Origin of the sequence: Pseudoxanthomonas sp. SGNA-20 (genome assembly GCF_003931635.1) — a bacterium.
Classification (GTDB): Bacteria; Pseudomonadota; Gammaproteobacteria; order Xanthomonadales; family Xanthomonadaceae; genus Pseudoxanthomonas.
Window position 1 is genome coordinate 1 of sequence record NZ_RRYK01000002.1, and the last position, 113,135, is coordinate 113,135.

At 70.7% G+C, this 113,135-nt stretch carries 100 protein-coding genes, 1 other RNA gene and 1 pseudogene (1 of these 102 running past the window's edge); 37 read left to right on the forward strand and 65 right to left on the reverse strand.

What is annotated here, in order from left to right:
* Window positions 1–147 precede the first annotated feature (147 nt).
* The 3 genes from EIM48_RS05345 to EIM48_RS05355 are packed head-to-tail and all read left to right on the forward strand — an operon-like array spanning window position 148 to window position 2,665.
* Entirely contained in the window at window positions 148–1,008 is an 861-nt protein-coding gene (locus tag EIM48_RS05345) for a CheR family methyltransferase (protein WP_125077401.1), read from the forward strand.
* Window positions 1,005–1,598: a chemoreceptor glutamine deamidase CheD gene (gene cheD / locus EIM48_RS05350; protein ID WP_026010371.1), complete on the forward strand. Its 594-nt coding sequence runs from the start codon at window positions 1,005–1,007 to the stop codon at window positions 1,596–1,598. Before EIM48_RS05345 ends, cheD begins: the two co-directional genes overlap by 4 nt.
* Window positions 1,598–2,665 (forward strand): chemotaxis response regulator protein-glutamate methylesterase, encoded by a 1,068-nt coding sequence (locus EIM48_RS05355; RefSeq protein WP_125111248.1) that lies wholly within the window; start codon window positions 1,598–1,600, stop codon window positions 2,663–2,665. Before cheD ends, EIM48_RS05355 begins: the two co-directional genes overlap by 1 nt.
* A gap of 8 nt (window positions 2,666–2,673) precedes the next feature.
* On the opposite strand, the gene EIM48_RS05360 is transcribed toward EIM48_RS05355, so the two are convergent.
* The 4 genes from EIM48_RS05360 to EIM48_RS05375 form a co-directional block, all read right to left on the reverse strand.
* The gene (locus EIM48_RS05360) at window positions 2,674–3,585 is read right to left on the reverse strand and encodes a 5'-nucleotidase (protein ID WP_026010372.1); all 912 of its coding nucleotides are present in this window, start codon (window positions 3,583–3,585) and stop codon (window positions 2,674–2,676) included.
* A gap of 58 nt (window positions 3,586–3,643) precedes the next feature.
* Entirely contained in the window at window positions 3,644–4,123 is a 480-nt protein-coding gene (locus EIM48_RS05365) for a hypothetical protein (RefSeq protein WP_019397929.1), read from the reverse strand.
* Window positions 4,124–4,223: 100 nt separating this feature from the next.
* Complete coding sequence (locus tag EIM48_RS05370; RefSeq protein ID WP_019397930.1) at window positions 4,224–4,997, reverse strand: NAD kinase; 774 nt, start codon at window positions 4,995–4,997, stop codon at window positions 4,224–4,226.
* A 148-nt stretch (window positions 4,998–5,145) separates the two neighbouring features.
* Window positions 5,146–10,044 (reverse strand): NAD-glutamate dehydrogenase domain-containing protein, encoded by a 4,899-nt coding sequence (locus EIM48_RS05375; protein WP_343202906.1) that lies wholly within the window; start codon window positions 10,042–10,044, stop codon window positions 5,146–5,148.
* A 266-nt stretch (window positions 10,045–10,310) separates the two neighbouring features.
* On the opposite strand from EIM48_RS05375, the gene EIM48_RS05380 reads away from it, so the two are divergent.
* The 3 genes from EIM48_RS05380 to EIM48_RS05390 are packed head-to-tail and all read left to right on the forward strand — an operon-like array spanning window position 10,311 to window position 15,342.
* On the forward strand, window positions 10,311–10,946 hold the full coding sequence (locus EIM48_RS05380; protein ID WP_028915800.1) for a TetR/AcrR family transcriptional regulator: 636 nt from the start codon (window positions 10,311–10,313) through the stop codon (window positions 10,944–10,946).
* Window positions 10,947–10,977: 31 nt separating this feature from the next.
* Entirely contained in the window at window positions 10,978–12,186 is a 1,209-nt protein-coding gene (locus tag EIM48_RS05385; protein ID WP_125111250.1) for an efflux RND transporter periplasmic adaptor subunit, read from the forward strand.
* Window positions 12,187–12,198: 12 nt separating this feature from the next.
* On the forward strand, window positions 12,199–15,342 hold the full coding sequence (locus EIM48_RS05390) for a multidrug efflux RND transporter permease subunit (protein ID WP_125111251.1): 3,144 nt from the start codon (window positions 12,199–12,201) through the stop codon (window positions 15,340–15,342).
* 292 nt (window positions 15,343–15,634) lie between these two features.
* Here the strand turns inward: EIM48_RS05390 and EIM48_RS05395 are convergent, their stop codons facing one another.
* A complete protein-coding gene (locus EIM48_RS05395; protein WP_019397935.1) occupies window positions 15,635–16,246 on the reverse strand; it encodes a superoxide dismutase in 612 nt (203 codons plus the stop codon).
* A gap of 203 nt (window positions 16,247–16,449) precedes the next feature.
* Between EIM48_RS05395 and EIM48_RS05400 the strand changes: the two genes are divergently transcribed.
* Together EIM48_RS05400 and EIM48_RS05405 are read left to right on the forward strand one after the other, a co-directional pair.
* Window positions 16,450–16,899 carry a ribonuclease domain-containing protein gene (locus tag EIM48_RS05400; protein ID WP_125111252.1) on the forward strand — a complete coding sequence of 150 codons (450 nt, stop codon included), beginning with the start codon at window positions 16,450–16,452 and terminating at the stop codon, window positions 16,897–16,899.
* Window positions 16,896–17,336, forward strand: a complete 441-nt coding sequence (locus tag EIM48_RS05405; RefSeq protein WP_019397937.1) for a barstar family protein — start codon at window positions 16,896–16,898, stop codon at window positions 17,334–17,336. The genes EIM48_RS05400 and EIM48_RS05405 overlap by 4 nt, the downstream gene beginning before the upstream one ends.
* Window positions 17,337–17,395: 59 nt before the next feature.
* Here EIM48_RS05405 and EIM48_RS05410 read toward each other — a convergent pair whose 3' ends face one another.
* Window positions 17,396–19,273: an ATP-binding cassette domain-containing protein gene (locus tag EIM48_RS05410; RefSeq protein WP_125111253.1), complete on the reverse strand. Its 1,878-nt coding sequence runs from the start codon at window positions 19,271–19,273 to the stop codon at window positions 17,396–17,398.
* 37 nt (window positions 19,274–19,310) lie between these two features.
* On the opposite strand from EIM48_RS05410, the gene dbpA reads away from it, so the two are divergent.
* Window positions 19,311–20,687, forward strand: coding sequence for an ATP-dependent RNA helicase DbpA (gene dbpA / locus EIM48_RS05415; RefSeq protein WP_125111254.1), 1,377 nt, complete (start codon window positions 19,311–19,313; stop codon window positions 20,685–20,687).
* A 108-nt stretch (window positions 20,688–20,795) separates the two neighbouring features.
* Here the strand turns inward: dbpA and EIM48_RS05420 are convergent, their stop codons facing one another.
* The 7 genes from EIM48_RS05420 to EIM48_RS05450 all read right to left on the reverse strand — a co-directional run bounded on the left by EIM48_RS05420 (window position 20,796) and on the right by EIM48_RS05450 (window position 26,658).
* Window positions 20,796–21,344, reverse strand: coding sequence for an adenine phosphoribosyltransferase (locus EIM48_RS05420; RefSeq protein ID WP_125108622.1), 549 nt, complete (start codon window positions 21,342–21,344; stop codon window positions 20,796–20,798).
* Between the two features lie 45 nt (window positions 21,345–21,389).
* Window positions 21,390–22,943, reverse strand: coding sequence for a YdiU family protein (locus EIM48_RS05425; protein ID WP_125111255.1), 1,554 nt, complete (start codon window positions 22,941–22,943; stop codon window positions 21,390–21,392).
* A 21-nt stretch (window positions 22,944–22,964) separates the two neighbouring features.
* Window positions 22,965–23,648 (reverse strand): glutathione S-transferase, encoded by a 684-nt coding sequence (locus EIM48_RS05430; RefSeq protein ID WP_026010233.1) that lies wholly within the window; start codon window positions 23,646–23,648, stop codon window positions 22,965–22,967.
* 152 nt (window positions 23,649–23,800) lie between these two features.
* A complete protein-coding gene (locus EIM48_RS05435; RefSeq protein WP_013535118.1) occupies window positions 23,801–24,010 on the reverse strand; it encodes a cold-shock protein in 210 nt (69 codons plus the stop codon).
* Between the two features lie 219 nt (window positions 24,011–24,229).
* The gene (locus EIM48_RS05440) at window positions 24,230–25,243 is read right to left on the reverse strand and encodes an LLM class flavin-dependent oxidoreductase (protein ID WP_019397333.1); all 1,014 of its coding nucleotides are present in this window, start codon (window positions 25,241–25,243) and stop codon (window positions 24,230–24,232) included.
* Window positions 25,244–25,245: 2 nt separating this feature from the next.
* Window positions 25,246–25,755 (reverse strand): DUF1249 domain-containing protein, encoded by a 510-nt coding sequence (locus tag EIM48_RS05445; RefSeq protein WP_019397334.1) that lies wholly within the window; start codon window positions 25,753–25,755, stop codon window positions 25,246–25,248.
* 81 nt (window positions 25,756–25,836) lie between these two features.
* Window positions 25,837–26,658: a pyruvate, water dikinase regulatory protein gene (locus tag EIM48_RS05450; protein ID WP_019397335.1), complete on the reverse strand. Its 822-nt coding sequence runs from the start codon at window positions 26,656–26,658 to the stop codon at window positions 25,837–25,839.
* A gap of 139 nt (window positions 26,659–26,797) precedes the next feature.
* On the opposite strand from EIM48_RS05450, the gene ppsA reads away from it, so the two are divergent.
* The gene (gene ppsA / locus EIM48_RS05455; protein ID WP_125111256.1) at window positions 26,798–29,176 is read left to right on the forward strand and encodes a phosphoenolpyruvate synthase; all 2,379 of its coding nucleotides are present in this window, start codon (window positions 26,798–26,800) and stop codon (window positions 29,174–29,176) included.
* A gap of 110 nt (window positions 29,177–29,286) precedes the next feature.
* Here ppsA and EIM48_RS15415 read toward each other — a convergent pair whose 3' ends face one another.
* The 3 genes from EIM48_RS15415 to orn all read right to left on the reverse strand — a co-directional run bounded on the left by EIM48_RS15415 (window position 29,287) and on the right by orn (window position 34,879).
* A complete protein-coding gene (locus tag EIM48_RS15415; RefSeq protein ID WP_199728390.1) occupies window positions 29,287–33,063 on the reverse strand; it encodes a patatin-like phospholipase family protein in 3,777 nt (1,258 codons plus the stop codon).
* 36 nt (window positions 33,064–33,099) lie between these two features.
* Window positions 33,100–33,996, reverse strand: coding sequence for an SH3 domain-containing protein (locus EIM48_RS05465; protein ID WP_084220859.1), 897 nt, complete (start codon window positions 33,994–33,996; stop codon window positions 33,100–33,102).
* Between the two features lie 319 nt (window positions 33,997–34,315).
* Window positions 34,316–34,879 carry an oligoribonuclease gene (gene orn / locus EIM48_RS05470; RefSeq protein ID WP_028915587.1) on the reverse strand — a complete coding sequence of 188 codons (564 nt, stop codon included), beginning with the start codon at window positions 34,877–34,879 and terminating at the stop codon, window positions 34,316–34,318.
* A 97-nt stretch (window positions 34,880–34,976) separates the two neighbouring features.
* On the opposite strand from orn, the gene EIM48_RS05475 reads away from it, so the two are divergent.
* On the forward strand, window positions 34,977–35,441 hold the full coding sequence (locus tag EIM48_RS05475) for a DUF2721 domain-containing protein (protein WP_125111257.1): 465 nt from the start codon (window positions 34,977–34,979) through the stop codon (window positions 35,439–35,441).
* 7 nt (window positions 35,442–35,448) lie between these two features.
* Here the strand turns inward: EIM48_RS05475 and tadA are convergent, their stop codons facing one another.
* From tadA to EIM48_RS05565, 19 genes and pseudogenes are all read right to left on the reverse strand, one after another.
* On the reverse strand, window positions 35,449–35,931 hold the full coding sequence (gene tadA, locus EIM48_RS15530) for a tRNA adenosine(34) deaminase TadA (RefSeq protein ID WP_028915589.1): 483 nt from the start codon (window positions 35,929–35,931) through the stop codon (window positions 35,449–35,451).
* A gap of 102 nt (window positions 35,932–36,033) precedes the next feature.
* A pseudogene (locus tag EIM48_RS15535) lies at window positions 36,034–36,363 on the reverse strand (GNAT family N-acetyltransferase); the annotation flags it as partial.
* Window positions 36,364–36,636: 273 nt separating this feature from the next.
* On the reverse strand, window positions 36,637–37,098 hold the full coding sequence (locus EIM48_RS05485; protein ID WP_019397342.1) for an AprI/Inh family metalloprotease inhibitor: 462 nt from the start codon (window positions 37,096–37,098) through the stop codon (window positions 36,637–36,639).
* Window positions 37,099–37,365: 267 nt separating this feature from the next.
* A complete protein-coding gene (locus EIM48_RS05490; RefSeq protein ID WP_019397343.1) occupies window positions 37,366–38,043 on the reverse strand; it encodes a type 1 glutamine amidotransferase domain-containing protein in 678 nt (225 codons plus the stop codon).
* A 58-nt stretch (window positions 38,044–38,101) separates the two neighbouring features.
* A complete protein-coding gene (locus EIM48_RS05495) occupies window positions 38,102–39,088 on the reverse strand; it encodes an aldo/keto reductase (protein WP_125111258.1) in 987 nt (328 codons plus the stop codon).
* 347 nt (window positions 39,089–39,435) lie between these two features.
* Complete coding sequence (locus EIM48_RS05500; protein WP_125111259.1) at window positions 39,436–39,777, reverse strand: zinc ribbon domain-containing protein YjdM; 342 nt, start codon at window positions 39,775–39,777, stop codon at window positions 39,436–39,438.
* Window positions 39,778–39,820: 43 nt separating this feature from the next.
* Window positions 39,821–40,729: a lipocalin family protein gene (locus tag EIM48_RS05505; RefSeq protein ID WP_233581640.1), complete on the reverse strand. Its 909-nt coding sequence runs from the start codon at window positions 40,727–40,729 to the stop codon at window positions 39,821–39,823.
* Between the two features lie 34 nt (window positions 40,730–40,763).
* Entirely contained in the window at window positions 40,764–40,937 is a 174-nt protein-coding gene (locus EIM48_RS05510) for a DUF1328 domain-containing protein (protein ID WP_019397347.1), read from the reverse strand.
* 102 nt (window positions 40,938–41,039) lie between these two features.
* Complete coding sequence (locus tag EIM48_RS05515; RefSeq protein ID WP_125111260.1) at window positions 41,040–42,188, reverse strand: SDR family oxidoreductase; 1,149 nt, start codon at window positions 42,186–42,188, stop codon at window positions 41,040–41,042.
* Window positions 42,189–42,367: 179 nt separating this feature from the next.
* Window positions 42,368–45,103, reverse strand: a complete 2,736-nt coding sequence (locus EIM48_RS05520) for a TonB-dependent receptor (RefSeq protein ID WP_125111261.1) — start codon at window positions 45,101–45,103, stop codon at window positions 42,368–42,370.
* Between the two features lie 483 nt (window positions 45,104–45,586).
* Window positions 45,587–46,027, reverse strand: a complete 441-nt coding sequence (locus EIM48_RS05525) for a hypothetical protein (protein WP_199728397.1) — start codon at window positions 46,025–46,027, stop codon at window positions 45,587–45,589.
* A 75-nt stretch (window positions 46,028–46,102) separates the two neighbouring features.
* A complete protein-coding gene (locus EIM48_RS05530) occupies window positions 46,103–46,945 on the reverse strand; it encodes a glycoside hydrolase family 11 protein (protein WP_125077386.1) in 843 nt (280 codons plus the stop codon).
* A 172-nt stretch (window positions 46,946–47,117) separates the two neighbouring features.
* A complete protein-coding gene (locus EIM48_RS05535) occupies window positions 47,118–49,202 on the reverse strand; it encodes an alpha-L-arabinofuranosidase (protein WP_125111263.1) in 2,085 nt (694 codons plus the stop codon).
* Between the two features lie 899 nt (window positions 49,203–50,101).
* On the reverse strand, window positions 50,102–50,782 hold the full coding sequence (locus EIM48_RS05540; protein WP_125111264.1) for a hypothetical protein: 681 nt from the start codon (window positions 50,780–50,782) through the stop codon (window positions 50,102–50,104).
* Window positions 50,783–50,799: 17 nt separating this feature from the next.
* Window positions 50,800–51,840, reverse strand: a complete 1,041-nt coding sequence (locus EIM48_RS05545; RefSeq protein ID WP_158675195.1) for a ParA family protein — start codon at window positions 51,838–51,840, stop codon at window positions 50,800–50,802.
* A gap of 23 nt (window positions 51,841–51,863) precedes the next feature.
* A complete protein-coding gene (locus EIM48_RS05550; protein WP_125111266.1) occupies window positions 51,864–55,466 on the reverse strand; it encodes a methylmalonyl-CoA mutase family protein in 3,603 nt (1,200 codons plus the stop codon).
* A 432-nt stretch (window positions 55,467–55,898) separates the two neighbouring features.
* The gene (locus EIM48_RS05555; protein ID WP_233581641.1) at window positions 55,899–56,570 is read right to left on the reverse strand and encodes a hypothetical protein; all 672 of its coding nucleotides are present in this window, start codon (window positions 56,568–56,570) and stop codon (window positions 55,899–55,901) included.
* Window positions 56,571–56,785: 215 nt separating this feature from the next.
* Entirely contained in the window at window positions 56,786–57,724 is a 939-nt protein-coding gene (locus tag EIM48_RS05560) for an alpha/beta hydrolase (protein WP_233581642.1), read from the reverse strand.
* Window positions 57,725–57,738: 14 nt separating this feature from the next.
* Window positions 57,739–58,317 (reverse strand): TetR/AcrR family transcriptional regulator, encoded by a 579-nt coding sequence (locus tag EIM48_RS05565; RefSeq protein ID WP_233581643.1) that lies wholly within the window; start codon window positions 58,315–58,317, stop codon window positions 57,739–57,741.
* Window positions 58,318–58,555: 238 nt separating this feature from the next.
* On the opposite strand from EIM48_RS05565, the gene EIM48_RS05570 reads away from it, so the two are divergent.
* Both EIM48_RS05570 and EIM48_RS05575 read left to right on the forward strand, forming a co-directional pair.
* Window positions 58,556–59,659, forward strand: coding sequence for a Glu/Leu/Phe/Val dehydrogenase dimerization domain-containing protein (locus EIM48_RS05570; protein ID WP_028915602.1), 1,104 nt, complete (start codon window positions 58,556–58,558; stop codon window positions 59,657–59,659).
* Window positions 59,660–59,952: 293 nt separating this feature from the next.
* Window positions 59,953–61,110, forward strand: coding sequence for an isovaleryl-CoA dehydrogenase (locus tag EIM48_RS05575; RefSeq protein WP_125108638.1), 1,158 nt, complete (start codon window positions 59,953–59,955; stop codon window positions 61,108–61,110).
* A 220-nt stretch (window positions 61,111–61,330) separates the two neighbouring features.
* On the opposite strand, the gene EIM48_RS05580 is transcribed toward EIM48_RS05575, so the two are convergent.
* Window positions 61,331–64,147, reverse strand: a complete 2,817-nt coding sequence (locus EIM48_RS05580; RefSeq protein WP_125111267.1) for a S8 family serine peptidase — start codon at window positions 64,145–64,147, stop codon at window positions 61,331–61,333.
* Window positions 64,148–64,293: 146 nt separating this feature from the next.
* On the opposite strand from EIM48_RS05580, the gene EIM48_RS05585 reads away from it, so the two are divergent.
* From EIM48_RS05585 to EIM48_RS05605, 5 genes are all read left to right on the forward strand, one after another.
* Window positions 64,294–65,469, forward strand: coding sequence for a thiolase family protein (locus EIM48_RS05585; RefSeq protein ID WP_019399519.1), 1,176 nt, complete (start codon window positions 64,294–64,296; stop codon window positions 65,467–65,469).
* A gap of 122 nt (window positions 65,470–65,591) precedes the next feature.
* Window positions 65,592–65,933, forward strand: coding sequence for a hypothetical protein (locus EIM48_RS05590; RefSeq protein ID WP_019399518.1), 342 nt, complete (start codon window positions 65,592–65,594; stop codon window positions 65,931–65,933).
* Between the two features lie 529 nt (window positions 65,934–66,462).
* Window positions 66,463–66,822, forward strand: coding sequence for a hypothetical protein (locus EIM48_RS05595; protein WP_019399517.1), 360 nt, complete (start codon window positions 66,463–66,465; stop codon window positions 66,820–66,822).
* Between the two features lie 102 nt (window positions 66,823–66,924).
* Complete coding sequence (locus tag EIM48_RS05600; RefSeq protein ID WP_125111268.1) at window positions 66,925–68,532, forward strand: carboxyl transferase domain-containing protein; 1,608 nt, start codon at window positions 66,925–66,927, stop codon at window positions 68,530–68,532.
* 106 nt (window positions 68,533–68,638) lie between these two features.
* Window positions 68,639–69,976, forward strand: coding sequence for a glycosyl hydrolase family 8 (locus EIM48_RS05605; protein ID WP_233581644.1), 1,338 nt, complete (start codon window positions 68,639–68,641; stop codon window positions 69,974–69,976).
* A 63-nt stretch (window positions 69,977–70,039) separates the two neighbouring features.
* Here the strand turns inward: EIM48_RS05605 and EIM48_RS05610 are convergent, their stop codons facing one another.
* Genes EIM48_RS05610 through EIM48_RS05620 form a run of 3 tightly spaced genes read right to left on the reverse strand, consistent with a single transcriptional unit; the run spans window position 70,040 to window position 72,405 of the window.
* Window positions 70,040–70,285 carry a DUF6587 family protein gene (locus tag EIM48_RS05610; protein WP_125111270.1) on the reverse strand — a complete coding sequence of 82 codons (246 nt, stop codon included), beginning with the start codon at window positions 70,283–70,285 and terminating at the stop codon, window positions 70,040–70,042.
* A gap of 12 nt (window positions 70,286–70,297) precedes the next feature.
* Complete coding sequence (gene feoB / locus EIM48_RS05615; protein WP_125111271.1) at window positions 70,298–72,157, reverse strand: ferrous iron transport protein B; 1,860 nt, start codon at window positions 72,155–72,157, stop codon at window positions 70,298–70,300.
* Entirely contained in the window at window positions 72,154–72,405 is a 252-nt protein-coding gene (locus tag EIM48_RS05620; protein WP_125076340.1) for a FeoA family protein, read from the reverse strand. The genes feoB and EIM48_RS05620 overlap by 4 nt, the downstream gene beginning before the upstream one ends.
* 146 nt (window positions 72,406–72,551) lie before the next feature.
* On the opposite strand from EIM48_RS05620, the gene EIM48_RS05625 reads away from it, so the two are divergent.
* The 3 genes from EIM48_RS05625 (at window position 72,552) to EIM48_RS05635 (ending at window position 76,352) form a co-directional block, all read left to right on the forward strand.
* Window positions 72,552–73,343, forward strand: coding sequence for an enoyl-CoA hydratase-related protein (locus EIM48_RS05625; RefSeq protein WP_028915608.1), 792 nt, complete (start codon window positions 72,552–72,554; stop codon window positions 73,341–73,343).
* 112 nt (window positions 73,344–73,455) lie between these two features.
* Window positions 73,456–75,462, forward strand: coding sequence for an acetyl-CoA carboxylase biotin carboxylase subunit (locus EIM48_RS05630; RefSeq protein WP_125111272.1), 2,007 nt, complete (start codon window positions 73,456–73,458; stop codon window positions 75,460–75,462).
* Entirely contained in the window at window positions 75,459–76,352 is an 894-nt protein-coding gene (locus EIM48_RS05635; RefSeq protein WP_019399509.1) for a hydroxymethylglutaryl-CoA lyase, read from the forward strand. Before EIM48_RS05630 ends, EIM48_RS05635 begins: the two co-directional genes overlap by 4 nt.
* A gap of 206 nt (window positions 76,353–76,558) precedes the next feature.
* Here the strand turns inward: EIM48_RS05635 and EIM48_RS05640 are convergent, their stop codons facing one another.
* Entirely contained in the window at window positions 76,559–77,257 is a 699-nt protein-coding gene (locus EIM48_RS05640) for an MOSC domain-containing protein (protein WP_125076318.1), read from the reverse strand.
* Window positions 77,258–77,306: 49 nt separating this feature from the next.
* Window positions 77,307–78,506, reverse strand: coding sequence for a PLP-dependent aminotransferase family protein (locus tag EIM48_RS05645; RefSeq protein WP_125111273.1), 1,200 nt, complete (start codon window positions 78,504–78,506; stop codon window positions 77,307–77,309).
* Window positions 78,507–78,650: 144 nt separating this feature from the next.
* Here EIM48_RS05645 and EIM48_RS05650 point away from each other — a divergent pair, with 144 nt between their 5' ends.
* Window positions 78,651–78,839: a hypothetical protein gene (locus EIM48_RS05650; RefSeq protein WP_019399506.1), complete on the forward strand. Its 189-nt coding sequence runs from the start codon at window positions 78,651–78,653 to the stop codon at window positions 78,837–78,839.
* A 4-nt stretch (window positions 78,840–78,843) separates the two neighbouring features.
* Here EIM48_RS05650 and EIM48_RS05655 read toward each other — a convergent pair whose 3' ends face one another.
* From EIM48_RS05655 to hrcA, 6 genes are all read right to left on the reverse strand, one after another.
* Window positions 78,844–79,959 (reverse strand): prephenate dehydrogenase, encoded by a 1,116-nt coding sequence (locus EIM48_RS05655; RefSeq protein WP_028915611.1) that lies wholly within the window; start codon window positions 79,957–79,959, stop codon window positions 78,844–78,846.
* A gap of 14 nt (window positions 79,960–79,973) precedes the next feature.
* On the reverse strand, window positions 79,974–80,891 hold the full coding sequence (pdxY, locus tag EIM48_RS05660; RefSeq protein ID WP_019399504.1) for a pyridoxal kinase: 918 nt from the start codon (window positions 80,889–80,891) through the stop codon (window positions 79,974–79,976).
* 189 nt (window positions 80,892–81,080) lie between these two features.
* Window positions 81,081–82,199, reverse strand: coding sequence for a molecular chaperone DnaJ (gene dnaJ, locus EIM48_RS05665; RefSeq protein ID WP_019399503.1), 1,119 nt, complete (start codon window positions 82,197–82,199; stop codon window positions 81,081–81,083).
* A gap of 121 nt (window positions 82,200–82,320) precedes the next feature.
* On the reverse strand, window positions 82,321–84,246 hold the full coding sequence (gene dnaK, locus EIM48_RS05670) for a molecular chaperone DnaK (protein WP_125108645.1): 1,926 nt from the start codon (window positions 84,244–84,246) through the stop codon (window positions 82,321–82,323).
* A gap of 105 nt (window positions 84,247–84,351) precedes the next feature.
* A complete protein-coding gene (grpE, locus tag EIM48_RS05675; RefSeq protein ID WP_125111274.1) occupies window positions 84,352–84,867 on the reverse strand; it encodes a nucleotide exchange factor GrpE in 516 nt (171 codons plus the stop codon).
* Between the two features lie 70 nt (window positions 84,868–84,937).
* The gene (gene hrcA / locus EIM48_RS05680) at window positions 84,938–86,002 is read right to left on the reverse strand and encodes a heat-inducible transcriptional repressor HrcA (RefSeq protein ID WP_125111275.1); all 1,065 of its coding nucleotides are present in this window, start codon (window positions 86,000–86,002) and stop codon (window positions 84,938–84,940) included.
* Between the two features lie 118 nt (window positions 86,003–86,120).
* On the opposite strand from hrcA, the gene recN reads away from it, so the two are divergent.
* Window positions 86,121–87,857 carry a DNA repair protein RecN gene (recN, locus tag EIM48_RS05685; protein ID WP_028915613.1) on the forward strand — a complete coding sequence of 579 codons (1,737 nt, stop codon included), beginning with the start codon at window positions 86,121–86,123 and terminating at the stop codon, window positions 87,855–87,857.
* A gap of 57 nt (window positions 87,858–87,914) precedes the next feature.
* Here the strand turns inward: recN and fur are convergent, their stop codons facing one another.
* Entirely contained in the window at window positions 87,915–88,322 is a 408-nt protein-coding gene (gene fur / locus EIM48_RS05690) for a ferric iron uptake transcriptional regulator (RefSeq protein WP_019399498.1), read from the reverse strand.
* A gap of 117 nt (window positions 88,323–88,439) precedes the next feature.
* Between fur and bamE the strand changes: the two genes are divergently transcribed.
* Window positions 88,440–88,832 (forward strand): outer membrane protein assembly factor BamE, encoded by a 393-nt coding sequence (gene bamE, locus EIM48_RS05695; RefSeq protein WP_198006227.1) that lies wholly within the window; start codon window positions 88,440–88,442, stop codon window positions 88,830–88,832.
* Window positions 88,833–88,834: 2 nt separating this feature from the next.
* On the opposite strand, the gene EIM48_RS05700 is transcribed toward bamE, so the two are convergent.
* Window positions 88,835–89,107: an RnfH family protein gene (locus EIM48_RS05700; protein WP_026010713.1), complete on the reverse strand. Its 273-nt coding sequence runs from the start codon at window positions 89,105–89,107 to the stop codon at window positions 88,835–88,837.
* On the reverse strand, window positions 89,104–89,532 hold the full coding sequence (locus EIM48_RS05705) for a type II toxin-antitoxin system RatA family toxin (protein WP_028915615.1): 429 nt from the start codon (window positions 89,530–89,532) through the stop codon (window positions 89,104–89,106). Before EIM48_RS05705 ends, EIM48_RS05700 begins: the two co-directional genes overlap by 4 nt.
* A 48-nt stretch (window positions 89,533–89,580) precedes the next feature.
* On the opposite strand from EIM48_RS05705, the gene smpB reads away from it, so the two are divergent.
* Window positions 89,581–90,096 carry an SsrA-binding protein SmpB gene (smpB, locus tag EIM48_RS05710; RefSeq protein WP_019399494.1) on the forward strand — a complete coding sequence of 172 codons (516 nt, stop codon included), beginning with the start codon at window positions 89,581–89,583 and terminating at the stop codon, window positions 90,094–90,096.
* A gap of 39 nt (window positions 90,097–90,135) precedes the next feature.
* Here smpB and EIM48_RS05715 read toward each other — a convergent pair whose 3' ends face one another.
* Window positions 90,136–91,047, reverse strand: a complete 912-nt coding sequence (locus EIM48_RS05715; RefSeq protein WP_019399493.1) for a LysR family transcriptional regulator — start codon at window positions 91,045–91,047, stop codon at window positions 90,136–90,138.
* A 97-nt stretch (window positions 91,048–91,144) separates the two neighbouring features.
* On the opposite strand from EIM48_RS05715, the gene EIM48_RS05720 reads away from it, so the two are divergent.
* Together EIM48_RS05720 and EIM48_RS05725 are read left to right on the forward strand one after the other, a co-directional pair.
* Entirely contained in the window at window positions 91,145–92,230 is a 1,086-nt protein-coding gene (locus tag EIM48_RS05720) for an efflux RND transporter periplasmic adaptor subunit (RefSeq protein WP_158675196.1), read from the forward strand.
* Window positions 92,220–93,257: a DUF2955 domain-containing protein gene (locus tag EIM48_RS05725; protein ID WP_083852453.1), complete on the forward strand. Its 1,038-nt coding sequence runs from the start codon at window positions 92,220–92,222 to the stop codon at window positions 93,255–93,257. The genes EIM48_RS05720 and EIM48_RS05725 overlap by 11 nt, the downstream gene beginning before the upstream one ends.
* Before the next feature lie 62 nt (window positions 93,258–93,319).
* Here EIM48_RS05725 and ssrA read toward each other — a convergent pair.
* Window positions 93,320–93,674, reverse strand: a transfer-messenger RNA (tmRNA) gene (gene ssrA / locus EIM48_RS05730).
* A 148-nt stretch (window positions 93,675–93,822) separates the two neighbouring features.
* On the opposite strand from ssrA, the gene EIM48_RS05735 reads away from it, so the two are divergent.
* Window positions 93,823–94,314: a uracil-DNA glycosylase family protein gene (locus EIM48_RS05735; RefSeq protein WP_233581645.1), complete on the forward strand. Its 492-nt coding sequence runs from the start codon at window positions 93,823–93,825 to the stop codon at window positions 94,312–94,314.
* 255 nt (window positions 94,315–94,569) lie between these two features.
* Complete coding sequence (locus EIM48_RS05740) at window positions 94,570–94,806, forward strand: hypothetical protein (protein WP_028915618.1); 237 nt, start codon at window positions 94,570–94,572, stop codon at window positions 94,804–94,806.
* Between the two features lie 7 nt (window positions 94,807–94,813).
* Here the strand turns inward: EIM48_RS05740 and EIM48_RS05745 are convergent, their stop codons facing one another.
* The 7 genes from EIM48_RS05745 to EIM48_RS05775 all read right to left on the reverse strand — a co-directional run bounded on the left by EIM48_RS05745 (window position 94,814) and on the right by EIM48_RS05775 (window position 103,194).
* Window positions 94,814–95,287: an MgtC/SapB family protein gene (locus EIM48_RS05745; protein WP_019399488.1), complete on the reverse strand. Its 474-nt coding sequence runs from the start codon at window positions 95,285–95,287 to the stop codon at window positions 94,814–94,816.
* Window positions 95,288–95,333: 46 nt separating this feature from the next.
* Window positions 95,334–96,776, reverse strand: coding sequence for a TolC family protein (locus EIM48_RS05750; protein ID WP_125111277.1), 1,443 nt, complete (start codon window positions 96,774–96,776; stop codon window positions 95,334–95,336).
* Window positions 96,770–97,504, reverse strand: a complete 735-nt coding sequence (locus EIM48_RS05755; protein WP_019399486.1) for an SDR family oxidoreductase — start codon at window positions 97,502–97,504, stop codon at window positions 96,770–96,772. Before EIM48_RS05755 ends, EIM48_RS05750 begins: the two co-directional genes overlap by 7 nt.
* A 112-nt stretch (window positions 97,505–97,616) precedes the next feature.
* Complete coding sequence (locus EIM48_RS05760) at window positions 97,617–100,796, reverse strand: multidrug efflux RND transporter permease subunit (RefSeq protein ID WP_019399485.1); 3,180 nt, start codon at window positions 100,794–100,796, stop codon at window positions 97,617–97,619.
* A 114-nt stretch (window positions 100,797–100,910) separates the two neighbouring features.
* Complete coding sequence (locus EIM48_RS05765; protein WP_019399484.1) at window positions 100,911–102,113, reverse strand: efflux RND transporter periplasmic adaptor subunit; 1,203 nt, start codon at window positions 102,111–102,113, stop codon at window positions 100,911–100,913.
* A 59-nt stretch (window positions 102,114–102,172) separates the two neighbouring features.
* Entirely contained in the window at window positions 102,173–102,970 is a 798-nt protein-coding gene (locus EIM48_RS05770) for an SDR family oxidoreductase (RefSeq protein ID WP_125111278.1), read from the reverse strand.
* The gene (locus tag EIM48_RS05775; RefSeq protein ID WP_019399482.1) at window positions 102,967–103,194 is read right to left on the reverse strand and encodes a hypothetical protein; all 228 of its coding nucleotides are present in this window, start codon (window positions 103,192–103,194) and stop codon (window positions 102,967–102,969) included. The genes EIM48_RS05770 and EIM48_RS05775 overlap by 4 nt, the downstream gene beginning before the upstream one ends.
* A 132-nt stretch (window positions 103,195–103,326) precedes the next feature.
* Here EIM48_RS05775 and EIM48_RS05780 point away from each other — a divergent pair, with 132 nt between their 5' ends.
* Window positions 103,327–104,346, forward strand: a complete 1,020-nt coding sequence (locus tag EIM48_RS05780) for a LysR family transcriptional regulator (RefSeq protein WP_019398975.1) — start codon at window positions 103,327–103,329, stop codon at window positions 104,344–104,346.
* A 108-nt stretch (window positions 104,347–104,454) separates the two neighbouring features.
* On the opposite strand, the gene EIM48_RS05785 is transcribed toward EIM48_RS05780, so the two are convergent.
* The 6 genes from EIM48_RS05785 to EIM48_RS05810 all read right to left on the reverse strand — a co-directional run bounded on the left by EIM48_RS05785 (window position 104,455) and on the right by EIM48_RS05810 (window position 108,630).
* A complete protein-coding gene (locus tag EIM48_RS05785; RefSeq protein WP_125111279.1) occupies window positions 104,455–105,135 on the reverse strand; it encodes an OmpA family protein in 681 nt (226 codons plus the stop codon).
* Between the two features lie 104 nt (window positions 105,136–105,239).
* Entirely contained in the window at window positions 105,240–106,655 is a 1,416-nt protein-coding gene (locus EIM48_RS05790) for a replicative DNA helicase (RefSeq protein ID WP_019398973.1), read from the reverse strand.
* Between the two features lie 202 nt (window positions 106,656–106,857).
* Window positions 106,858–107,307: a 50S ribosomal protein L9 gene (rplI, locus tag EIM48_RS05795; protein ID WP_019398972.1), complete on the reverse strand. Its 450-nt coding sequence runs from the start codon at window positions 107,305–107,307 to the stop codon at window positions 106,858–106,860.
* A gap of 142 nt (window positions 107,308–107,449) precedes the next feature.
* A complete protein-coding gene (rpsR, locus tag EIM48_RS05800; protein ID WP_019398971.1) occupies window positions 107,450–107,680 on the reverse strand; it encodes a 30S ribosomal protein S18 in 231 nt (76 codons plus the stop codon).
* Between the two features lie 12 nt (window positions 107,681–107,692).
* Window positions 107,693–108,124, reverse strand: a complete 432-nt coding sequence (rpsF, locus tag EIM48_RS05805) for a 30S ribosomal protein S6 (protein WP_028915623.1) — start codon at window positions 108,122–108,124, stop codon at window positions 107,693–107,695.
* Between the two features lie 173 nt (window positions 108,125–108,297).
* Window positions 108,298–108,630: an iron-sulfur cluster assembly accessory protein gene (locus EIM48_RS05810; RefSeq protein ID WP_019398969.1), complete on the reverse strand. Its 333-nt coding sequence runs from the start codon at window positions 108,628–108,630 to the stop codon at window positions 108,298–108,300.
* A gap of 169 nt (window positions 108,631–108,799) precedes the next feature.
* On the opposite strand from EIM48_RS05810, the gene asnS reads away from it, so the two are divergent.
* The 7 genes from asnS to kynU form a co-directional block, all read left to right on the forward strand.
* Entirely contained in the window at window positions 108,800–110,200 is a 1,401-nt protein-coding gene (asnS, locus tag EIM48_RS05815; RefSeq protein WP_019398968.1) for an asparagine--tRNA ligase, read from the forward strand.
* 73 nt (window positions 110,201–110,273) lie between these two features.
* Entirely contained in the window at window positions 110,274–110,579 is a 306-nt protein-coding gene (locus tag EIM48_RS05820) for a hypothetical protein (protein ID WP_019398967.1), read from the forward strand.
* The gene (locus EIM48_RS05825; protein WP_125111280.1) at window positions 110,576–110,875 is read left to right on the forward strand and encodes a hypothetical protein; all 300 of its coding nucleotides are present in this window, start codon (window positions 110,576–110,578) and stop codon (window positions 110,873–110,875) included. Before EIM48_RS05820 ends, EIM48_RS05825 begins: the two co-directional genes overlap by 4 nt.
* Before the next feature lie 3 nt (window positions 110,876–110,878).
* Entirely contained in the window at window positions 110,879–111,511 is a 633-nt protein-coding gene (locus tag EIM48_RS05830) for an FMN-binding negative transcriptional regulator (protein ID WP_028915625.1), read from the forward strand.
* A gap of 37 nt (window positions 111,512–111,548) precedes the next feature.
* Window positions 111,549–112,214, forward strand: a complete 666-nt coding sequence (gene can, locus EIM48_RS05835) for a carbonate dehydratase (protein WP_028915626.1) — start codon at window positions 111,549–111,551, stop codon at window positions 112,212–112,214.
* Window positions 112,215–112,237: 23 nt separating this feature from the next.
* Window positions 112,238–112,795, forward strand: coding sequence for a 3-hydroxyanthranilate 3,4-dioxygenase (locus EIM48_RS05840; RefSeq protein WP_125111281.1), 558 nt, complete (start codon window positions 112,238–112,240; stop codon window positions 112,793–112,795).
* On the forward strand, window positions 112,792–113,135 hold the 5' portion of the coding sequence (kynU, locus tag EIM48_RS05845) for a kynureninase (RefSeq protein WP_125111282.1). The gene runs 925 nt beyond the window's last position; the window shows 344 of its 1,269 coding nt (coding positions 1–344); the start codon lies at window positions 112,792–112,794; its stop codon lies beyond the right edge, outside the window. The genes EIM48_RS05840 and kynU overlap by 4 nt, the downstream gene beginning before the upstream one ends.

The following is a 113,135-nucleotide window of genomic DNA, read 5'->3' on the forward strand; positions in this document are numbered from 1 at the left end:
GAGGATGCCCACCCCGCCACGCCGGAGGCCGCCTGAACAACCGGGACGAACGTCCGGAAAGCCCCCCGCCCCTGGCGGGGGGCTTCATTCCAGGCGCCCCCGGTCGATAAAGGCAACAGCGGCACAGTGCCGGTTCCCCCGAACGACATGAGCGCCAACCACTTGCCCCATCCCCCCGAGGAACAGCGCGATTTCGTCTTCACCGATCGCGACTTCCAACGCGTCCGCCGCATGATCCACGCCCGTGCCGGCATTGCCCTGGCCCCGGCCAAGCGCGACATGGTCTACGGCCGCCTTTCGCGGCGCCTGCGGGCGCTGGGCCTGGAGCAGTTCGGCACCTACCTGGACATGCTCGAGTCCGACCCGTCCGGGGACGAGTGGCAGTCCTTCACCAATGCCCTGACCACCAACCTCACCGCCTTCTTCCGCGAGCCGCACCACTTCGAGCACCTGCACGGCCAGCTGCAGGCGCTGGCCGCCGCCGGCGGCCCGGTCCGGCTCTGGTCGTGCGCCGCCTCCACCGGCGAGGAGCCCTACTCCATGGCGATCACCGCCTGCGAGGCCTTCGGCAGCATGACCCCGCCGGTGCGCATCCTGGCCACCGACATCGACACCCAGGTACTGGCCACCGCCCAGCGCGGCGTGTACCCGCTCGAGCGCATCGCCAACCTCGACGCCGATACCCGCCGCCGCTACTTCCAGCGCGGCACCGGCCCCAACGAGGGCCGCTGCCGGGTCCACCCGGCCCTGCAGGCGCTGGTCGAGTTCCGCCCCCTGAACCTGCTGGCGCCCCGCTACGACGTTGGTGGCAGCTTCGCCGCGATCTTCTGCCGCAACGTGATGATCTATTTCGACAAGGAGACCCAGCGCGGGGTGCTCTCGCGCCTGGTCGCCCACATGGATGCCGACAGCCTGCTCTATACCGGGCACTCGGAGAACTACCTGCACGCGGCCGACCTGATCCAGCCCTGCGGCCGCACCCTCTACCGCCGCACGGTGCGTGCATGAGCGTCGCCCTGGAATCCGATGGAGTGATGCGCTACCGGGACCCGCAGTTCCAGGTCCCGGCCGCCAAGCTGCTGCCCACCCAGTACCTGGTGGTGGACGACGGCACCGCGCTGGTGACCGTGCTCGGCTCCTGCGTGGCCGCCTGCATCCGCGATCCCCTGCTGAACCTGGGCGGCATGAACCACTTCCTGCTGCCGGACGGCAATACCGGCGACGGCGCCCCGGCGCGCTACGGCAGCTACGCCATGGAAGTGCTGATCAACGAACTGCTCAAGCGCGGCGCCAACCGCAAGCGCCTGGAAGCCAAGGTGTTCGGCGGGGCCAACGTGCTCAAGGGCTTCACCAGCAACCCGGTCGGCACCCGCAACGCCGACTTCGTGCTGTCCTACCTGGACGCCGAGCGCATCCCGGTGGTGGCCGAGGACCTGCGCGGCATCCACCCGCGCAAGGTCTGGTTCTTCCCGCAGACCGGCAAGGTCATCGTCAACCGCCTGCCGCACGCGCACGGCGCCGAGGTCGTGGCGGCCGAAACCGCGGTCCGTTCGCGCCTGTCGCGCACCCCGGTCAGCGGCGGCGTGGAGCTGTTCTGATGGCCATCCGCGTACTGGTGGTGGACGATTCGGCGGTCGTGCGCCAGGTCCTGTCCGAACTGCTGGCCGCCGACCCGGAGATCGAGGTCGTCGGCACCGCCGCCGACCCGTACCTGGCGCGCGAGAAGATCAAGCGCCTCAACCCCGACGTCATCACCCTGGACGTCGAGATGCCGCGCATGGACGGGCTGGCGTTCCTGGAGAACCTGATGCGGCTGCGGCCGATGCCGGTGGTGATGGTGTCCTCGCTCACCGAGCGCGGCGCCGACGTCACCCTGCAGGCGCTGGCCCTGGGCGCGGTGGACTTCGTCAGCAAGCCGAAACTGGGCGTGGCCCGCGGCCTGGAGGAATACGCCACCGAGATCGCCGCCAAGGTCAAGGGCGCGGCGCGTGCGCGGGTGCAGGCACTGGTGCGCCCGGCACAGCGCCTGGGGCCGGCGGCGCCGGCGCCGGCAGCGATGGCCGCGCGCTTCCGCACCACCGACCGCCTGATCGCGATTGGCGCCTCGGCCGGCGGCACCGAGGCGATCCGCGCGGTGCTGGAGCAGATGCCCCCGGACGCGCCGGCGATCGTGCTCACCCAGCACATCCCCGGCGGCTTCAGCCGCGCCTTCGTCGAGCGCCTGGACCGGCATTCGCCCATGCTGGTGCGCGAGGCCAGCGATGGCGAACTGGTGCTGCCCGGCCACGCCTACCTGCCGCCGGGCGACCACCACCTGCGCGTCATCCGCGACGGCGCCCGCTGGCGCTGCCGGGTCGACGGCGGCCCGCCGGTGAACCGGCATCGGCCGGCGGTGGACGTGCTGTTCCGTTCGGTCGCGCAGAACGCCGGTCCCAACGCCGTGGGCGCGATCCTCACCGGCATGGGCGACGATGGCGCGCGTGGCCTGCTGGAAATGCGCGAGGCTGGCGCCCTGACCCTGGTCCAGGACGAGGCCACCAGCGTGGTCTGGGGCATGCCCGGCGCCGCGGTGAAGCTCGGAGCGGCGGATGAGATCCTGCCGCTGGAGCGCATCCCCGCGCGCCTGCTGGAACTGGCCGGCAGCCACGCCCACGCCGGCGCCTGAGCCGGAGGCTAGCCTTCGACGTTGGCCACGCCGTGCGGCACGTGGCCGGCGGCCACGTGCATGCGGGCGCTGTCGATGTTGTGGCGCGAGTCGTCGAAGAAGATGTCGGCGCCAAACGCGGCCAGGAACGGCCCCTTGTCGCGCCCGCCCAGGAACAGCGCCTCGTCCAGGCGCACGCCCCACTCGCGCAGGGTGCGGATCACCCGCTCGTGCGCCGGCGCCGAGCGCGCGGTGACCAGCGCGGTGCGGATCGGCGCGTCCTCGCCCGGCGGGAACGCCGCCTGCAGCTCGTGCAACGCCGCCAGGAAGCCGCGGAACGGGCCGCCGGACAGCGGCTCGCGCGCGCGTTGCCGCTCGTGCAGGCCGAACGCCTCCACGCCCTGCTCGCGCGAGATGCGCTCGCTCTCGTCGCCGAAGATCACCGCGTCGCCGTCGAAGGCGATGCGCAGCTGGTCGCGCGAGGCGTTGGCCGCGCGTGCCGGCAGGATGGTCGCCGCGGCCACCCCGTGCTCCAGCGAGCGCCGCACCGACTCCGGGTTGGCCGACAGGAACAGGTTGGTGCCGAACGGCGCCACGTACGGCCAGGTCGGCTCGCCGGCGGTGAACACCGCGCGCACGATGCCCAGGCCGTAGTGCTGGATCGAGTTGAAGATCCGCAGCCCGGTGTCGGCGGAGTTGCGCGACAGCAGGATCACTTCCACCTGCGGCGCTCCCTCCGGCAGGCGCCGGTTGAGCGCCAGCAGCTTGCGCACCACCGGGAAGGCCACGCCCGGCTCGAGGATCTCGTCCTCCAGCCGGCGCTGGTATTCGGCGTAGGCCTCCAGGCCCTCGCGCTCGAACAGCGCGTGGCCCTCCTCCAGGTCGAACAGTGCCCGCGAGGTCACCGCCACGGTGAGTACGCGCGGGGCGTTGTCCTGGATATGGCGCTCGGGCAGGGTCATGCCCGGATTATGGCATCGCCGCGCCAACGCCGCCGGCTCAGGGCATGGCGCCGACCCGGAACTGCACCGGCGGGCCGCGCCAGCCATCGGCCGTGACCGCACGCAGCTCCAGCAGCAGGCGCAACGGCTGCTGCTCGGCCGGCGGGCCGTCGACCCAGGTCAGCTGGTGCTCGGTGCGGCGGCCGCGGATCGACGACGCCACCACCGGGCCCTGCGGCACCAGGCCTTCCGGCGCCTCGCCGCGCACGACCCGGTACTCGAAGCCGATGTCCTCCAGGTCGTAGTCGCCACGCGGCCAGCGCAGCTTCACGGTGAGGAAGCCGAGCTGGTCGCACACCGCGCCGCCGCCCAGGCCGCGGGTGAAGGAGACTTCCTCCACTTCCGGCGCCGGCAGGTCGGCGGTGTCCACCAGGCTGCTCCTGGCGACGTGGAACGGCTTGAGGTTGGTGTCGAATGCACAGGCTGCCAGCGCCTGCACCGGCAGCGCGCACAGCAAGATCAGATACTGCAACTTCACGGGACCCCTCCCCTTCCGTTGAAGTTTCTCCGTCCTGGTTGTCATTCCCCGGCGGTGGCGCTCCCTCGGCCACCGCCACCGCGCGAACGCGGATCTGTCGTCATACCACGAATTGTTCGCTCAGGATACGTTCCTCCAGGTTGTGCTCCGGATCGAACAGCAGCGTCACGGTCCGGTCGCGCGACTCGCGGATCACCACCTCGACCACGTCGCGGGTCTCGTGCGAATCGGCGGTCACGCTCACCGGGCGCTTGTACGGATCGAGCACCTCGAACCGCACCTCGGTCTCGGCCTTGAGGATGGCGCCGCGCCAGCGCCGCGGGCGGAACGCCGCGATCGGCGTCAGTGCGATGGTCTGCGAGCCCAGCGGCAGGATCGGACCGTGCGCGGAGAAATTGTACGCAGTGCTGCCGGCGGGAGTGGCCACCATCACGCCGTCGCAGATCAGCTCGTCCAGCCGCTGCTGGCCGTTGAGGTCGATGCGGATGTGCGCCGCCTGCCGCGTCTGCCGCAGCAGCGAGACCTCGTTGTACGCCAGCGAGCCGACCGTGCTGCCGGATTCGGTCTGCGCCACCATCTCCAGCGGACGCAGGATCGCCGGCTCGGCCGCCGCCAGGCGCTCGAGCAGGCCCTCGGCGCGGTAGTGGTTCATCAGGAACCCGACCGTGCCCAGCTTCATCCCGTACACCGGCTTGCCCAGGCCGCCGTGGCGGTGGAGCGTCTGCAGCATGAAGCCATCGCCCCCCAGCGAGCAGATCACGTCGGCTTCCTGCACCGGGCAGGTGCCGTGCCGCTCGACCAGCGCGGCCAGCGCCTCCTGGGCGCCGGGCGCGGCGCTGGCGAGGAAGGCAATGCGGGGGTTGGGGGGGATCATCGGTAGCTCCGTCCGTTGGCCATCCATGCCAGGGGAGGATAACCGGCCTGCGCCTCCGCTGCGCCCGCGGTTGCCGCGGAAAGCAAACCGCGCAAGCTCCGCGGCGGGCGGCGACGCGAGGCCGCGCGCCCGCCACGGGCCGGGTGGCTCAGCCGGCGGCGGCCAGCTGGCCCAGCTTCTGCACGGCCACCGACAGGGTCGGATAGTCCAGCGTCTTCTGCGCCGACAGCTCCTCGAGCATGCCCAGGGTGAAGCGCAGCGAGGCGTCGTCGCGCTCCAGCCACTGCCGCACCTTGCCATCCGGATCGGACGCCGGCTGGGCCACGGCCTGGCCGGCGAGCACCCGGTGGTGCGCCGCCAGCGCATCGCGCATCACGCCGCGGGCCACCGCGTGCCAGCGCCCGTCCACGGCCAGGGCGTCGATCTGCTCGAACAGCCACGGCAGGCGCAGCGCCTCGCCCAGGCGGAAGTGCACGCGCGACACCTCCACCGGCTTGAGCCTGCGCTCGGCGGCCAGCTCGATGATGTCGAACGCCGGCTCCAGGTACGGCAGCTCGGCCAGCTGCTGCGCCAGCGCCGGGGGCATGCCCTTGTCCTTCCACTCCTGCAGCGCGGCCTCGTAGGCCGGGCGCTGCGAGGCCGGCAGCACCCCGGAGGCGGAGCGGATGTCGTTGAACGCGTCGTGGTAGCGCGCCACCGCCGCGGCGATGCTCGGCATCGGGCCGGGACGGTTGAGCAGCCAGCGCACGAACGAGCGCTGCAGGTTCCAGATCACCTGCAGGGCGTCGATCTGCGCGGCCTCCGGCAGCTTGCCGTCGAGCGCGTCGATCTGGTTCCACAGGCTGCGCGCGTCCAGCACCTCGCGGCTGATGGTGTAGGCCTTGGCCACGTCGGCCGCGCTGCGGCCGGTGTCCTCCTGCATGCGCAGCAGGAACGTCGCGCCCATCCGGTTGATGGTCTGGTTGGTCACCGCGGTGGCGATGATCTCGCGCTTCAGGCGGTGCTTCTCCATCAGCGGCGCGTACTTCTTCTGCAGCGGCTCGGGGAAGTAGCGCTGCAGCTCCTTGGACAGGTACGGGTCCTCGGGGATGTCCGAGTCCAGCATCTGCTGGAACGCGACCAGCTTGGCGTAGGACAGCAGCACCGCCAGCTCCGGGCGGGTCATGCCCTGGCCGCGGGCCTTGCGCGCCGCCAGCTCCGCGTCCGAGGGCAGGAACTCGATCTGGCGGTCGAGCAGGCCCTGCGCCTCGAGGGTGCGGATGAAGTGCTGCTTGGAGCCCAGGCGCCTGGCGCTCATCCGCTCCATCAGGCTGATGGCCTGGTTCTGGCGGTAGTTGTCGAACAGCACCAGGCGCGCGACCTCGTCGGTCATCGACGCCAGCAGCTTGTTGCGCGCGGCCATGGTCAGCGAGCCGTCGCGCACCGCGGCGTTGAGCAGGATCTTGATGTTCACCTCGTGGTCGGAGGTGTCCACGCCGGCGGAGTTGTCGATGAAGTCGGTGTTCAACAGCACGCCGTTCTGCGCCGCCTCGATGCGGCCCAGCTGGGTCATGCCCAGGTTGCCGCCCTCGCCCACCACCTTGCAGCGCAGCTCGTTGCCGTTGACGCGGATGGCGTTGTTGGCGCGGTCGCCGACGTCGGAGTGCTGCTCGCTGGAGGCCTTGACGTAGGTGCCGATGCCGCCGTTCCACAGCAGGTCCACCGGCGCGCGCAGGATCGCCTGCATCAGCTCCGCCGGCGACAGCGAGCGCACGTCGTCGGCCAGGCCCAGCGCGGCGCGCACCTGCGGGCTGATCTCGATCGATTTGGCGCTGCGCGGGTACACGCCGCCGCCCTTGCTGATCAGCTTGGCGTCGTAGTCGGCCCAGCTGGAGCGCGGCAGCTTGAACAGGCGCTCGCGCTCGGCGAAGGAGCGCGCCGGATCCGGGTCCGGGTCCAGGAAGATGTGGCGGTGGTCGAACGCGGCGACCAGGCGGATGTGCCGGGACAGCAGCATGCCGTTGCCGAACACGTCACCGGACATGTCGCCGATGCCGACGCAGGTGAAGTCCTCGCCCTGGCAATCACGGCCCAGGGCGCGGAAGTGGCGCTTGACCGACTCCCAGGCGCCGCGCGCGGTGATGCCCATGCCCTTGTGGTCGTAGCCGGCCGAGCCGCCGGAGGCGAACGCGTCGCCCAGCCAGAAGCCGTGGGCGATGGCCAGGCCATTGGCGATGTCGGAGAAGGTCGCCGTGCCCTTGTCGGCGGCCACCACCAGGTACGGGTCGTCCTGGTCGTGGCGGACCACGTCGCGCGGCGGCACGATCCTGCCGTCGACGATGTTGTCGGTGATGTCCAGCAGGCCCTGGATGAACAGCTTGTAGCAGGCCACGCCCTCGGCGAACCAGGCGTCGCGGTCGACCGCCGGGTCGGGCAGGCGCTTGGCGTAGAAGCCGCCCTTGGCGCCGACCGGCACGATCACCGTGTTCTTGACCATCTGCGCCTTGACCAGGCCCAGGACCTCGGTGCGGAAGTCCTCGCGGCGGTCGGACCAGCGCAGGCCGCCGCGCGCCACCGGGCCGAAGCGCAGGTGCACGCCTTCCACGCGCGGGCCGTACACGAAGATCTCGCGGTACGGGCGCGGCTTGGGCAGCTCGGGGATCAGCGCCGGGTCGAACTTGAAGCTGATGGTCTCGGCCGGCTGGCCGTCGGCGTTGCGCTGGTAGTAGCTGGTGCGCAGGGTGGCGTCGATGACGTCGATGAAGCTGCGCAGGATGCGGTCGTCATCGAGGCTGTCGACGCGATCCAGCAGCTTCAGCAGCGCCTCGCGCACCGCCGCCGCGCGCGCGGCACGGTCGCCGGCGAACGCATCCACCACCTCCTGCAGCACGCGCACCGTGGCCTCGTCGCCGCGCGCCAGCGGGCGCAGGCCGTCGGCCAGGCGCTGCTGCGCGGCGCGCAGCTGGGCCGGGGTCGGGTTGCCCGGCTCGAAGCGGGCCTGGAACAGCTCCACCAGCAGGCGCGCCAGCAGCGGGTAGCGGCCCAGGGTCTGCTCGACCGAGCCCTGCGAGAACGGCACGCCGGTCTGCAGCAGGTACTTCCAGTAGCCGCGCAGCAGCGCGACCTGGCGCCAGTCGAGCCCGGCCGCCAGCACCAGGCGGTTGAAGCCGTCGTTCTCGGCGCGGCCGGACCAGATCGCGGCGAAGGCCTGCTCGAACTCGCGCGCCAGCGCGCCGGCCTGGGCGGCGTCGGCCTGGGCCTCGACCTCGAAGTCCTGGATGTAGATCGGCTGGCTGCCGCCGCCGGGCAGGCAGGCCTGCAGCCGGTACGGGTGCTCGGAGATGACCCGCAGGCCCATGTTCTCCATCAGCGGCAGCACGTCCGACAGCGGGATGTCGTCGTGCTGCCGGTACAGCTTCAGGCGCAGGCCGGCACCGCCCTCGCGCGGGGCCGAGTGCAGGCTCAGGCGCAGGTCCTCCGGGCCGGCGAGCGCGGCCAGCTGTTCGACGTCGTTGGCCGCCAGCTCGGGCGAGACGTCCTCGATGTAGCCGGCCGGCAGGGCGCGGCCGTAGCTGGCCGCCAGGCGCAGGCCCTCGACCTCGCCGTGGCGGGCGATCAGCAGCTCGCGCAGGTCGTCCTGCCAGTTGCGCAGCAGGTGCGCCAGGCGGCGCTCCAGTTCGGCGATGTCCAGGTCCACCACCTCGCCGGCCTTGGGCCGCACGATCAGGTGCAGCTGGGCCAGCGGCGACTCGCCCAGGACCACGCTGGAATCCACGTGCTCGCCGTGCAGCGCCTCGCGCAGCATGGCCTCGATGCGCAGGCGCACGTCGGTGTTGAAGCGCTCGCGCGGGATGTACACCAGCGCGGAGAAGAAGCGGCCGTAGCGGTCGCGGCGCAGGAACAGGCGGCTGCGCACCCGCTCCTGCAGGCTCAGCACGCCGGTGGCGGTGCGGAACAGCTCCTCCGGGCTGGCCTGGAACAGCTCCTCGCGCGGCAGGGTCTCGAGGATGTGGCGCAGGGCCTTGCCGCTGTGGCTGTTCGGCGCCAGGCCGGACTTGCGCATCACGTACTCGTGGCGCTCGCGCACCAGCGGGATCTCCCACGGGCGGCGGTTGTAGGCGCTGGAGGTGTACAGGCCGAGGAAACGCTGCTCGCCGACGATGCGGCCGCCGGCGTCGAACTCCAGCACGCCGATGTAGTCCATGTAGCCCTTGCGGTGCAGGCGCGAGCGGGCGTTGGTCTTGGTCAGGATCAGCGGCTCGACCGCGGCGCCGGACTCGCTGAGGCCGTGCGCGGCCAGGGTGCGCACCGGGCGCGGCGCGGAGCTGTCGCGGCCGCGCATCAGGCCCAGTCCGGTGCCCTCCACCGGGGCCAGCACGTCCTCGCCGCCCTGGCGCAGCACGCGGTACTCGCGGTAGCCGAACAGGATGAAGTGGTCGTTGGCGGCCCAGCGCAGGAACTCCTGCGCCTCGCGGCGGTTGGCGTCGTCCACCGGCATGCGCCGGGTGGCCAGGTCGTCGGCCAGGGTCTGCATGCGGTCGCGCATCAGGCCCCAGTCGGCCACCACCGCGCGCACCTCGGCCAGCACCTGGGCCACGCGCTGCTCGATCGCGCCCATGGCTTCCGGCGGCTGGCGGTCGATCTCCAGCAGCATCAGCGACTCGGGCTTGCCCTCGCCCACCTTGACCAGCTTGCCGGCGCGGTCGCGCTCGATCCGCACCAGCGGATGGCCCAGCACGTGCACCGACACGCCCATGTCGGCCAGGGCTATGCTCACCGAGTCGACCAGGAACGGCATGTCGTCGTTGACGATCTGCAGCACGGTGTACGGCGATTCCCAGCCATTGGCCTTCCGGGTCGGGTTGAACACCCGCACGTTGGCGGTGCCCGGCTTGCGCTTGCGCGCGAACTCGAGCATGTCGGCGCCGATCGCGGCCCAGCCCTGCGGGTCGTGCTGCGGGAACTCGTCCTCCTCCATGCGGCGGTAGAACGCCGCCAGGAACTCGCGCAGTTCGGCCTGGCGCGCGGCCGGCACCAGCTTGCGCGAGGCGGCGAACACCGGTTCCAGCGAGAACGCGGGCGCCTGGGCCGCCGCCGTGGCGGCGGGCTGCGCCGGCTTGGCGGCCTTGGCGGCCTTCGCGGGCGCGGCAACGGACTTGCGGTTCGGGGATTTGGCAGGTTTGGCAGCCTTGGACGAAGGCTTGGGAGTCATGGCGGATGCGCCGTGGTTGAAAGGTGGCGCGATTGTATCCCTTGCAACCGACAAAGCCGTGACGCACAGCGGCAAAAACGGCGCTTTTCATTTAATGAACTGGACGGTATAGTCCACTCCGCATGCACGCCGCCACACCATCCGCCGCCGCCGGAGGCCCGCCCGACGACGCCCGCCACCAGCGGGTGCGCGATGCCGTGCGCGCCCTGGTGGCCGAACACGGCGTGAACGTGAGCATGGACGCGATCGCCGCGCGCGCCGGCTGCTCCAAGCAGACCCTGTACGCGCGCTACGGTTCCAAGCAGGCGCTGATGCACCAGGTGGCGCGCGAGGGCATGGCCGCGACCGGCCTGCCGCAGGCGCCCACCGCCGCCACCCTGCGCCGGGCCCTGCTCGACTTCGCCGAGGCCCACCTGGCCCACCTCTCCGAGCCGCGCACCCTGGGCACCGCCCGGCTGGTGACCGCCCAGGCCCAGGAGTTCCCGGAGGAAGTCGCCGCCATGTACCAGAACTACGCCGGGGCCCTGCTCGACCGCCTCGGCGGCTGGCTGCAGCAGGCCATGCGCCGGGGATTGCTGAGACATGACGATCCGCACTGCGCGGCCGAGCTGTTGCTGGGCATGATCGTCGGCCTGGATTTCGACCGGCAGCGCCATCTCGTGCCCCACCGCGACACCCCCGAGGCGCGCGCCCAGTGGGCCGCGTTCGCCGTCGACAGTTTCCTGCGCGCCTTCGCGCCGCCCCCTTTCCGAACCTGAAACACTCCACCCCATACTCCGGAGCCATCCAATGACGATGTACCGCCCCCTGCTCCTGGCCTGCAGCCTGCTGGCCCTGGCCGCATGCTCGCAAGAACAGGCCGTCGCGCCGCCACCGCCCGAGGTCGGCGTGATCGAGGTCCAGCCGCAGACCGTGCCGCTGCAGCGCGAGCTGGTCGGCCGCCTGTCGCCGTACCGCTCCGCCGACGTGCGCGCGCGCGTGCCCGGCGTGCTGCTCAAGCGCCTCTACCAGGAAGGCAGCGACGTCAAGGAAGGCCAGGCCCTGTTCCAGATCGACCCGGCGCCGCTGCAGGCGCAGCTGGGCGTGGCCCGCGGCGAGCTGGCCCGTGCCGAGGCCAGCTACGCCAATGCCCACGCCAGCGCCGAGCGCGCCCGCCAGCTGGCCCCGCAGAACTTCGTCTCGCAGAACGACCTGGACAACGCCATCGCCGCCGAGCGCAGCGCCGCCGCCGCGGTCGAGGCCGCCCGCGCCGCCGTGCGCACCGCCGAGATCAACCTCGGCTACGCCCGCGTGACCTCGCCGATCCCCGGCCGCGCCGGCAAGCAGCAGGTGACCGAGGGCGCCCTGGTCGGCCAGGGCGAGGCCACCCTGCTGACCACCGTGGACCAGCTGGACCCGCTGTACGCCAACTTCTCGATCAGCTCGACCGAGCTGGAGCGCCTGCGCACCTCGGCCAACGTGTCGCTGGCCGGCGCCGGCAAGTCGACCGTGCAGGTGCTGCTGCCGGGCGGCCGCACCTACGACCAGGCCGGCACCCTGGACTTCTCCGACACCACGGTCGACCCGGCCACCGGCGCGGTGTCGCTGCGCGCGGTCATTCCCAACCCGGACAAGACCCTGCTGCCGGGCAGCTTCGTGACCCTCAAGGCCAACCTGGGCCAGGTCGCCGGCGTGTTCATGGTGCCGCAGGCCGCGGTGCTGCGCGACGCCAACGGCGCCTACGTGATGACCGCCAACGACGAGGGCGCGGTCTCGCGCAAGAACGTCGAGGCCAGCGTCGCCGAGGGCGGCAACTGGCTGGTCACCTCCGGCCTGGAGGCCGGCGACAAGGTGATCGTGTCCGGCGTGCAGAAGGCGCGCGAGGGCGCCACCGTGAAGGCCACCCCGTGGCAGCCGGGCCAGGACGCCGCCGGCAACGGCCAGCCGGCGCCGGCGCAGGCCCCCACCGGCGAAGCCGCGGCCGACGACGCGGCCGCCGAAGCGCAGCCGGCCGAGTAAGGACTTCCCCCAATGCCCAAGTTCTTCATCAACCACCCGGTCTTCGCCTGGGTCGTTGCGATCCTGATCTCGCTCGCGGGCGTGATCTCGATCCTCGGCCTCGGCGTGGAGTCCTACCCCAACATCGCCCCGCCGCAGGTGACGGTCAGCGCGACCTACCCCGGCGCCAGCGCCGAGACGGTGGAGAAGGCGGTCACCCAGGTGATCGAGCAGCAGCTGACCGGCATCGACCACCTGCTGTACTTCAGTTCCTCCTCCAGCGCCACCGGCCGCGCCAGCATCACCCTGACCTTCGAGACCGGCACCGACCCCGACATCGCCCAGGTCCAGGTGCAGAACAAGGTCTCCCTGGCGACCCCGCGCCTGCCCAGCGAGGTGACCCAGCAGGGCGTGGTCGTGGCCAAGGCCAACGCCGGCTTCCTGATGGTGGTCGGCCTGATCTCCGACAACCCGGCGGTCGACCGCAACGCCCTGAACGACCTCAACGGCTCGCGCGTGATCGACCAGATCTCGCGCATCCCCGGTGTCGGCAGCGTGCAGCAGTTCGGCGCCGAGTACGCGATGAACATCTGGCTCGACCCGGAGAAGCTGCAGGGCTACGGCCTGTCGGCGACCCAGGTGCTGGCCGCCGTGCGCGCCCAGAACGTGCAGTTCGCGGCCGGCTCGGTCGGCTCCGACCCTGCGCCCGAGGGCCAGGCGTTCACCGCCACGGTCTCGGCCGAGAGCCGCTTCAGCTCGCCGGAGCAGTTCGAGGAGATCATCCTGCGCGCCGACGCCGACGGCACCACCGTGCGCCTGAAGGACGTGGCGCGCGTGGCCTTCGGCCCGGGCGCCTACGGCTTCGACACCCGCTACAACGGCAAGCCGATCGGCGCCTTCGCGATCCAGCTGCTGCCCGGCGCCAACGCCCTCAACGTGGCCGACGCGGTGCGCGCGAAGATGGACGAGCTGCAGGCCACCTTCCCGGCCGGCGTCACCTGGATCTCGCCGTACGACTCCACCACCTTCGTCAAGATCTCGATCAAGGAGGTCGTCAAGACCCTGTTCGAGGCGGTGGTGCTGGTGTTCCTGGTGATGCTGATCTTCCTGCAGAACATCCGCGCCACCATCATCCCGACCCTGGTCATCCCGGTGGCCCTGCTGGGCACCTTCGTCGGCCTGTCGGTGATCGGCTTCACCATCAACCAGCTGACCCTGTTCGCCCTGGTGCTGTCGATCGGCATCGTGGTCGACGACGCCATCGTGGTGATCGAGAACGTCGAGCGCATCATGACCGAGGAGGGGCTGCCGCCCCACGAGGCCACGGTCAAGGCGATGGGCCAGATCACCGGCGCGGTGGTGGCCATCACCGTGGTCCTGGCCGCGGTGTTCGTGCCCTCGGCGCTGCAGGGCGGCGCGGCCGGCGAGATCTACAAGCAGTTCGCGCTGACCATCGCCATCGCCATGGGCTTCTCCGCGTTCCTGGCGCTGGGCTTCACCCCGGCGCTGTGCGCGACCTTCCTCAAGCCCAGCCACCACGCCAACTCCAACTGGGTGTTCCGCACCTTCAACAAGTACTACGAGCGGATCAGCAAGACCTACGTCGGCCACATCGGCAGCGCGGTCAAGCACGCCCCGCGCTGGATGATCCTGTTCGTGGTGCTGGCGGTGCTGTGCGGCTTCAGCCTCTCGCGCATGCCCGGCAGCTTCCTGCCCGAGGAGGACCAGGGCTATGCGCTGGCCATCGTCCAGCTGCCGCCGGGCGCCAGCCTGCAGCGCACCCAGGGCGTGTTCCAGCAGATGCGCGAGCGCCTGGAAGGGCTCGAGGGCTTCGAGAGCATGCTGCAGGTGGCCGGCTTCAGCTTCATCGGCCAGGGCGAGAACGTGGGCATGGGCTTCATCAAGCTCAAGCCCTGGGACGAGCGCAAGCTGACCGCGCCGGAGTTCATCCAGCAGGCCAACGGCGCCCTGTTCGGGATCAAGGAGGCCACCATCTTCGTGGTCAACCTGCCGACCGTGCAGGGCCTGGGCCAGTTCGGCGGCTTCGACATGTGGCTGCAGGACCGCACCGGCCAGGGCCAGGCCGCGCTCACCCAGGCACGCAACATGCTGCTGGGCGCCGCCTCGCAGAACCCCGGCCTGATGGGCGTGCGCCCGAACGGCCTGGAGGACGCCCCGCAGCTGCAGCTGAAGGTCGACCGCGTGCAGGCGCAGGCCATGGGCCTGCAGGTCGGCGACATCTACAACGCCATCAGCCTGATGCTGGCGCCGGTGTACGCCAACGACTTCTTCTACGAAGGCCGCATCAAGCGCGTGAACCTGCGCGCCGACGCCCCGTACCGCACCGGCGCCGAGTCGCTGGCCCACTACTACACGCCCAACGCCGAGGGCGGGATGATCCCGCTGTCGACCGTGGTCGATGCCCAGTGGTCCACCAACCCGCCGTCGCTGAACCGCTACAACGGCTACGCCGCGGTCAACATCGTCGGCTCGCCGGCCCCGGGCCACAGCTCGGGCGAGGCCATGGCGATCATGGAAGGCATCGTCAACAACGACCTGCCGCCGGGCTTCGGCTTCGACTGGTCCGGCATGTCCTACCAGGAGATCCTGGCCGGCAACACCGCGACCCTGCTGCTGGTGCTGTCGATCGTGGTGGTGTTCCTGTGCCTGGCCGCGCTGTACGAGAGCTGGTCGATCCCGGTGGCGGTGCTGCTGGTCGTCCCGCTGGGCGTGCTGGGCGCGGTGCTGCTGAGCCTGGCCCGCGGCCTGCCCAACGACATCTTCTTCAAGATCGGCCTGATCACGATCATTGGTCTTGCGGCCAAGAACGCGATCCTGATCGTGGAGTTCGCGGTGGAACAGCGTGCGGCCGGCAAGACCCTGCGCGACGCCACCGTGGAGGCGGCCCGCCTGCGCTTCCGCCCGATCCTGATGACCTCGTTCGCGTTCATCATGGGCGTGGTGCCGATGGCCCTGTCCACCGGCGCCGGCGCCAACGCCCGCCACGCCATCGGCACCGGCGTGATCGGCGGCATGCTGTTCGCCACCTTCCTCGGCCTGCTGATGATCCCGGTGTTCTTCGTGGTCGTCCGCCGCGTGCTTGGCGACAAGCTCGACGAGCCGTCGAAGGAATACCTGGAGAAGCAGCAGCGCGAAGGCACCGCGATCACGCAGTAAGCCGTCGCCGCAAGCGCCAGCCTGGAAGCCCCGGCCCCTGCCGGGGCTTCTTTTTGCGCGCAGCCCGGACAAGGCTGAAGGCCGCATCCGGGGTGGCCACTACCTTGGGATGCCCCCGCGTATGCGCACGCGCAAGGTCGAAGCGCGTGGCGGAGTCGCCGCGAGCCCTGGCGTTGCAGCGGCGCGGTGCGTCCCGCTTGCCCGGGCTACGCGCCCGATCGGGAGATGAGCCAAAGAAAAACGCCCCGGCATGGCCGGGGCGTTCTCGCGGGACCGAAGGAAGCCGGGAGGCTTACTTGATCGCCTCCTGGTAGCGGCGCTCGACCTCGTCCCAGTTGACCACGTTGTAGAACGCGCCGATGTAGTCCGGGCGGCGGTTCTGGTACTTCAGGTAGTAGGCGTGCTCCCACACGTCCAGGCCCAGGATCGGGGTGTTGCCGTCCATCAGCGGGCTGTCCTGGTTGGCCGAGGATTCGACCACCAGCTTCTTGTCCGGGGTGACGCTCAGCCAGGCCCAGCCGCTGCCGAAACGGGTCAGCGCCGCCTTGGTGAAGGCTTCCTTGAACTTCTCGAAGCCGCCCAGCTCCTTCTCGATGGCCTCGCCCACCTTGCCCTTGGGCTGGCCGCCGCCATTGGGCGACATCACCGTCCAGAACAGGCTGTGGTTGGCATGGCCGCCGCCGTTGTTGCGCACCACGCCCTGCAGGTTCTCCGGCAGCGACTTGGTCTTCTTCACCAGCTCCTCGACCGGCAGGTCGGCGTACTCGGTGCCTTCCAGCGCGGCGTTGACGTTGTTGATGTACGTCTGGTGGTGCTTGGTGTGGTGGATCTTCATCGTCTCCGTATCGATGTGCGGCTCCAGCGCATCGTAGGCATACGGCAGCTCGGGAAGGGTGTAGGCCATGTTGGTCTCCTTGATGGCGTGCCCGGAAAGTCGGGCGGCCCCGACAGTGTAGGGATGCCGGCGCGGGCAACCAAGGTCCGCGGAGTGAAAAGCCGGCGTTCCGCCGGTGGAAAACGCCGCGACCGCGGCATTGCGTGAAGCGCGCGCGAACGAAGCGTGCAGGCCGCGCCCATCCCGCGCGTGCCAACCGCATACTGGCAGGCATGTCCGCTTCGCGCCGCGCCCCCCTGACCCGCACCCTGCCCCTGCTGGCGGCGGCCCTGCTGCTGGCCGGGCTGGCCTGGCTGCAGCGCCCCGGACCGGAGCAGGTCGTGCCTCCCGCTGCGCCAGCAGCCGCCTCCGCGCAGGCCGTGCCAACCACGCTGCCGGCGTTCCTGCCGGCGGAAGCCGGCCCGGTGGTCGCGTCCATCCGGCAGGGCGGCCCGTTCCCGCACCGCCAGGACGGCAGCGTGTTCGCCAACCGCGAAGGCCGGTTGCCGCCGCGCCCGCGCGGCCACTACCGCGAGTACACCGTGCCGACGCCCGGCGTGCCGCACCGTGGCGCGCGCCGCATCGTCACCGGCGGCGATCCGCCAACCGAGTGGTACTACAGCGCCGACCACTACGGCAGCTTCCGCGCCTTCCAGGTGCCCATGGCGGAGGCACGGCCATGACCCACTCCGGATTCGACCTCGGCCTGGACGATGCCACCCGCGCCGGCGTCTACGAGGTTGCCGCCGCCGACCTGGCGGCGCTGGCCGCGGCCGCGCGCGATGCCGGCCTGCTGGTGCGGCGGATCGATCTGGAGGGCTGCCGCGACAAGGCCGCGCTGCTGCTGCGCATCGCCACCACGCTGGACTTCCCGGCCGGCTGGGGCCGCAACTGGGATGGCCTGCTGGATGCGCTGCGCGACCTGTCCTGGGCGCCCGCTCCGGGCTACCTGCTGGCGATCGACGGCTTCGCCGGGCTGCAGGGCACCCGCCCGCAGGACCTGCAGACCCTGGTCGAGGTACTGGACGATGCAGTGCGCTGGTGGGCCGAGGCCGGGGTGCCGTTCTGGGCGTTCCTGGCGCCGGACAGCACGCCGCGCAATACCGGCCGCGCGAAGTAGCCCGCCCCGGGCCCGTCGCGCGCCGGCAGCGGCCGGGTGCATGCGATGCGCGGCCGGGCTCAGCCGTCCAGTTCGGCCCAGCGGGCGTAGGCGGCGTCCAGCTCGGCCTGGGCATCGGCCATGCGCTTGCCATGCGCGGCGACCACGCCCGGATCCTGCTGGTAGAAGGCCGGGTCGGACATGGCCGCGGCCAGTTCCGCCAGCTCAGCTTCCAGCGCCTCGATCCGGCCCGGCAGCTGCTCCAGCTCGCGCGCATCCTTGTAGCTGAGCTTGCGCTTGCCGGCCGGCGCCGGCGCCGCGGGCGCGGCGGCCGGGGCCGGCGCGGGCCTGGCCGCGGCGGGCTTCGGCGCCGGCGGTGCCGGGCGCTGGCGCAGCCAGTCGCTGTAGCCGCCCACGTACTCGCCCACCCGCCCCTCGCCTTCCATCACCAACGTAGAGGTCACGACGTTGTCGAGGAAGTCGCGGTCGTGGCTGACCAGCAGCAGGGTGCCGTTGTAGTCGGCCAGCAGGTCTTCCAGCAGCTCCAGGGTTTCCACGTCCAGGTCGTTGGTCGGCTCGTCCATCACCAGCAGGTTGGATGGCTGCGCGAACAGGCGCGCCAGCAGCAGGCGGTTGCGCTCGCCGCCGGACAGGCGGGTGATCGGCGCACGCGCGCGCTCGGGCGTGAACAGGAAGTCCTGCAGGTAGGCCAGCACGTGCTTGCGCGAGCCGTTGATCTCGACGCAGTCGCGGCCGCCGGCCACGTTCTCCATCGCGTTCCAGTCCTCGCGCAGGGTCGCGCGGTACTGGTCGAAGTAGGCCACCTGCAGGTTGGTGCCCAGTTTCACCTCGCCGGCCTGCGGCTGCTGTTCGCCCAGCAGCAGCTTCAGCAGGGTCGTCTTGCCACTGCCGTTGGGGCCGATGAGGCCGATGCGGTCGCCGCGCAGCACGGTGGTGGAGAAGCCCCGCACCATCACCTGCCCGCCGTGGGCGAAATGCAGGTCCCTGGCCTCGATGACCTTCTTGCCGGAGGACTCGCCCTGGGCGGCCTCCATGCGCACGTTGCCGGACAGTTCGCGGCGCTGGGCGCGTTCCACGCGCATGGCCTTGAGCCGGCGCACGCGGCCTTCGTCGCGGGTGCGGCGAGCCTTGATGCCCTGGCGGATCCAGGCTTCCTCCTGCGCCAGCAGCTTGTCGAAGCGCGCGTTCTCCTGCGCCTCGGCGTTGAGCCGCTCCTCGCGGCGGCGCTCGTAGTTGGCCCAGTCGCCCGGCCAGCTGGTGACCTGGCCGCGGTCGATCTCGACGATGCGGGTGGCCAGGGCGCGCAGGAAGCGGCGGTCGTGGGTGACGAACACCACGCTGCCGCTCCACTCCTTCAGGAAGCCCTCCAGCCAGTCGATCGCCTCGATGTCCAGGTGGTTGGTCGGCTCGTCCAGCAGCAGCACGTCCGGCGCGGAAACCAGCGAGCGCGCCAGCAGCACGCGGCGCTTCATGCCACCGGACAGGCGCGCGAACACCGCATCGCCATCCAGCTCCAGGCGGCTGAGCACCTCGGCCACGCGCCGGTCCAGGGCCCAGCCGTCGGCCGCGTCGATCTTCGCCTGCACCCGCGACAGCTGCGCCGCGTCGAATTCCGCGGCATGGCTGATCTGGTGGAACTGCGCCAGCCAGGTGCCCAGCTCGCCCAGGCCGCCGGCGACCACGTCGAACACGCTGCCCTCGGTGCCGCCGGGCACCTCCTGCTCCAGGCGCGCCACACGCACGCCTGCCTGGACCCGCACCTGGCCATCGTCCGGCTGCAGTTCGCCGGCGATGAGCTTGAGCAGGGTGGATTTGCCGGCGCCGTTGCGGCCGATCAGGGCGATGCGTTCGCCCGGCTCGATCGACAGGTCGGCATGTTCCAGCAACAACGGGCCGCCGACGCTGTAGTCGACGTTCTGCAGGGTGATCAAAGGCATCCGCGCATTGTACGGGCCACACCTGCGAGAATGGCGCATGACCGACTTTGCCGCGCTGCCGCTCTCCCCCGCCCTGCGTCCCGGACTGGACGCGCTGGGCTATACCGCCGCCACGCCGATCCAGGCGCAGTCACTACCGCCGATCCTGGAAGGCCGCGACCTGCTGGCGCAGGCGCCCACCGGCAGCGGCAAGACCGCCGCCTTTGGCCTGGGCCTGCTGCAGCGGCTGGATCCGGGCCAATCGCGCTGCCAGGCGCTGGTGCTGTGCCCGACCCGCGAGCTGGCCGACCAGGTCGGCCGCCAGCTGCGCCGCCTGGCCACCGGCATCCCCAACCTCAAGCTGAGCGTGCTCACCGGCGGCGTGGTGCTGGAGCCGCAGATCGCCTCGCTGCAGGCGCACGACCCGCAGGTCGTGGTCGGCACGCCGGGCCGGGTGCAGGAGCTGGCCCGCAAGCGCGTGCTGCACCTGGGCGTGGTCCGCACCCTGGTGCTGGACGAGGCCGACCGCATGCTGGACATGGGCTTCGAGGAGCCGGTGCGCGAGATCGCCAACCGCTGCCACGGCCAGCGCCAGACCCTGCTGTTCTCGGCCACCTTCCCCGATGCGATCCGCGAACTCGCCCGCCAGCTGCTGCGCGATCCGGTGGAGGTCTCGGTGGACGGCGGTGAATCGGCGCCGGACATCGAGCAGCGCTTCTTCGACGTGGACCCGCAGTTCCGGCAGAAGGCCGTGGCCGGCCTGCTGCTGCGCCATCGCCCCGAATCGGCGGTGGTGTTCTGCAATACCCGCAAGGACGTGGACGAGGTCGCCGGCTCGCTGCGCCAGTTCGGTTTCTCCGCCCTGGCCCTGCACGGGGACATGGAGCAGCGCGACCGCGACGAAGTGCTGCTGCAGCTGGCCAACCGCAGCTGCAACGTGCTGGTTGCCAGCGACGTGGCCGCGCGCGGCCTGGACGTGGAGGACCTGGCCGCGGTGGTGAACTACGAGCTGCCCACCGACGTGGATGCCTACCGCCACCGCATTGGCCGCACCGGCCGCGCCGGCCGCCGTGGCCTGGCCCTGAGCCTGGTCGCCGGCCGCGAGAACGCGCGCGCCGGGATGATCGCCGCCGCCCAGGACAGCCCGCCGCCGCGCGAGAACGCGCCGCTGGCCACCGGTCGCCCCGCGCAGCCGGCGCAGGCACCAATGACCACCCTGCGCATCGACGGCGGCAAGACCGACAAGCTGCGCCCCGGCGACATCCTCGGCGCCCTGACCGGCGAGGCCGGCCTGCCCGGATCGGCCATCGGCAAGATCGTGATTGCGGCCACCCGCTCCTACGTGGCCATCGCCAACGCACAGGCGGAACGCGCCCTGCAGCGGCTGGAAGCCGGCAGGATCAAGGGCCGCCGCTTCCGCGTACGCAGGCTCTGACCCTGCCTACCGGGGCGCGCGTCGCGCCCCCGGATGCGCCGCCTTGTCCGGACTACGCGCCCCGCGAAGCACCAACCACGAATCCCGAATCCCGAACCCGATCCCGCCTCAGTGCCTCAGCAAGGCCACCAGCGGCGCGTCGATTTCCCAGCGGGCACGGCCACCGAGGGCCACCAGCTCCATCAGCACCCCCGCCCCGACCACCCGGGCCTGCTGCTGTGCCAGCAGCCGGGCCGCCGCGGCCAGGGTGCCGCCGGTGGCCAGCACGTCGTCCACCAGCAGCACGCGGGTGCCCGGCGCGACCGCGCCGGCCTGCAGCTGCAGCCGGTCGCTGCCGTATTCCAGCGCGTACTGTTCCTCGACCACCGGCCCGGGCAGCTTGCCCGGCTTGCGCAGCGGCAGAAAGCCGGCACCCAGCAGCGGCGCCAGCGCGGCGCCGAGGATGAAGCCGCGCGCCTCGATCCCGGCCACCAGGTCGATCGCCACGCCGCGCCATGGCGCGGCCAGGTCGTCGAGCATCGCGGCCAGGCCGTCGGCATCGGCCAGCAGCGGGCAGATGTCGCGGAACACGATGCCCGGCGAGGGAAAGTCCGGGATCTCGCGGACCAGCGAGGCCCAGGCCGGCTGGGTGGCGGGTTCGGCGACTGTTGCGGACATCGGGGAAGCTCTCCGGACGGACGGGATGCGCAAACGGTAACGCCGTCAGGAGCTGCAGGACAGCATCGAGCAGCCGGCGCGATGGCGCGCCCATTCGGGGCGCAGGCCGGCGTAGTGCTCCCGTCCAGGCTGGTCCTCGTACGGGCGGCGCATCACCTCCAGCAGCGTCGCCACCGACGCCAGGTCGCCGGCCTCGGCACGGTCGATGGCCTCCTGCGCCAGCCAGTTGCGCAACACGTAGCGCGGATTGGCCAGGCGCATGCGTTCGCGCCGCCGTGGTGGCGCCAGCGGGTCGTCGGCCAGGCGCGCGGCGTAGCGTGCCAGCCACTCCTGCAACGCCGGCGACACCGCCGCGGCCGCGACGGCGTCGTAGGACACCGCCGCGAAGTCCGCCGGCCTGGCCGTGGCCGGATCCACCTCCCCAAGCTGGCGGAAGAACGTGGTGAGGTCGAACTGCCCGGCCTGCAGCACCCGGCACAGGTCCTCGAACAGGGCCACGTCACCGGCGCCGGCGCGGGCCAGGCCCAGCTTGCCGGCCACCATTTCCCGCTCGGCCCGGGCCCAGGCGTCCAGGTAGCGCTGCAGCCCGGCCTCCAGCGGCGCGACCCCGCCGAACAGCGGCGCCAGCGCCTGCGCCAGCCGGGTGAGGTTCCAGTACGCCACCTGCGGCTGGGCGCCATAGCGGTAGCGGCGGCCGTGGGCGTCGGTGGTGTTGGGCGTCCAGTCCGGGTCGTAGTCCTCCAGCCAGCCATAGGGACCGTAGTCGATGGTCAGGCCGAGGATGGACATGTTGTCGGTGTTCATCACCCCGTGGACGAAGCCCACCCGCATCCAGCCGGCCACCGTCCACGCGGTGCGCTCGCACACCTGCGCGAACCATTCCGCGTCGCCGGCCGGGCCCAGTCCATGCAGGTCCGGAAAGTGGTGGCGCTGGACATGGTCCGCCAGCCGCCGCAGCAGCGCGGTATCGCCGCGCGAGGCCGGCAGTTGCCAGCTGCCAAAGCGCAGGAAGCTGGGCGCCATCCGGCACACCACGGCACCGGGCTCCGGGCGCGGATGGCCGTCGTAGAACATGTCGCGCACCACCTCCTCGCCGGTGCCGACCAGGCTGAGCGCGCGCGTGGTGGGGATGCCCAGGTGGTGCATGGCCTCGCTGCACAGGAACTCGCGGATCGAGGAGCGCAGCACCGCGCGGCCGTCGCCGAAACGCGAGTACGGCGTGCGCCCCGCGCCCTTGAGCTGCAGTTCCCAGCGCCCGCCGTCCGGCCCGATCGCCTCGCCCAGCGAAATCGCGCGGCCATCGCCCAGCTGCCCGGCCCAGCTGCCGAACTGGTGGCCGCCGTAGTTGGCCGCCCACGGCTGCATGCCTTCCAGCAGCGCATTGCCGCCGAACACGCGGGCGAAGTCCGGGTGCTCGGCGTCGGCGGCGTCCAGCCCGGCCAGGGCCACGGCCTCGGGCGACCAGGCCAGCAGCCGCGGCGCGGCCACCGGGGTGGGATCCACCCGCGACCAGGCCGCGAAGACCTCGCGCACGCGCGGCCCGGCCTCGGGGTCGCCGGGCAGTTCGCGCAGGAAGCTGTTGTCGAATCCGATCCGCATGGGTCGCCGCCGGCGGGCGGATCAGCCGGTGGCGACCGCGAACGGGCCGCCCTGCTCCAGCGCCCGCTGGTAGGCCGGGCGCGCGTGGATGCGCTCGAGGAAGCCGCGCAGGTTCGGGTGGCCGTCCAGCCCGGCGCGCGCCGCCGCGGCCTCGATCGGGAAGCTCATCTGGATGTCGGCCGCGGTGAAGCGCTCGCCCGCGAACCAGCCGCCGCCGTCCAGCGCCTGCTCCATCCAGTCCAGGTGCAGCTTCACCTGCGGCGAGACAAAGCCGGCCAGGGTGCGGTCGACGATGGCGCGGGCGATGGGCCGGGCGAAGAACGGCATCGGCGCGTTGCGGATCCGGCGCAGCACCAGCGACAGCAGCATCGGCGGCATGGCCGAGCCCTCGGCGTAGTGCATCCAGTAGCGGTACAGCAGGCGCTCCTCGGCCAGCGCCGGTTCCGGCGGCGGCGATAGCGCATAGCCGGTGTCGTAGCGCTCGACCAGGTATTCCAGGATCGCACCGGATTCGGCCAGCGCCTGGCCGCCATCCACCAGCACCGGGGCCTTGCCCAGCGGGTGCACGGCGCGCAGCTCCGGCGGCGCCAGCAGGGTCTTCGGGTCGCGCCTGTGGTGCACCACGTGGTACGGCAGCTCCAGTTCCTCCAGCAGCCACAGCACGCGCTGGGAACGGGAATTTTCCAGGTGATGGACGGTCAGCATCGGCAACTCCTGTTCGACTGCGCCCATCCTCGCACGGCCGGCGTTTGCCATCCGTTGCGCCGCGCGCCGGGCCCGGAAACGGAAAACGCCGGAGGCTTGCGCCCCCGGCGTTCCGGTCTGCGATCCCGGCGCGAGCCGGGAAGGCCAGTCAGTTACAGCGCCTGGACCTGGTCGGCCTGCAGGCCCTTCTGGCCCTGCACGACGATGAAGGAGACCTTCTGGCCTTCCTGCAGCGACTTGAAGCCCGAGCCCTGGATCGAACGGAAATGCACGAACAGGTCGGCACCGCTCTCCGGGGTGATGAAGCCGAAGCCCTTGGCGTCGTTGAACCACTTGACGGTACCGGTCTGACGATCGGACATGTTTGCTAACTCCTCAACGGAAAAATGGAAAACCCGGTCGCGGGACATCCGCGGCGGGTACTGGGTTGCAGGTGTTAGGCAAAGCGGAACGATGTAGCGCGATCGTCGGATCGACTGCATCAGGCCACGATTCACGGTGACCCATGCAAACACAGTGGGGGCACGATACCCGTATTCGTCCGGAATAGCGAGCGCCGTCCGTCGGCGCCGTTCAGGTGGTCAACCGGCGGCCGCCAGGCCCCAGGCCTCGGCCGCGATCCGGTAGGACTCCAGCCGGGCCTGGTGGTCGTGCAGGTTGGCCACCACGATCAGCTCGTCCGGGCGGTGGCGCTGGACGAAGCGCGCCAGGCCCTCGGCCACGGTGTCGCGGCTGCCGACCACGCTGCAGGCCAGCGCCCGCTCCACCCCGGCCTTCTCCTGCGGGTTCCAGTAGGCCTCGATGTCGTCCACCGGCGGCGGGATCAGCCCCGGGCGGCCGCGGCGCAGGTTCACGAAGGCCTGCTGCGGGGTGGTGAACAGCCGCCGCGCCTCGGCGTCGGTGGCCGCGGCCACCACGTTCACCGCCAGCATCACGTGCGGCTCGGCGCAGTGCTTCGATGGCCGGAAGTGCCGGTGGTAGACCAGCAGGGCTTCCTCCAGCGCATCCGGGGCGAAGTGCGAGGCGAACGCGTACGGCAGGCCCAGCGCCGCGGCTAGCTGCGCGCCGAACAGGCTGGAACCCAGGATCCACACCGGCACCCCGAGCCCGGCGCCGGGCACGGCTTGCACCGCCTGGCCCGGCTGCACCGGCTCGAAATAGCGCAGCAGCTCCTGCACGTCCTGCGGGAACTGCTCGGCGGAGTCGAAATAGCGGCGCAGCGCCCGCGCGGTGGCGTGGTCGGTGCCCGGCGCGCGGCCCACGCCCAGGTCGATCCGGCCCGGATGCAGCGCGGCCAGGGTGCCGAACTGCTCGGCCACCTGCAGCGGCGAATGGTTGGGCAGCATGATCCCGCCAGCGCCAACCCGGATCTTCGAGGTATGCGCGGCCACGTGCGCGATCAGCACCGCGGTGGCGGCGCTGGCGATGCCGGGCATGTTGTGGTGCTCGGCCAGCCAGAACCGGCGGTAGCCCAGGGCCTCGGCATGGCGGGCCAGGTCGACGCTGTTGGCCAGCGCGGCGGAGACGTCCGAGCCCTCGCACACCGGTGCCAGGTCCAGCACCGACAGCGGCACGGAACGCGGATCGAAGCCCATGGTCAGTCCCGCGCCACGGCCGCCAGCGGTGCCCGCGGCGCGGCCAGCGGCGGCGCCGGGCGCAGCGTGGCCACGCCGTGGCCCTGCTCGGCCAGGTACTGCAGCCACTTGCCCAGGAAGGTGTTCATGCGCAGGCGGTGGCCCACCACTTCGGCCGGCGGCGGGTACATGCCGATCACGTCCTGCCAGCGCCGGCCGACGTAGCAGTGGGTGGTCTCGACCTGGCGGGCGTCGTTGTACAGGCGCAGGTAGGCAGAGGGGTCCGGCTCGCCGGTCACCGGGTCGCACAGGTCGTAGGTCAGGCGCAGCTCGACCGTGTAGCGGTGGCGCTCGAGCACGTCCAGGCGCACGTCCAGGCCGTCGCCCAGCGAGGACACGTAGCTGCCGCACGCCAGCCCGGCCGGCGCGAACAGCCGGGTCAGGCGGGCGTGGTTCTCCGCGTACAGCCCCATCAGCCAGCCGAAGCGGCCGATCCTGGGGATACGCGCGACGATGGGGAGTGCCTGCTGCATGCGCCCGATGCTACACGGCAAGGCGCGCGCGCGGCAGCATTGAAAAGCCCGACGCCGGCCCCCATGCGTACGGGCCGCCGTTCAGAACATCTCCCGCTGCAGGCCGAAGGTGGCCAGCACCTTGCTGGAGATCTCCTCGATCGAGGTGTGCGTGGTGCTGAGGGTCGGGATGCGCTCGCGCGCGAACATCGCCTCGGCCGCCTGCACCTCGCGCCTGCAGGTCTCCAGCCGCGAATAGGACGAATCCGGCCTGCGCTCCTGGCGGATCTGCTGCAGCCGGTCCGGATCGATGGTCAGTCCGAACAGCTTGCGCCGGTACGGACGCAGCCGCTCCGGCAGCCTGTCGTTGTCCAGGTCGCTGTCGGTCAGCGGGTAGTTGGCGGCCTTCACGCCGTAATGCAGCGCCAGGTACACGCAGGTCGGGGTCTTGCCCGCGCGCGACACGCCCACCAGCACCACGTCGGCGTCGACATAGTCCAGCGCGACGCCGTCATCATGCGCCAGGGCGTAATTCATCGCCTCGATGCGGCGGTGGTAGCTGTCGAAGTCGACGATGCCGTGCGCGCGCCCCACCCTCGCCTGCCGGGGCTGGTTGAGCTCGCGCTCCAGCGGCTCGATGAACGGCGCGAACACGTCCAGCATCAACGCCCCGCTTTCGGCCAGGAGCATGCTCAGTTGGGTATCGACGCAGGAATTGACCACGATCGGCCGCACGCCGTAGCGCTCGCCGGCCGAGCGGATGCGCGCGGCCGCCTCGCGCGCCTTGTCGAGGTCGTCGACGAAGGCGATGCGGTCGGTCACGAACTGGAATCCGCTGAACTGGGTCAGCAGGCTGTGGCCGATGGTTTCCGCCGTGATACCGGTACCATCGGAAACGTAGAAAACAGGGCGGATCGCGCTCATGCCTGTGACGTCTCCGGTTTCGTGTTGAATGACATGATCAACATTGATATGCCGCAAATCGCAGGGGCATCATAACCACCCCACATACCTCGGGACACGGCCATTGCCCGGCCGGGCGTGGCTCCACGGAGCATCGCACTTGAACCAGAACATCCTGTGGTTGCATGAGCTTCGTCTTGCCGACCTGACACGCGTCGGCGGCAAGAATTCCTCCCTCGGCGAGATGATCGGGCACTTGTCCGGCCTCGGCGTCTCGGTGCCGGGTGGCTTCGCCACCACGGCCGAAGCGTTCAAGGACTTCATCGCGCACAACGACCTGCACCAGCGCATCTACGACCGGCTCGCGCAGCTGGACGTCGAGGACGTCAACGCGCTTACCGCGGCCGGGCGCGAGATCCGCCAGTGGGTGATCAATGCCCCGCTGCAGCCGGCGCTGGATGCCGATATCCGCACCGCCTACGCGAAGCTGTGCAGCGAGAACGGCGGCGGCGACGTGGCGGTGGCCGTGCGCTCTTCCGCCACCGCCGAGGACCTGCCCGATGCCTCGTTCGCCGGCCAGCAGGAGACCTTCCTCAACGTGACCGGCGCCGACGATGTCGTGCACAAGGTCAAGGAAGTGTTCGCCTCGCTGTACAACGACCGCGCGATCGCCTACCGCGTGCACCACGGCTTCAAGCACGAGGACGTGTTCCTGTCGGCGGGCGTGCAGCTGATGGTGCGCTCGGACGTGGGTGCCTCCGGCGTGCTGTTCACCCTGGACACCGAGTCCGGCTTCCGCGACGTGGTGTTCGTCACCGCCAGCTACGGCCTGGGCGAGATGGTCGTGCAGGGCGCGGTGAACCCGGACGAGTTCTACGTCTACAAGCCCACGCTGAAGCAGGGCAAGCCGGCGATCCTGCGCCGCTCGCTCGGCAGCAAGGCGATCCGCATGGTGTATTCGGACCAGCCCGGCGAGCGCGTGCGCACCGAGGACACGCCGGCCGAGCTGCGCAACCGCTTCTCGCTCTCCGACGAGGACGTGCACGAGCTGGCGCGCCAGGCCCTGACCATCGAGCAGCACTACGGCCGCCCGATGGACATCGAATGGGCCAAGGACGGCGTGTCCGGCAAGCTGTTCATCGTGCAGGCGCGTCCGGAGACGGTGAAGTCGCGTGGCCACGCCACCCAGATCGAGCGCTTCGCGCTGGAGAAGCGCGGCGAGGTGATCGCCGAGGGCCGCGCCATCGGCCAGAAGATCGGCGCCGGCGTGGCGCGCGTGGTGCGCTCGCTGGAGGACATGGACCGCGTGCAGCCGGGCGACGTGCTGGTCGCGGACATGACCGACCCGGACTGGGAGCCGGTGATGAAGCGCGCCAGCGCCATCGTCACCAACCGCGGCGGCCGCACCTGCCACGCGGCGATCATCGCCCGCGAGCTGGGCGTGCCGGCGGTGGTCGGCACCGGCAACGCGCTGGACCTGATCAAGGACGGCCAGGAAGTGACCGTCAGCTGCGCCGAGGGCGATACCGGCTACATCTATGCCGGCCGCCTGCCGTTCGAGCGCACCACCACCGACCTGGGCAACATGCCGCCGGCGCCGCTGAAGATCATGATGAACGTCGCCAATCCCGAGCGTGCGTTCGACTTCGGCCAGCTGCCCAACGCCGGCATCGGCCTGGCGCGCCTGGAGATGATCATCGCCAGCCACATCGGCGTGCACCCCAAGGCGCTGCTGGAGTACGACAGCCAGGACGCGGACACCAAGCGCCGGATCGACGAGCGCGTCGCCGGCTACGCCGACCCGGTCAGCTTCTACGTCGACCGCCTCGCCGAGGGCATCGCCACCCTCACCGCGTCGGTCGCGCCCAACCCGGTGATCGTGCGCCTGTCGGACTTCAAGTCCAACGAGTACGCCAACCTGATCGGCGGCCAGCGCTACGAGCCTGAGGAAGAGAACCCGATGATCGGCTTCCGCGGCGCTAGCCGCTACGTCGATCCGTCCTTCGCCGACGCCTTCGCCCTGGAATGCAAGGCGGTGCTGCGCGTGCGCAACGAGATGGGCCTGGAGAACCTCTGGGTGATGATCCCGTTCGTGCGCACGCTCGAGGAAGGCCGCAAGGTGGTCGAGGTGCTGGCGAAGAACGGCCTGCGCCAGGGCGAGAACGGCCTGAAGATCATCATGATGTGCGAGGTGCCGTCCAACGCCCTGCTGGCGGACGAGTTCCTCGAGATCTTCGACGGCTTCTCGATCGGCTCCAACGACCTGACCCAGCTGTCGCTGGGCCTGGACCGCGACTCCTCGATCGTCGCCCACCTGTTCGACGAGCGGAACCCGGCGGTCAAGAAGCTGCTGTCGATGGCGATCAAGGCCGCGCGCGCCAAGGGCAAGTACGTGGGCATCTGCGGCCAGGGTCCCTCCGACCACCCGGACCTGGCCGAGTGGCTGATGCAGGAAGGCATCGAGTCGGTGTCGCTCAACCCCGACACCGTGGTCGATACCTGGCTGCGCCTGGCCAGGCTCAAGGGCGGCGCCGCCTGAGCCGCTGCGGTCCGCGCGAGCGGACCGTCCGCGCGCCACCGAAGGCCATGCCGGTGCGCCGGCATGGCCTTCCTGTTTGTGCCCTTTCCCGCCCGGGCAGAACAGCGGCGCTAAGGCACGGCTTCGCAACGCGCCGGACCGGGCGTGCCCGCATCCGTGGCGCAGGGCGGCAGCCATAGTTCGATCACGCGGCGGTTGCTGCGGATGGACGCGGCCAGCTCGCGCACCTGCACCTCCAGGCCAGGCTCCCGCGCCGCCAGCGCCGCGGCAATCCCGCGGGCACACTCGCGGTCGCCCTCGTTGCCGCGGCGGTGGACCAGCAGGGTCGGCCGCGGCCAGGGCGCGGGCGGATTGCGGCCATGGCGCTGCGCGGTGGCGACCACGTTCTCGATGCCGGGCACGCGCACCGTATTCCCCAGCGCCGGGGCGATATCGGAGTCGCCCTTGAGCAGGTCGGCGATCCAGGCACGGCTGGCCTCGTCGTGTACCTGCACGTACAGGGTCATGGGCGACGCTTCCGTCCCGCATGCCGCGAGCGCGGGGACCCGCGCGGACGCCGGCGGTGCCGGAGCCGGCGCTTCGACCGGAAGCGGCGCCGGCACCGACGCCGGCTCCTCCGTGCCCGGTTCCGGCACCGACGCCGGCCCCCTGCCCCCGCCGGGACCGGACTGCAGCGCAGTCGGCCCGTCGATGCCGGGCGCCTCCGGGTCCGCCGCGGCCTCCGGGTAGGTCGAGGCAGTACTGCCGCCGGCAGCCACGGCCGGTTCCGGCATGGCCATCGTGCCTGCATCCGCGGGCCGTTGCCGGTTGCACGCGGGCAAGCGTGCCAGCAGGGGATTCCTGCAGGGCTCCTGCTGCGGCGCGGGCATCCAGTACGGGTCGTCCTGGTCGGGGTGCGTGCCGCAGACGTCGTCGCATACCCAGTGGCGTGCCGGATCGCAGCTGTTCCCGGCGGGATCCGCGGGGACCTGGCATAGCGCCGCAAGCCCCGCGAGGCGGCTGGCCGCATGGCGGCGCACCCGCGCCGATACCCCACCGTAGCGCACTGCGTCGGCCAGCAGGCGCACGGCGCCGCGCTCGTCCGCGCCGGGCGGCTTGTCCGGACTCGCCTCGCGGATGGCATCCACACCGTCCAGCACCGCCTCCACCGCCTGCTCGCGTGCGCTGCGTTCCTGCTGCCACTGCTGCAATGCCTGCGCCATCGGCAGCAGCAGCGTGCCCAGCACGCCGACGCCGACGGTGGCCCCGATCGCGGCGGCCCTGGTTTCCGGGCGCCAGAACGGCACCGGCGCCTTCTGCGGCTCGGGCTTTGGCGGCCGCCGCAGCGGTTCCAGCACATTCCCCGGCCTTGGCGCCGGCATGTTCCAGCCGTGCACCTTCTCCAGCCACTCCGCCCGCAGCGCCCGTCCCATGTCCTCGCCCAGGCGGTGGTAGCTCTCCCACTGCGCCTCGTCGAAGAACTGGTCGGAGGTCGGCTGCTGCGGGAACAGCGGATGGCGGCGGGCATAGGCCAGCACGTCGGCGTCCAGCGACACGTGCAGGGCCGGCTTGACCACCAGCAGGGTGCCGAGCCGCCGCCGCGCCGGGTTGCTGCGGTTGTAGCAGATCCGCGCCAGCAGCACGCCGCGCGCGGTGTAGTTCTTGGCCAGGTCCTCCGGTGCCAGCACCGCCAGGTGCTCGCTGGCGACCGCGCCCATCGCGGCGGCGTCCTCCGGCGTGCAGAACTCGATGTCGCAGTCGAAGTCGATGCGCGCCTTGCGCACCAGGTTCTCCAGGTCGTCGTACTCGTAGCGCGGGTCGGCGCCGCAGTCGGCGAGCACGATGAAGTCCAGCTGGCGCTGCAGCAGCGCGTGCACGCCGGTGTTCTCGAAGTGCCCGCCGTCGGACAGGTACCACCAGTCCTGGCACGGCCCGGCGAACGACGCCAGCGCCTCGCTGGCCAGCAGGCCGAACTTGGTCGTGCCCAGCCAGCGCCCGGCGCGCCGCAGCAGGCCGTCGCGCGCCGGCTCCTCCTGCGCTGCGCCCTCCTGGCGCGGACGCAGCCAGAACCCCAGGCGCGCCCCCACCATGAACAGCAGGACCGCCCAGCCCCGCGAGGTGTAGGAGCCCGCGCCCGGCGAGGCCGCCGCGCCGGAAATGGCGATCCAGCGCCCCAGGGTGCCCGGGTCGCGCATCTGCGCCAGCGGCAGGAAGCGGTCCCTGCCCAGCTCCATGCCGCGCGCGCTGATGGTGGCGGCCAGGCCCTTGCGGTCGGCGTTGTACATGCCGCTGGCCGCCTCGCGGGTCTGGTTCAGGCACACCCCGACCAGGTGCAGCGGGCCGCCGTTTTCCTCGGGACGGTGGCTGGACAGGTCGGTGTCGTCGCCCGGGACCACCGTGGTCACCGACCAGGCGTCGGGCGATTCCCGTTCGCCATCCAGGCGCGGGCCGAAGCGCTGCACGTTGCCCAGCGCCAGGTAGGCGCGCACCAGGCGCGCGCGGTAGAAGCCGTGCAGGGAGCTGGAATTGACCCAGTCGCGGTTGCGCTGGGTCAGCAGCACCCAGGCCAGCGCCAGCGCGCCCAGCACCGCCGCGCGCGCCCAGAACGGCAGGTAGGCCAGCACGCCGTCCTCGCCCCGCAACGGGGCGATGAACACCACCCACTGGACCAGCAGCACCCAGGCGCACACCACCAGCGCGCCGACCAGCAGGCCCAGCAGGTTCAGCAGCTTCGGCGTCCAGCGCGCATGCGGGCCATCCGAGGAGCGGGCCATGCGCTGCAGCGGTTCGCTCAACGCGCGCAGCAGCACCAGCAGGCTGCCCAGGGTCAGGCCGCCCTCCAGCCAGCGGTCGCCCTGTTCCAGCAGCTTGGCCACCTGCCAGGTAAGCACGTCGACCACGCCCAGCCCGGCCAGCCCCAGCGCCAGCGCATTGGCGCGGCGCAAGGCCTCGGTCAGGCGGTTGCGTTGCTGCGCCAGGCGGGTGTTGGGGCGTTCGTCCGAGCGCCCGGACAGGCGCAGGTACAGCCCGGCATGCCGGGCCAGGGTGCCGGCGGCGAACAGGCACAGGAAGAACGCCGCCGACGGCGCCGCCCAGGGCGGCTGCAGCCAGGCCAGGTCGCGCCCGGGCAGCAGCCACAGGCCCGCCAGCAGCAGCGCCAGCACCACCACGTCGGCCGCGCGCGGCGGCAGGATGGCCAGCAGCGGCGTCCCCGGCTCGTTGGCCTCCCGTGGCAGGTCGCGCAGGGTCCAGTACGGCACCAGGGTGCTGGAGGCCAGCAGCATCCACGCCGCCGCCGCGAGCACGAACCACGCCGACGCCCATGGTTGCCACTGCGCGGACAGCACCAGGTCCAGGTCGTTGTGCAGGGCGTGCGGCAGCACCACCAGCACGCCCAGCAGCACCGCCAGCACCGCCATCTCCGCGTGCACCGCCAGCGCGCTGCGCAGGTAGGTGGCCACTGCCGCGCCGACGTCGCGCGCGCCGCGCGGGGTCAGGTAGCGGCCGTTGCGGCGCAGCCATTCCAGCAGCACCGAATCGCTGCGGGCGAAGGCGTTCTCGGCCTCGACCACGCCGATCTTCTGCACCACCCGGGTGAACGCGGCACCCACGTAGCCGCCGCCGGATACCGTGGACAGGTAGTCGAAGCGCTTCAGCAGGCCGTTCTGCGCCAGGCCGCGCAGCAGGCCCAGGCAGAAGGTCGCGCTGCGGATGCCGCCGCCGGACAGCGCCAGGCCGATGCGCGGCGCGCCGGGGTCGATGCCGGCGCGGGCGCGGCGCCGCTCCACCAGCCGCGCCTCCTCCCCGGCCAGGGCCGCGCGGTCCTGCAGCCCGGCCCCCTGTCCCAGCGTGCCGTCCATGTGTCCGGCGGCACGTTCCATCGGCGTGGACGCCTGCTCCCTATCCATATCCCCTCCCTGGCGGCGCTGGGCACGCCCGCCGTCTCAGTCATGGATCCAGAACGAAGTGCTCCTGAACGTGGCCGAGGTCCACCAGCGCGGCGTCCCGAACTGGAAGTTCTCGCGTCCGGCATTGCTCTGCAGCGGCGCGTGGACCCGCCCGTTCCTGCGGTCGGCCTGCCGCGTACCCTTCTCCGGCACCACCGGGCAGATATGGCCGGGGCTCTCGCTGTTGGCGTTCTTCCCCGAGACCAGGCAGACCGCGCCGGCATTGGCCGCCGCCTGCAGTGCGTCCAGGTCGAACTCCCGGCGCCAGCCGAACTGCGGCCCGAACTCCGGCAGCCAGTCGTGCAGGCTGTTGGCGTTGAGCTCGCGCACGGTCTGGTCGTACACCACCGCCACGCTCCTGCCGGAGTTGAGCGCGCTGATCGCGGTCGCCGTCCACCACACCCGCGGCAGGTAGGCGCCGGCCAGGAAGCAGTAGTCGTAGCTGTAGATGTTGCAGAAGGTGCTGCTGCCCTTGCGCAGGTAGCGCGCGCTCCTGTCCACCCGCAGCCAGTGCACGATCTCCAGCAGCTGCGCGGCGCGCGCGGCCGGCGTGCGGGCATCGCGCCGCGGCGCGCCGGCCTCGTTGAGCGCGAAGGCGCGGCCGCCATCGCGGCCGCGGGTGACGGGCTGGCTGGTCTGCAGGTGCACCTCCACCAGCTTCTTCGCCACCGCCTCCGGGGGCGCCTTTTCCGGTCCGGCCACCAGGTAGGCGGAGGAGACATAGCCCTCGACCGGGGTGCCGTCCAGCCGGGTGCGGATCTTCCACCAGGGCGCCGCCGCCTTCTCCAGCAGTTCCACCTCGTGCCCGCGCGGCAACAGGCCGATGCGGTTGGTCGAAACCACCCTGGGCGAGGACCGCAGGTTCAATTCCGACGCACGTACGACGTACTTCATGCTGCCTCCATGGAGGACAACGGGACATCGGCATGTGGCGAGGCGGCGGGGTCGTGGTGGGTGGGCCCCGGCGGTCGTCGCGCGTCGGCCATGCACCCGCCACGGCGGGTCGTCCGGCGCTGTATCCGGGCCGGTGCGCAGGGCAAGGGGCCGTGGCCCAGGCCGGGAAACGGGCGGAGTTTGCGCCTCGGCCGGCGCCGGCGCCAGTCCCCCCGGCGCAGCGGCGGGAGCGCCGGCGGCGCCTGCCGCGGGCCGCTGGCCGGTCCGTGCCGGCGGACCAGGCGCGGCAACGGAGTCGGGGCGGGCCGGCCCCTGACGCTCAGGCCGCCGGCAGCCCGGCGAACTTGCCCAGGAACTGGCGGTAGTGGCGCAGCTCGGCGATCGAATCGTGCACGTCGCTCAGCGCGGTATGCGCGGCCTGCTTGCCGACCCCGGCCAGCACCTCCGGGCACCAGCGGCGGGCCAGCTCCTTGAGCGTGCTCACGTCCAGGTTGCGGTAGTGGAAGTACTGCTCCAGCCGCGGCATCAGCCGGTGCAGGAAGCGGCGGTCCTGGCAGATCGAGTTGCCGCACATCGGCGAGGCCTTGGCCGGCACCCACTCGTTGAGGAAGGCCACGGTGCGGGCCTCGGCCTGGGCCAGGGTCACGTCGCTGTCCAGCACCCGCTGCCACAGGCCGGAACGGCTGTGCTGGTTGCGGTTCCACTCGTCCATCGCCTGCAGGGTCTCCAGCGGATGGGCGATGGCCAGCTCGGGGCCCTCGGCCAGCACGTTGAGCTGGGCGTCGGTGACGACGGTGGCGATCTCGAGGATGGAATCGCGGTCGGTGTCCAGGCCGGTCATCTCCAGGTCGATCCAGATCAGGCGGTCCATTCCTGCGGCCATGGCCATGCGCTTGCGGAACTCCAACGGTGATGGGGCCGCGCTTGCGGGCGCGGCGGGAGCTGGCATGATACCGCAGGTCCCCATCCACACCCGGTCGATGCAAGAGTCGAGCACCCATGCCATCCTGGCCGCGATGCTGGCGCCGGCCTTCTTCCTGACCGCCACCGCCTCGCTGCTGCTGTCGGCCAACAACCGCCTGGCCCGGATCATCGACCGCGCGCGGACCCTGCTGCGGGAACTGCCAGAAGTGCGCGACGAGCGCGAGCGGCAGCTGTACGAGAAGCGCATCGCCCTGCAGCGCCTGCGTAGCCTGCTGATGCTGCACGCCGGGCAGCTGCTGTACATCGCCATCAGCTGCTTCGTCGGCACCAGCCTGGCGGTGGCCGTGGACAACTTCGCCGGGCACCGCCTGGGCTCGCTGCCGATCTGGCTGGCTTCGGCCGGGGTGCTGTCGATGTTTGCCGCCAGCTTCCTGCTGGCGCGCGAGTCCACCCTGGCGGTGACCGCGATCAACGAGGAAATGGACCACCGCCCCACCCGGCCGCTGCCGCCGGGGGGCTGAACCGGGCTCAGACCGGCGGCTTGCCGCGCTTGGCCCGGAAGTAGTTGGTCAGGCGCCGCCCGGCCTCCTCGCCCAGCACCCCGCCCTGCACCAGCACGCGGTGGTTGTGGCGCGGGTCGCCGATGACGTCGAACACACTGCCGCAGGCGCCGGTCTTGGGATCGGCCGCGCCGTAGACCACTCGCGCGACGCGGGCATGGACCAGGGCCATGGCGCACATCGCGCAGGGTTCCAGCGTCACGTACAGGGTGGCGCCGACCAGGCGGTGGTTGGCCAACGCCCGGCCGGCCTGGCGCAGGGCCATGATCTCGGCATGCGCGCTGGGATCGTGGTCGGCGATGTTGCGGTTCCAGCCCTCGCCGATCACCTCGCCTCCGGCCGAGACCACCACCGCGCCCACCGGGATCTCGTCGTATTCCTTCTCCGCGCGCTCGGCCAGGGCCAGGGCCTGGCGCATGTACCGCTCGTCGGCGGCCGGGTCGACCGGCAACGTCCGCGCCGGCTCGCGCGCGTCCAGCAGCTTCCACAGGATCCGGGTCGCGCCCAGCCCGCCCAGCGGCTTGTAGGCGTACTCGGGGATGTCGCCGGCGGTGTGGTAGCCCAGGCGGCGGTAGAACGCGGTGGCGCCCTCGATCAGCGAGGCATCCAGGGTAAGCAGGCGGCGGCCGCGCTCGCGCGCTGCCTGTTCCAGCGCCTGCACCAGGGCCGCACCGACGCCGCGGCCGCGGGCCGCCGGCGCGGTCATCACCTTGGTCAGCTCGGCGCGGTGCGGCTGGCTGGGCGCCTGCACCAGGGCCAGCGAACCGGTGGCCAGCAGCTGGCCGTCCTGCCAGGCGCACAGCACCACGCGCTCGCCGCGCGCGACCGCCTCCAGCGCGCCGCGCCAGAACGCACGCGCCTCGTCCAGCGGCAGCGGGTGCATGAAGCCGACCGAGCCGTTGTTGGCGACGGTCTCCACCAGCAGCGCGGACAGGGCCTCGATGTCGGCCGGCGAGGCCGGACCGATGCGTGCCGCCGATGCCGGCGCCTCCCCAGGGGCCGCGGACGCCGGGACCGCGGATATCTGTTCTGCCACTGCGCGCTTTCCGCAAAACACCAGGGACGCATTTTACGCCTGACCCGCGCCGCGGCAGGCCTGCCGGCCGGGGCAGGCGAACCTTGCCTGGCCGGCGACCATCGCCGGCGGGCGCCGCGACTACTGCGCCGGGTTGAGCATCAGCCCGTACCGCCGATTGCCGTCGCGCGGCAGGTAGAACTCGCGCTCGCCGCTGCGCGGCAGGCGCACGATGGCCTTGCGCGTGGCATCCACCAGTACCAGCGACTGGTCGCGGCCGTCGATCAGCCAGGCAAACGCCTCGCCTTCCAGGCCCAGCGAGGCGAGGCAGGCCGGATCCGCCTCCAGCGCATGCCCGCCGAGGTTGGGCGTGGCCTGCAGCGTGACCGGGCAGACGCTGCCGCCCTCGGTGTCCTCCCACAGGTCCCAGGCGCCGGCCAGGGCGACGATCTCCGGTCCGGGCGCGTCCGCGATGCCGTCGTCTTCCCTGGCCTTTCCGTGCGCGGGAGCCGTGGCCGGCACCGGGGATGCCGGCTGGCTGCAGCCGGCCAGCAGGAGTAGCACCGCCAGCAGGAAGGTCGACAGGCAGATGCGCCCGGCCATCACCGCACCGCGCCCGTGGCAGCGTGGAACAGGTGGTCGCAGGGATCGACCCGGCCTGGCGCCGGCTCCGGCACCGTCCTGCCGGCCGGCAAAGGCGAACGCGGCCGGCGGGTCGCGCAGGGCCGGCGATCGCACGTGGCAGTCCAGACGCATGGCATCCCCCGGGCATCGGAATGGAGTCCCCCGCCGCGGCGAAGGACGCGCGGGCAGTCTACCCGGGCGGCACGCGCGGCGCCGGGCGGCATTGGTGGAGGTGCGCTTGCCGGGTCAGCGCAGCAGGGCCAGCAGCGCCTCGGCCGCCGGCGCCGAGGAGGCCGGGTTCTGCCCAGTCACCAGCAGGCCGTCGCTGACCACGTGGGGCTGGAAGTCGGCCCCCTTGGAGTACTCGCCGCCGTTGTCGCGCAGCATGGCCTCCACCGAGAACGGCACCACCCCGGTCAGACCCACCGCGGCTTCCTCGCTATCGCTGAAGCCGGTGACCTTGCGCCCCTGCACCAACGGCGCGCCGTCGGCACCGCGCACCCGCCGCAGCGCGGCCGGGCCATGGCAGACCGCGCCCAGCGGCTTGCCGGCTTCGGCCGCGCGCGCGGCCAGGGCAATCGAGCGTGGATCCTCGGCCAGGTCCCACAGCGGGCCGTGGCCGCCTGGATAGAACAGCGCGTCGAAGTCGTCCATCGACACCTCGGCCAGCGGCCGGGTGTTGGCAAGCGCCGCCATCGCCGCGGCATCGCCCTGGAAGCGCCGGGTATCGTCGGTCTGCGACTCCGGCGCATCGCTGCGCGGGTCCAGCGGAGGCTGCCCGCCGCGGGGCGAGGCCAGCACCACCTCGGCCCCGGCATCGCGGAAGCGCCAGTACGGGGCGGCCAGTTCCTCCAGCCAGAAGCCGGTCTTCTCGCCGGTCTCGCCCAGGCGATCGTGGGACGTCAGTACCACCAGGATCTTCATGTGCCTGCTCCTGTCGGAAGTCCAACGGTTGCGCTCGCCTGCGCCCCGGCGCCGGGGGTCACCAGCGCTGGTGCACGTGCGGCTTGATGTCCTGCTCGTAGATCCGCGCGACCTCGGCCATGACATCCGCCGGCAGCGCCGGCAGCCCGGCCGCGGCGATGTTGGCCAGCGCCTGCTCCGGGTTCTTGGCGCCGGGGATGACCACGCTCACCGCCTCGTGCATCAGGATCCAGCGCAGCGCGAACTGGGCCATGGTGGCGCCGGCCGGCACCAGCGGACGCAGCTTCTCCACTGCCGCCAGGCCGACCTCGTAGGGCACGCCGGAGAAAGTCTCGCCGACGTCGAAGGCCTCGCCGTTGCGGTTGAAGTTGCGGTGGTCGCTTTCCTCGAAGCGGGTATCGGCGCGGAACTTGCCGCTGAGCATGCCGCTGGCCAGCGGCACTCGCGCGATCACCGCCACGCCGCGGCGCAGGGCCTCCTGGAAGAACAGCCCGGCCGGGCGCAGGCGGAACATGTTGAAGATGATCTGCACGCTGGCGACGTTCGGGTACTCGATCGCCTTGAGCGCTTCCTCCACCCGCTCCACGCTCACGCCGTAGCGGGCGATCGCACCGCGCTCCACCAGCCGCTCCAGGTGCTCGAAGATCTCCGGATGGTAGTAGGCGTCGGTCGGCGGGCAGTGCAGCTGCAGCAGGTCGAGGGTTTCCATCTCCAGGTTGCGGCGGCTGCGGTCCACCCACTCCTGCAGGTTCTGCGCGGTGTAGCCGGCCACTTCCTGCCTGGGCAGGCGGCGCCCGGCCTTGGTCGCCACGAACGGGCGCTTGCCGCCGCGCTCCTTGAGCACGCGCGCGATCAGGCGCTCGGAGTGGCCGTCGCCGTAGACGTCGGCGGTGTCGATGAAATCCAGGCCGGCATCCAGCGCCGCGTGCAGCGCGGCGATCGAATCGCGGTCGTCGACCGTGCCCCAGGCCGCGCCGATGGCCCAGGCGCCAAAGCCGATCTCGCCGACGGTGTGGCCGCTACGGCCGAAAGGTCTGGAACGCATGCGTGACTCCTGCGGACGGGCCACGCTGGCGGGCAGCGTGGCCGGAAAAGGATTGCGGCGCGGTGGCGCCGGACGAACGCCGAATCATAGCGGACACGCGCGGAGGGGCATGCAGGCGATGGCCGGGCGCCGGCGTTCGGCTACGCCGCGATCGGGGAGCTGCGTCGGCGCCTGGCCCTCCCCCCTACCCCATCCTGCCGGGAAGGGAACGGTGCTCCAGACGACGACGCAGCGCGTGGCGAAGCGCCAGGCCTCGAGGGCGCCATGGCACTGCAGCGGCGCTGCGCTGCACTTGCCCGGGCCACACGCCTCGCCCAATCACCAATCACCAATGATCGACGATTCGCTCAGGCCTTGCGCAGGAACTGGGTCTTGAGCACCAGGCCCTTGATCTTGTCCGAGTTGCCTTCGATGTGCTCCGCATCGCCCTCGACCAGGCGGATGTTGCGGATCACCGTGCCCTGCTTGAGCGGGATCGAGGAGCCCTTGACCTTCAGGTCCTTGATCACGACCACGGTGTCGCCGGCAGCCAGCGGGTTGCCATTGCTGTCGCGCACGACCAGCCCGGCTTCCGCCTCGGCGTCCTCCTCCTCGGTCCACTCGTGGGCGCAGTCCGGGCAGATCCAGAGCGCGCCGTCGGCGTAGGTGTTGTCCAGTCCGCACTGCGGACAGGAAGGAATGGCAGCCATTGCATCCTCGTTGCAGGAAAAAAACGGCCGCCATTGTAACGGGCTAGCGCGGCTCCCCCGGCGCCGGCATCGCCGCCGGACGCGCACAGCCCGGCACTTCCTCCGCGCCATCCACCGCCAGCGCCGCGCGCAGCGGGTACCACGCCCCGGACATGCTGTCCTGGCACTGCCCGGTGGCCACACGCAACACGACCGTGCCCTGGGCATCGCGCGCCACGATCGCCTGCACGCCCGGCACCAGCGCGTCGGTGCGGCTGGCCAGCTGCAGGCGGCGCGGCTGCGGCAGGTCCGGACCGGTCAGCACCAGCACCGTGCCATCCACCCGCGCCTGCCAGAACGGCTCGTTGGTCGAGGCCACCAGCGCGTGCGGCACGCTGCGTGCCTCGCTGCCGGGTGCGCCGGCGTCGAACACCAGTTCCGCGACCGGATAACCCAGTTCCTGCGCCTTGCCGACCAGCGAGGCCAGCAGCAGGCGGTCCACCCGCGGCTGCCGCGACAGGATCCACAGGCGGTCCCGGTCCGGCGCGCCGACCAGGGCCCACTGGTATTCCGGGTCCACCGCCAGCACCCAGCGGCGGGTCCAGCCGAACGGCACCCAGGCGCGCCAGCGCGGGGCCACGGCACGGACCTGCAGCGAGCCGGGCGCGCCGGGCACCGGCACCACCTCGGCGTCCTCGCCGATGCGGCGCCCGTCCTCGTCCAGGCAGGACTGGTGGGCGTCGAAGCCCTCGCCTGCGCCGGCCCGGTACTCCACCCGCGCCTCGCGCACGCACTTGCGCTGGAAGTCCACCGGCAACCACGCCGCCAGGTGCCAGGGGCCCGCGAAACGTTGCAGGTCCAGCACCGGCAGCGGCAGGTGCCCGGCCACGCCGAGGTCGCGGGCGGGCAGCACGGACGGGAGCAGCAGTAGCAGCAGCGAGGCCGCGCGGGCGAGGTTCCGGGATCTCCTCATGTCGGCGCCGACATTACCAGCACGCGACACCAGATCAAGTCACCTTGCGGAAGATGGTCAGGCCCAGCACGAACAGCACCACCGCGATCAGCAGCGCGGCGACGAACAGGAACTTGGCGATGCCGATCGACACCCCGGCCACGCCACCCAGCCCCAATGCCCCGGCAATCAGTCCGATTACCAGGAAGATGATGGCCCACTTGATCATGCCCTGCTCCGTCCGTTAGGTGACCCGGACCTTACGCAGGGCGGCGTGGCACGGCCGTGAACCACGGCCCTGCCACGCCGCTGGCGTGGTGGCGTGCCCGGCTCAGCCGGCGCGGGCGTGCCAGGCACGCAGCAGCTCGGCCTCGCGCTGTCGGTCGATGCCGGCGCGCGGCTTGGCCTGGCGTTCGGCCGGCAGGCTGCGGTACCAGGCCAGCAGGTCGGCCACGGTGTTGGCCAGCGGGCGGAAGGTCAGCCCGGCGGCCACCGCGCGCGCGTTGCTGACCTGGCCATAGCCGGCATACGGGCCGCGGTTGCGCGGCACCCAGATCGGCAGCTCCACGCCCTGCGCCTCGAGGAACTCCGGGTCCACGTGGGTCAGCTGCAGCGGGGTCGAGGTCACCGCCTGGCAGCCGTGCAGCATCGCGTCCATCGTCAGCGGGTAGCCGGGGCCGACCGCGTTGAAGGTGCCGGTGGTGCCGTTCTCGGCCAGGCGGATCATCCACTCGCCCAGGTCGCGGCCGTCGATCACCTGGATCGGGTCCTGGCCGTCGCCCGGCACCAGCATTTCCCCGCCGTCGGCCACGCGCAGGGGCCAGTAGGTGAAGCGGTCGGTTTCGTCGCGCGGGCCGACGATGTAGCCGGGGCGGACGATGGTGGTGCGCTCGCCGAACTGGCGACGCGCCTCGACCTCGCTAAGCGCCTTGAGCGGGCCGTACAGGTTCTCCATGTCCGCGATCAGGGTCTGGCGGGTCTCGGCCATGGCATCGCGGCCGCGGTACTGCGCCAGCGGCGCGTCCTCGTCGATGCCGGGGCGGCTGCCGTCGGCGTAGACCGAGATGGTGGAGATGAACAGGTAATGCCCGATGTTGCCGCGCAGCACCTTGCCCGCATCGCGCACCCACGACGGCAGGCTGGTCGGGTTGTCGATGCACACGTCCCAGCGCCGCCCGCGCAGCGCCGACAGGTCGCCGGTCTCGCGGTCGCCGTGCAGCTGCTCGACCTCCCCCGGCCACTCCGGCGAGGGTCGCTTGCCGCGGTTGAACAGGGTCACCTTGTGCCCGCGGGCCAGCGCGTAGCGCACCTGGAACGGGCCGGTGAAGCCGGTGCCGCCAAGGATCAGGATGTTGAGCGGGCGCTTGGCCTTCTCCACCTGCGGCAGGTCGGTGGCGGCGGCGGCCAGGGCCGGCAGGGCGGCGGCGGAGGCGGCGGCAAGCGCGCCCAGCCTCAGCAGGTCGCGGCGGGTGGTTTCCATGGGGCTCTCCGTGCGTGGTGAAAACGACTGGATACCACCCTGCCCGCGCGGCTGCCCATGCGGGAAGTTGGCATGACCTCCGGCCCATCCCCGCGGCAAGGCGGGCGCCGCCGGACGGCAAAAAAATGGCCCGCCGGTGAGGGCGGGCCAAGGTACTACAGGGAGGTGTCCGTTCGCGCTTAGAACTTGTAGCTCGCGCCCACCAGCCAGGTGCGGCCCCACTCGATCGTCTCCAGCGGACGGTCCTTGGTGCCGGCGTAGGTGTGGTAGCGCGAGTTGTTCAGGTTGCTGCCCTGCAGGTACAGGCTCAGGCCCTGCAGCGAACTGCCCTGGGCGAAGCTGTAGGCCACCTGGGCGTCGATCACGTCCTCGCCCTCGACGTAGCGCAGGGTGCGGACGCCGTCGAAGTTGCCGATCTCGCCGATGAAGTCCGAACGCTTGCGCTGGTTGACGCGGATCTCGAAGCCGTTGTTCTCGTAGTACGCGGTGAAGTTGTACACGCGCTTGGACAGGCCCGGCAGCATGATCGGATCGCTGCCCACGCTGCTGGCGCTTTCCGGATCCAGGATCTGGATGTCGCTGTCGTTGTAGCTGGCGCTGGCCACCACGCCGAAGCCGCGCAGGGCGTCGGAGAACAGGTCCAGCGGCAGCGACGCGGTCAGCTCGGCACCACGCAGGCTGCCACCCTGGCCGTTGAACGGCGCGCTGTAGTTGCCGGTGTTCTGCACCGGGATGTCGATGGTGTCACCGTTGACCGCCAGCCACTGCTCGACCTGGTTGGTGAAGTCGTAGCCGTCGCGGGTCTGGGTGTAGATGTAGCTGCGCAGGTCCTTGTAGAACACCGCGGCGGCCACGTAGGCGCGGTTGCCGAAGTACTTCTCCCAGGACAGGTCGATGGCGTTGGCCACCCACGGATCCAGGTTCGGGTTGCCGCCGCTGGCGCCCGGACGGCCGGTGCTGGTGTCCACGCCGAACTCCATCGAGGCGCGCAGCTGGTCGACGCGCGGACGCGCGACCTGGCGGGCCATGGCGAAGCGCAGGGTGTTCTCCGCCGGCAGCTCGAAGGACAGGTTCAGGCTCGGCAGGAAGTCGGTGTAGCTCTTGCCGTCGGCGATCGGGATCACCTGGCTGCCGACCGGCTGGCTCTCGTCCCAGTAGTTGGAGCTGGAGAACTGGTCGACGTGCTGGGCCTGGATGCCGACGTTACCGCGCACCGGGATCTCGCCGATCATCGCGTTGATGTTGGCGCGGAACCAGGTGGTGGTGATCTCTTCCTCGACCGCCCACTGCTTGGGCACCAGGTAGGACTCGGCGGTGGTCGGGTTGAACTCCATGTAGCGGGCCACGGCGGCCGGCACGTTCCAGGCCGGGATCAGGCCGGCGCCGGCGAAGCCCAGGTTGACCGGGGCGTACTGCAGGTCGGCGGCGATGCTGGTCTCGCCCTGCGCACCGAGGTTGATGTTGCCCTCGGCCTGGGTCTTGCGCTTGCGGCGGTCGGCGAAGTTGGCACCGATGTCGAAGTCCGACAGCCAGTTGCCCATGCTCTCCGGCGCGTTGAAGTTGGCGGTCAGGCGGAAGCTGCGCAGCTCGTCGTCCACGTGCGGGACCTTGCCGTAGCCGGAGCCGTAGATGGTGTTGGTCAGGTACAGCTGGGACGGGTCGGAGTAGTCCATGCCCGGGGTCAGCTGCGGGAAGCCGTTGCCGGAGAAGTCCAGCGCCACCGAGTCAAGCTGCGGGGCCGGCAGGCGCTGCAGGTTGTTCTCCAGGTTGGTCTCGTCGCGCTCGGCCTTGGACCAGCTCACGTCGGCCTCGATGCGCACGCTTTCCAGCGTGATCTCGTTCTTCCAGCCGAAGGCCTTGATGTTGTCCTCGCGGTGGTTGTACATGCCGCGCACCAGCGGGTACACGTTGCGGGCGATGCCACCGGTGAAGGTGCCGTTGCCATTGACCCGGACACCGTCGACCTGCAGGCGGTCGTAGCCGCCATTGAAGTCGCCCAGGTGGATTTCCAGCTGGTTGGCGGTGTCGTACTCCTCGGCGTCGGTGTAGAACGCGTCGAGCGTGCTGGTCCAGGTGTTGTTCGGGCGGTACTGGATGGTCGCCATCAGGCCGTCGCGCTTGGCATTGCCGGTGCGGCGCAGGGCCTTGATGCCGCCGGAGTACCAGGTGCCGGCCTCGACGCCCGGGCGCCAGCCGTCGCCGACCTGCTCCCACGGCTCGTACAGGCCGACCTGGTTCTCCTGCTTGGCCATGTCCGAGTGCGAGTAGCCTAGGGCGATGCCCAGGGTGCCGTCGGCGAACTTGTCCACGAAGCTGACGTTGAAGCGGTTGCCGTACGGGTCCACGCCGGCGGCTTCGCCCAGCGAGTTCTTCTGGTAGCGGCCGCTGACCGAGATCACGCGGTCGCCGTAGCTCAGCGGACGCACGGTCTGCATGTCGATGGTGCCCGACAGGCCCTGGCCGATCAGGCCGGAGTCCGGGGTCTTGTAGACGGTGACGCCGTTGATCAGCTCGGACGGGTACTGGTCGAACTCGACGCTGCGGTTGTCGCCGGTGCTGACCAGCTCGCGGCCGTTGAGCAGGGTGGTGGCGAAGTCCGGGGACAGGCCGCGCACGCTGATGACTTGGGCGCGACCGGCGACGCGCTGCGCCGCCAGGCCCGGCAGGCGCGCGATCGACTCGGCGATGCTCACGTCCGGCAGCTTGCCGATGTCCTCGGCCGAGACCGCCTCGACGATGGAGGTGGAGTCGCGCTTGACCGAGATCGCGCTCTCGATGCCGCGACGGATGCCGGTGACGGTGACCGTATCGAGGTTGGTGGCGTCGCCGCTGTTGTCCTGGGCGTTCACGCCGGCCGCGCTCAGCGCGATGGCAGACGCCAGCGCCGCGCTAAGCATGTTGCGCTTGTGATGCATGTCCCCTCTCCAAGGAAGTGGTGTGCGATGGCCGGGTACGTCGCCTTGCGATCGCCCGGTCCTTTAAGCGCCCGGGACCTGCCCGGAGCGTGCGGCAATGGTAGTGGCCGGTCACACTTGCGGAAGCCTTGTGCATACGTATTCATGGCCCCGCGCAGGCGTTTTTTGCCCTTCCTGCGGTGCCCGCGGAAAAGACAGCGCTGGACATTCCCGCCACGACATGCCAGCGCGATGCCGCCGCACATCGACGCAGGCAAGCGCCGGGCACTGCCCGCGTTCGCAAACCGCTTCCGCATAGTCAGGGCAGGCGAAGCGCGCCGCGCCGCTACAGTGCCCAGCACGCTGGCGGCGCCCGACGCGTCGCCGCGCGGCGCGACATTGCCGCCGGATCCGACCTTCGCAGCCCGGGTAGGCGAAGCGCACTCGTGAGCAACGCACCCGCCACGCCTGGCTGCCCTGGCCTGGGCGACACCGCCCGCCGGCTCACCCGCCCCGGCAGCGCTGCCAGCCCCTGTCCCGGGCCATGACCTGCTCCCAGCCATCCTCCAGCCGGCGCATGGCCTGCCCGCCAACGCAGGCATACCCGAGCTGGCGGGCCTCGGCGCTCCCCAGCGGCGGCAGTTCGATCACGCTGCCCGAAGGCGCCGGCCGCCCCTGGAGCCTTGCGTCCATCTGCACCAGCGAGCGCTCGATCCCCTCGCAGAAGGCCACCATGCGCGGATGTGGGTGGCTCCGGAACTGCTCGCAGTTCATGGGCGTCGTATCACGCGCCATCACGTTGGGTGGCTGCCGCGGCACGTACGCCGGCGGCCTGTATTCCCCGCGAGGCCCCTGCGCACGCAGGGTCTGCGCCTGCGCGCACACCGCGGCCAGCAGCGACAGTGCAAGCGCCAGCCAAGGCGCCAGTCCCGTTCCCCGCATCATCTCCCCCTGCGACAACGCCCTTGTCCCCGATCCGGCCCCTGCTTTCGCAGCCTGGCCGGATCGGGCACTCCTTCCTTACGGAGCCTCCTCCCACACCCGCCCCGACACGGTGCCGCCCTTTTCCACCATGAAGACCTCCACCGCGAAGACCTGGTACGTGGGATCGTCGCTGGCGTCGAAGTTGTCCATGTCCGGCAGCTTCCAGCCATTGCGCTCCCAGGCGGCGACGTGGTCGGCAAAGATGATCTTGTGGTCCTGGCCCAGCGGCAGCTGCTCCTTGGGCCTGCTCCAGTACTGGTAGAACGTGGCGGTGTTGTTGATCGAGGGCTTCTCGCGGCGCACGGTGCGGATGGTGGTGTATTCCACGCCGTTGCTGGTGAAGCTCACGCCCTCCTCGCCCCCCTGCCCCGGCGTGCGGACGCCGCGCTGGACCACGTAGTACTCCACCAGGTGGGCCGGATCGCTCGGGTCCATGTCCTTGTTGTAGCCCCAGCCATACAGGGTGACGTAGCTGGCGCCGGAATCCTCGTTGAGGTGGTAGCCGATCACGCGGTTGCGGTCGCCACGTTCCCAGCCCGGGCCGCCGACGTAGTTGTAGTCGCCGCCCACCCAGTCGATCCTGAAGTTGCCCTGCTCGTCCAGCTTGAACGAGGCTTCGCCGCCGTCCTTCCAGTGGGTGAAGAACAGGTCGCCGACGTGGCCGGTGGCATGGCTCTGGGTGAGCAGGGCCTCGCCCTCGAAACGCCGGGTGTAGGCCTTGAACTTGGAGATCGGCGGCTTGGCCTGCCCGGCGGCGGCCTGCCCGGCCTGCGGCTGTGCCACCTCGGCCGCAGCATCGGGCGCCGGGGGAGAATCGCAGCCGGCGAGGCCCAGGATCAGGGCGGAAGCCAGGAGGGCTTGGGTGAGGCGAGAGGTCATGAGCTACCGGTAGACATGGGACGAGGGGGCAGCATGGCCTGCCCGTGCCGTTTAGCCAAGTGCAGGTGTCATGGGGAAATGCGGGGCAATGCGCGGCGGGACGTGCTTCTTGCGGTTGATGCTTTCCACGCGGCGCGTGCCCGGCTAACCAGCCGGACACGCCCTGCCGCGGTCAGGCCCGCTCGAAGTGATAGATCTCCACGCTTACCGGGGCGATGGTCAGCAACCCGGCCGAGGCGTCGAACGTCGACTCCCTGGGACCGACGCGCTCCGGCTCCCCAAGCGGGTTCTTCGCGTCCGGGCCGGGGCCACTGAACTTCCAGCAGCGCCCCGCCGCCTTGGGCCGGAACCCCTGCAGCGCCAGCGAGAAGCTGTGCGGCGCTTCGGTGGCATTGATCACGGCCACGGCCAGGGTCCGGCCATCGGCGGTCAGCGCTGCGGACACGTCCAGCGGATACGTGTCGCCGCCAGTATTGACGCTGGGCTGGTCGCCGCCGACCGGGTACTTCGGCGCGGGCGTGGGCGAGTTGCCGTTGACCGCCACCGGCACGGTGCCGAAGCGCTCCTGGTAGAACTGGAACATCCGCCCCTTGATGCTGATCTGCGAGCGCGTGCGGTCGAAGTTCAGCCAGCCGGTGGCCATGGTGAAACCGGCCATCGCGATGAAGTCGGTGTGGCGGAAGAACTCGTGGAACGCGGCGGCAATCGCCAGGGCGCCCTTGAGGTCGTCCTCGAAATGGAAGGCCCATTCGTCGAAGAACACCTTGACGCTGCCCTTCTCCAGTTCCGGGAAGTGCTTCTTGTACTGCTCCCAGGCATCCACCATGGTGCGGATGCGGTCGGGCATCTGGTGCACCCACTCGTTGAGCGTCTGGTTTACATCCACCAGCTTGCCGGTGGCCAGGTCGAAGCGCTTGCCAGCCGGCGGATAGGCGTGGGTGCCCAGCGCGTCGAACCTGCCCCAGCTGTCCTTGAACATGCCGTAGGCCCAGTCGCGGTCGGAGCCGACATGCACCTGCGGCTGGCCTTCGATGAAGATGCCCTGGCCGGTGGTCATCTCGTCGACGAAACCACCGGGAGCCACGATGTAGATGTCCGGGTCCACCTTGCGCATGGCGTCCACGAACATGTTGTGCTTGACCGTGTACTGGTCACGGGCCATGTGCCCGTACTGCCAGTGGCCGTACATCTCGTTGCCCACCGCCCAGTACTTCACGCGATAAGGCTCGGCGCGACCATTGGCCGCCCGCTTCGCGCCCCACTCGGTGTCGGCGCTGCCGTTGACGTACTCGACCAGCTGGGCGCCGGAGCGCGGATCGCCGAAGCCGGTGTTCACGCACCAGAATGGCTCGCATCCGATCAGCTCGCACAGCTGCAGTAGCTCATCCACGCCCACGTCGTTGGGCTGCACCGCGTTCCACACCGGGTCCAGGACGGGCGGGCGCCGGTCGGGGTCGCCAATGGTGTTCTCCCAGTCGTACGCGGAGATGAAGTTGCCGCCCGGCATCCGCAGGATGTGGCAGTTCATCTGCTTCATCAGCGCCACGGTGTCGGCGCGGAACCCGCGCACGTTGTCCGCCGGCATCAGCGACACCGCCCCCACGCCGAAGCGGCCACGGCCCTGGCCAACGATCTCCAGGCGCGCGTCGGTGGTGTCCGCGCCAGGCTCGAAACGGAAGCGTTGGGTCTGCCACTGCGACGACGCCCGCACCCGGGTGGAAAGCGTCTTGCCGCCATCCCGGACCAGCCTGACGGCGACCGTCACGCCCGGGTCGGCCCACAGGACGATGCGGCCGTCGTAAGGCGTACCGGATTTCAGGGCCAGGCCGTGCTGCACCATCCCCCGCTCCTGCGAGCCGTCGACGGTGACGACCGGGCTGTGCTCGCCCACGTACGGGCGTTCGGTATCCAGCGCGATGGCGGAGACCGGCCCGATGGCGACCCACTTCTCCATGAAGCCCATCGCGCCGCGGCGATCATCCGGCTTGCGGGCGCGCTCGGCCAGGACGCCGTAATAGAACTTGCGGTCGTCGAGCGTCTCGCTCCACAGGCTGTGGTTGATCAGGTTGCCGATATGCTCGATGAAACCGCCGTAGATCATCGGCGAAATGGGCGGACGCGTGGCCCCGGTATCGATCGTGGCCCGGATGCCACCGGAGGCCGCGAACACCGGCGGAAGCCAAGCCGCCGCGCCCAGCGCCGCCGAGCCCAGCAACAGGTTGCGCCGCGTCAGGTCCACCTTGTGTTGATGCTCCATCAGTCCTCACCTCCCCATGGTCCGTTCGGGTTGCTGCGGGCACGGCGCCAGCTGCCGCCGCGCCGCGGCCAGGGGCATCGCCCCGCGCCGGCATAGGATAGCCACGGCCATGCGGCCCCTGCCCCGGCTATAGCAATGCGAGTTACGCGCTGAAACATGCCAATCCGGACATGGCAGCGGAGGCCGCGGCACTGCTTCTTGCCGGCTCGACGACCGTTCAACGTGGCGTTGGACGGAAAGCAAAGCCGTCTCGCCGGCGAAGCTCCACCAGAGGCGCCGTGGCCGGCGGTGGCCAGGCAGTAAGCGGGAGAACGGGCGGTTGGCACGTCGCGGGTGGAGAACATCTTCGCGCCCCACCACGGTGGGACGTCGTCTGGATGCCGCCTGCCCGGTTCGCTGCCAACCACCGGGCACAGCAAGCGGACAACGCAACAGCCTTCAACCCCGGGATCTTTCAGTAATCACTAGTACGGCCAGCGGGTAGGTCATGCCTGGTCTAGCTCGCGGCGAAGCACCCTTCGCGCGCATGACCCCGGGATCACCCCGCACCCCGACTACCTGGCCCTTTCTCGCGGTTCGACCAGCCGGCAGACCGCCTACCGCGCATTGTTTTGCCAGGCATTTGACCAGCGGATGGAAGACGGACTACGCGACCACAGCCGCCAGAACAAAGCCTTCGGCAATGATCGAGCCAGACAAGCAGACAAGTGGAAGCATTGGCCGGAGAAGCCTGGAGGTCAGACCCGCGGTCGGACACGCTCGGCGCCGGAAGAATGAACCTGTCCCTTCTTGTCGCAGGAAGATGCTTCCCCTTTTGCTCTCGATCCGCGCTGGAAAGTTAACCTGACCTCTTTACTTGGTCCGATAGGAAGTGAAACCGGGCCGTTTCTTTCATCTAGTCAATATGCAGAAAACTTCAACCCATTGCCCTCAATCCGAAGATCATGACGACCAGAACGCTCACACGAGAAAGAGTGGTAATCCAGCATCCAACAAACTTTATCCACTATCGAATCATTCCCCTTGGCTGAGTCCGCTATCACCTGAGCGACGTTCGGAGTCAACTCCTCGATATTTTCAACACCTATATATTCAATGAATAGAAAGCCATCCCTGTCCCTGCAAAGATTATCAGATAGCCACCTCCTGTCCGCATCTGTAGCCGTCGGGTGATTGCTAAAAAAGTCAATCAAGTTTGGATCTACTACAATTCGCGGATTCCTAGCTTTCTTACTCTCAATGTAATATGCGTTCACCAGCGCCTCAGAGTAAATCGTGTTGGCGTCTGAAAAATGCTTACCGAAGGCAACGCCCCCCCGAACCAGTATCCCGCCCCTCAGAAACTCGCGCTGGAGCTTCCCAGCAATCGAAATCACCGATTTCACGCCTTCTAGATCAAGACTAGCCTCTATCACGATGGAATCCGAAAACATCCTAACGGCGCCGCCATATGTTTCACGGATATCTTGGAATATCTGGAGAAAAGTCATCAAGCGAGTAGCTGCAGGCGCCCTTGAATCGGCCTGGACCATCTCCGCGAAACCAAGAACATCCATGAATGCGACCACGGCGTATTCCATGCTAGTTCCGTGCGTCATTAGGCCTCAACTACATCTACAAGGTGGTAAAATTTAGCCTTGAAGTTAGACATCTCTTCTTGACGACCGACCCACACAACGCCGCCCCATCCCGTCTCTTTTTCCGTCAGATTCCACACCGGCTTACCATGAGTCAACATCATCGGCGCCAAGCTAGCAAAGTCTGGAATTTCAACAGCGACAGGCGCTGTCCAACAGCTCTCGAGCACAACATCTTTCGAACCAGATGCATCGATCATGGACGGAAGCAGCCGCTCAACTACGCGTTTCGGGATCAACTGCATCCAGTGCTTGAACGCTGGCTTAGCCTCACCCGCATATCGCTGGTAGCGCTGCATGATCAGGCCACGGAACTGGGGCGAACCAAGCGGAACGTTCAAGCCAAGCTTCTGGAAATCAGAAACAATTGCAGAATTCTCGCGAATCCATTTAGAAATAATCGCGCTGAGTGAAGTGATCGCTTGGTAATTGAATCGATCCGGCACGACAGGAGCAAGGAAGATATCAGCAGCCAGAAAGAAAGCCCTGGTGAGGGCCCCGGCGCTAGGACCAACATCAACAATCACGTGACTGAAACCACGCGCCTCGGCCAGGCGCTTAAGCATGTCATGCAGGGCAACATAATTTCGCTTCTGATGAACATCAGTCCCGGTCCGCAAGTTATGAGCTTGGGAAAGGACATCTTCAGCCTCACTCAACCCGATATCGCCCCTCAGCAAGCTGACACGGGTATCCAGAAGCTCAATCAAATCAATTGAGTCCACGTCAACATCTGGCCGCTCGCCTCGAAATCTCGGGCCGAGAGCGTCAAGAATGGTGGTCCCTGGTAGCTGCTGCAGTTCACCAGTTTCAGCAGCGGCCTGATCGAGATGCTCGATCGTTTTCGCGAGTGACAATTCAGTCAGGTTGCACTGAGGATCGCCATCAACCAGCAAAACCTTGGTATTCAATCGCTCCGCAATCGAATGCGCCAGATTGAACGAAGTGGTAGTCTTCGAAACTCCGCCCTTGTGGTTATAAAGAACTACAATTTTCGTCACGCCACCCTCCTTAGTTAGATAGATCACATGTTCCTTCGGTATTCCCCGCCCACGTCATACAAGGCATGACTGATCTGCCCCAGTGAGTGGGTCTTGACCGCTTCAACCAGCGCCTCGAACACGTTCCCCCGCCGACGCGCCGTGTCCTGAAGATACGCCAGGCCGTGGCCGTTGTGGACCTCGGTCACGGTTTCATCCTCAACCACGTGGGCGTGGCCGGTTTCCCCTGCCGGCGCCAGCACGTTGCGATTGGCCTGCCAGGCACGGACGTTGGCGATCTGCTGGGCCTTCTCGGCCTCGGTGGAGCGGATCAGCTCGATCTCGGTGGCCACTTCGCCGGCGTGTTCCTTGGGCAGGAAGGTGTTGACGCCGACCAGGGGCAGGCTGCCGTCGTGCTTGCGATGCTCGTAGTACAGGCTCTCTTCCTGGATCTTGCCGCGCTGGTACATGGTGTCCATGGCGCCGAGCACGCCGCCGCGCTCGCTGATGGCCTCGAACTCCTTGTAGACCGCCTCCTCCACCAGGTCGGTCAGGTACTCCACCGCGAAGCTCCCCTGCCAGGGGTTCTCGATGAAGTTCAGGCCCAGCTCCTTGTTGATGATCATCTGGATGGCCACGGCGCGGCGCACGCTCTCTTCGGTCGGCGTGGTGATGGCCTCGTCGTAGGCGTTGGTGTGCAGGCTGTTGCAGTTGTCGAACAGGGCGTACAGGGCCTGCAGCGTGGTGCGGATGTCGTTGAACTGGATCTCCTGCGCGTGCAGGGAACGGCCGGAGGTCTGGATGTGGTACTTCATCATCTGCGACCGTTCGTTGGCGCCGTAGCGCTCGCGCATGGCGCGGGCCCAGATGCGCCGGGCGACGCGGCCGATGACGGTGTACTCCGGGTCCATGCCGTTGCTGAAGAAGAAGCTCAGGTTCGGCGCGAAGTCGTCGATGTGCATGCCCCGGGCGAGGTAGTACTCGACGATGGTGAAGCCGTTGCTGAGGGTGAAGGCGAGCTGGCTGATCGGGTTCGCGCCGGCCTCGGCGATGTGGTAGCCGGAGATGGACACCGAGTAGAAGTTGCGGACCTGGTGGTCGACGAAGTACTGCTGGATGTCGCCCATCATGCGCAGGGCGAACTCGGTGCTGAAAATGCAGGTGTTCTGGGCCTGGTCTTCCTTGAGGATGTCGGCCTGCACGGTGCCGCGCACGGTGCGCAGGGTCTGTGCCTTGATCTTCTCGTAGGTCTCGCGGTCCACCAGCTGGTCGCCGGTGACGCCCAGCAGACCCAGGCCGAGGCCGTCGTTCCCCGGCGGCAGGTCGCCGTGGTAGCGCGGGCGCTGGCGGCCTTCGAAGAAGGCGTCCATTTTCCGCTGCGCCTCGGCCCAGCGGTCCGGGTCGGCCTTGAGGTACTTCTCCACCTGCTGGTCGATGGCGGTGTTCATGAACATCGCCAGGATGATCGGCGCCGGGCCGTTGATGGTCATGGACACGCTGGTGTTCGGCGCGCACAGGTCGAAGCCGGAGTACAGCTTCTTCATGTCGTCCAGCGTGGGCACGTTGACGCCGGAGTTGCCGATCTTGCCGTAGATGTCCGGGCGCGGCGCCGGGTCCTCGCCGTACAGGGTCACCGAGTCGAACGCGGTGGACAGGCGCGCGGCCGGCTGCCCGGCGGACAGGTAGTGGAAGCGGCGGTTGGTGCGCTCGGGCGTGCCCTCGCCGGCGAACATGCGGATCGGGTCCTCGCCGGTGCGGCGGTACGGGTAGACGCCGCCGGTGTACGGGTAGCTGCCGGGCAGGTTCTCCTTGCCGAGAAAGGTCAGCAGCTCGCCCCAGGACCTGAAGCGCGGCGCGGCGATCTTCGGGATCTTCTGGTGGCTGAGGGACTCACGGTAGTTCTCGACCCGGATGGTCCTGCCGCGGACCTGGTACTCGTTGACCTCGTCGGTGATCGACTTCAGCCGCTGCGGCCACTCGCGCAGCAGGCGCTGGGAATCGCTGGAAAGCGACTGGATGGCGTCGTTGTAGCGCTGGCGCAGGGTGAGCAGGCTGCGGTCGGCTTCGACAGCCTCCCCGGTGGACGGGGGTTGCAGGGCGGCGCCGTCGTAGAGCGCCAGCGGCTCGGGCAGCAGCGGGTCGCCCAGCTCGCGCAGGGCTTCCCAGTAATGCTGGGCGCGGGCGGCGGTCTCGGCCTCGCTTTCGATGCGGCGGTTGATCGCCCTGCCCTGCTCGGCGATCTCGGCCAGGTAGCGCACGCGGTTGCCGGGGATCAGCACGGTGGCCCGCGGTTCCTTCAGCGAGGTGTCGATGCTGGGGTTGAAGTCGCAGCGGGGGGAGCCGACAGCAGAACCAAGGGCGGAGTCCAGTTTCCCACGCAGCAGGCGACAGAGGTTGGCGAACATCCAGCTCACGCCGGGATCGTTGAACTGGCTGGCGATGGTCGGGTAGACCGGGATCTCCTCGTCCGGCACCTGGAAGGCGTTGCGGTTGCGCTTCCACTGCTTGCGCACGTCGCGCAGCGCGTCCTCGGCGCCGCGGCGGTCGTACTTGTTGAGCACGACCAGCTCGGCGAAGTCGAGCATGTCGATCTTCTCCAGCTGGCTGGCGGCGCCGTAGTCGGAGGTCATCACGTACACCGGGAAGTCGACCAGGTCGACGATCTCCGAGTCGGACTGGCCGATGCCGGCGGTCTCCACGATCACCAGGTCGAAATCCAGCGAGCGCAGGTAGCCGATGCAGTCGCGCAGCACGGTGTTGGTGGCGCTGTGCTGGCGGCGGGTGGCCATCGAGCGCATGTAAACGCGGTGGCTGCGCAGCGAGTTCATGCGGATGCGGTCGCCCAGCAGCGCCCCGCCCGTGCGTCGCCGGGTCGGGTCCACCGACAGCACGGCGATGCGCATCTGCGGGAAGCAGGCCAGGAAGCGGTTGAGCAGCTCGTCGGTGACCGAGGACTTGCCGGCGCCGCCGGTGCCGGTGATGCCGACCACTGGCGTGGTCGGGCGTGACTGGTGATTCGTGGTTCGTGATTCGCTGGGAGCGGCAGCCCAGCCCCGGCGCATCAGGGCCAGTTCCGCTTCGGAGAAGACGCCGTCTTCGATCTTCGAGAGCATGCGGGCGATCGCAAACTCGTCGGCCGCGTCGTGCCCTTGCGGATCACCAGTCAGCAATGACGAATCACGCGCGCGCTTGGCGCGCGCAACCACATCCCCGATCATTTCCACCAGCCCCATCTTCATTCCGTCGTTGGGATGGTAGATGCGCTCGACGCCGTAGGCCTCAAGCTCGCGGATTTCCTCGGGGGTGATGGTGCCGCCGCCGCCGCCGAACACGCGGATGTGCGAGGCGCCCTTCTCGCGCAGCATGTCCACCATGTACTTGAAGTACTCGACGTGGCCGCCCTGGTAGCTGGACAGGGCGATGGCGTCGGCGTCTTCCTGCAGCGCGGCGCGGACCACGTCCTCGACGCTGCGGTTGTGGCCGAGGTGGATCACTTCAGCGCCCTGGGCCTGGATCAGCCGGCGCATGATGTTGATCGCCGCGTCGTGGCCGTCGAACAGGCTGGCCGCGGTCACGAAGCGCAGCGGCGTGGTGTCGGCGTGGGCTTCGGGGCGTGCGCCCTGGAGATGGCTGGCGGGCGTGCTCATGCGTATGCGTCACCGGAAAGTCGGGATTCGACCCGATTCTAGTGCTTGCATCCGAAACGGATTGGCGCGGTGCAGCGTGACTTTCGCGCAGGTGCGATGGCGACGCCCTGCATCGCGGCGGCGCCCGGAAGGCCGGGTGGCACCCGGGGATCCCGCCATGCACGCGAAGTCGTCCGCCAACGCCGTCCGGCGGCGGTTCCCCGGCAGCAGCGGCGGGCCGCGCCCTGCGCCATCGATGTGCGATGGCATCGGGGCCGCCCTCGCGGCCCCGGCCATTGAAATGCGACGCCTACGCCTAGCCCGGATAAGGAAGGCCGCATCCGGGACTCCGCCGCAGCGCGTTGGCGACGCGTCGGGCCCCGCCATCGCCCCGGCACTGTAGCGGCGCGGTGCGTTCCGCCTGCCCGGGCTATATGCCGCCGGTGATCGCGATCAGAACCGCGCTTCGATGCCGACGGTCACGGTGTCGGCGCGGTTGAACTCGTAGTCGGCCCAGTAGTAGGAGCTGGCGTAGACGTAGCTGGTGTAGAGCAGGTTGAGGTTGGCGTTGCGGCCCAGGTCCACGCCGACGCCGATGCCGGCGTAGCCGCCATCCACTTCCCCGGCCCACTCGCCCTCGCCCACGTCGGCGGCCCAGTAGCCGGCACGGACGATGCCGTACCACGGGTTGTGGCGGCCGAAGTTGAAGCGGCCATTGAAGCCGATGCTGCGGAACTTCACCTCATCGAAATGGATCCCCTGCCAGCGGGTGTCGGCCAGGCGGCCGGCGCCCACCTCGATGCCCAGCAGCGCGACCGGACCCGCCTGCCAGCGGTAGCCGGCGTTGAACGAAACCGCGTCCTGGTCGATCTCCTCGTAGATCCAGCCCTTGCCGAGCTGGGCGCCAACGAAGAAGCCGCTGCCGTCGCGCTGCACCGGGCGGTAGTACTGGGCCTGCTGGTAGCTCATCGCCGCCGGAAGCTCCGGCTCGGACGGCGGCGGCGGCGCCTGGGTGGTGCGGCCTTCGCGGTACTGCTTCCACGCCTGGGACACGGCCTGGGCGTGCGCGGGCTGGGTGGCGCCGGCCAGCAACAGCGCGGCGAGGACGACTGCATGACGGTTCATGGGCTTCCCCCCTGTGGTGTGGACGATCCCCGCATCCGTGCGGAAGGGGGACCAGGCCGCCAATTCCCTGGCGGGCCGGGGAAAGCCGCGCGCGACCACCACGCCGGCGGCGCCGGCGTGTGGTCGGGCAGTTGCTGGGCGCGCAGGCGCGCCGACGGCCCCCCCCCGTGCGGCGCGCAATCTGCGATGCGGTTCACATAAAGTCAAACATGGTTTCAGGCGAGCCCGAACGGCAGGTTGGGCGAGGACACCACCCGCTCGCCCACCGCCTCGCCGCGCAGGAAGCGCAGCGCCGCCTCCACCACCTGCGGTTCGGAGGCGATGCGGTGGTGGCCCAGGCCGCGGGTGCTCAGCAGGCGCGCGCCCGGCCACAGGCGGGCGTAGCGTTCGCCCTCCTCCCACGGCACGTCCTCGTCCTCCACGTCGTGCACGACCAGCGCCGGCACGCCCAGCGCGGGCAGGTGCAGGTGCGCGGCCAGCTGGTCCACGGCAATGCCGATCTGGCGTTCGAAGCGCTCGAACATGCGCGCCACCAGCGGCGGACTCAGGCCGATCGTGCGTCCGAAGCGGTGGCCGGCCTCACGCATGTCCGCCGCCGGCGCCAGCAGCACCACCCGGCCGGCGCGCACGCCTTCGCGCAGCGCCAGCACCGCCGCCGCGCCGCCCATCGAGTGCGCGACAAGGGCAGCGGCCGGGCCGTGCTGGCGGGCCACGTCGGCCAGCGCCGCGGCGCAGGCCGGCAGGTTGGTCTGGCATGGCGGGTTGCGCCCGTGCCCGGGCAGGTCGAAGGCGACCACGGCGTAGCCGGTCGCGCGCAGCGGCTCCACCCACGGCCGGCAGCGCAGGCCGAAGCTGGACCAGCCATGCGCGAACAGCACATAGGGCTGCAACGCCGGATCGCCCCAGGTGTAGGTAGTCAGCACGTGGCCGCCGCTTTCCACCTGGCCGATGCGGGCGTCGTCGCAGGGGGCGGCCAGGGCGCGGCTGCGCGAGCTGGGCAGCGGCGTGGCGAACAGCCGCGAGGCATGGCGCACGGTGGTGCGCGGTGCCAGCCAGCTGCCGGCGCGGAAGGCCCAGCGCAGGGGGCGCGGGACGCCGGATTTGCGAACGGTCGTGCTTTTTTGAGGCAAAGAAGAAGGCTTTGCGGCATCCATGGCACAGCTCCGTATCAGCGGGGGGGAGTGGCCGGGCCGGCATCGGCCCGGTAGCGGTCGAACAGGTCGTGCAGGGCGCGGCGCGCCAGGTCCGGGGCCTGCGGGTCGTGCAGGCGTACGTGGTGCAGGCCGTACATCAGACCGTGCAATTCGAAGGCCAGCAGCTTCGGGTCGGTGCCAGGGCGCAGGTGGCCCTCCTCGACGGCCTTGCGCACCGCGGTTTCGACCACGCCGCGCCAGCGCTCCATCAGTTCGGTGACGAATTCGCGCATCGGGCCGGGGCGGCCGTCGTACTCGGAGATCGCGCCGAGGAACACGCAGCCGTCGGGATGGGCCAGGATCCAGTCCATCCAGCCTTCGATGACCGCCTGCAGCCGCGGCAGGCCACGCGGCCGGCGCAGGGCCGGCACCAGCACCTGGTCGGTGAAGCCGGCAGCGGCCCATTCCAGGGTCTGCCGCACCAGGTCCTCGCGCGAGCCGAAGTGGGCGAAAACGCCGCTCTTGGACATGCCCGCGGCATTGGCCAGCTCGCCGATGCTCACCCCCTCCAGCCCGACCCGGGCCGCAAGCTCGCAGGCGCGGCCCAGGAGCATGTCGCGGGTATGGGCTCCCTTGGCGGTGGCAGGCGCGGGCAGGTTCATGGAACGCAAAATAGCACGATCGTTCGTTCGGACAAGCCTTCGCGGGAGCGGAGTTGGAACCGGTTTAGAATGCGACCCGCGACGCATGCCCTCCCCCACCCGGCCACGTCGCTTTTTTGTTTCCGGACCCGGCGCCCGGCGGTGCCGGCCGGCCCGCCGCCACGCGCGACCCGACGACGCGGAGCCCGCCATGCTGTTTGAAACCCTCGCCACCTCCGGCCACGAACAGGTGGTCTTCTGCAACAACCCCGACGTGGGCCTGAAGGCGATCATCGCGATCCACAGCACCGTGCTGGGCCCGGCCCTGGGCGGTGTGCGCATGCGCCACTACGCCGACGAGGCCGACGCGGTGCGCGACGTGCTGCGCCTGAGCCGCACCATGACCTACAAGAACGCGCTGGCCGGCCTGAACATCGGCGGCGGCAAGGCGGTGATCCTGGGCGACCCGAAGACCGACAAGACCGAGGCCCTGTTCCGCGCCTTCGGCCGCGCGGTCGATGCGCTGGGCGGGCGCTACATCACCGCCGAGGACGTGGGCACGGACGTCAACGACATGGAGCTGGTGTACCTGGAGACCGAGTACGTCACCGGCGTGCACCAGGTCCACGGTGGCTCCGGCGACCCGGCCCCGTTCACCGCCTACGGAACCCTGCAGGCGCTGATGGCCAGCCTGCAGCGCAAGCTGGGCCACGAGGAAATCGGCAAGACCAGCATCGCGGTGCAGGGCCTGGGCCATATCGGCATGGAGCTGGTGAAGCTGCTGCGCGAGCGCGGGGCCAAGCTGTTCGTCACCGACCTGGACCCGGCACGCGTGGAGTACGCGGTGTCCGAGTACGGGGTGGAGGCGGTCGGCGTGGACGAGATCTACGACGTGGCCGCCGACGTGTTCGCGCCGTGCGCGATGGAAGGCGCGCTGACGATGGAGACCATCGAGCGGCTCAAGGCGAAGATCGTGTGCGGCTCGGCCAACAACCAGCTGGCCAGCCATGCGGTGGGCGACGAGCTGCACCGGCGCGGCATCCTGTTCGCGCCGGACTACGCGGTCAACGCCGGCGGCGTGATGAACGTGTCGCTGGAGATCGACGGCTACAACCGCGAGCGGGCGATGCGCCTGATCCGCAGCATCTACCACAACGTGGCGAAGATCTTCGACCTGTCCGAGCGCGAGAACATCAGCCCGCAGTACGCCGCCGACCGCATCGCCGAGGCGCGCCTGTCGGCGATCGGCAAGCTCAAGCTGCCGATGGGCCGCTCGGCCCCGCGCATGGGGCATCTGCGCGGCGAGCAGCACTGAGGAAAAAAAGGCCCGGGTTCCGGGCCTTTTTTTCGGGATTCGGGATTCGGGGTCCCGGTGCGGCCTGTGGCCTTGCGGGCATATGTGCCTGCGTACGCATAGGGTCGATGCGCCTGCTACGGGTGACCTGCTGCCTTTCCGGGTGTGGCCGTGGGCCTTGTCCGGGCTGTGTACATGGCTGCCGGGCAGCGGAGAACCCCCATCCCGGCGGCGTTTGTTGCGTCCGCACATGACGCTTTCGCGTCCCGCACTACACTAGGTTCAAATGAAACAATCAGGGAGTGAGGCGGCCGATGCGAGCGTTCCAGCTTGGGGAGGAAATCGACGCGCTGCGTGAGGCCGTCCAGCGTTTCGCCGAAAGCGAGATCGCGCCGCGCGCGGCGCAGATCGACCACGACAACGCGTTCCCGCAGGACCTGTGGCCCAAGCTGGGCGAGCTGGGCCTGCTGGGCATGACCGTCGCCCCGGAATACGGCGGCAGCGGCATGGGCTACCTCGCCCACCTGGTGGCGATGGAGGAAATCTCGCGCGCCTCCGGGTCGGTGGGGCTCAGCTACGGCGCCCATTCCAACCTGTGCGTGTCCAACCTGTTCCTCAACGGCAACGAGGCCCAGCGCCGCAAGTACCTGCCGAAGCTCTGCAGCGGCGAATGGAAGGGCGCGCTGGCGATGAGCGAGCCGGGCGCCGGCTCGGACGTGGTCGGCTCCATGCGCTGCAGCGCCGAGCTGCGCGACGGGGTGTGGATCGCCAATGGCAGCAAGATGTGGATCACCAACGGCCCGGAAGCCGACGTGCTGCTGGTGTACATGCGCACCGCGGGCAAGGAGGCCGGCAGCCGCTGCATGACCGCCTTCATCGTCGAGCGTGGCATGCGCGGCTTCTCCACCGCGCAGAAGCTGGACAAGCTGGGCATGCGCGGCTCCAACACCTGCGAGCTGGTGTTCGACAACTGCGAGATCCCGCAGGAAAACGTGCTGGGCGAGGTCAACCAGGGTGTGCGCGTGCTGATGAGCGGCCTGGACACCGAGCGCCTGGTGTTGACCGGCGGCCCGATCGGGCTGATGCAGGCGGCGCTCGACATCGCCCTGCCCTACGTGCGCGAGCGCAAGCAGTTCGACGCGGCGATCGGCACCTTCGGCCTGATGCAGGGCAAGCTCGCCGACATGTACACCGCGTTGCAGTCCAGCCGCGCCTTCGCCTACCAGGTGGCGCGCGACTTCGACGAAGGCCGGCGTTCGCGCGCCGCCGCGGCGGCCTGCCTGCTGCATGCCTCCGAGGCCGCGGTGCAGGTGGCGCTGGAAGGCATCCAGGCGCTGGGCGGCAACGGCTACATCAACGAGTACCCGGCCGGCCGCATCCTGCGTGATGCCAAGCTCTATGCGATCGGCGCCGGCACCAACGAGATCCGGCGCATGCTGATTGGCCGGGAACTGTTCGAGGGCCGCGGCTGAGCCTGGCCCGCATGGCCCGGACAGGGCCGAAGGCCGCATCCGGCGACTTGCGCACGGGAGTCGCCCCCGGACCAGTCCTGCGGCAAGCCACAGCGCGTGGCGACGCGCCAGACCTCGCCGGCGCCCGGGTACTGCGGCGGCGCGGTGCGCGCCGCCTGCCCGGGCCAAGCGGCTGCGCCATTGAAGTGCGGCGGAAACGCCGCCGGCCACGCGCGGCGTTTCAGAAGTCCACGGCGTACTGGAGACTGGCCTGGCGTGCGTCACCGCGCGGTCCGAAGCGCTGGTCGAGGCTGAAGCCCAGCTGCGCGTGACGGCCGAGCCGGGTGCGCGCGCTCAAGCCGAACAGGCCACCGCCGCGGGTCGGATCAGCCGCGGCCAGCGGCGACCAGGCATCGACGCCGACGAAGCTGGCCAGCGGCGCCAGCCCGGCGCTGGACAGGGTGTGCTGCCACTCCGCATGCCCCTGCAGCTGCCACGCGCCGAAATGGCCGAACGCGCGCAGGCCGGCCAGGCCCTGGCTGCGGCGGGCATCGAGCGCGGCGCTGCGCAGGCCGAAGCCGGCGGCACCCTGCTCGCGGAAGCCGTCGCTCTGGACCTGCGCGTATTCCAGGCCCAGATACGGCACCAGGCCGCTGGCGCCGGTGCCGAAGCGCCAGCCGGTTTCCAGCGCGGCCACGGCAAAGCGGCCGTCGTAACCGGCATGCACGGCGTGGCGGCTGGCACCGGCCAGCAGCTGGCGGTCGGTGCGGCGCTGCCACTGGCCGCTGCCGAACTGCCCGGCCAGGTAGGCGCGCTCGCCGTGCACGCCGGCATAGGCCTGCACCTGCGCCTGGCGCTCGCGGCTGCGGTCGCCGAGCGCGCGCAGGCGGCTGTCGCCATGGGTTTCGGCCACGGCCAGGCCGGCAAACCTGCGCCCGTCCAGGCGCAGATCGTGGCCTGCCATCCAGCCGCTGACCCGGGCATCGCCGTGCGCGCCGCCGGCCAGCGCCGGTGCCCCCAGGGATTCGATCCAGCTGCTGCTGCTCTGGGCGCCGCCGGCCAGCTGGTCCAGGCGCGAGGACAACGTGCGCCGGCCCAGGTCCAGGCTGTCGAAGGTGGCGGCCATGGCCGCGGCATGCAATTCGCCGGAGAGGCTGCGCAGGGTGGCGGCCGCCGACTGTGCGTCCTCGGTGCGCTGGATGGCACCGGCAATGCGCTCGAAATCCGCGCCGGCCGCCGCCGGCACGCCGTTCTGGTCCAGGCTCGAGAACGCCGATTCCAGGCGCCGGGCCGCGCCCAGCGCGGCCGGATCGCCGATGCCCAGCGCGGCGGCGGTGGCGGCCACGTCCACCCGGCGCAGTTCCATCCACACCCTGCTGCCGCCATACACCAGCGAGGCGTCCAGGAACACGCCCGGGCCCGCGCCCAGCCCGTCGAAGCGGCCGGCCAGGCCGCCCTCGGCGGACAGTACGTCCTCGCGCACCTGCATCACGTAGCCCTGGCGCTGGCCGATGACCTGCACGTCGCCGCCTTCGATGGTGGCGCGGCCTCGCACCTGCATGCCGCCATTGCCCAGCACCAGGGCCAGGCGGCCGCCGGCCTGCTGGGTGTAGTCGCCCATCACCACCAACGGCGCGCCCTGCGCGCTGCCGCCGCCGTCGACCACGACGGTGCCGGCGTTGACCAGGTCCGCGCCCAGTTCGGTGACGCGCTCCAGCCGCGCGCCGCTGGCCACGTGGACGTCGGAGGCGGACAGGCCGCCGGGCGCGCGCAGCACGCCCTGTTCGATCCGGGTAGCGCCGGTGTAGGTGGACGGCTTCTCCAGCACCAGGGTGCCGCTGCCGCGCTTGACCAGGCCGCCGGCGCCGCTGATCGGGTTGCTCCAGGCCGATTCGCCCTCGAAGCTCGCCTCGACGTCGCCCCAGTCGAACTTCGCCGGCCCGCCAAGGGCGCGCGCCACGTTCAGCAGGCCGTAGCCGAACACCGCATCCGGGCCGGGCGCGCCGATGTCGGTGGCCGTGCCCAGCAAGGTCTGGCGGACCAGGTCGTTGTCGAAGTACGGGAACTTCTCCCACACCAGGGCTGCGGCGCCGGACACCAGCGGCGCCGCGTACGAGGTGCCGGAGCCATAGTAATAAGTGGTGTTGCCCGCGGTGGCGTCGTGCCCGGGGTAGACCGAGGTGCCGGGCGCGGCCAGGCAGTAGTCGCGGCCCAGGCCGCAGGCATTGGCGTAGGAGGCCAGGCGGTCGGGACGGCTGGTGTCCACCGCGGTGACCGCCAGCCAACCACGTTCCAGGTCGGCCGCCGGGCGGGTGCCGTTGGGCCCGGCCTGGCTGGGCAGCGAGGCGGTATCGGTGGGATTGGCGCGGCCCTCGTTGCCGGTGGCGAACACCACCAGGCCGTCGTGGTCGCGGATGAAGAAGCGGTACTCCTCGGCGATCTGCGCGGTGACGCTGTCCCGGGTCCAGTACAGCCCGCCCCAGGAGTTGTTCATGATGCGCATGCCGCGCGCGGCCAGGTCCTCGTGGACCGGGCGCAGGCCCAGCGGGCCGCTGACCTCGTTGCCGCGGCCGGAGCCGTCGTCGTCCGGGCGCCTGTCGTTGATGACCCGCGCCGAGAGGATGGTCGCCCCCGGTGCCACCCCACCCGGCCAGGGCCCCACCGGCACGCCGGCGGCGAGCAGGGCCACCGTCGTGCCATGGCCGACCACGTCGTCGACCGCGAGGTTGTTCGCCTGCGGATCCACGTAGTTGAGGTTGGCCGCCACCCGCCCGGCCAGGCCCGGGTGGTTGCGGTTCACGCCGGTGTCGATCAGGCCGATGGCATAGCCGGCACCGGTAAGGCCGCCACGTTGCCGGGCGCTGGCGTTGGTGATGGCCAGGTGCGCGTCCGCGGCCGGCTGCGGGACGTCGCTGGAAGGCGGCGGGGGCGTCGACGGATTGCCCGGGCGGACATTGCCGCCGCCTCCCCCGCCACCGCAGGCGGACAGGGCGATGGCCACGGCGGTCGCCAGCAGCACGCGTGCGGCGCCGGAAGGATGTCGGGCACTTCCCTGCATCGTGTTCTCCCCGAAGGCGTGGCGCGGACGCCGCCATGGCCGTTCTATACCGCAAGCGTGCGCGGCTTGTCGCCTGCCACCGTGGGTGTGGCGCGCCCCTGCCGGGTGTGCGGATAATCGCGGCTCACCCTTTGCGAGGCACCCCCATGTCCGACATCGTGATCGTCGCCGCCAAACGCACCGCCATCGGTTCCTTCCTCGGCCAGTTCAACGGCGTGCCCACGCCCACCCTGGGCGCGGCCGCGATCGGCGCGGCGCTGGAGCAGTCGGGCGTGCCCGCGGCCGATGTGTCGGAAGTGATCATGGGCTGCGTGCTGCCGGCCAACCTCGGCCAGGCGCCGGCCCGCCAGGCGGCGCTGGCCGCCGGCCTGCCGACCTCCGCCGGCTGCACCACCATCAACAAGGTGTGCGGCTCGGGCATGAAGGCGATCATGCTCGGCCACGACCTGATCAAGGCCGGCTCGGCCTCGGTCGTGGTCGCCGGCGGCATGGAGTCGATGAGCAACGCGCCGCACATGATCCCCAACTCCCGCACCGGCAACCGCTACGGCGGTTTCCAGGCGGTGGACCACATGGCCTGGGACGGCCTGACCAACCCGTACGACGGCCAGTCGATGGGCGTGTTCGCGGAGAAGACCGTGGAGAAGTACGGCTTCACCCGCGAGGAGCAGGACGCCTACGCGATCGAGTCGGTCAGGCGCGCGCAGGCGGCGCAGGCCAGCGGCGCGTTCGAGGGCGAGATCGTCCCGGTCAAGGTCGCCACCCGCAAGGGCGAGGTGGAGATCGCCAGCGACGAACAGCCGGGCAAGTCCGACATCAACAAGATCCCGACCCTCAAGCCGGCATTCAAGAAGGACGGCACGGTCACCGCGGCCAGCTCCTCCTCCATTTCCGACGGCGCCGCCGCCACCGTGCTGATGTCGGCCGATGACGCCGCCCGCCGCGGCCTGCAGCCGCTGGCGCGGATCGTCGGCCATGCCACCTTCTCGCAGCAGCCGGAGTGGTTCACCACCGCCCCGGTGGGCGCCATCTCCAGCCTGCTGGACAAGGTGGGCTGGAAGGTCGACGACGTGGACCTGTTCGAGATCAACGAGGCGTTCGCGGTGGTGGCCATGGCCCCGATCCGCGACCTGGGCATCCCGCACCAGAAGCTCAACGTCAATGGCGGCGCGTGTGCCCTGGGCCATCCGATCGGCGCCACCGGCGCGCGTCTGGTCGTCACCCTGGTCAACGCACTGCGCAAGCGTGGGCTGAAGCGGGGTATCGCCGCGCTTTGCATCGGCGGAGGAGAGGCTACCGCTATCGCTCTGGAAATGGTGTAATCGTTTTCACGACGCCTTTACGGAACCTCACCTGTTGCTGCTTGACAGCAGAAACGGCCTTGTCATCATGTTGGCGGCGCGCAATAGCGCGTTGCCCAACTAAACGACGAGGAATATCCAACATGAGCATCAACAAGCTGCTGATCGCCCTGGCCCTGGGTCTGGCCCTGGCCGCGTGCTCGAACTCCGAGCAGGCGCAGGACGCGGCTGCTGCCGCTGACACCGCCGCTGCCGAGGCTCAGGCTGCTGCCGACGCCGCTGCCGCCGAGGGCTCCGAGGCTGCCGACGCCGCCCAGGTCGCCGCCGATTCGGCCGCTGCTGCTGCCGACACCGCCGCTGACGCCGCCGCTTCGGCCGAGGGCGCTGCCACCGACGGCGCCGCCGACGCTGCCGCCGACACCGCCGAGGCTGCTGCCGACGTTGCCGAGCAGGCCAAGGACGCTGCCGAAGAAGCCAAGAAGTAATAAGGCTTTACAGCACGCTGCACGGAAGGCCGCCGGGAAACCGGCGGCCTTTCGCTTTATCCGGATCCCGCTTTGCGGATGCGCGCGATATTCCACGCTTGCGGTTTTCCACCGGAATGGGCCGGCGCAACGCTGGCCGGATATCCATGCAACGGGCAGGCTCGCGCGAGCCAGGCGGCGTTCGGCCGCACATGCCGCACTCCTGCCTCCTACCCGCTACGCCTCACCGCGCGTATTGCCCCGCTCCACTGGCCCCAACGGTAGGGGCGCATGGCTGCGCCTGCGGGCCTTCCGCGCCACCCCTGCGCCGCTCCATACGGTGGCCTGCCAGCTGCGCATGAAAACGTTTAGCTGCTTCCGCGGAATGGCCTCCGGACCCCAAACCTGAATACGCAGATGAACGGCAGTTCAATAGTCCCAGCCTATTGCTGACTGGACTGTTCAGCCGGTTCACGGCACGCCCACCGCGGCCGGGGAATGCTGCCGCCGCGCCAGCCTGGCGCCCCATTCCCCGGAACAGGAGTCGACCATGACCCGCAACCGCATCCTGCTGATCCCCGCCGCCGCTGCCCTCGCCCTGGCCTTGGGCGCCTGCGACAACTCCTCGCGCGAGGAGGCCCGCGCCGAGGCCGCGGCCGCCGGCGACCATGCCGCCGCGGCCGGCGAGCACGCGGCCGCCGCTACCCGTGAGGCCGCCAGTTCGGCCGCCGATGCCACCCGCGAGGCCGCGGCCGACGCCGAAGTGCACGCCCGCGAGGCCGGCCAGCGCGCCGAGGCCGCCACCCGCGAAGCCGCCGCCGACGCGGCCGAAGCCACCGCCAACGCCGCCGACGCGACCGCCGACAAGGCGCGCGAGGCCGCAGCCGACGCCCGCACCGACAACGACTGATCCATCCGGGCCGGCCGCGCCGCGGCCGGCCCGTGTTGCGGCGCCAGAAGGCGCCAGGGACGCGCTGGCTTATCCTCCGGGCACGCCTAACCGACGATTCCCATGCCCGTCCTCCGCAGCCAGATCGATACCCGCTCCCCCGAATTCCGCGAAAACGAAAGCCACCACCGGCAACTGGCCGAGGAACTGCACCAGCGCCTGCAACGGGCCGCCGAGGGCGGTGGCGAGAAAGCCCGCCAGCGCCACGTCGAACGCGGCAAGCTGCCGGTCCGCGAACGCATCGACGCCCTGCTCGATCCCGGCTCCCCGTTCCTGGAGATCGCCCCGCTGGCGGCCGAGGACATGTACGACGGCGCCGCGCCCGCGGCCGGCATGGTCTGCGGCATCGGACGGGTGATGGGCCAGGAAGTGGTGGTCGTGGCCAACGACGCCACGGTCAAGGGCGGCACCTATTTCCCGATGACGGTGAAGAAGCACCTGCGCGCGCAGGAGATCGCGCGCGAGAACCGGTTGCCGTGCATCTACCTGGTCGACTCCGGCGGCGCCTTCCTGCCGCTGCAGGACGAGGTGTTCCCGGACAAGGAGCACTTCGGCCGCATCTTCTACAACCAGGCGCGGATGAGCGCGGAGGACATCCCGCAGATCGCGGTGGTGATGGGCAGCTGCACCGCCGGCGGCGCCTACGTGCCGGCGATGTGCGACGAGAGCATCATCGTCCGCGGCCAGGGCACGATCTTCCTCGGCGGCCCGCCGCTGGTGAAGGCCGCCACCGGCGAGGTGGTCGATGCCGAGGCGCTGGGCGGCGCCGACGTGCACACTTCGGTCTCCGGCGTGGCCGACCACTTCGCCGAGGACGACCGCCATGCGCTGGAGATCGCGCGCGGCATCGTCGGCCACCTCAACCGCCGCAAGCAGCCCGCCGTGGCGCTGCGCGAACCGCGCGAGCCGCTGTACCCGGCCGAGGAGCTGTACGGCCTGGTGCCGAAGGACACGCGCCGCCCGTTCGACATCCGCGAGGTGATCGCGCGCATCGTCGACGGCAGCGAGCTGGACGAGTTCAAGGCCCGCTACGGCAAGACCCTGGTCACCGGCTTCGCCCACGTGCACGGTTGCCCGGTGGGCATCGTCGCCAACAACGGCATCCTGTTCGGCGAGAGCGCGCTCAAGGGCGCGCACTTCATCCAGCTGTGCAACCAGCGCGGCATCCCGCTGGTGTTCCTGCAGAACATCACCGGCTTCATGGTCGGCCGCAAGTACGAGAACGCCGGCATCGCCAAGGACGGGGCGAAGATGGTCACCGCCGTGGCATGTTCGTCCGTGCCCAAGTTCACCGTGGTCATCGGCGGCAGTTTCGGCGCGGGCAACTACGCCATGTGCGGCCGCGCCTACGGCGCGCGCTTCCTGTGGATGTGGCCGAACGCGCGCATCAGCGTGATGGGCGGCGAACAGGCCGCCAGCGTGCTCGCCACCGTGCGCCGCGACGCGATCGAGGCCGGCGGTGGCCAGTGGAGCGCGGAGGAAGAGGAGGCGTTCAAGGCGCCGGTGCGCGAGCAGTACGAGCGCCAGGGCAGCCCCTGGTACGCCACCGCGCGGCTGTGGGACGACGGCATCATCGACCCGGCCGACACCCGCCGGGTGCTGGGCCTGGGCCTGTCGGCCTCGCTCAACGCGCCGATCGAGCCGGCCCGCTTCGGCGTGTTCCGGATGTAGCCGCGCGCAGCCGGCCGCCGCCCGTCGGCCGCCGCTGCCGTTCCGGCTGGAAGCCGCGCGCGGTTCTGCTATGGTCGGCGGCGCTTTCCTGGAGGGGATCCGCTGCATGCACCGACGTCTTCCGATCCGGCGCCTGGTCGCCGCCCTGCCCCTGCTCCTGGGCCTTGCGCTGTGCGCCTGCGGCGCGTCGGGCGAAGCCACGGCACAGGCCACGCCCACGCCGCCGCCCGCGGCCGCCGGCCCGGGCGCGGTCGCATCCGGGCAGTATCCTGACCTGTTCGCCGAGGCCGGCTACGACGCCGCCGCGGTGGAGGCGAAGATCCAGGCCGCGTTCCGGCAGCTGTTCCACGGCGACCCGCGCAACCAGGCCGTGTACTACCCGTCCGGCGCCAACGAGCACGGGCCGATGGCCTACATCCACGACGTCAACAGCAACGACGTGCGCTCGGAAGGCATGTCCTACGGGATGATGATCGCGGTGCAGCTGGACCGTAAGGCCGAGTTCGACGCGATCTGGAACTGGGCCGTGACCCACATGTACCACGCCGACCCGAAGCATCCGGCGCACGGCTACTTCGCCTGGTCGGTGCGCACCGACGGGGTGGCCAACGACGAGATGCCGGCGCCCGACGGCGAGGAGTACTTCATCACCGCCCTGTACTTCGCCTCGGCGCGCTGGGGCGATGGCGAAGGCATCTACGCCTACCGCAGCTGGGCTGACCGCATCCTCACCGACGTCCTGCACCGCGGCGCCATCACCGGCGCCACTTCGACCTCGAAGCGGGCCACCGCGGTGAACCTGTTCGACAAGGACGCGAAGATGGTCCGCTTCACCCCGGACCTGCCCAACGCCGCGCATACCGACGCCTCCTACCACCTGCCCGCCTTCTACGAGGTCTGGGCGCGGGTCGGGCCGGAAGCCGACCGCGCGTTCTGGCGCGAGGCGGCGCAGGTCAGCCGCGACTACTTCGTGCGCGCCGCGCACCCGAAGACCGCCCTGACCCCGGACTACGGCAACTTCGACGGCACGCCGTGGGCGGCGCCGTGGCGCCGCGAGTCGGCGGACTTCCGCTACGACGCCTGGCGCACCGCGATGAACTGGTCGATGGACTGGTCCTGGTGGCGGGCCGACCCGCGCCAGGTGGAGCTGAGCAACCGCCTGCAGGCGTTCTTCCACCGCCAGGGCCTGGACCGCTACGCCAGCCTGTACACGCTGGCCGGCAAGCCGCTGGGCGGCGGCCAGACCACCGGACTGGTGGCGATGAACGCCACCGCCAGCCTCGCCGCCGACCACCCGCGGCGGCTGGACTTCGTGCGCGCGCTGTGGGAACGCCCGGTGCCGGAAGGCCACCACCGCTACTACGACGGCATGCTCTACATGATGGCCCTGCTCCACTGCAGTGGCCGCTACAAGGCCTGGCTGCCGGAAGACACGGCGAACTGACCACCGGAAAACAGGAACGGGCGCCCAGGCGCCCGTTTTCTTTTGCAGCGTTGCTGGCCGCGCTCAGCGGCGCGGCGGCTCCGGGCCGCAGTTGTCGCAGCCGCCGCAGGCACCCCCGTTCCCGCTGGCCGGCGGCGCGACCATGCGTGCCACCCGGCGCATCCACGCCGGCCTGCCATCACGCACCAGCGGCGCGGCGATGGCGATGCGCACGCGACGCACGGTGCCGGGGAACTGGCGGCGCAGGAACATCCACAGCGCCAGCAGCACCACCAGTGCGACGATCACGTACTGCAGCCACAGCGGCATCGTGCGTCCTCCTCAGCCCGCGCCCAGGCGGATGGCGACCTGGTAGGTCAGCATCGAGGCCAGGTAGGCCAGGGCGAACAGGTAGCCGGCCGCGATGGCCATGGTCTTCCACGAGCCGGTCTCGCGCTTGATCGCCGCCCAGGTGGCGATGCACTGCGGGGCATAGATGAACCACACCAGCAGGGCCAGGCCGGTGGCCAGCGACCAGCCATCGGCGATCAGCGGGGTCAGCGCCTGCGCCGCGGCCTCGTCATCGGCCGCCGACAGTGCGTACACCGTGGCCAGCGAGGACACCGCCACCTCGCGCGCGGCCAGGCCCGGGATCAGGGCGATGCAGATCTGCCAGTTGAAGCCCAGCGGCGCGAACACCACCGCCAGCGCATGGCCGATGCGGCCGGCCAGGCTGTAGTCGATCGCCGGCAGGGTCGCGTCGGCCGGGGCCGCGGGGAAGTTCAGCAGCACCCACAGCAGCACGGTCAGGGCGAAGATGATGCCGCCCACGCGCTTGAGGAAGATCAGCGCACGCTCCCACAGGCCGATGGCCAGGTCGCGCGGGTTGGGCAGGCGGTAGGACGGCAGCTCCAGCAGCAGCGGATGCTCGCCCTTGTCGCGGCGCCACTTCTTCATCACGAACGACACCGCCAGCGCGCTGAGGATGCCGGCCATGTACAGGCCGAACAGCACCAGACCCTGCAGGTTGAACCCGCCCCAGACCTCGCGCGAGGGGATGAAGGCGCCGATCAGCAGCGCGTACACCGGCAGCCGCGCCGAGCAGGTCATCAGCGGCGCCACCAGGATGGTGGCCAGGCGGTCGCGTGGGTCCTGGATGCTGCGCGTGGCCATGATCCCGGGGATGGCGCAGGCGAAGGACGACAGCAGCGGGATGAAGGAACGCCCGGACAGGCCTGCGCCGGCCATCATCCGGTCCAGCAGGAACGCCGCGCGCGGCAGGTAGCCGGATTCCTCCAGCGCCAGGATGAAGGCGAACAGCACCAGGATCTGCGGCAGGAACACCACCACCCCGCCGAGGCCGGCGATGATGCCATCGGCCAGCAGGCTGGCCAGCGGCCCTTCCGGCAGGGTCGCCGAGACCCACTCGCCCAGCGCGCCGGTGCCGGCGTCGATCAGGTCCATCACCGGCGTGGCCCAGGCGTACACCGCCTGGAAGATCAGGAACATCACCACGGCCAGGGTCAGCAGGCCGAAGAACGGATGCAGCAGCCAGCGGTCCAGGGCGTCGTCGACCTGCGCGGTGCGCGCCGGCATGGACACGGTCGCCGCCAGCAGGCGGCGGGTCTCGGCGTGCAGGTCGGCGTCCGCGGGCAGCTGCACCGCCGGCGGCTGCGGGGCGGCGGCGAAGCGGTCGATCAGCTCGACCAGTTCGCGCGCACCGTTGCGGCGCACGGCCACGGTCTCCACCACCGGCACGCCCAGTTCGCGCTCCAGCGCGGCGCGGTCGATGGCGATGCCACGGCGGCGCGCGGCGTCGCTCATGTTCAGCGCGACCACCATCGGCCGCCCCATCTGCCGCACCTCCAGCACGAAGCGCAGGTGCAGGCGCAGGTTGGTGGCGTCGACCACGCACACCAGCATGTCCGGCGCCGGCTCGCCCGGGTAGAAGCCGCGGCACAGGTCGCGGGTGATGGCCTCGTCCAGGCTGGCCGGGTTGAGGCTGTAGGCGCCGGGCAGGTCCAGCACGGCGTAGCTGCGGCCGGACGGGGTGACCAGCCGGCCTTCCTTGCGCTCGACGGTGACGCCGGCGTAGTTGGCCACCTTCTGCCGGCTGCCGGTCAGCTGGTTGAACAGCGCGGTCTTGCCACAGTTGGGGTTGCCCAGCAGCGCCAGGCGCAGGCTCGCTTCCTGGGCGCTCATGCCGCCTCCGTGCCCGCGGGCTGCACCCGCACCCGGGCCGCTTCGGCGCGGCGCAGGGCGAAGCGGGTGTAGCCGACCTGCACCAGCAGCGGCTCCCCGCCGAACGGCCCCTTCGCCACCACCTGCACCGGCTCGCCGGCCACGAAGCCCAGCTCGCGCAGGCGGCGGGCGACGACGTCGTTGGGGTGGCGATCCTCGACGGAGGTGACCGCGACGGGCGTGCGCGGCGGCAGGTCTGACAGCAGCACGATGGCTCCGGACAATCAAGAATTGTTCTCAATTCTAGCATCGCGGCCAGGTGAAGGTTTCCGCTGGACCGGTCCTCGCCGCGCTGCGTCATGGCCGCCAACCGGGGCACCGTTATCATCCGAAACGGTTTTCCCCCGGAGCCGACATGGCCGAACCGCTGCTGATCCAACCGGCCGGCCCCGTGCTGCGCCTGCGCCTGAACCGGCCGCACCTGCACAATGCCTTCGACCCGGCCCTGATCGCCGCCCTGACCGCCGCGCTGGAACAGGCCGGCGCCGACCCGGCGGTGCGCGCGGTGCTGCTGGAAGGCGAAGGGCCCTCGTTCTCCGCCGGCGCCGACCTCAACTGGATGCGCGGCATGGCCGCCGCCAGCGAGCGGGAGAACCGCGAGGACGCCCTCGCCCTGGCCCGGCTGATGCGCACCCTGGACGAGCTGCCGCGCCCCACCCTGGCGCGGGTGCACGGCCCGGCCTTCGGCGGCGGCGTGGGCCTGGTGGCGTGCTGCGACATCGCCATCGGCACGCCGAAGGCCCGCTTTGGCCTGACCGAAGCCCGGCTGGGCCTGCTGCCGGCGGTGGTCTCGCCCTATGTCGTGGCCGCCATCGGACCGCGCCAGGCGCGGCGCTGGTTCGCCACCGCCGGGCATTTCGACGCCGAGGCGGCGCAGCGCATGGGCCTGCTGCATGCCGTGGTGGCCGAGGACGCGCTGGATGCCGCCGTCCAGGCCGAACTGGACCTGCTGCTGCAGGCCGGCCCGGTCGCCGCGGCCTCGGCCAAGGCGCTGGTGCGGCGGGTCGTGGCCGGCGGCCCGGCCGAGGCGCTGGATGCGGACAACGCCGCGCTGATCGCCGCGCTGCGGGTCTCGCCCGAGGGCCAGGAAGGCCTGGCCGCGTTCCTCGGCAAGCGCCCGCCTGCCTGGATCGGAAGCAAGGAATGAGCACCGCGCGCCGGCCCGGCCGTCACCGGGGCCGGCACCGCGGACTGATCGTGTTCCAACCGCGTGCCCTGCGCCGCGGTTCCCACCTGGACCCGCCATGCCTGCAAGCCCGTTGTTCAAGCGCCTCCTGATCGCCAACCGCGGCGAGATCGCCTGCCGCGTCATCCGCACCTGCCGGCGCCTGGGGATCGAGACCGTGGCGGTGTACTCGGAGGCCGACGCCGGCGCCCTGCACGTGCGCATGGCCGACCATGCCGTGTGCATCGGCGGCGCGGCACCGGCCGAGAGCTACCTGCGCGGCGAGGCGGTGATCGACGCCGCGCTGCGCAGCGGCGCCGAGGCCATCCATCCCGGCTACGGCTTCCTGTCCGAGAACGCCGGCTTCGCCGAGGCGGTGGCCGCGGCGGGCCTGGTGTTCGTCGGTCCGCCGGCATCGGCCATGCAGCGCATGGGCAGCAAGGCCGGCGCCAAGCAGCTGATGGCCGCCGCCGGCGTCCCGGTCGTCCCCGGCTACAACGGCGAGGACCAGTCCGCGGAAACACTGGCGGCCGAGGCGCAACGCACCGGCTTCCCGCTGATGGTCAAGGCGGCGCACGGCGGCGGTGGCAAGGGCATGCGCGTGGTGCACGCGCCGGAGGACTTCGCCGCCGCGCTGGAAAGCTGCCAGCGCGAGGCACGCAACGCCTTCGGCCGCGACCGCGTGTTGCTGGAGCGCTACGTGCGCTCGCCGCGGCATATCGAGATCCAGGTGTTCGCCGACAGCCACGGCCAGGTGATCCACCTCAACGAGCGCGAATGCTCGGCCCAGCGCCGCTACCAGAAGGTGCTGGAGGAGTCGCCCTCGCCGTTCCTGACCCCGCGGCTGCGCGCGGCCATGGGCGAGGCGGCGGTCGCCGCGGCGCGCGCGATCGGCTACGTCAACGCCGGCACGGTCGAGTTCATCGTCGACCCGGAAGGCAACTTCTACTTCATGGAGATCAATACCCGGCTGCAGGTCGAGCATCCGGTGACCGAGATGGTCACCGGCCTGGACCTGGTGGAATGGCAGCTGCGCGTGGCCGCCGGCGAGCCGCTGCCGCTGCGCCAGGACCAGGTGCCGCAACGCGGCCACGCGATCGAGGTGCGGCTGTACGCGGAGGATCCGGATTCGGGCTTCCTGCCGGCCTCGGGCACGCTGCGCACGCTGGCCCTGCCCTCGCCCTCCGCACACGTGCGCGTGGATGCGGGCGTCGAACAGGGTGATGCGGTGAGCGTGTTCTACGATCCGATGATCGCCAAGCTGATCGTGCACGACGTGGACCGCCCCGCGGCGCTGGCCGGCCTGCGCGCGGCGCTGGCGCAATGCCATGTCGCCGGGCTGAAGACCAACATCGGTTTCCTCGAGGCGCTGGCGCGGCATCCGGCGGTGGTCGAGGGCCGGATCGACACCGGCTACCTGGACCGCCATCTGGACGAGTTCCTGCACGGCGGCGATGCGGCAGGCAGCGCCGAACTGGCGATCGCGGCGGTGGCGTTCCTGCTGCGTGCACAGCAGGCCGAGGCCGCACGGGCCGCGGCCGGCGCGGAGCCGCATTCGCCCTGGGCGCTGGCCGATGGCTGGCGCCTGCATGGGCGCGCCGCGCGCCACCTGCGCCTGCGCTGCGGTGAAGCCACGCACGAGGTGCTGGCGCGCGGCCATGGCGGCCAGTGGCAGCTGTCGGTGGATGGCCGGGAACACGCCGTCGACGGCGCGCGCACGCATGATGGCTGGGTGGAACTGCTGCTGGACGGTGCCGGCCGCCGCGCGCGCATGCGCTTCGACGGCGAGGTGCTGGAACTGCATGACGGCCGGCGCCGCCTGCAGGTCGCGCGCCTGTCCGGCGAACGCGCCGGCGGCGAGGAAGGCGGCGGCGACGGCCAGGTGCGTGCGCCCATGCCCGGCCGCGTGGTGGTCGTGCGGGTCGGGCCCGGGCAGCAGGTCGAGGCCGGTGCCGAGCTGCTGGTGATGGAGGCGATGAAGATGGAGCTGTCGGTCAAGGCGCCGCGCGCCGGCATCGTTTCCGCGCTGCGCGCTGCGGCCGGCGACTTCGTCGAGGCCGAGGCGGTGCTGGCCGTGGTCGGCGACGCGGAGGCGGCATGAGCGAGTTCGTGCGCATCGTCGAGGTGGCCCCGCGCGACGGCCTGCAGAACGAGGTCGCGATGGTTGCCACCGCGGACAAGATCGCGCTGGTGGACCGGCTCTCGGCCACCGGCCTGCGCAGCATCGAGGCCACCAGCTTCGTCAGCCCGAAATGGGTGCCGCAGCTGGCCGACGCGGCCGAGGTGATGGCCGGGATCCGGCGTCGGCCGGGGGTCGCCTATCCGGTACTGGTGCCCAACCTGCAGGGCTACGAGCGCGCGCGCGCCGCGGGCGCGGAGGAAGTGGCGGTGTTCACCGCCGCGTCGGAAGCCTTCAACCGGAAGAACACCAATGCCTCGATCGACGAGTCGATCGAGCGCTTCATGCCGGTGCTCGAGCGCGCCCGCGCCGACGGCGTGCGCGTGCGTGGCTATGTCTCCACCGTGCTGGGCTGCCCCTACCAGGGACAGGTGCCGCTGGCCGACGTGGTCCGGGTGGCGCGGCGGCTGCACGCGCTGGGCTGCTACGAGGTCTCGCTGGGCGACACCATCGGCGTGGGCACTCCGCGCAAGGCGCGGGAAATGCTGCTGGCGGTCGCCGCCGAGGTGCCGATGCAGGCGCTGGCAGTGCATTTCCATGACACCTGGGGCCAGGCCCTGGCCAATGTCGCCGCCTGCGTGGAAGCCGGCGTGCGCGTGGCCGACGCCGCGGTCGCCGGCACCGGCGGCTGCCCCTACGCGCGCGGCGCCAGCGGCAACCTCGCGACCGAGGACCTGGTGTACATGCTGCACGGCATGGGCCTGGAGACCGGGGTCGACCTGGAGGCGCTGGCGGAGACGGGGCGTTGGCTGGCTGGTGTGCTGGGCCGCACGACCGGCAGCAAGGTTGGGCAGGCGCTGGCGCGGGAGTGAGCGAAGCCGGACGCGCTTCGTCTGGCCGGCCTCCCCCTTCGCGGCGGAACGTTGCAGGGCGCGCGCGATGCTGCGATCGGCGCGGCGACTGGCACACCGGCCCTCACCCCGGATGCGCTTCGCTTATCCGGCCACGTGATGCGGCGGATGGACGGCTTCCCTGGCCCTGCCGGGAATCATCCTCTCTGGAGGCAGAGGGAACGCCGTCAACCCTGCGGGCCTTGCAGGCGCGAATCCCAGCTTTCGGTCTGGCCCTGTTCGAGGCGGCGCTCGAAGGTGCGCTGCCAGGAAGGCACCAGCGGTAGCCGCAGCGCCGCGCGCAGTTCGTCCTGGTCCAGGGTGCGCCGGTACAGCAGCGCGGCCAGGCGTGGCAGCGGCCATTCCGGATACGGGCGTTCCAGCAGGAGCAGGTCATCGCCGGCCTGAACCTGGCCGGGTTCGAGCACGCGGTAGTACCAGCCACTGCGGCCGCTGTCCTGCACCCGGCGCGCCATGTCCGGCACGCCGAAGCGGTCGGACAGCTTCCAGCACGGTTGCCGCCCCTGCGCCACCTCGACCACGGCCGTGCCCAGGCGCAGGCGGTCGCCGAGGCAGATACCGGACTCGGTGACGCCGTTGGTGCTGATGTTCTCGCCGAACGCGCCGGCGGCCTGCAGCAGCGGATGCGCGCCGATTTCCGCGGCCCACGCCGCGTAGTGGTCGCGGGCGTAGTGGTGGATGGCCTTGTCGGGACCGCCATGCACGCGGCGGTCGCCCTGTTCGTCGCCCTGCAGGCCCTCGGGGCCGATCGCGACCGGCCCCTGGCGTGGTTGCTTGGCGATCGCGCTGCGGCTGCCGGGCCGGGTATACGGCACGGCCGTGCCGGTGAGCACGGACTCGACCCGGGCCAGGACGCGCGCGCTCACGCGCCCACCACCGCGCCGACAGGACGGCGATGGGCACGTGCCGCCGGCATCAGGCCGCCGCGGGCAGTGCCGCGATCTCGGCCTTCAGCAGCTCGCCCAGGACCTTGATGCCCTGGTCGATCTTCTCCGCCGGCACGGTCACGAAGGACAGGCGCAGGGTGTTGCGGCGCGGTTCGGCGGCGTAGAACGGCGCGCCCGGCACGAAGGCCACGTTGCGCTCGATTGCCTTGGCCAGCAGCGCGCCGGTATCGATGCCTTCCGGCAGCTCGACCCAGATGAACATGCCGCCTTCCGGGCGGTTCCAGCGCGCTTCCTTGGGGAACTCGCGCTCCAGCGCCGCCAGCATGTGCTGGCACTGGGCGCCGTACAGGCTGCGGATCGAGGGGATGTGGCGGTCGATGAAGCCGTCCTGCGCCGCCTCGTGGACGATGCGCTGCGAGAACGACGGGGTGTGCAGGTCGGCGGCCTGCTTGGCCTGGACCATCTTGCCGAGGATCTCCTCCGGCGCCACCACGTAGCCCAGGCGCAGGCCCGGGGCCAGCACCTTGGAGAACGAGCCCATGTAGATCACGCCGTCGGGGTTCATCGACAGCAGGCTGGGCAGCGCCTCGCCGCCGTAGGACAGCTCGCCGTACGGGTCGTCCTCGACCAGCGGCACGCCGGCCCTGGCGGCCAGCTCGACCAGGGCCTTGCGGCGCTCCAGCGGCATGCGCCGGCCGGTCGGGTTCTGGAAGTTCGGCAGGCAGTACAGGAAGCGCGCGCCTTCCAGGTCGGCCGGGGTGATCTGGTCGGTGACGATGCCCTGGGCGTCGCTGGGCAGGGAGGCGAACTTCGGCGCGAACAGCGAGAACGCCTGCAGCGCGCCGAGGTAGCTCGGGGTTTCGACCAGGACCTTGCTGCCCTCGTCGATCAGCACCTTGCCAAGCAGGTCCAGGCCCTGCTGCGAGCCGGTGGTGATCAGCACGCGCGAGGCCGGGATCTTCGCGCCATTGCGGCCCAGGCGCTCGGCCACCCATTCGCGCAGCGGGGTGTAGCCTTCGGTCGGGCCGTACTGCAGGGCCGCGTGCGGGGCCTCGCGCAGCACCTTCTCGGTGGCCTCGCGCATGCGCTCGACCGGGAAGGTCGCCGGAGACGGCAGGCCGCCGGCGAAGGAAATGACTTCGGGACGCTCGGTGACCTTGAGGATCTCGCGGATCGCAGAGCTGGTGAGGGCCCGGGCGCGCCCGGACAGCGTGAATTGGGTGCTCATGGGCCTAGTCTAACGGTTATGCCCGCCGCGGGCCCATTGCTGCGGCGCAGCGCCCGGGGCACCCGCAGACCGGTTCTTCACGCCGGCCCGCCGCATCCTTGCAGGCCGACGGGCGCGGCGCCCGATGCACCCCAGGAGGCAGGCATGTCTTTCCGCCAGTTCCCCGCCACCGGCAACGACGGCAACGCCTACGTCATCATCGAGTTCCACGACGAGAACGGCCCCGACGGCCGCCCGTCCCTGCGCTACGAACTGCCCGACGGCCAGCGCCTGGTGCGCAAGGACAAGCAGTTCAGCAACGAGGACGGCAGCCTGGTGCTGACCGCCGACTGAGGGCTCAGGGCCGTTCCAGCACCCGGCCCAGGCCGCTGCGGTCGATCGCCCCGGCCGCGGCGCGCAGGCGCTCGACGTCGGCGTCGGCGTCGAAGCCGATGCGGAAGTGCACCTCGCCGGCCGGGGTGCGCGAGGAGTGGATCGAGGTCAGGTTGATGCCGTGCTCCTCGAACACGTGCAGCAGCGCGCGCAGCGAGCCAGGGCGGTCCTCCGGCAGGTGCACGCTCAGGCGCCGGCTCTCGGTGAGGTCGGCCAGCAGGTAGCCCACCCGTTCGAAGGTGTAGCTGCCCTCTTCCAGCGCGGCCTCGCCCCAGGCGGCGCGATTGGCGGCCAGGTAGTGCTCGCGGAACTCGGCCCGCGCCTGGTCGTCGCCACGGGCCACCAGCACCTGCAGCCGCGCGATCTCCGCCGCCAGCCGCGACAGCACCTCCACGGTGTGCGGATTGCCGAACTGGATGTCCTCGTACACCTGCGGGTTGAGCGAAAGGATGCGCGCGGCCACGGCCGCGTCCATCTCGAAGCCGATCGAGCGGTACGGCATCAGCTCGGCCGGGCCGCCCAGTTCGCCGGCGAAGCTGCGCAGCACCCCGGCCTGGCCGAGGTGCACGGCATGCACCATCGCCTGCACCAGGGCCATGACCCGGTCGTGGTGCGCCGGGGTGGCGCGCACGTATTCGCCCTGCAGCGCGTGCAGCAGCTGGTCGACCCAGCCGCGCCAGTGCTCGAGGCGTTCCTCGCACACCACAACCACCCGCCCGCGCAAGGTCGGGGTCTTCAGCGGCGCGGTCATCGGATGCAGGCCCACAACCTCGGCGCGCGAAGCCAGCATGGCCGCCACCGGCGCCTGCTTGATCGAGGTGATGTCCAGCCACAGGCGGCCGGCCTCGCGCCCGGCCGAGCGCTGCACGTAGTCGCCAATCAGCGTGGCGGCGTCGCGGATCGGCACGCTGAACACCAGTACGTCGGCCTCGGCCAGCAGGCGCTCGGACGGATCGCTGCCCGGGTCGGCCGGGTCGTGGCCCAGCACCCGCAGTCCCATGCGGTCCTCGAAGAAGCGGCGCAGCCAGCGGCCATAGGCCCCGGCACTGCCCACCACGCCCACCACCGGATGGGCCGGCACCCCCACGCTGCCGCTCAAAGCGCCACCGCCGGGAAGCGCGCCGGGCCGGAAGCCAGCGCCGCGGCCGCCGCCGCCTGCACGTCCAGCTCCTCCCAGCCGTTGGCCAGGGTCGACTCCAGGGTGGCGTGCACGCCGGCCAGGGCGCGCTCGGCGGCGCGTTGCGGCGCTTCGCCGCGCAGCAGGAAGGTCGCCACCAGCGCGGTGAGCACGTCGCCGGTGCCGGCCACGTCCACCGCCAGGCGTGGCGAGCGCAGGCGCCAGGCCTGTTCGCGCCCGACCAGCAGGGTCAGCAGCTGGTCGCCATCGTCCTCGCCCTCGCCCACCACGCTGTGCGCCAGCACCCACTGCGGGCCGCGCTGCAGCAGCTCGCGCGCGGCCTGCAGCGCGTCGGATTCGCGCAGCGCCGGCCGGCCGGCCAGGCGCTCCAGCTCGAAGGCGTTGGGCGTGACCATCCACGCCAGCGGCAACAGGCGCTGCACGAACACCTGCTCCAGCCCGGGTTCGACGTAGGCACCGGTATGGGTATCGCCAATCACCGGGTCCAGCAGGTAGCGCGGCGCCGTGCCGGCGGCATGGTTGCGCTCCAGCCAGGTGGCGAAGGCCTCGCCGTTGGCGACGCTGCCGAAGTAGCCGGAGGCCAGCAGCGGCGCGCGCGCGGTGACGCCGCGCTCGTCCAGGCCCAGCAGCAGCTCGGCCAGCCAGTCGGCCGGCAGCACCCTGCCGCGCAGGGTCGGGTAAAAGGGGGTGTTGCTGAACAGCGTGGTCGGCACCTCGGCCACGCGCACGCCCAGCATGCGCAACACCGGCGTGGCCGCGCTGTTGCCGGCGTAGCCGTAGGCCAACTGCGACTGGACGGACACCAGGTCCACCGGCGAAGGCCCCTGCGGGCGGTTGCGGCGCTCGTGGACCAGGTGGCTTTCCAGTTGGCTCATGCGGAGGGCTTCGGAAGGAGGCAGCGCATGCTAGCGCGTGCTTCCGGGCGCCGCGCGCAGCGTTTCAGGAGCAACGGAAATATGCCGATTCCGGCAGGTTTCCCGCCGGACGCGACAGAAAGCGGGCCCGCAACGCGGGCCCGCCGGAAAGATCGATGCGCAAACCGCGACGCCTCGCCGCGGCATGCCTCAGGACGAGGTCATGCGCCCCCAGAACGCCTTGACGCCGTCGAGGAAGGTGGCCGAACGCGGCGAGTGCCGGCGGCCCTCCTCGCCAGTGAAGGTGGCCTCGAACTTCTCCAGCAGTTCGCGCTGCTCGGCGGTGAGGTTGACCGGGGTCTCCACCACCACGCGGCAGTAGAGGTCGCCCGGGGCGCGGCTGCGCACCGAACGCACGCCCTTGCCGCGCAGGCGGAAGGTCTTGCCGGTCTGGGTCTCGGCCGGGATCCGGATCTCGACCTCGCCGCCCAAGGTGGGCACCGAGACCACGTCGCCCAGCGCGGCCTGGGAGATGCGGATCGGCACCTCGCAGTGCAGGTCGTCGCCGTCGCGGGTGAAGATCGCATGCTCGCGCACGCGCACTTCGACGTAGAGGTCGCCCGGCGGAGTGCCGGGCGGGCCGGCCTCGCCCTCGCCGGTCAGGCGGATGCGGTCGCCGCTGTCCACGCCGGCGGGGATCTTGACCGAGAGGACCTTCTCGTCCTCCACGCGCCCGGCGCCATGGCACTTGCGGCACGGGTTGCGCACCACCTGGCCCCGCCCACCGCAATCGGGGCAGGTCTGCTGCATGGCGAAGATGCCGCGCTGGAAACGGACCTGGCCGTGGCCGTGGCAGGTGCCGCAGGTCTCGACCTTGCCGTCCTCCGAGCCGCTGCCCTTGCAGGCCTCGCACTCGGACAGGGTCGGGATCTCGATGCGCTTCTCGACGCCGGCGACCGCCTCCTCCAGGTCCAGCTCCATGACGTAGCCGATGTCCGCGCCGCGCCGTGCGCCGCGCCCACCACCGCCGCCGAAGATGGTCCCGAAGATGTCGCCGAAGATGTCGTTCATGTCCGGCGCGGGGCCACCCCCGCCACCCATGCCATGCTCGAACGCGGCATGGCCATGGGCGTCATAGGCACGGCGCTTGCCCGGGTCGGACAGGACCTCGTAGGCCTCCTTGCATTCCTTGAACGCGGCTTCCGCGGCGGCGTCCCCCGGGTTGCGGTCCGGGTGGTACTTCATCGCGCAGCGGCGATAGGCCTTCTTCAGCTCCTCGTCGCTGGCGGTGCGGGACACGCCGAGGACTTCGTAGTAGTCGCGTTTCATCGGGATGCAGTGATTCGTGATTCGTTATTGGTGATTCGAGGGTACACGTCCACGGCGATCCGCCGGGAAAGAGCGGGGCCGGGGGCCCCGCTCTTTCCAGCCACGAATCACCCGTCACCAATCACGGCTTCTTGTCGTCCTTGACCTCGGTGAACTCGGCGTCGACCACGTCGTCCTGGGCCGTGCCACCCGGGGCCGCACCGCCGGCCGCGCCGGCATCGCCCTGGCCGGCGGCCGCGGCCGCCGCGTACAGCGACTGCCCGGCCTCCTCCAGCGCCTTGGCCTTGGCCTCGATCTGGGCCTTGTCGTCGCCCTTGAGCGCGGTCTCCAGGTCGGCGATCGCCGACTCTACGCGGCCGATCACGTCGCCCGGCACCTTGCTGCCGTGTTCGGTGATGGCGCTGCGGGTGGCGTGGATCAGGCCGTCGGCCTGGTTCCGGGCCTGGACCAGCTCCTGGAACTTCTTGTCTTCCTCGCGGTGCGCCTCGGCGTCGGCGACCATCCGCTGGATCTCCTCCTCGGACAGGCCCGAGCCGGCCTTGATCTCGACCTTCTGCTCCTTGCCGGTCTTCTTGTCCTTGGCCGACACGTGCAGGATGCCGTTGGCGTCAATGTCGAAGGACACCTCGATCTGCGGCATGCCGCGCGGAGCGGGCTCGATGCCGGTCAGGTCGAACTTGGCCAGCGACTTGTTGTAGCGGGCCTGCTCGCGTTCGCCCTGCAGCACGTGCACGGTCACGGCCGACTGGTTGTCCTCGGCGGTGGAGAACACCTGCGAGGCCTTGGTCGGGATCGTGGTGTTCTTCTCGATGATCTTGGTCATCACCCCGCCCAGGGTCTCGATGCCCAGGCTCAGCGGGGTCACGTCCAGCAGCAGCACGTCCTTGACGTCGCCGGCCAGCACGCCGCCCTGGATCGCGGCGCCCAGCGCCACGGCCTCGTCCGGGTTGACGTCCTTGCGCGGCTCCTTGCCGAAGAACTCGGCCACGGCCTGCTGCACCTTGGGCATGCGGGTCTGGCCACCGACCAGGATCACCTCGCCGATGTCGGAGGCGCGCAGGCCGGCGTCCTTGAGCGCCACCCGGCACGGCTCGATCGAGCGCTTGACCAGGTCGTCGACCAGCGCCTCGAGCTTGGCCCGGGTCAGCTTGATCGCCAGGTGCTTCGGGCCGGTCGCGTCGGCGGTGATGTACGGCAGGTTGACCTCGGTCTGCTGCGCGCTGGACAGCTCGATCTTGGCGCGCTCGGCCGCGTCCTTCAGGCGCTGCAGGGCCAGCGGGTCCTTGCGCAGGTCGATGCCCTGGTCCTTCTGGAACTCCTCGACCAGGTAGTCGATGACGCGCGAGTCGAAGTCCTCGCCGCCGAGGAAGGTGTCGCCGTTGGTGGCCAGCACCTCGAACTGCTTCTCGCCGTCGATCTCGGCGATCTCGATGATCGACACGTCGAAGGTGCCGCCGCCCAGGTCGTAGACCACGATCTTGCGGTCGCCGCCGGCCTTGTCCAGGCCGTAGGCCAGGGCCGCCGCGGTCGGCTCGTTGATGATGCGCTTGACGTCCAGGCCGGCGATGCGGCCGGCGTCCTTGGTCGCCTGGCGCTGGCTGTCGTTGAAGTATGCCGGGACGGTGATCACCGCCTCGGTGACCGTCTCGCCCAGGAAGGCCTCGGCGGTCTTCTTCATCTTCTCCAGCACCTTGGCCGAGATCTCCTGCGGGGCCATCTTGCGGCCCTCGCTGGTCTCGACCCAGGCGTCGCCGTTGTCGTGCTGGCGGATCGCGTACGGGACCAGGCCCAGGTCCTTCTGGACTTCGGCGTCGGTGAACTTGCGGCCGATCAGGCGCTTGACGGCGTAGAAGGTGTTCTTCGGGTTGGTGACGGCCTGGCGCTTGGCCGGCGCGCCGACCAGCACCTCGCCGTCCTTGGTGTAGGCGACGACCGACGGGGTGGTGCGATCACCCTCGGCGTTCTCGATCACGCGGGCCTTGCCGCCCTCCATGATCGCGACGCACGAGTTGGTCGTGCCCAGGTCGATGCCGATGATCTTGCTCATTGATTGGGTGCTCCCTGGAATGTGTTGGGCCGGTGCTGCCTTGGCCTTTGATCGCTAGATAAGGGTGGGCCGGCGCCGTTCAAGTAGGCGCATTCAGCCGGATGTTCAGTCGTGGCGGGCCACCACCACCAGCGCCGGCCGCAGCAGGCGCTCGTTGAGCAGGTAGCCCTTCTGCAAGACCTGCAGCACGGTGCCCGGGGCGGCGTCGCCCGGATCGGCCTGGCTGATGGCCTGGTGGTGTTCGGGGTTGAACGGCTGGCCGGCAGGATCGACCACGACCAGGCCGTTGTCGGCGGCGACCTTCAGCAGCTGGCGCTTGGTCAGCTCCAGGCCCTCGCGCAGCGGGCTTTCCTGCTCGCCGGCGGCGGCCAGGCCGGCATCCAGGCTGTCCAGCACCGGCAGCAGCTCGCCCAGCAGCTTCTCGTTGGCGAAGCGGCGGGCCTGCTCAATGTCGCGCGCCACGCGCTTGCGCTGGTTCTCCAGGTCGGCTCGCTCGCGCAGGGAATCCATGCGCAGCTGCTCGATCTCGCCCCGCAGGGCCTCGATCTCCTCGCGCAGCTGGGCCTCGATGCTGGCCTCGGCTTCCTGCGGCTGGGGGGACTGGATGTCGTTTTCGGTCATTGCAAATCGGCTCCGTGGCGGCGCTCCCGGCCGCCCATCCCCGCCCCAATGGGGGCCGGAACGGAGCGATTCAAGGCTGGGACGGTCCGGCCGAGCCTTCCAGGGCCGCCCCGAGCACGTCGGCGGCCGCCTGGACCACCGGGATCACCCGGTCGTAGGCCATCCGCGTCGGGCCGATCACCCCCAGCACGCCCAGCACCTGCCCGCCGCTGCTGTAGGGGGCGGTGACCAGGGACACCCCGTCCAGCGGGGCCAGCCCGGTCTCCTCGCCTATGAATATGCGTACCCCGGGGGCACGCTGGGTGCGCTCCAGCAGCTGCAGGATCTCGCGCTTGCGGGCGAAGGCCTCGAACAGCTCGCGCAGGCGCTCCAGGTCCGACAGGTCCTGCAGGCCCAGCAACCGCGTCTGGCCGGCCACGACCATGTCGTCCCCCGGCGGCTCCAGGGCCTGTTCGGCCAGCTCCACCGACTGCGCCAGCAGCTGCTCCATCTCGTCCCGGGCCTGGCGCAGCTCATGCACCAGGGTGGCGCGGATGTGCGCCAGCGGACGCCCGGCGAAATGGGTGTTGAGGTAGTTGGCGACCCGCTCCAGCTCGTCCTGGCCGAAGGCCCGCTGCGGCTCGACCACCCGGTTCTGCACCTCGCCGTCGGCGAACACCACGATGGCCAGGATCCGGCGCCCGCCCAGCGGCACGAAGTCGATCTGGCGGAAGGCGAACTGGCTGCGGCGCGGCGCGCTGACCACCCCGACAAAGTGGGTCATGGCCGACAGCAACTCCGAGGCGTTGCCGAGCAGGGCCTGGGTCCCGGCCACGGCGGTCAGCTCCGCGCGCAGCCGGGCCAGCTCGTGCTCGCCCAGCGAGCGCACCTGCAGCAGGCTGTCCACGAACACCCGGTAGCCCTGGGCGGTCGGCACCCGCCCGGCCGAGGTGTGCGGCGAGCTGAGCAGGCCGATCTCCTCCAGCTCGGCCAGGATGTTGCGGATCGTCGCCGGGCTGACGTCCAGGCCCGAGTGCTTGGCCAGGGTCTGCGAGCCGACCGGCTCGCCATCGCGGATGTAGCGGCCGATCAGGGTGCGCAGCAGCTGGCGGGCACGCGGATCGAGCTGGACCTGGGCGGACGACGGGGTTGCCATGGGCAATAGATAGCGCCAGCCACCAGGGGTGGCAAGGCCGGCCGGGCCCTGCGTCTCAGCCGGCGCGACGGCCTGCGGCGAGCATCGCGCCGGTATCGGCCACCCCTACAATGTGACCATGCTGACCCATCTCGCCCTGAAGGATTTCGCCGTCGTCCGCGCCACGGAACTGGAGTTCGGACCCGGCATGACCGTGATCTCCGGCGAAACCGGCGCCGGCAAGTCGCTGCTGGTGGACGCCCTGGGGTTCCTGTCCGGACTGCGCGCCGACAGCGGCGTGGTCCGCCACGGCAGCGAGCGCGCCGAGCTGGCGGCCGGCTTCGACCTGTCCGGCAACCCCGCCGCGCGGCAGTGGCTGCGCGAACAGGAGCTGGACGAGGACGACGAGCAGTGCCAGCTGCGCCGGGTGATCCGCGCCGACGGCGGCTCGCGGGCCTGGATCAACGGCCGCCCGGTGACCCTGGCCCAGCTGGCCGAACTGGCCGGGCTGCTGGTGGAGATCCACGGCCAGCACGAGCACCAGTCCCTGCTCTCGCGCGCCAGCCAGCTGGCATTGCTGGACGCCCATGCCCGCAACGAGGCCGAGCGCGCCGCCGTGCGCGCGGCGGCCGTGGCCTGGCAGGCGCTGCTGGACGAGCGCGCGGACCTGCAGTCGCGCGGCGACGTCGGCGACCGCATCGGCTGGCTGGAGCACCAGCTGGCCGAGCTGGAACGCGAGGACCTGGACCCGGCCGCGCTCGAGGCGCTGGACCAGGCCCACCGCCGCCAGGCCAATGCCGCCGGGCTGATCGCCGCCTGCGAAGAGGCGCTGGCCCGGATCGACGGCGACGAAGGCCCCTCGCTCACCGGCCTGCTGCAGCAGGCGCGCAGCGGCCTGGCCCGCGCCGCTGGCGACGAGCCCCGCCTGGGCGAGGTCGACAGCCTGCTGGAAGGCGCGGCGGTGCAGCTGGAAGAAGCGCTGGCCCTGCTCGGCCGGATCCGCGACGACCTGGACCTTGACCCGGACCGCTTCGAGGAACTGGAACGCCGCCTCACCCGGGTCCACGACCTGGCGCGCAAGCACCGCCTGCCAGTGGCCGAGCTGGCCGCGCACCGCGACGCGATCGCGGCCGAGCTGGAACTGCTGCGCGGCGCCGGCGACCGCCTGCTGCAGCTGGATGCGGAGATCGCCAAGGCCAGCGCCCGCTGGCAGGAAGCCGCGGCGGCGCTGGGCGCCACCCGTCGTGCCGCCGGCGAGGCCCTGGCCGCGGCCACCACGGCGCTGATCGACGAGCTGGGCATGGGCGGCGGCCGTTTCCTGGTCGAACTGGAACCGGTGGCCGACGCCGGTTCGCGCCCGGACCCGAACGGCGCCGAGCGGGTCGAGTTCCTGGTCGCGGCCAATGCCGGGCAGCCGCCGCGTCCGCTGCGCAAGGTCGCCTCCGGTGGCGAGCTGTCGCGCATCTCGCTGGCGATCGAGGTCGCCGCGCTGGGTTCGGACGCGGTCCCGACCATGGTGTTCGACGAAGTCGACTCGGGCATCGGCGGCGCGGTGGCCGAGATCGTCGGCCGCAAGCTGCGCGCCCTGGGCCGCTCACGCCAGGTACTGTGCGTGACCCACCAGCCGCAGGTCGCGGCCCAGGGCCATGCCCACTACCGGGTCAGCAAGGCGCCGGTGGAAGGCATCACCCGCAGCTCGGTCGAGCGCCTGGACGGCGAAGGCCGGCTGGCCGAGGTGGCGCGCATGCTGGGCGGCGTCGAGGTCGGCCCGGAAGCGTATGCCGCGGCGCGGCGCCTGCTGGAGGAGGCGGTGGCCGCGGACGCCACTGCAACCGCGCCGAAGCGGACGCGCCAGCGCGCCACCGCCGCCGGCTGAGGCCATGCATGGAAACGGCGCCGCAAGGCGCCGTTTCCGCATCGGGCACCGGGAGGATCAGCGGCGCGGCTTGCGCACGTACAGGACCAGCGAGTGGTCCTCCAGCTCGTAGCCGTGCCTGGCCGCGATCTGGCGCTGCAGCTCCTCGATCTCCGCGCTCTCGAACTCGATGATCTTGCCGGTATCCAGGTCGACCATGTGGTCGTGGTGGCCGCCGCGGTCCAGTTCGTAGATCGCCTGCCCGCCCTCGAAGTTGTGCTTGATCACCAGGCCGGCGGCCTCGAACTGGGTCAGCACCCGGTACACGGTGGCCAGTCCGATCTCGTCGCCCTGCTCCAGCAGGCGGCGGTAGATGTCCTCGGCGGTCAGGTGGTGCTGGGGCTGCTTTTCCTCCAACAGCTCGAGGATGCGCATCCGCGGATGGGTCACCTTGAGGCCCACGCGGCGAAGGTCGTTGGATTCCATTGGCCCTAGCTCCATTCACTACCGGTTTACCGCCGGCGGGCCGGCGACGGGCCGTTCGGCGCGCCGGGAGTGTATCATCGGCCCATTCTCCATCCCCGCGTAGACGCAATGCCAAGCCTGTCCCGCCTGCTGCTGATCGCTCCCGCCTGCCTGGCCCTCGCCGGTTGCGGCATCCTGTACAAGCAGCCGATCTACCAGGGCAACCTGATGGAAAAGGAGGCGGTGGACCAGCTGCGCCCGGGCCTGAGCAAGCAGCAGGTCGCCGGCCTGCTCGGCACCCCCTCGCTGGCCGATCCCTTCCACCACCAGCGCTGGGACTACGCCGCCAGCGAGCGCACCGACCGCCAGGGCAACGTGGAGATCAAGACCCTGACGCTGCACTTCGAGAACGACACCCTGGTGCGCTGGGAAGGCGAGTACTTCCCCGAGCAGGACCTGGAGCTGGCGCGCAAGTCGCTGCGCCAGTTCGGCCCGAACATCCCCAAGGACAAGGACAAGCGCCGCCGCTGAGGCTAGCGTCCGCCGCGCTGCGCGCCCGCCCGGCGCCGGCGCGCTTCCTTCGGGTCCAGCAGCAACGGCCTGAGCAGTTCCACCCGGTCGCCGTCGCGCAGCGGCGTCTCCGGCCGCGCCGCCGCCCCGAACACCGCGTAGCCGGCCACCTCGCCTTCGTGGCCCAGCGCCGCCGCGCGCACCGCGTCGGCCACGCTCGCGCCCTCCCGCAGTTCCAGCTCGCGCTGCTCGAAGCGGTGCGGCCAGGCGATGACGACCTGCACCCGCATCCTCAGGCCTCGCGGTCGGCCACGCGCACGAAGTCGTCGACCATGCGGTCGGCCAGGCCCTGGAAGCCCAGCGCGAACACCGGCCCCAGCAGGCGCGAGGCCGGCTCGAACTCCAGGGTCAGGCTGACCTTGCAAGCCGCTTCGTCCAGGGCCTGGAAGGTCCACACGCCGTGGAGCTTGCGGAATGGGCCGTCGCGCAGCTGCATGTCGATCCGGTGCGGCCGCTCCAGCCGGTTCTCGGTGGTGAACCAGGTGCGCAGCGAGCCCAGGCCCAGGTCCAGGCGGGCGACCATGCGGTCCTCGCCCTGCTCCAGGACCTGCGCCTGCTCGCACCACGCGAAGCGCCGCGGATAGGCGGCCACGTCGTTGACCAGGTCGAACATGCGGGCCGCCGTATGGCCGACCAGGGCGCTGCGGGTGATGCTTGGCATTTGGACCGGGGGCGTCTGCGGCCGCCCGATTTGGGCGACAATGGATGGATGAGCAAGAAAGCGCCCAATGATAAGGCAAAGGCCAAGTCCAAGGCCGAGCCGGCCAACCGCACCATCGCCCTCAACAAGCGCGCCCGCTTCGAATACCACCTGGTGGAACGGTTCGAGGCCGGCCTGGCGCTGCAGGGCTGGGAGGTCAAGGCGATCCGCGCCGGCCGCGCCAACCTCACCGACGGCTACGCCTACGTGCAGGACGGCGAGATCTACCTGATCGGCGCGCAGATCACGCCGCTGATCCAGGCCTCCACCCACGTGGTGGCCAACGACCGCCGCACGCGCAAGCTGCTGCTGCACCGGCACGAGATCGACAAGCTGATCGGGCGGGTCGAGCGCGACGGCTACACCATCGTGCCCACCGCCATGTACTGGAGCGGCAACAAGGTCAAGCTCGAGATCGCCCTGGCCAAGGGCAAGAAGGAGCACGACAAGCGCGATACCGCGCGCGACCGCGACTGGCAGCGCGAGAAGCAGCGCGCCCTGCGCCGCCACAACAAGGACGCCTGAGCCGCCGCGCGGGCCGGCCGCCGGCGGCGCCGGCCCGGCTCAGGTGCCGGCCTGCAGCTTCTCGGCGATGAAGTCGAGGAACAGCCGCATCCGCTGCGGCAGGTGGGCGCGCGAGGCGTAGACCGCGTACAGGTTGATCTGGTCGCATTCGAAGGCCTGCAGCGGGCGCACCAGGCGCCCCGCGCGGAGGTCGCCTTCCACGTCCCACAGGGCCTTGTACGCAACGGCGCGTCCCGCCAGCGCCCACTGGTGGACGACCTCGGCGTTGTTCGAAAGCAATGTTCCACCGACGCGGATTTCCCGCAGCTGGCCTCCCTCCCGGTACAGCCAGCGGTCGAACACCCGGCGGCCGCGCACCAGGCGCGCGCAGTCGTGCTGCAGCAGGTCCTCGGGCCTGCGGATCGGCGCGTGCCGCTCCAGGTATTGCGGCGAGACCACCGTCACCCGCTGGCTGCGCAGCAGCGTGCGGGTGACCAGGTTGCCGTCGTTGGGCAGGTCCAGCAGCAGGCCGATGTCGATCTCTTCCTCGACGATGTCGACGTGGGCGTCGTTGAGGAAAAGGTCGATGCTGATCCGGGGATAGCGCGCGGTGAACTCCGCCACCAGCGGCGCGATGCGGTTCCTGCCGATTTCCAGCGGCGCGCAGATGCGCATGTGCCCGCGCGGGTCCCTGGCGCGCTCGGTGAGCTGGGCCTCGGCGGCGTCGAGCTCGCGCAGGATCGCCTCGGCGCGCTCGAGCAGGAAACTGCCTTCCTCGGTCAGGGTGAAGCGGCGCGGACCGCGCTCGATCAGGCGCACGCCCAGCCGCTGTTCCAGCGCCGCCAGGCGGCGGCTTACGACCGGCAGCGAGCTCTGCAGGCGCCGCGCGGCCTCCGAAAGGCTGCCCGCCGCGGCGATGCGCACGAACAGCCTGAGGTCGCCAAAAGCATCGGTCGCGCGCCAGCCTTCCATTTTCCGCAAGGCTATCTTCCTTTTTTTTCCCCTACAAGGCGCCAGGGGCGGCCACCACAATTGCGCCGGATCCAACGGAATACCGAGCGTTTCAACCATGGCCGACCAGACTTCACGCCCCCCCGAGCCGACCCCCGAGCAACGCTTCCGCCGGAGCGTCTACATCGCCACGGCGATTGGCGTCCTGCTGCTGCTTTACGTGGTCGTCGCCGACCAGTTCATGCCCCTGACCCCGGAGTCGCGGGTGCTCTACGACACCACCCGGATCGCGCCGGAAGTGCCCGGCACGGTGGTCCGGGTGAACGTCGCCAACGGCCAGGCGGTGAAGGCCGGGCAGGTGCTGTTCGAGATCGATTCCACCCGCTACGAGCTGGCGGTGCGGTCCGCCAAGCTGGCCCTGGAGGAAACCGAGCGGACCATCCGCCAGCGCGACGCCGACATCGCCGCGGCGCGCGCGGCCGTGGCCAGCGCCAGGGCGGTGGCGGACGACGCGGTGCGCCAGGCCAGGCGGCAGGTCGCCCTGGCCGAGCAGCGCGTGGTGCCGGCCAGCGCCGCCGAGGCGGCCGTCGCCAGGCGCGACGAAAGCCTGGCCGCGCTGCGGGCGGCCGAGGCGCGGCTGCAGGCGGTGCTGGTACAGCGCGGCGAGCAGGGCCCGGACAACCTGTACCTGCGGGAAGCGAAGAACAACCTGGCCATCGCCCAGCGCGACCTCGAGCACACCCGCGTCGTGGCGCTGGAGGACGGCATCGTCACCAACATGCGGTTGCGCCCCGGCAACTACGTGCCGGCCGGCACGCCGGTGCTGGCGCTGGTGGGGCTCAAGCCCACCATCACCGCCGATTTCCGCGAGAAGGCGCTGAACCGGGTCAACCCGGGCGACCCGGCCATCGTCAGCCTCGATGCGCTGCCCGGGCGCGTGTTCGTCGGCCGGGTGGTCTCGGTGGACGCGGGCATCGCCCAGGGACAGCTCAACCCGGATGGCTCGCTGGTGGAGACCGTGGAGACCGACCGCTGGATCCGGCGCGCGCAGCGCGTGCGGGTGAACGTGCAGCTGGAGGATCCACCGCAGCTGGTCAGCGGCTCGCGCGCCACGGTGCAGCTGGTGCCGCACAGCTCGACCATCGCCCGCGTCTTCGCGGAAGCCCAGATCCGCCTGCTGGCCGCGCTGCGCTATGTCTACTAACCCTGCCCAGGTGCTGACCGCCAACGACTGGCGCCAGGCCTGCCGCATGGCCTTCGGCGGCTTCGTCGGCTGGGCGCTGGCGACCCTGCTGTCCCTGCCCTACGCGGCCTATTACGCGGTCTACCCGCTGGTACTGCTCGGCCTGTCCCCGGTCTACGACCGGCACGTGGCGCTGCAGTTCATCGCCAGCGCACCGACCGGGATGATCGCCGCCAGCCTCATGATCGGCGTGTTCTCCACCCACCCGGTGGTGATGACCGCGATCTACCTGGGCTACGCCCTGTTCTGCTTCGCGGTCATGACCAGCCCGCGCAAGCTGTTCATGTACGGCGCCATGTGCCTGGCGGTGTGCAGCGGCCTGGTCCACTACGGCAGCTACCCGGAGATGGCATGGCAGCAGCTGTTCTGGGCCATCGCCGGTTCGCTGGCCTGCAGCGTGGTCCTGTACGTGCTCTCGTTCGCCCTGTTCCCGGACGTGGAGCCGCGCGCCCCGCGCATCCCGCCGAAGCGCACCCCAACCCAGCGCCGCCACCTCGTCCTGCTGTGCGCGCTGGGCGCGACCGGCTCGTTCGCGTTCTTCCAGCTGGTCGAGATGAGCGATTCGCTGAGCGCGCAGATGGCCACGGTGCTGATCCTGCTGGGCCTGACCCACGAGGGCATCTGGAGCTTCGGGCGCACCCGCATCGTGGGCTCGGTCATAGGCTCGATCCACGCCTCGGTGACGCAGCTGCTGATCACCCACTACTCCAGCTTCTGGCCCCTCACCGCGAGCGCCCTGCTGGCCGGGCTGCTGTGGTTCAGCGCCAGCCACACCCGCGACAAGTCCGGTTCGATGACGGGTTTCTCGGCGGTCACGGCGCTGGCGATCCTGTTCGGCCTGCTCAGCCCCACCGACGACCTGATCGGCAACTCCCTCTATCGCGGCGTCTCGGTGGTGATCTCGGTCTCGGCGATGCTGGTGTTCATCTCGCTGCTGCACTACGCGCTCAACCGCTTCCCCTCGACCCGCTGGGAAACCCCGGCCTGATCGCGCCGGCCACCGCGCGGGCAAGAAAGAACCCCAGCCCGCGGGGGCTGGGGTTTCGTCATTGGTGGAGGTGGGCGGAGTTGAACCGCCGTCCGAAGGCACTCCATCTCCGGCACTACATGCTTAGCCCGCCGTTGGATCTCGTCCCGTTGCAGCACGGCGTGCGAAGCGCGCCCCGGGACCAGCCTGTTTTGTTTTGACCATCAGCTGACAGGCAGCCGCCGATGGCGATCCCGTGATGATGACCCTACATCCACGAGCACGGGCACAAGTGGGTTCGGGGCTAGGCCTTAGGCGGCCAGAGCGTAGTTGTCGTCGTTGGCAACTATGAGTTTTGCCGCTGGATTAACGAGGAAAGCTGCCCCCTCGGCATGCGCCAGTCGACTTCGCAACCCCCGTCGAAACCAGGACACCCCCGGGAACTTCGGGCGAGCTTCATCGCCAGACGGTAGCCAGTGTAGGGACGCCGGCGGCGCCAGACAAGGCGTGCGTGGCCGCAGGCGCGGCCGCGGTTCATGCGCCGGCGTTCACCCGGCGCGCGCGATGCCTGCCCTAGCCTGCGGCCATGCCGCGACCAGACGATCCCGTGCGCGGCGCGCCGCGGCTGGCGCGCCCGGTGGACGACGTACCGGAAGGCAGCCTGTCCGCGCTGCGCCGCCAGGCCGCCGGATGCCGGCGCTGCCCGCTGTGGCGTCCGGCCAACAGGACCGTGTTTGGCGCCGGGCCGGCGGGCGCACGCACCCTGCTGGTGGGCGAGCAGCCCGGCGACCGCGAGGACCTGGAGGGCAAACCCTTCGTCGGCCCGGCGGGGCAGCTGCTGCGCCGGGCGCTGGCCGAGGCCGGGCTCGAGCCAGCGTCCCTGTACCTGACCAACACGGTCAAGCACTTCAAGTTCCAGCCGCGCGGCAAGCGCCGGCTGCACCAGCGCGCCAATGCCGCCGAGCAGGCCGCCTGCGGCCATGGCTGGCTGCCGAGCTGGAGCGGGTGGATCCGGACGTGGTCGCCGCGCTGGGCGCGATGGCCGCAAACGCGGTGTTCGGGACGGCGTTCCGGCTGACCCGCCAGCGCGGGCAGTGGCAACGCATCGGCCCGCACACCCACGCGCTGGCGACCTGGCATCCTCCGCCATCCTGCGCATGCGCGGCCCGGAGCGCGAGCGCGCGTACGCGCAGCTGCTGGAGGACCTCCGCCGCCTGCGGCAGCCGCCCGCGGGCTGATGGGATCGCCTGGATTGCAGCGCTTTCCGCAGCCCTCGCCCCGCGTTCACGGCGCCGGCGCTGCAATGCCCGCTTCCAACCTGCGGAGGTGCCCCATGGCCCGGTGCGACGTATGCGGCAACGACTACGACAAGGCTTTCCGGATCACCCTGGCCGACGGCAGCAGCGGTACCTACGATTCCTTCGAGTGCGCCATCCACGCGGTCGCGCCGACCTGCGAGCACTGCGGATGCCGGATCATCGGCCACGGCGCCGAGAGCGGCGGGCGCTTCTTCTGCTGCGCGCACTGCGCCTCGCACGCCGGGGTCGAAGGCATCGAGGACCGCGCCTGAGCGGCGCCTATTCCTCCGGCCCGTCCTCCGGCGGCAGCAGCCGGCGCCGCTCGAACCAGCGCAACACGGTCAGCACCGCCAGCGTCAGCAAGGCGATCGCCAGGCCCAGGGCCAGGTAGCCGAAGCCGACGGTGATGCCGATCGCCGCCACCGTCAGCAGCGAGGCGGCGGTGGTGATGCCCTGCACGCCGTCGCCCTTGCGGCTGGCGAAGATGGTGCCGGCGCCTATGAACGAAACGCCGGCAACCACCGCTTCGACCAGGCGCAGCGGGTCGATGCGCAGGCCGGTGCCGGCGTAGTGGTCGTCTTCCAGCACCATCCGGCCCAGACCCAGCAGCAAGGCCGAGGTGCCGGCGACCAGCATGTGGGTGCGGAACCCGGCCGGGCGGTTCTTCAGTTCGCGCTCGAAGCCGATGGCGCCTCCCAGCGCCATCGCGTAGACCACGGCCGGCAATACCCGCAGCTGCTCGATCCAGTCCATGGACGCAGCGTGCCCACGCCTCCCGCCATGCATCGTGAAGACCGGCTCAGTTGCCCAGCGGCGGCACCCATTGCGCGGCGGCCACGCCCTGCCCCGCCGGCGGGTCGCCGGCGCGGGCATGGGTGCCGCCGAGGGCCTTGTACACGGCCACCGCGGCGATGTTGACCGCGGCCTCGGCCTCGGCCAGGGCGTCGTCGGCCGCCAGCTGGGTGCGCTGGGCGTCCAGCAGGGTCAGGAAGTCGATGCCGCCCTCGCGGTAGCCGACCGCCGCCAGGCGCTCGGCCTCGCGCGCCGCCTCGGCCTGCTGGACCACGATGCGCAGGCGCTCCTGCCGGCGCGCGTAGTCCTGCAATGCGTTCTCCGCATCCTCCAGCGCGGCGAGCACCGCCATCTCGTACTGCACCGCGGCCGCGTCGGCGCCGGCCTCGGCCGCGCGCAGGCGCGCGCGCACGCTGCCAAGGTCGAGCGCGGCCCAGCTGATCGCCGGGCTCACCGACCAGGCCTCGTTGCGGCCGGCGACCAGCGAGGAGAAATCGCCGGAGAGGAAGCCGGCAAAGCCGCGGATGCTGATCCCCGGGAACAGGTCCGCGGTGGCCACGCCCACGCGTGCGGTGGCCGAGGCCAGGCGCCGTTCGGCGGCGCGCACGTCCGGGCGGCTGCGCAGCAGGTCGCGCACGTCGCCCAGCGGCAGGGCGCGGGCGAAGGCCGGCACCGGCTTCGGCGCCAGCAGTTCGTCCAGCGCGCCCGGCTGCAGGCCCTGCAGCACGGCCAGGCGGTAGCGCGCGGTGGCCTCGATCGAGCGCAGCAGCGGGATGTCGGCTTCGATCGCCTTCAGCTGCGCGCGGCTGCTGTGCACGTCCAGGGCGCTGCCGGCGCCCAGCGCCTCGCGGGTCTCGGTCAGGCGCTGGGTCTGGTCGAGGTTGCGCAGGGTCTGTTCGGCCACCTCGATCCGCTTCTGGGTGCCGCGCAGCAGGAAGTAGTTGCGCGCCACCTCGGCGGCGATGCTGACCTGCACGTCCTCCAGCCCCGCCTGCTCGGCCTGCAGGTCGGCACGCGCCGCCTCGGCGCCGCGCCGCAGGCGGCCGAACAGGTCCAGCTCCCAGGCTGCGTCGAAGCCCAGGCTGTAGACCTCGTCGATGCCGCCGCCGGCGGCGTCCGGCTGGCGCGTGCGTTCGCCGGTGGCCGCCACGCCCACGTGCGGCCACGGGTCGAGGCGGCGTTCGCTGAATACCGCGCGCGCGGCCCGTACCCGGGTCGCGGCCAGGCGCATGTCGGGATTGGCCAGCAATGCGTCGCCGACCAGCTTCTCCAGCACCGGGTCGTCGAATTGCGCCCACCATTGCGCAACCGCGACGCCGGGGGCGAAGGCTTCCTCCGCGGCATTGCGCAAGGTCACCTCCGGCGGTACCGGCGCGCGGTAGTCGGGGCCGGCGGCGCAGGCCGCCAGCACGGCGGTGGCCACGGCCAGGCAGAGGGTCCGGATCACCACGGCAGTTCCTCCTCGAAGTGGAAGAAGCGGCCGTTGGGCGCGTCTTCGCCGGCCAGCGCCAGCCGCACGCTGGTGCGGGCGCCGTCCGGGATGTCCAGCTCGCCCTCGCCCTTGTTCATGTCGGTGCGCACGTAGCCGGGATGGACGGCGTTGACGCGCACCTTGCTGTCGCGCAGTTCCCAGGCCAGCTGCACGGTCCAGGCGTTGAGCGCGCTCTTGGACACGTTGTAGGCGGGAAGCTTGAAGTCGTAGATCGGCGAGGCCGGGTCGCCGTGCAGCGCCAGCGAACCCAGGATGCTGGAAACGTTGACGATGCGCCCGGCAGGCGCGGCGTGCAGCAGCGGCAGGAACGCCCGGGTCACCTCGACCACCCCGAACAGGTTGGTCTCGAAGGTGGTGCGCCAGGTTTCCGCGGACTGTTCGGACGGCTTGATGCCGAGCCGGTCCAGCAGCACGCCGGCGTTGTTGACCAGGATGTCCAGGCGGCCGTGGCGGCGCTGCACCTCTGCGACGGCCTGGCGGATGCTCCCGCCGTCGGTGACGTCGAGCGCGATCGCCTCGACCGGCAGCCCCTGCGCCTGCAGCCCGAGGCTGGCCTCGACCGCGCGCGTGCGGTCGCGCCCGGCCAGCAGGGTGTGCACCCCGGCCTGGGCCAGCTGGCGCACGGTCTCCAGGCCGATGCCGCGGGTGGCGCCGGTCACCAGCGCGATGCGGTTGGAAGCGTTCATGTTGCGGATTCCTCGTTGCGGATGGTGTGGATGGCGTTGCGTGGCTGGCGGAACCGGCGTGGCGGCCGCGGGCGGCCGGGCCACGCCGGATCCGGACATCGCTGTCCCCGGCTCATGCGCGCACCTCGGCGCCTTCGGCCACATCGGCATGCGGCGCGTGCGAGACCAGCGGCCGGTTGGCGAGCTTGCGCAGGGCCACGTAGAACACCGGGGTCAGGAACAGGCCGAACAGGGTCACGCCGAGCATGCCGGCGAACACGGTCACGCCGGTGACCGAGCGCACCTCCGCGCCCGCCCCGCTGGACAGCACCAGCGGCACGGTGCCGGCGATGAACGCCACCGAGGTCATCACGATCGGACGCAGGCGCAGGCGGCAGGCCTCCAGCGCGGCCTCCAGGATGCCCTTGCCCTGCAGCTCCAGTTCGCGGGCGAACTCGACGATCAGGATCGCGTTCTTGCACGCCAGGCCCATCAGCACCACCAGGCCCACCTGCACGAACACGTTGTTGTCGCCGCCGGTCAGCCACACCCCGGCCAGGGCCGAAAGCATGGTCATCGGCACGATCAGGATCACCGCCAACGGCAGGGTCCAGCTCTCGTACAGCGCGGCCAGCACCAGGAACACCAGCAGCACGGCCAGCGGAAACACCACCAGCGAGGCCTTGCCCTGGGTGGCCTGCTGGTAGCTCAGGTCGCTCCAGTCGATCGCCATGCCCGGCGGCAGGACTTCCCGCGCCAGCCCGGCCACCGTGGCCATGGCCTCGCCCGAGGACAGCACCCGCGGGTCGGCGTCGCCCATTAGGTCGGCGGCCGGGTAGCCGTTGAAGCGGATCACCGGGTCCGGGCCGTAGGCCTGGCGGATGTCGACCATCGAGCCCACCGGCACCATCTCGCCGGCGGCGTTGCGGGTGCGCAGGTTGGCGATGTCGCTGACGTCGTCGCGGAACGGCGCGTCGGCCTGGGCGATCACCTGCCAGGTGCGGCCGAACATGTTGAAGTCGTTGACGTAGGCCGACCCCAGGTACACCTGCAGGGTCTCGAACAGCTCGGTCAGCGGCACGCCCTGCGCCTTGGCCTGGACGCGGTCGACCTCGGCCTCCAGCTGCGGCACGTTGGCCTGGTAGCTGGAGATCGGGAAGCCCATGCCGGGCACCTGCGAGACCGCGCCCTGGAAGGCCTGCACCGCGTTCTGCAGCTCGCCGTAGCCCAGGCGTGTGCGGTCCTCGACGAACAGCGACCAGCCCGAACCGTTGCCCAGGCCCTGGATGGCCGGGGGCATGAAGGCGAAGGTGAAGCCGTCCTGGATCGTGGAGAAGCGGCGGTTGAGCTCGGCGGTGATCTCCTCGGCGCTGGCCTTGCGCTCGCCGAACGGCTTGAGGGTGAAGAACACCACGCCATTGTTCGGGGTGTTGGTGAACTGCAGCGGGTTCAGGCCAGGGAACGCCACCTCGTTCTGCACGCCCTCGACCTCGGCCGCCATCGCCGCCATGCGCTTGAGCACCGCGTCGGTGCGCTCGATCGAGGCACCCTCCGGCATCTTCACGCCGGCGATGACGTACAGCTTGTCCTGCACCGGGATGAAGCCGGCCGGCACCGCGTTGAACACCACCCCCGCGCCGACCAGCAGCAACGCGTACACCGCGAACACCGCGCCGCGGCGGCCCAGGGCGCGCGATACCGCGCCCTGGTAGCGCTCGGAACTGGTGTTGAAGAAGCGGTTGAACGGGCGGAACACCCAGCCAAACAGGCGCTCGATGATGCGCGTGGGCCGGTCCTTCTCCGCGTCGTGCGGCCGCAGCAGCTTGGCCGCCAGCGCCGGCGACAGGGTCAGCGAGTTGATCGCCGAGATCACCGTGGAGATGGCGATGGTCACCGCGAACTGCTTGTAGAACTGGCCGGTGACGCCGGTGAGGAAGGCCATCGGCACGAACACCGCGCACAGCACCAGGGCGATGGCGACGATCGGCCCGGACACCTCGCGCATGGCCAGGTGCGCCGCCTGCAGCGGACTGGCGCCCTCCTCGATGTGGCGCTCGACGTTCTCCACCACCACGATCGCGTCGTCGACCACGATGCCGATCGCCAGCACCAGGCCGAACAAGGTCAGGGTGTTGATCGAGTAGCCCAGCACGTACAGCACCGCGAACGTGCCCACCACCGACACCGGCACCGCCAGCAGCGGGATGATCGAGGCGCGCCAGGTCTGCAGGAACAGGATCACCACCAGCACCACCAGGAACACCGCTTCCATCAGGGTGCTGATCACCGACTTGATCGAGTCGCGGACGAAGATCGTGGTGTCGTAGATCGACTGGATCTCCACGCCGGGCGGCAGCCGCGGCCGGATCTCGTCCATCTTGCGCACCACCGCGTCGCGGATCTCCAGGGCGTTGGCGCCCGGCGCCTGGAAGATGCCGATGGCCGCCGCGTTCTTGCCGTCCAGGCGCGCGCGCAGGGTGTAGTCGCCGGCGGCCAGCTCGATGCGGGCCACGTCGGACAGGCGCACGACCTGGCCGTCTTCGCCGTTCTTGAGCACGATGGCGCCGAACTCCTCCACGCTCTCCAGGCGGCCCTTGGCGTTGATCGGCAGCAGGAAGTCGCTGCCGCCGGGCATCGGCTCGGCGCCGATCTGGCCGGCGGAGACCTGCACGTTCTGCTCGCGGATCGCGCGCAGCACGTCGCCGGCGGTCATCTGCCGCGCGGCCACCTTGTCCGGGTCCAGCCAGATGCGCATGGCGTAGTCGCCGCCGCCGAACAGCTGGGCCTCGCCCACGCCGGGGATGCGCGCCAGTTCGTCCTTGACGTGCAGGCGCATGTAGTTGCGCAGGTACAGCGAGTCGTAGCGGCCGTCGCTGGAAGTCAGGTGCACGACCATCAGGAACACCGGCGACTGCTTCTGGGTGGTCACGCCCTGGCGGCGCACGTCCTCGGGCAGGCGCGCCTGCGCCTGGGCGACGCGGTTCTGCACGCGCACCGCGGCCTCGTCCGGGTCGGTCCCGGGGCGGAAGGTCACCGTCAGCTGCAGCACGCCGTCGGAACCGGCCACCGACTTGAGGTACATCATGTCCTCGACGCCGTTGATCGCCTCCTCCAGGGGCGTGGCCACCGTCTCGGCGATGACCTTGGGGTTGGCGCCCGGGTAGACGGTGCGGACCACCACCGAGGGTGGCACCACGTCCGGGTATTCGCCGATCGGCAGCAGCGGGATCGAGATCAGGCCAGCGGCGAAGATCACGATCGACAGCACCGCCGCGAAGATCGGCCTGTCGATGAAGAAGCGCGAGAAGTCCATGGGGGTGGTTCCTGGATTCCGGGAAAGAAAGGGCCCGCCCTCCCCTGGGGGAGGGGGATTCGGGGAGGACGGGCGCCTTGGGGGAAGCCGCGCCTTGGGCGCAGGCCGGTCAGTTCATCGCGCCGCCAGGGAGGACGAAGCGGACGCCGGCTCGCCCATGGCAACGGCCTGGGCCTGCACCGGCATGCCGGGGAAGAACACCTTCTGCACGCCCTTGACGATCACCTTGTCGCCGGCCTGCAGGCCCTGTTCGACGATGCGCAGGCCCTCGACCAGGCGGCCGACGACGACGTCGCGCCGCTGCGCCTTGCCCTCCTCGTCGACCACGTACACGTACTTGCGGTCCTGGTCGGTGAGCACGGCCTTGTCGTCCACCAGCGCGGCCTCGAAGCGGCCGCTGCCCGGCAGGCGCACCCGCGCGTACAGGCCGGGGGTGAAGCGGCGGTCGGCGTTGTCGAGCACGGCGCGGGCGCGGATGGTGCCGGTGCTGCGGTCGACCTGGTTGTCGAGGAAGTCGATCGTGCCGCGGTGGGGGAAGCCGTCCTCGTTGGCCAGCGCGACCTGCACCGGCAGCGTGCCCTCGCGCTCGCTGGCGCGCTTGCCGCTGCGGGCCAGCTCGGCGTAGCGCAGGAAGCTGCGCTCGTCGGCGTCGAAGTGCACGTGCACCTTGTCCAGCGACACCACGGTGGTCAGCACGCTGGCGGCGCCGCCGGCGCCGACCAGGTTGCCCGCGGTCACCAGCGCCCTGCCGGCGCGTCCGTCGATCGGCGCGCGCACCCGGGTCCATTCCAGGTTGAGCCGCGCCGCGTCCACCGCGGCCTGCGCCGCGGCGAGGTCGGCCTGGGCCTGCTGCGCGGCGGCGCGCCGCTGCTCCCAGGTTTCCACCGAGATGGCCTGTTCGTCGGCCAGGCGACGGGCGCGCTCGGCCTCGCTGCGCGCCACTCCGGCCTGCGCCCGCGCCCGCGCCAGCGCGGCCTCGGCACGCGCCAGCTCGGCGCGGTAGCTGCGGTCGTCGATGGTGAACAGCACGTCGCCCTTCTTCACTTCCTGGCCTTCGCGGAAGTTCACCGATTCGATGTAGCCGGAAACGCGCGGACGCAGCTCGACGCTCTCGACCGCCTCGATGCGGCCGCTGAATTCGTCCCACTGCTGCACCGGGCGCACCGGCACCTCGGCCACGCCCACTTCCGGCGGCGGCATCTGCTCGGCCGCGTGGCCGCCGTCGCAGCCGGCCAGCAGGGTCAGCGCGATCGCGCCGGTGGCGCCGAGCGCCAGCAGGCGTCGGGTCCTGATACGGGGTCGGATCGTCCTGGTCATGGGGGTGTCCTTGTAATCCGTGGGGGAAAGGGGGAGGAACGGTTGGCTGGCGGGCGCGCTCATGCGGCACGTCCCGCGTCGGAGGCGCCTGGGGCGCCGGAAGCCGCGGCGAGCACGCTGGCGAACTCGCGGCCGAGCAGGCCCGGCGGCATGGCGCCGGCGTTGTCGGCGTAGGTGACGATGCAGCGTGCGTCCGGGCTGCTGCGCGCCAGCAGCGAGACCATCGCGCGGCCCACGCCCAGGGCGCTGTGCCAGCCGGGACAGGCCCTGGCGGTGTTCTCGGCGGTCCACACCGGCGCGTCGATCGACAGCATCTGCACGCGCACGCCCAGCGGCTGGGCTTCCTCGTGCAGCACCTGCACCAGCATGCGGGTGGCCGCGATCGCGACCGAGGCATGGCCATAGCCGGCCCAACCGCAGCGCGCATGCGGACCACCGGCCACCAGGTAGCGGTCGCCGCCCCGCTGCTGCAGCAGCGGCAGCAAGTGGCGGGCAGCGGCCAGGTGGGGCAACACTTCCTGTTCCAGGCTGGCCGAAAGCACCGGCACCGCCTGGTCCAGCAGGCGCGAGGCGCGGCGCACGCCGGCGGTGGCATCCACCACCGCGCGCAGGGGCCGGGGCCGCCGCGCGATGCGGCGGGCCAGGTCCTGGGCGGCGCCGTCGTCGGCTACCGAGGCCACCATCACCTCCAGCCCGGGCTCGTCGGCGTGCATCGCCGCCAGGCGCTGCAGGCGGGCCGCGTCGCGCGCCACCGCCAGCACCGGACTGCCCGCCTCCAGCAGCGCGGCGACCACGCCCGAACCGACCCGGCCGCTGGCGCCAAGCACCAGCACCTCGGGAGCGAGCATCCCGCTCATGGGATTTTTTCTCCCATCGCCGGGATAATCCCGCCGGAGCGACCATGCCGGTGCTTGTGCGTGGCCGGCAGCGACAGCCCGCCCTGCTGCAGCCGGCGGGACACGGTGAACTCGCGGAAATGCCCGCGGGGCCTGCTTTCCCCGAGCTTCGGCAGGTGCAAGTCCTTGTCGCCGTTCGGGGCACTGGGCGGAGCAAACAGGATCTTGAGGCGCCGGATCAGCATGGCATCCCTCCTTCGGTGGGCACGGGATGCAAAGCTACGCTTCGAATCAGGACTTGATTAGTCCCGATTTGGGGGAATAATCGTCCCGCAGCAGGTCCAATCCTGCGCGCCCCCTCCCCCTCGGAATCCCCCATGGCGTACGACCTCAACGACACCCTCGTCTTCGTCAAGGTGGTCGAGCAAGGCAGCTTCATCGCCGCAGCCCGGGCCCTGGGCCTGCCCAAGACCACCGTCAGCCGCAAGGTGCAGGACCTGGAAGCGCGCCTGGGCGCGCAACTCCTGCACCGGACCACGCGCCGGCTCGGCCTCACCGAGGCCGGCAACGTGTACTTCGAGCATTGCCAGCGCATCGCCCAGGAACTGGAGGAAGCCGAAGGCGCGGTCGGCCAGCTGCAGGGCGGCCCGCGCGGCTGGCTGCGCTTCACCGTGCCCTACTCCATCGGCATCGCCTGGATCTCGCCGCTGCTGGGGCAGTTCCACGCGCAGTACCCGGAGATCCGGCTCGACATGCACATGAGCAACGACCCGGTGGACCTGATCGGCAGCGAGATCGACGTGGCCCTGCGCATCGGTCCGCTGCCCGACTCGACCCTGATCGCGCGGCGGCTGGCCGGCTTCCGCACCCAGGTGTTCGCCAGCCCGTCCTACATCGAGCGCCACGGCGAACCGCTGCATCCGGACGAGCTGCAGCACCATCGCATCCTGGCCGTGCGCAAGCACTACCACTCGCACCCGACGCGCATCACCTGGCCGCTGAGCGACGGCAACGGCGTGACCGACTACCCGATCAACCCGCTGATGGTCGCCAACGATCCCTCCGCGCTGATCGGCGCGGTGCTGTGCGGCGAGGGCCTGACCCTGGCCACCGACGTGGCCGCCAAGCCGTACGTGGAAAGCGGCGCGCTGCGCCGCGTGCTGGCGGGCTGGACCGGACCCGAGGTGGACTTCAGCGCGGTGTTCCCGCGCGGCCGGGTGATGTCGCCGAAGGTGCGCGCGTTCGTCGATTTCCTGGTCGAGCGCCTGAGCTCCAACGCCGACTACATGCTGGTCCATTGCCCCTCGCGCTGCGCCGCCGAGGCGGCCAGGGAGGCCGGGAAGGAAGAAGCCAGCGTGCGCGAGGGCAAGCGCATCCTCGAGGAAGTGGTGGGCTGAGCCCGGCGCCCGGCGCGGACGCGGCGGTGCGCGGCAACCCCGGCACCGCCGCGCAAAAGGAAAGGGGCCGCTTGCGCGGCCCCTTCGGGTGCGGCATCCGGTCCCGGATCAGGAACGCACCGGCACCAGGGTGATCTCGACCCGGCGGTTGGCCGCGCGGCCGGCCTCGGTGTCGTTGCTGGCGATCGGATAGCGCTTGCCGGCGCCGATGGTGATGAAGCGCTGCGAGTTGATGCCCTGCGCGACCAGGAACTGGGTGACCGCGCTGGCGCGCTGCTCGGACAGGCGCTGGTTGACCTCGTCGCTGCCGATGCTGTCGGTGTGGCCGGCGACCTCGACCACGGTCTTGTCGTACTCCTTGAGCACGTCGGCCACGCTGCTCAGCACCGAGTAGAACTGCGGGTCGAGGTTGGAGCTGTTGAACGCGAAGGTCACGTTGCCCGGCATGTTCAGGGTGATGTTGTCGCCGTTGCGGGTGACGCTCACGCCGGTGCCCTGCAGCTTGGCGCGCAGCGCGGCCTGCTGGCGGTCCTGGTAGGCGCCGACCGCGCCGCCGGCCAGGCCGCCGACGCCGGCGCCGATCAGCGCATGCTGGCGGCGCTCGACCGCGCTGTTGCCGGTCAGCAGGCCGGCGGCGACGCCGATGCCCGCGCCGATCAGCGCGCCCTTGCTGGTGCGGTTCATCTGCTGCTCGCCGGTGTACGGGTTGGTGGTCTGGCAGCCGGCGGCCACGGCCGCGACCAGAGCGGCGGTGCCGAGCAGGGTCAGGGTCTGCTTGCGGATGTTCATGACGGTTCCTTGATGCGTATGGGGCGGCCAGGGCCGCTGCGTGCGGCATCGTATGCCGGGCCCCGTGAACGGACAATGTCCGCCGGGCCGCTTCCGACGGACGGCTACTCGAACGAACCGACCGCGTCGTTGGCCAGGTTGTCGAAGCGGGTGTACTCGCCGAAGAACTTCAGCTTCACCGAGCCGGTCGGACCGCTTCGGTGCTTGCCGATGATGACCTCGGCCAGGCCCTTGTCCGGCGAGTTTTCCTTGTTGTAGTACTCGTCGCGGTAGATGAACAGGATGATGTCCGCGTCCTGCTCGATGGCGCCGGATTCGCGCAGGTCGGCCATCACCGGGCGCTTGTCGGTGCGCGTTTCCAGCGAGCGGTTGAGCTGCGACAGCGCGATCACCGGCACGTTCAGCTCCTTGGCCAGGGCCTTGAGCGAACGGCTGATCTCCGAGATCTCGGTGGCGCGGTTCTCGCTGTTGCCGGGCACCTGCATCAGCTGCAGGTAGTCGATCACCACCAGGCCCAGGCCGTGCTCGCGCTTGAGGCGGCGGCACTTGGAGCGCAGCACGTCCGGCGACAGCGCCGGCGTGTCGTCGATGAAGATCTTGGTCTCCTTGAGCATGCGGATGGCCGCGGTCACCCGGCTCCAGTCCTCGTCCTCCAGCTGGCCGGTGCGCAGGCGCTGGGCGTTGACCCGGCCGTTGGAGGAGATCAGGCGCAGCGCCAGCTGCGCCGCGGACATTTCCATCGAGAACACGGCCACCGCCTTCTTCGACTTGATCGCCGCGTACTCGGCGATGTTCAGCGCGAAGGTGGTCTTGCCCATGGCCGGGCGCGCGGCCAGGATGATCAGGTCGGTCGGCTGCAGGCCGGCGGTGATGTTGTCGAACTCGGTGTAGCCGGTCGGCAGGCCGGTGATGTTGCCGCCGCTCTCGAAGCGCTTCTGCAGCACCTCGAAGGCGTCGCGCAGCGCGGTGTTCAGTCCGGTGAAGTCGCTGCGCCCGCGCGCGCCGGCCTCGGCGATCGCGAACACCTCCTGCTCGGCCCTGGCCAACAGCTCGGCGCTGTCGCGGCCTTCCGGCTGGAAGGCGTCGTTGACGATCCCGGTGCCGACCTCGATCAGCTGCCGCAGCACCGCCTTGTCGCGCACGATCTCGGCGTAGGCGCGGATGTTGGCCGCCGACGGCGTGGTGGTGGCCAGCTCGACCAGGTAGGCGCCGCCGCCGATCTGCTCCGAATACCCCTGCGAATCGAACCACTCGCCCAGGGTCACCGCGTCGAACGGCTGGTTCTTCTCGGCCAGTTCGCGGATGGCGCGGTAGATCAGCTGGTGGTCGCGGCGGTAGAAGTCCTTCTCGACCAGCACGTCGCCGACGGTGTCGTAGGACTCCGGCGCCAGCATGAGGCCGCCGAGCACCGCCTGCTCGGCCTCCACCGAATGCGGCGGGACGCGCAGCTGCTCGATGCGGCCGTCGCCGCCATCGCGGTCGCGTTCGCGGTCTTTGCGGAAGCCGGGGCGTGCGGACATTCGGTCGGTTCCTCGGGTGGCCGGCGCGGGCGGCGCCCGGCCGGGTGGATCAGGTGAAACGGCTAGCCATCCTATGCGGGGGCCCGGGCCTCCGCCATGGATAACCCTGTGCATAACGCGTGGACATCTCGCCGGGCGAGACGGCCACAAAAGCGAAGGGCGCCTTGCGGCGCCCTCCGTGGGGTCCTGCGGCCGGGGCCGATCAGGCTTCCGGCTCGACCACGACCTTGACCGTGGTCTCGACGTCGGCGTGCAGGGCGACCTGCACCTCGAACTCGCCGACGTGGCGGATCGGGCCCTCGCCCATGATGACCTCGCTCTTCTCCAGCGGCAGGCCGGCGGCGGTGAAGGCCTCGGCGATGTCGCGCGGGCCGACCGAACCGTACAGCTTGCCCTCGGTCGAGGCGTTGGCCTTGACCGTGACGCTGGCGCCTTCCAGCTTGGCCAGGCGGGCCTGGGCCTCGTCCAGCAGCGCCTTGGCCTTGGCCTCGTACTCGGCGCGCTTGGCCTCGAACTCGGCCAGGTTGGCGGCGGTGGCCGGCACGGCCTTGCCCTGCGGGACCAGGTAGTTGCGGCCGTAGCCCGGCTTCACGGTGACCTTGTCACCCAGGTTGCCGAGGTTGACGACCTTCTGCAGAAGGATCAGTTCCATGGTGTTGCTCCTCTATCCGTTAGCCGCGGCATGGGGCGCGGCAACGCGTGCTGTCCGGATCGGACGGTATGGGGTGCAGCCAGGCAGCTGGCGCGGACGCGCCGGGAGCCGCACGCGGGTGCGGCTCCGGCGGGGCCACGCATCAGATGTCGTGGTTGTCGGTGTACGGGATCAGGGCCAGGAAACGGGCGCGCTTGATCGCGGTGGCCAGCTGGCGCTGGTAGCGCGACTTGGTGCCGGTCACGCGGCTCGGGACGATCTTGCCGTTCTCGGTCAGGTACTGGCGCAGGGTGTTGAGATCCTTGTAATCGATCTCCTTGACGCCCTCGGCGGTGAACTTGCAGAACTTGCGGCGGCGGAAGAACTTGGACATGGGATGTGCTCCTTAGGCGGCGGCTTCGGCGTTGTCGCCGTCGGTTTCGGCGGAGGCGGCGTTGCCCTCGCCTTCCTCGTCACGGCGGCGGCGCTCGCCACGCTCGGGCTTGTCGCCCTTCTCGTCCTTGCTCTTCATGATCAGCGACTGCTCGGTCTCCGGGCCGTCGCGGCGGATGACCAGGTGGCGCAGGATCGCGTCGTTGAAGCGGAAGGTCTCGACCAGCTCGTCGATGGCGGCCTGGCCGACCTCGGCGTTGAACAGCACGTAGTGGGCCTTGACCAGGTTCTGGATCGGGTAGGCCAGCTGGCGGCGGCCCCAGTCCTCGAGGCGGTGGATGGTGCCACCGGCGTTCTCGATCAGGCCCTTGTAGCGCTCGATCATCGCCGGCACCTGCTCGCTCTGGTCCGGGTGGACCAGGAACACGACTTCGTAATGACGCATTGTGTTTTCCTTGTGGATGCTGCCCTTGCGGGCCTGGCAGCCCCCCGTCGACCTGGCGGAAGCGGTGGGGCAAGGGACCCCGGCGCCTGCGCACAGGCGCGGGGAAGCCGGAAATTATGCCGGCTCAGGGACTTGGACGCAATGGGCCGGCCGCGGCGGCCGGCGGTCCGTGCTCAGGCGTGCTCGGTGGTGAAGCTCTCGCCGCAGCCGCACTCGGCCTTGGCGTTGGGATTGCGGAACAGGAAGGCCTCGCCCAGGCCCTGGCGGGCGAAGTCGATCTCGGTGCCGTCCACCAGCGGCAGGCTGGTGGCGTCCACGAAGATGCGCACCCCGTCCTGCTCGAACACGGTATCGCCGTCGCGCTGGTCGCGGGCCAGGTCGGCCACGTGGCCCCAGCCGGAGCAGCCGGTGCGCTCCACGCCGAAGCGCAGCCCCAGCGCCTGCGGGTCGCGCTCCAGGAAGCGGCGGACGCGCTCCAGGGCGGCGGGAGTAAGGGTGACGGCCATGCGGAACCTCCGGAAAACTGCATGCCCATTATAGGCGCCTGCGGCCCGGGCCGCGGCCCGGGGGACTGGAACGCAGCGGGCCGGACGGCACGGCGCCTCGCCTGCCACCGCTTGCAACCGCTACACTTCCGCCCTTCCAGTTGGGCTCCACGACACAAGGATTCAAGCCATGACGGTGGTCAGCGTCGAACATGCACTCGCGGGCAAGGTGGCCGCCGGCGGCGAGGTCACGGTACGCGGCTGGGTGCGTACCCGGCGCGATTCCAAGGCGGGACTGAGCTTCGTCAACGTCAGCGACGGCTCCTGCTTCGCCCCGATCCAGGTCGTGGCCCCGGCCACGCTGCCCAACTACGAATCCGAGGTGAAGCACCTGACCACCGGTTGCTCGGTGGTGGCCACCGGCACCCTGGTGCCGTCGCAGGGCCAGGGCCAGAGCTTCGAGATCCAGGCTTCCAGGATCGAGGTCGTCGGCTGGGTCGAGGACCCGCTGACCTACCCGATGCAGCCCAAGCAGCACTCGCTGGAATACCTGCGCGAGTACGCCCACCTGCGCCCGCGCACCAACCTGTTCGGGGCGGTCACCCGCATCCGCCACTGCCTGGCCCAGGCCGTGCACCGCTTCTTCCACGAGCGCGGCTTCTACTGGATCAGCACGCCGATCATCACCACCTCCGACGCCGAGGGCGCCGGCCAGATGTTCCGGGTCTCGACCCTGGACCTGGCCAACCTGCCGCGCACCAAGGACGGCGAGGTCGACTTCTCGCGCGACTTCTTCGGCAAGGAAACCTTCCTGACCGTGTCCGGCCAGCTCAACGTCGAGGCCTACGCCCTGGCGCTGAGCAAGGTCTACACCTTCGGCCCGACCTTCCGCGCCGAGAACTCCAACACCACCCGCCACCTGGCCGAGTTCTGGATGATCGAGCCGGAGGTGGCCTTCGCCGACCTCAACGACGACGCCGACCTGGCCGAGGACTTCCTCAAGTACCTGTTCCGCACCGTGCTGTCCGAACGCGCCGACGACATGGCCTTCATCGCCGAGCGGGTGCAGAAGGACGCGATCACCCGCCTGGAGTCGTTCGTCAACTCGCCGTTCGAGCGCATCGACTACAGCGAAGCGATCAAGCTGCTGCAGGCTTCCGGCAGGAAGTTCGACTTCCCGGTCGAATGGGGCCTGGACCTGCAGACCGAGCACGAGCGCTGGCTGACCGAGGAGCACGTCGGCCGCCCGGTGGTGGTGATGAACTACCCCGAGCACATCAAGGCCTTCTACATGCGCCTGAACGACGACGGCAAGACCGTCGCCGCGATGGACGTGCTGGCCCCGGGCATCGGCGAGATCATCGGCGGCTCCCAGCGCGAGGAGCGCCTGGACGTGCTGGACGCGCGCATGGCCCAGTTCGGCCTGGAGGCCGAGCACTACCAGTGGTACCGCGACCTGCGCCGCTACGGCGGCGTGCCGCACGCCGGCTTCGGCCTGGGCTTCGAGCGCCTGGTGGTCTACACCTGCGGCCTGTCCAACATCCGCGACGCCATCGCCTACCCCCGCGCGCCCGGCAACGCCGAGTTCTGATCCGCGTGGCCCGCGCGCTCCCCCGGGGCCAGCGGGCCGCCATCCACCAGTCACGAACCACCAATCACGCCCCATGCTCCTATTCCTTGCCCTCTGCTTCGTGGGCGTGGCCATCGCCGGGGCAACGGCCTTCGTGATCTTCTGGCCGCTGACCCTGGTCCACATCCGCGATCGCCACGCCGGCACCGCGGCCGACTTCGGCGCCGGCGCGTTCCTGGCGCCGGCGGCGCTGGCCTGGCTGCTCAGCGGGCGTTACCGCGCCGTCGGCGACCGTTCCCTCAGCGGCCTGGCCACCCCGGCCCGGGTCGCGCTCATCACCGTTTTCGCGGGGCTGGCCATGGCCGCCCTGCTCTGGCTGGTCTCGGAGGCAAGCCCATGACACACGACACCTGGTGGCTGGCCACCCTCGGCCGCACCCTGCACTGGGCCCGCCTGCGCGAGCGCGAGGCCGGCACCGCCGAGGTCCTGGACCACGCCGGCACCGTGCACGCCTACGACAGCGAGGACACCGCCCGCTCGATGCTGCTGGACGCCGGCTTCGTCGAGTTCGGCGGCCTGGACGAGGAGGACGCGCTGGAGCGCGGCTTCTCGCTGGACGAGGTCGCCCCGCCGCGGGCCGAGGACGACGCCGCCCTGATCCCCCTGATGACGCTGAGCCTGGGCAAGCGGGCCTGAGCCATGTACGCGCCGCGCGCCTTCGCCGAAACCGACCTGGCGGGGCTCGACGGCCTGCTGGCGCGCGATCCGTTCGTCACCCTGGTCACCACCGGCGGCGACGGGTTGCCGTTCGCCTCGCACCTGCCGGTGCTTTACCGCCGCGAAGGCGAGGCCGTGGAACTGGAGGGCCACTGGGCGGGCCCCAATCCCCAGGCGGGACATGGCGGCCAGGCGCTCGCCATCGTGCACGGCCCGCACCACTACATCTCCCCCGGCTGGTATCCGGACAAGGCGGAAGCGGCGCGGGTGCCGACCTGGAACTACGCCGCCGCGCACCTGTACGGCACGCTGGAGCCGTTCACCGACGAAGCCGCGCTCGCCGGCCTGGTCGCGCGGCTGGGCGAACGCTTCGAGCGCGAGGTTGGCGGCGACTGGGCCTACGACCACGCCGATCCGCGCCAGCGATCGCAGCTGCGCGGCATCGTCGGCTTCCGCTTCCGCGCGCAGCGGATCGAGCTGAAGTTCAAGCTCAACCAGAACCATCCGCCAGCGAATGTGCAGGGCGCGATCGACGGCCTGCGCGCCCTGCCCGGCGAGGATGCGGCACGGGTTGCCGCGCTGATGGCTGAACGCCTGGCGCGGCGCCGGGGGTGAACGTGTCGCGCGCGCCCGGCTCGTAGATAATGCGGCGATGAGCGAAGACCTCCACGACCTGATCCTCCGCAACCACGCCTGGTCCGAGCGCGTCCGCGCCGAGGACCCGGAGTTCTTCACCCGCCTGTCCAAGCAGCAGGCCCCCGAATACCTGTGGATCGGCTGCTCGGACTCGCGCGTGCCGGCCAACCAGATCATCGACATGGCCCCGGGCGAGGTCTTCGTCCACCGCAACGTCGCCAACGTGGTCGTGCACACCGACCTCAACTGCCTGTCGGTGATCCAGTTCTCGGTGGACGTGCTGAAGGTCAAGCACATCCTCGTCGTCGGCCACTACGGTTGCGGCGGCGTGTACGCCGCGCTGACCCGCCAGCGCCTGGGCCTGGTCGACAACTGGATCCGCCACGTGACCGACGTGGCCGAGCACCACGCCGACTGCCTGCACCAGGCCGGCGACACCGAGCTGCAGCACGCGCGCCTGTGCGAGCTCAACGTGCTCGAGCAGGTGGTCAACGTGTGCAAGACCCACGTGATCCGCGACGCCTGGGACCGTGGCCAGGAACTGACCGTGCACGGCTGGGTCTACAGCCTGCGCGACGGCCGCGTCCACCACCTGGGCATGGACGTGGACCGGATCGAGGACCTGGAGCCGAAGTACGAGGCCGCCCTGGCCCGGATCCGCCAGGACCACGAACTGCGCTGACCCCTTCCCCAGCAAGAGCCGCCATGTTCTCCGCCCCGATCAACCTGCAGGCCTGGATCGAGGAACACCGCCACCTGCTCAAGCCCCCCGTGGGCAACAAGTGCATCCACGACGGCGACTTCATCGTGATGGTGGTCGGCGGCCCGAACGCACGCACCGACTTCCACTGGGACGAGGGCCCGGAGTGGTTCTTCCAGCTGGAAGGCGAGATGGTGCTGCGGGTGCAGGAAAACCGCGAGGGTGGCCCCGGCTCGCTGCGCGAGATCCCGATCCGCGCCGGCGAGGTGTTCATGCTGCCGCCGCGGGTGCCGCATTCGCCGCAGCGCAGGGCCGGCGGTGTCGGCCTGGTGGTGGAGCGCAAGCGCCTGGCGCACGAGCGCGACGGCCTACTGTGGTACTGCGAGCGCTGCAACCACAAGCTGTACGAGGAGTTCTTCCAGCTGCAGGACATCGAGCGCGACTTCCCCCCGGTGTTCGAGCGTTTCTACGGCTCGCTCGACAGGCGCACCTGCGGCCAGTGCGGCCACGTGCATCCGCCGCGCGCCGCCGCGCCGCGCCCGGCCGTGGAGGAGGCCCGATGAGCGACATCGCCGCGCAGGTGCGCGAACTGGACGCCGCCGACCCGCTGCGCGGCTTCCGCGACGAGTTCCTGATCCCGCCCCACGGCGGCGGCGAGCAGCACTACTTCGTCGGCAACTCGCTGGGCCTGCAGCCGCGCGCGGCGCGCGCGCACGTGCTGGAGGTGCTGGACAAATGGGCCGCCGAGGCGGTGGAAGGCCACTTCAGCGGCGACACCGCGTGGATGGACTACCACCGCCTGGTCCGCGATCCGCTGGCGCGCCTGGTCGGCGCGCTGCCGGAGGAAGTGGTGGCGATGAACACGCTGACGGTGAACCTGCACCTGATGCTGGCCAGTTTCTA

Coding starts and splice junctions, on each gene's coding strand:
- EIM48_RS05605 (WP_233581644.1), top strand. CDS start 68,639: ATGCACCGACGTCTTCCGATCCGGCGCCTGGTCGCCGCCCTGCCCCTG.
- EIM48_RS05390 (WP_125111251.1), top strand. CDS start 12,199: ATGCCCAAGTTCTTCATCAACCACCCGGTCTTCGCCTGGGTCGTTGCG.
- EIM48_RS05725 (WP_083852453.1), top strand. CDS start 92,220: ATGTCTACTAACCCTGCCCAGGTGCTGACCGCCAACGACTGGCGCCAG.
- EIM48_RS05465 (WP_084220859.1), bottom strand. CDS start 33,996: ATGAAGTACGTCGTACGTGCGTCGGAATTGAACCTGCGGTCCTCGCCC.
- EIM48_RS15415 (WP_199728390.1), bottom strand. CDS start 33,063: ATGGATAGGGAGCAGGCGTCCACGCCGATGGAACGTGCCGCCGGACAC.
- EIM48_RS05530 (WP_125077386.1), bottom strand. CDS start 46,945: ATGACCTCTCGCCTCACCCAAGCCCTCCTGGCTTCCGCCCTGATCCTG.
- EIM48_RS05475 (WP_125111257.1), top strand. CDS start 34,977: ATGCAAGAGTCGAGCACCCATGCCATCCTGGCCGCGATGCTGGCGCCG.
- EIM48_RS05520 (WP_125111261.1), bottom strand. CDS start 45,103: ATGCATCACAAGCGCAACATGCTTAGCGCGGCGCTGGCGTCTGCCATC.
- EIM48_RS05395 (WP_019397935.1), bottom strand. CDS start 16,246: ATGGCCTACACCCTTCCCGAGCTGCCGTATGCCTACGATGCGCTGGAG.
- EIM48_RS05740 (WP_028915618.1), top strand. CDS start 94,570: ATGGCCCGGTGCGACGTATGCGGCAACGACTACGACAAGGCTTTCCGG.
- EIM48_RS05535 (WP_125111263.1), bottom strand. CDS start 49,202: ATGGAGCATCAACACAAGGTGGACCTGACGCGGCGCAACCTGTTGCTG.
- cheD (WP_026010371.1), top strand. CDS start 1,005: ATGAGCGTCGCCCTGGAATCCGATGGAGTGATGCGCTACCGGGACCCG.
- rpsR (WP_019398971.1), bottom strand. CDS start 107,680: ATGTCCAAGTTCTTCCGCCGCCGCAAGTTCTGCAAGTTCACCGCCGAG.
- EIM48_RS05590 (WP_019399518.1), top strand. CDS start 65,592: ATGAGCATCAACAAGCTGCTGATCGCCCTGGCCCTGGGTCTGGCCCTG.
- fur (WP_019399498.1), bottom strand. CDS start 88,322: ATGGAATCCAACGACCTTCGCCGCGTGGGCCTCAAGGTGACCCATCCG.
- EIM48_RS05495 (WP_125111258.1), bottom strand. CDS start 39,088: ATGCGTTCCAGACCTTTCGGCCGTAGCGGCCACACCGTCGGCGAGATC.
- EIM48_RS05765 (WP_019399484.1), bottom strand. CDS start 102,113: ATGACCAGGACGATCCGACCCCGTATCAGGACCCGACGCCTGCTGGCG.
- dbpA (WP_125111254.1), top strand. CDS start 19,311: ATGACCGACTTTGCCGCGCTGCCGCTCTCCCCCGCCCTGCGTCCCGGA.
- EIM48_RS05755 (WP_019399486.1), bottom strand. CDS start 97,504: ATGAACGCTTCCAACCGCATCGCGCTGGTGACCGGCGCCACCCGCGGC.
- EIM48_RS05600 (WP_125111268.1), top strand. CDS start 66,925: ATGCCCGTCCTCCGCAGCCAGATCGATACCCGCTCCCCCGAATTCCGC.
- rplI (WP_019398972.1), bottom strand. CDS start 107,307: ATGGAACTGATCCTTCTGCAGAAGGTCGTCAACCTCGGCAACCTGGGT.
- EIM48_RS05380 (WP_028915800.1), top strand. CDS start 10,311: ATGCACGCCGCCACACCATCCGCCGCCGCCGGAGGCCCGCCCGACGAC.
- EIM48_RS05505 (WP_233581640.1), bottom strand. CDS start 40,729: ATGAGGAGATCCCGGAACCTCGCCCGCGCGGCCTCGCTGCTGCTACTG.
- EIM48_RS05555 (WP_233581641.1), bottom strand. CDS start 56,570: ATGAACCGTCATGCAGTCGTCCTCGCCGCGCTGTTGCTGGCCGGCGCC.
- EIM48_RS05370 (WP_019397930.1), bottom strand. CDS start 4,997: ATGATCCCCCCCAACCCCCGCATTGCCTTCCTCGCCAGCGCCGCGCCC.
- EIM48_RS05570 (WP_028915602.1), top strand. CDS start 58,556: ATGCTGTTTGAAACCCTCGCCACCTCCGGCCACGAACAGGTGGTCTTC.
- EIM48_RS05565 (WP_233581643.1), bottom strand. CDS start 58,317: ATGCTCCTGGGCCGCGCCTGCGAGCTTGCGGCCCGGGTCGGGCTGGAG.
- EIM48_RS05420 (WP_125108622.1), bottom strand. CDS start 21,344: ATGTCCGCAACAGTCGCCGAACCCGCCACCCAGCCGGCCTGGGCCTCG.
- EIM48_RS05645 (WP_125111273.1), bottom strand. CDS start 78,506: ATGAGCACCCAATTCACGCTGTCCGGGCGCGCCCGGGCCCTCACCAGC.
- EIM48_RS05810 (WP_019398969.1), bottom strand. CDS start 108,630: ATGGCCGTCACCCTTACTCCCGCCGCCCTGGAGCGCGTCCGCCGCTTC.
- EIM48_RS05540 (WP_125111264.1), bottom strand. CDS start 50,782: ATGGAATACGCCGTGGTCGCATTCATGGATGTTCTTGGTTTCGCGGAG.
- EIM48_RS05585 (WP_019399519.1), top strand. CDS start 64,294: ATGTCCGACATCGTGATCGTCGCCGCCAAACGCACCGCCATCGGTTCC.
- EIM48_RS05780 (WP_019398975.1), top strand. CDS start 103,327: ATGGCGTACGACCTCAACGACACCCTCGTCTTCGTCAAGGTGGTCGAG.
- EIM48_RS05400 (WP_125111252.1), top strand. CDS start 16,450: ATGTCCGCTTCGCGCCGCGCCCCCCTGACCCGCACCCTGCCCCTGCTG.
- grpE (WP_125111274.1), bottom strand. CDS start 84,867: ATGACCGAAAACGACATCCAGTCCCCCCAGCCGCAGGAAGCCGAGGCC.
- EIM48_RS05410 (WP_125111253.1), bottom strand. CDS start 19,273: ATGCCTTTGATCACCCTGCAGAACGTCGACTACAGCGTCGGCGGCCCG.
- hrcA (WP_125111275.1), bottom strand. CDS start 86,002: ATGGCAACCCCGTCGTCCGCCCAGGTCCAGCTCGATCCGCGTGCCCGC.
- feoB (WP_125111271.1), bottom strand. CDS start 72,157: ATGAGCGCCCAGGAAGCGAGCCTGCGCCTGGCGCTGCTGGGCAACCCC.
- EIM48_RS05635 (WP_019399509.1), top strand. CDS start 75,459: ATGAGCGAGTTCGTGCGCATCGTCGAGGTGGCCCCGCGCGACGGCCTG.
- EIM48_RS05650 (WP_019399506.1), top strand. CDS start 78,651: ATGTCTTTCCGCCAGTTCCCCGCCACCGGCAACGACGGCAACGCCTAC.
- recN (WP_028915613.1), top strand. CDS start 86,121: ATGCTGACCCATCTCGCCCTGAAGGATTTCGCCGTCGTCCGCGCCACG.
- EIM48_RS05445 (WP_019397334.1), bottom strand. CDS start 25,755: ATGCAGCAGGCACTCCCCATCGTCGCGCGTATCCCCAGGATCGGCCGC.
- dnaJ (WP_019399503.1), bottom strand. CDS start 82,199: ATGAAACGCGACTACTACGAAGTCCTCGGCGTGTCCCGCACCGCCAGC.
- EIM48_RS05785 (WP_125111279.1), bottom strand. CDS start 105,135: ATGAACATCCGCAAGCAGACCCTGACCCTGCTCGGCACCGCCGCTCTG.
- EIM48_RS05770 (WP_125111278.1), bottom strand. CDS start 102,970: ATGAGCGGGATGCTCGCTCCCGAGGTGCTGGTGCTTGGCGCCAGCGGC.
- EIM48_RS05385 (WP_125111250.1), top strand. CDS start 10,978: ATGACGATGTACCGCCCCCTGCTCCTGGCCTGCAGCCTGCTGGCCCTG.
- asnS (WP_019398968.1), top strand. CDS start 108,800: ATGACGGTGGTCAGCGTCGAACATGCACTCGCGGGCAAGGTGGCCGCC.
- EIM48_RS05575 (WP_125108638.1), top strand. CDS start 59,953: ATGCGAGCGTTCCAGCTTGGGGAGGAAATCGACGCGCTGCGTGAGGCC.
- EIM48_RS05610 (WP_125111270.1), bottom strand. CDS start 70,285: ATGCCGCTGTGGCTGCAGTACGTGATCGTCGCACTGGTGGTGCTGCTG.
- EIM48_RS05435 (WP_013535118.1), bottom strand. CDS start 24,010: ATGTCCGATCGTCAGACCGGTACCGTCAAGTGGTTCAACGACGCCAAG.
- EIM48_RS05525 (WP_199728397.1), bottom strand. CDS start 46,027: ATGATGCGGGGAACGGGACTGGCGCCTTGGCTGGCGCTTGCACTGTCG.
- EIM48_RS05790 (WP_019398973.1), bottom strand. CDS start 106,655: ATGTCCGCACGCCCCGGCTTCCGCAAAGACCGCGAACGCGACCGCGAT.
- EIM48_RS05405 (WP_019397937.1), top strand. CDS start 16,896: ATGACCCACTCCGGATTCGACCTCGGCCTGGACGATGCCACCCGCGCC.
- EIM48_RS05500 (WP_125111259.1), bottom strand. CDS start 39,777: ATGGCTGCCATTCCTTCCTGTCCGCAGTGCGGACTGGACAACACCTAC.
- EIM48_RS05490 (WP_019397343.1), bottom strand. CDS start 38,043: ATGAAGATCCTGGTGGTACTGACGTCCCACGATCGCCTGGGCGAGACC.
- EIM48_RS05485 (WP_019397342.1), bottom strand. CDS start 37,098: ATGGCCGGGCGCATCTGCCTGTCGACCTTCCTGCTGGCGGTGCTACTC.
- EIM48_RS05830 (WP_028915625.1), top strand. CDS start 110,879: ATGTACGCGCCGCGCGCCTTCGCCGAAACCGACCTGGCGGGGCTCGAC.
- EIM48_RS05425 (WP_125111255.1), bottom strand. CDS start 22,943: ATGCGGATCGGATTCGACAACAGCTTCCTGCGCGAACTGCCCGGCGAC.
- orn (WP_028915587.1), bottom strand. CDS start 34,879: ATGGCCGCAGGAATGGACCGCCTGATCTGGATCGACCTGGAGATGACC.
- dnaK (WP_125108645.1), bottom strand. CDS start 84,246: ATGAGCAAGATCATCGGCATCGACCTGGGCACGACCAACTCGTGCGTC.
- EIM48_RS05440 (WP_019397333.1), bottom strand. CDS start 25,243: ATGGGCTTCGATCCGCGTTCCGTGCCGCTGTCGGTGCTGGACCTGGCA.
- EIM48_RS05715 (WP_019399493.1), bottom strand. CDS start 91,047: ATGGAAGGCTGGCGCGCGACCGATGCTTTTGGCGACCTCAGGCTGTTC.
- EIM48_RS05550 (WP_125111266.1), bottom strand. CDS start 55,466: ATGAGCACGCCCGCCAGCCATCTCCAGGGCGCACGCCCCGAAGCCCAC.
- EIM48_RS05625 (WP_028915608.1), top strand. CDS start 72,552: ATGGCCGAACCGCTGCTGATCCAACCGGCCGGCCCCGTGCTGCGCCTG.
- EIM48_RS05775 (WP_019399482.1), bottom strand. CDS start 103,194: ATGCTGATCCGGCGCCTCAAGATCCTGTTTGCTCCGCCCAGTGCCCCG.
- EIM48_RS05345 (WP_125077401.1), top strand. CDS start 148: ATGAGCGCCAACCACTTGCCCCATCCCCCCGAGGAACAGCGCGATTTC.
- EIM48_RS05355 (WP_125111248.1), top strand. CDS start 1,598: ATGGCCATCCGCGTACTGGTGGTGGACGATTCGGCGGTCGTGCGCCAG.
- EIM48_RS05820 (WP_019398967.1), top strand. CDS start 110,274: ATGCTCCTATTCCTTGCCCTCTGCTTCGTGGGCGTGGCCATCGCCGGG.
- EIM48_RS05560 (WP_233581642.1), bottom strand. CDS start 57,724: ATGGATGCCGCAAAGCCTTCTTCTTTGCCTCAAAAAAGCACGACCGTT.
- can (WP_028915626.1), top strand. CDS start 111,549: ATGAGCGAAGACCTCCACGACCTGATCCTCCGCAACCACGCCTGGTCC.
- EIM48_RS05825 (WP_125111280.1), top strand. CDS start 110,576: ATGACACACGACACCTGGTGGCTGGCCACCCTCGGCCGCACCCTGCAC.
- EIM48_RS05760 (WP_019399485.1), bottom strand. CDS start 100,796: ATGGACTTCTCGCGCTTCTTCATCGACAGGCCGATCTTCGCGGCGGTG.
- EIM48_RS05705 (WP_028915615.1), bottom strand. CDS start 89,532: ATGCCAAGCATCACCCGCAGCGCCCTGGTCGGCCATACGGCGGCCCGC.
- smpB (WP_019399494.1), top strand. CDS start 89,581: ATGAGCAAGAAAGCGCCCAATGATAAGGCAAAGGCCAAGTCCAAGGCC.
- EIM48_RS05510 (WP_019397347.1), bottom strand. CDS start 40,937: ATGATCAAGTGGGCCATCATCTTCCTGGTAATCGGACTGATTGCCGGG.
- EIM48_RS05515 (WP_125111260.1), bottom strand. CDS start 42,188: ATGGAAACCACCCGCCGCGACCTGCTGAGGCTGGGCGCGCTTGCCGCC.
- EIM48_RS05595 (WP_019399517.1), top strand. CDS start 66,463: ATGACCCGCAACCGCATCCTGCTGATCCCCGCCGCCGCTGCCCTCGCC.
- rpsF (WP_028915623.1), bottom strand. CDS start 108,124: ATGCGTCATTACGAAGTCGTGTTCCTGGTCCACCCGGACCAGAGCGAG.
- pdxY (WP_019399504.1), bottom strand. CDS start 80,891: ATGAGCCAACTGGAAAGCCACCTGGTCCACGAGCGCCGCAACCGCCCG.
- EIM48_RS05745 (WP_019399488.1), bottom strand. CDS start 95,287: ATGGACTGGATCGAGCAGCTGCGGGTATTGCCGGCCGTGGTCTACGCG.
- EIM48_RS05720 (WP_158675196.1), top strand. CDS start 91,145: ATGGCCGACCAGACTTCACGCCCCCCCGAGCCGACCCCCGAGCAACGC.
- EIM48_RS05580 (WP_125111267.1), bottom strand. CDS start 64,147: ATGCAGGGAAGTGCCCGACATCCTTCCGGCGCCGCACGCGTGCTGCTG.
- EIM48_RS05735 (WP_233581645.1), top strand. CDS start 93,823: ATGCCGCGACCAGACGATCCCGTGCGCGGCGCGCCGCGGCTGGCGCGC.
- EIM48_RS05430 (WP_026010233.1), bottom strand. CDS start 23,648: ATGCTGACCGTCCATCACCTGGAAAATTCCCGTTCCCAGCGCGTGCTG.
- EIM48_RS05840 (WP_125111281.1), top strand. CDS start 112,238: ATGTTCTCCGCCCCGATCAACCTGCAGGCCTGGATCGAGGAACACCGC.
- EIM48_RS05450 (WP_019397335.1), bottom strand. CDS start 26,658: ATGAGCGCGATCCGCCCTGTTTTCTACGTTTCCGATGGTACCGGTATC.